This window comes from Halorarum halophilum (assembly GCF_013401515.1).
Taxonomy (GTDB): Archaea; Halobacteriota; Halobacteria; order Halobacteriales; family Haloferacaceae; genus Halorarum; species Halorarum halophilum.
Genome location: NZ_CP058529.1, coordinates 389,211 through 501,946, shown reverse-complemented (window position 1 = coordinate 501,946; position 112,736 = coordinate 389,211). Strand labels below are relative to the sequence as shown.

General features: G+C 68.4%; 111 protein-coding genes and 2 tRNA genes (2 of these 113 cut by a window edge). 39 read left to right on the top strand and 74 right to left on the bottom strand.

Features of this window, described 5'->3' with window-relative positions; translation table 11 throughout:
* The 4 genes from HUG10_RS02560 to tatA form a co-directional block, all read right to left on the bottom strand.
* Positions 1-2,671, bottom strand: partial view of a type II/IV secretion system ATPase subunit gene (locus HUG10_RS02560; protein WP_179168063.1) — the 5' portion only. Its footprint begins 305 nt before the window's first position; only the first 2,671 of its 2,976 coding nucleotides appear in the window; it begins with the start codon at positions 2,669-2,671; the stop codon falls past the left edge of the window.
* A 209-nt stretch (positions 2,672-2,880) separates the two neighbouring features.
* Entirely contained in the window at positions 2,881-3,498 is a 618-nt protein-coding gene (locus HUG10_RS02555) for an HdeD family acid-resistance protein (protein WP_179168062.1), read from the bottom strand.
* Positions 3,499-3,860: 362 nt separating this feature from the next.
* A tRNA-Arg gene (locus HUG10_RS02550) sits at positions 3,861-3,933 on the bottom strand.
* Positions 3,934-3,986: 53 nt separating this feature from the next.
* The gene (gene tatA, locus HUG10_RS02545; RefSeq protein ID WP_179168061.1) at positions 3,987-4,310 is read right to left on the bottom strand and encodes a twin-arginine translocase TatA/TatE family subunit; all 324 of its coding nucleotides are present in this window, start codon (positions 4,308-4,310) and stop codon (positions 3,987-3,989) included.
* Between the two features lie 275 nt (positions 4,311-4,585).
* Here tatA and HUG10_RS02540 point away from each other — a divergent pair, with 275 nt between their 5' ends.
* Both HUG10_RS02540 and HUG10_RS02535 read left to right on the top strand, forming a co-directional pair.
* Entirely contained in the window at positions 4,586-5,416 is an 831-nt protein-coding gene (locus HUG10_RS02540) for an HD domain-containing protein (RefSeq protein WP_179168060.1), read from the top strand.
* 77 nt (positions 5,417-5,493) lie between these two features.
* Positions 5,494-6,795: an MFS transporter gene (locus tag HUG10_RS02535; protein WP_179168059.1), complete on the top strand. Its 1,302-nt coding sequence runs from the start codon at positions 5,494-5,496 to the stop codon at positions 6,793-6,795.
* A 221-nt stretch (positions 6,796-7,016) separates the two neighbouring features.
* Here the strand turns inward: HUG10_RS02535 and HUG10_RS02530 are convergent.
* The 6 genes from HUG10_RS02530 to HUG10_RS02505 form a co-directional block, all read right to left on the bottom strand.
* A tRNA-Gly gene (locus tag HUG10_RS02530) sits at positions 7,017-7,088 on the bottom strand.
* 119 nt (positions 7,089-7,207) lie between these two features.
* Positions 7,208-8,329 (bottom strand): NAD(P)/FAD-dependent oxidoreductase, encoded by a 1,122-nt coding sequence (locus HUG10_RS02525; protein ID WP_179168058.1) that lies wholly within the window; start codon positions 8,327-8,329, stop codon positions 7,208-7,210.
* Positions 8,330-8,395: 66 nt separating this feature from the next.
* The gene (locus HUG10_RS02520) at positions 8,396-9,148 is read right to left on the bottom strand and encodes a class I SAM-dependent methyltransferase (protein ID WP_179168057.1); all 753 of its coding nucleotides are present in this window, start codon (positions 9,146-9,148) and stop codon (positions 8,396-8,398) included.
* Positions 9,145-11,259, bottom strand: coding sequence for a type II secretion system F family protein (locus HUG10_RS02515; RefSeq protein WP_179168056.1), 2,115 nt, complete (start codon positions 11,257-11,259; stop codon positions 9,145-9,147). The genes HUG10_RS02520 and HUG10_RS02515 overlap by 4 nt, the downstream gene beginning before the upstream one ends.
* Before the next feature lie 3 nt (positions 11,260-11,262).
* Positions 11,263-13,005: a type II/IV secretion system ATPase subunit gene (locus HUG10_RS02510; RefSeq protein WP_179168055.1), complete on the bottom strand. Its 1,743-nt coding sequence runs from the start codon at positions 13,003-13,005 to the stop codon at positions 11,263-11,265.
* A 176-nt stretch (positions 13,006-13,181) separates the two neighbouring features.
* Positions 13,182-13,715: a DUF7549 family protein gene (locus tag HUG10_RS02505; protein ID WP_179168054.1), complete on the bottom strand. Its 534-nt coding sequence runs from the start codon at positions 13,713-13,715 to the stop codon at positions 13,182-13,184.
* 169 nt (positions 13,716-13,884) lie between these two features.
* Here HUG10_RS02505 and HUG10_RS02500 point away from each other — a divergent pair, with 169 nt between their 5' ends.
* The 4 genes from HUG10_RS02500 to HUG10_RS02485 all read left to right on the top strand — a co-directional run bounded on the left by HUG10_RS02500 (position 13,885) and on the right by HUG10_RS02485 (position 16,878).
* A complete protein-coding gene (locus tag HUG10_RS02500; RefSeq protein ID WP_179168053.1) occupies positions 13,885-14,358 on the top strand; it encodes a DUF5793 family protein in 474 nt (157 codons plus the stop codon).
* 127 nt (positions 14,359-14,485) lie between these two features.
* Positions 14,486-15,115 (top strand): uracil-DNA glycosylase family protein, encoded by a 630-nt coding sequence (locus HUG10_RS02495; RefSeq protein WP_179168052.1) that lies wholly within the window; start codon positions 14,486-14,488, stop codon positions 15,113-15,115.
* Positions 15,116-15,474: 359 nt separating this feature from the next.
* Positions 15,475-16,473: an MBL fold metallo-hydrolase gene (locus HUG10_RS02490; protein ID WP_179168051.1), complete on the top strand. Its 999-nt coding sequence runs from the start codon at positions 15,475-15,477 to the stop codon at positions 16,471-16,473.
* A gap of 108 nt (positions 16,474-16,581) precedes the next feature.
* Entirely contained in the window at positions 16,582-16,878 is a 297-nt protein-coding gene (locus HUG10_RS02485; RefSeq protein WP_179168050.1) for a DNA-directed RNA polymerase subunit L, read from the top strand.
* Between the two features lie 9 nt (positions 16,879-16,887).
* On the opposite strand, the gene HUG10_RS02480 is transcribed toward HUG10_RS02485, so the two are convergent.
* From HUG10_RS02480 to HUG10_RS02465, 4 genes are all read right to left on the bottom strand, one after another.
* Positions 16,888-17,442, bottom strand: a complete 555-nt coding sequence (locus HUG10_RS02480; RefSeq protein ID WP_179168049.1) for a DUF1684 domain-containing protein — start codon at positions 17,440-17,442, stop codon at positions 16,888-16,890.
* Between the two features lie 33 nt (positions 17,443-17,475).
* The gene (locus HUG10_RS02475) at positions 17,476-17,934 is read right to left on the bottom strand and encodes a hypothetical protein (protein WP_179168048.1); all 459 of its coding nucleotides are present in this window, start codon (positions 17,932-17,934) and stop codon (positions 17,476-17,478) included.
* A 104-nt stretch (positions 17,935-18,038) separates the two neighbouring features.
* Entirely contained in the window at positions 18,039-18,854 is an 816-nt protein-coding gene (gene hisF / locus HUG10_RS02470; RefSeq protein ID WP_179168047.1) for an imidazole glycerol phosphate synthase subunit HisF, read from the bottom strand.
* Between the two features lie 220 nt (positions 18,855-19,074).
* The gene (locus HUG10_RS02465; protein ID WP_179168046.1) at positions 19,075-20,463 is read right to left on the bottom strand and encodes a hypothetical protein; all 1,389 of its coding nucleotides are present in this window, start codon (positions 20,461-20,463) and stop codon (positions 19,075-19,077) included.
* Positions 20,464-20,623: 160 nt separating this feature from the next.
* On the opposite strand from HUG10_RS02465, the gene HUG10_RS02460 reads away from it, so the two are divergent.
* Complete coding sequence (locus HUG10_RS02460) at positions 20,624-20,785, top strand: DUF7550 family protein (RefSeq protein WP_179168045.1); 162 nt, start codon at positions 20,624-20,626, stop codon at positions 20,783-20,785.
* 2 nt (positions 20,786-20,787) lie between these two features.
* On the opposite strand, the gene HUG10_RS02455 is transcribed toward HUG10_RS02460, so the two are convergent.
* Together HUG10_RS02455 and purL are read right to left on the bottom strand one after the other, a co-directional pair.
* On the bottom strand, positions 20,788-22,098 hold the full coding sequence (locus tag HUG10_RS02455; RefSeq protein ID WP_179168044.1) for a hypothetical protein: 1,311 nt from the start codon (positions 22,096-22,098) through the stop codon (positions 20,788-20,790).
* 56 nt (positions 22,099-22,154) lie between these two features.
* The gene (gene purL / locus HUG10_RS02450; protein ID WP_179168043.1) at positions 22,155-24,275 is read right to left on the bottom strand and encodes a phosphoribosylformylglycinamidine synthase subunit PurL; all 2,121 of its coding nucleotides are present in this window, start codon (positions 24,273-24,275) and stop codon (positions 22,155-22,157) included.
* Between the two features lie 116 nt (positions 24,276-24,391).
* Between purL and HUG10_RS02445 the strand changes: the two genes are divergently transcribed.
* Both HUG10_RS02445 and HUG10_RS02440 read left to right on the top strand, forming a co-directional pair.
* On the top strand, positions 24,392-25,075 hold the full coding sequence (locus HUG10_RS02445) for a PHP domain-containing protein (protein ID WP_179168042.1): 684 nt from the start codon (positions 24,392-24,394) through the stop codon (positions 25,073-25,075).
* Position 25,076: 1 nt separating this feature from the next.
* Complete coding sequence (locus HUG10_RS02440) at positions 25,077-26,159, top strand: asparagine synthase C-terminal domain-containing protein (RefSeq protein WP_179168041.1); 1,083 nt, start codon at positions 25,077-25,079, stop codon at positions 26,157-26,159.
* A gap of 126 nt (positions 26,160-26,285) precedes the next feature.
* Here the strand turns inward: HUG10_RS02440 and HUG10_RS02435 are convergent, their stop codons facing one another.
* Positions 26,286-26,765, bottom strand: a complete 480-nt coding sequence (locus tag HUG10_RS02435; protein ID WP_179168040.1) for an NUDIX hydrolase — start codon at positions 26,763-26,765, stop codon at positions 26,286-26,288.
* A 92-nt stretch (positions 26,766-26,857) separates the two neighbouring features.
* Positions 26,858-27,835 (bottom strand): transcription initiation factor IIB, encoded by a 978-nt coding sequence (locus HUG10_RS02430; protein WP_179168039.1) that lies wholly within the window; start codon positions 27,833-27,835, stop codon positions 26,858-26,860.
* Positions 27,836-28,113: 278 nt separating this feature from the next.
* Here HUG10_RS02430 and gatC point away from each other — a divergent pair, with 278 nt between their 5' ends.
* The 3 genes from gatC (at position 28,114) to HUG10_RS21960 (ending at position 30,157) form a co-directional block, all read left to right on the top strand.
* Positions 28,114-28,407: an Asp-tRNA(Asn)/Glu-tRNA(Gln) amidotransferase subunit GatC gene (gene gatC, locus HUG10_RS02425; RefSeq protein WP_179168038.1), complete on the top strand. Its 294-nt coding sequence runs from the start codon at positions 28,114-28,116 to the stop codon at positions 28,405-28,407.
* The gene (gene gatA / locus HUG10_RS02420; protein WP_179168037.1) at positions 28,408-29,679 is read left to right on the top strand and encodes an Asp-tRNA(Asn)/Glu-tRNA(Gln) amidotransferase subunit GatA; all 1,272 of its coding nucleotides are present in this window, start codon (positions 28,408-28,410) and stop codon (positions 29,677-29,679) included. It abuts the gene before it with no gap.
* Positions 29,680-30,025: 346 nt separating this feature from the next.
* Complete coding sequence (locus tag HUG10_RS21960; protein ID WP_281375683.1) at positions 30,026-30,157, top strand: DUF7503 family protein; 132 nt, start codon at positions 30,026-30,028, stop codon at positions 30,155-30,157.
* Here the strand turns inward: HUG10_RS21960 and HUG10_RS02415 are convergent, their stop codons facing one another.
* From HUG10_RS02415 to HUG10_RS02400, 4 genes are all read right to left on the bottom strand, one after another.
* Complete coding sequence (locus tag HUG10_RS02415; protein ID WP_179168036.1) at positions 30,158-32,233, bottom strand: hypothetical protein; 2,076 nt, start codon at positions 32,231-32,233, stop codon at positions 30,158-30,160. It lies immediately after the preceding gene.
* Positions 32,234-32,364: 131 nt separating this feature from the next.
* Entirely contained in the window at positions 32,365-34,005 is a 1,641-nt protein-coding gene (locus HUG10_RS02410; protein ID WP_179168035.1) for a TrkH family potassium uptake protein, read from the bottom strand.
* A 57-nt stretch (positions 34,006-34,062) separates the two neighbouring features.
* The gene (trkA, locus tag HUG10_RS02405; protein ID WP_179168034.1) at positions 34,063-35,400 is read right to left on the bottom strand and encodes a Trk system potassium transporter TrkA; all 1,338 of its coding nucleotides are present in this window, start codon (positions 35,398-35,400) and stop codon (positions 34,063-34,065) included.
* 84 nt (positions 35,401-35,484) lie between these two features.
* Positions 35,485-36,027 carry an SRPBCC family protein gene (locus HUG10_RS02400; protein WP_179168033.1) on the bottom strand — a complete coding sequence of 181 codons (543 nt, stop codon included), beginning with the start codon at positions 36,025-36,027 and terminating at the stop codon, positions 35,485-35,487.
* A 150-nt stretch (positions 36,028-36,177) separates the two neighbouring features.
* Between HUG10_RS02400 and HUG10_RS02395 the strand changes: the two genes are divergently transcribed.
* The 5 genes from HUG10_RS02395 (at position 36,178) to HUG10_RS02375 (ending at position 42,467) form a co-directional block, all read left to right on the top strand.
* Positions 36,178-37,338 (top strand): ABC transporter substrate-binding protein, encoded by a 1,161-nt coding sequence (locus tag HUG10_RS02395; RefSeq protein WP_179168032.1) that lies wholly within the window; start codon positions 36,178-36,180, stop codon positions 37,336-37,338.
* Positions 37,339-37,485: 147 nt separating this feature from the next.
* Positions 37,486-38,637 (top strand): FecCD family ABC transporter permease, encoded by a 1,152-nt coding sequence (locus tag HUG10_RS02390; protein WP_179168031.1) that lies wholly within the window; start codon positions 37,486-37,488, stop codon positions 38,635-38,637.
* Positions 38,634-39,497 (top strand): ABC transporter ATP-binding protein, encoded by an 864-nt coding sequence (locus HUG10_RS02385; RefSeq protein WP_179168030.1) that lies wholly within the window; start codon positions 38,634-38,636, stop codon positions 39,495-39,497. Before HUG10_RS02390 ends, HUG10_RS02385 begins: the two co-directional genes overlap by 4 nt.
* A 114-nt stretch (positions 39,498-39,611) precedes the next feature.
* Positions 39,612-41,594 (top strand): ABC transporter ATP-binding protein, encoded by a 1,983-nt coding sequence (locus HUG10_RS02380; RefSeq protein ID WP_179168029.1) that lies wholly within the window; start codon positions 39,612-39,614, stop codon positions 41,592-41,594.
* A gap of 84 nt (positions 41,595-41,678) precedes the next feature.
* Positions 41,679-42,467 (top strand): formate/nitrite transporter family protein, encoded by a 789-nt coding sequence (locus tag HUG10_RS02375; RefSeq protein ID WP_179168028.1) that lies wholly within the window; start codon positions 41,679-41,681, stop codon positions 42,465-42,467.
* A 7-nt stretch (positions 42,468-42,474) separates the two neighbouring features.
* On the opposite strand, the gene HUG10_RS02370 is transcribed toward HUG10_RS02375, so the two are convergent.
* Complete coding sequence (locus tag HUG10_RS02370) at positions 42,475-42,762, bottom strand: GYD domain-containing protein (RefSeq protein WP_179168027.1); 288 nt, start codon at positions 42,760-42,762, stop codon at positions 42,475-42,477.
* A 313-nt stretch (positions 42,763-43,075) separates the two neighbouring features.
* On the opposite strand from HUG10_RS02370, the gene pdhA reads away from it, so the two are divergent.
* From pdhA to coaBC, 4 genes are all read left to right on the top strand, one after another.
* Complete coding sequence (gene pdhA / locus HUG10_RS02365) at positions 43,076-44,149, top strand: pyruvate dehydrogenase (acetyl-transferring) E1 component subunit alpha (protein ID WP_179168026.1); 1,074 nt, start codon at positions 43,076-43,078, stop codon at positions 44,147-44,149.
* Positions 44,142-45,110, top strand: coding sequence for an alpha-ketoacid dehydrogenase subunit beta (locus HUG10_RS02360; protein ID WP_179168025.1), 969 nt, complete (start codon positions 44,142-44,144; stop codon positions 45,108-45,110). The genes pdhA and HUG10_RS02360 overlap by 8 nt, the downstream gene beginning before the upstream one ends.
* Positions 45,111-45,256: 146 nt before the next feature.
* Entirely contained in the window at positions 45,257-45,997 is a 741-nt protein-coding gene (locus tag HUG10_RS02355) for an FAD-dependent oxidoreductase (protein WP_179168024.1), read from the top strand.
* 154 nt (positions 45,998-46,151) lie between these two features.
* Positions 46,152-47,333, top strand: a complete 1,182-nt coding sequence (gene coaBC, locus HUG10_RS02350) for a bifunctional phosphopantothenoylcysteine decarboxylase/phosphopantothenate--cysteine ligase CoaBC (RefSeq protein WP_179168023.1) — start codon at positions 46,152-46,154, stop codon at positions 47,331-47,333.
* Positions 47,334-47,347: 14 nt separating this feature from the next.
* Here coaBC and mnhG read toward each other — a convergent pair whose 3' ends face one another.
* From mnhG to mbhE, 7 genes are all read right to left on the bottom strand, one after another.
* The gene (mnhG, locus tag HUG10_RS02345; protein ID WP_179168022.1) at positions 47,348-47,737 is read right to left on the bottom strand and encodes a monovalent cation/H(+) antiporter subunit G; all 390 of its coding nucleotides are present in this window, start codon (positions 47,735-47,737) and stop codon (positions 47,348-47,350) included.
* Entirely contained in the window at positions 47,734-48,024 is a 291-nt protein-coding gene (locus HUG10_RS02340; protein ID WP_179168021.1) for a monovalent cation/H+ antiporter complex subunit F, read from the bottom strand. Before HUG10_RS02340 ends, mnhG begins: the two co-directional genes overlap by 4 nt.
* Positions 48,017-48,568: a Na+/H+ antiporter subunit E gene (locus tag HUG10_RS02335; protein WP_179170976.1), complete on the bottom strand. Its 552-nt coding sequence runs from the start codon at positions 48,566-48,568 to the stop codon at positions 48,017-48,019. Before HUG10_RS02335 ends, HUG10_RS02340 begins: the two co-directional genes overlap by 8 nt.
* Entirely contained in the window at positions 48,565-50,277 is a 1,713-nt protein-coding gene (locus HUG10_RS02330; protein WP_179168020.1) for a complex I subunit 5 family protein, read from the bottom strand. Before HUG10_RS02330 ends, HUG10_RS02335 begins: the two co-directional genes overlap by 4 nt.
* Positions 50,277-50,672, bottom strand: coding sequence for a sodium:proton antiporter (locus HUG10_RS02325; protein WP_179168019.1), 396 nt, complete (start codon positions 50,670-50,672; stop codon positions 50,277-50,279). The genes HUG10_RS02330 and HUG10_RS02325 overlap by 1 nt, the downstream gene beginning before the upstream one ends.
* Positions 50,669-51,112, bottom strand: a complete 444-nt coding sequence (locus HUG10_RS02320) for an MnhB domain-containing protein (RefSeq protein WP_321169546.1) — start codon at positions 51,110-51,112, stop codon at positions 50,669-50,671. The genes HUG10_RS02325 and HUG10_RS02320 overlap by 4 nt, the downstream gene beginning before the upstream one ends.
* A gap of 116 nt (positions 51,113-51,228) precedes the next feature.
* Positions 51,229-53,613 carry a hydrogen gas-evolving membrane-bound hydrogenase subunit E gene (gene mbhE / locus HUG10_RS02315; RefSeq protein WP_394354980.1) on the bottom strand — a complete coding sequence of 795 codons (2,385 nt, stop codon included), beginning with the start codon at positions 53,611-53,613 and terminating at the stop codon, positions 51,229-51,231.
* Positions 53,614-53,732: 119 nt separating this feature from the next.
* Here mbhE and hpt point away from each other — a divergent pair, with 119 nt between their 5' ends.
* The 4 genes from hpt to HUG10_RS02295 all read left to right on the top strand — a co-directional run bounded on the left by hpt (position 53,733) and on the right by HUG10_RS02295 (position 55,746).
* A complete protein-coding gene (gene hpt, locus HUG10_RS02310; RefSeq protein WP_179168017.1) occupies positions 53,733-54,299 on the top strand; it encodes a hypoxanthine/guanine phosphoribosyltransferase in 567 nt (188 codons plus the stop codon).
* 109 nt (positions 54,300-54,408) lie between these two features.
* The gene (locus HUG10_RS02305; RefSeq protein WP_179168016.1) at positions 54,409-54,912 is read left to right on the top strand and encodes a hypothetical protein; all 504 of its coding nucleotides are present in this window, start codon (positions 54,409-54,411) and stop codon (positions 54,910-54,912) included.
* 49 nt (positions 54,913-54,961) lie between these two features.
* Positions 54,962-55,207 (top strand): hypothetical protein, encoded by a 246-nt coding sequence (locus HUG10_RS02300; protein WP_179168015.1) that lies wholly within the window; start codon positions 54,962-54,964, stop codon positions 55,205-55,207.
* Positions 55,207-55,746: a hypothetical protein gene (locus HUG10_RS02295; protein WP_179168014.1), complete on the top strand. Its 540-nt coding sequence runs from the start codon at positions 55,207-55,209 to the stop codon at positions 55,744-55,746. The genes HUG10_RS02300 and HUG10_RS02295 overlap by 1 nt, the downstream gene beginning before the upstream one ends.
* Before the next feature lie 58 nt (positions 55,747-55,804).
* Here HUG10_RS02295 and HUG10_RS02290 read toward each other — a convergent pair whose 3' ends face one another.
* From HUG10_RS02290 to HUG10_RS02245, 10 genes are all read right to left on the bottom strand, one after another.
* The gene (locus tag HUG10_RS02290) at positions 55,805-56,065 is read right to left on the bottom strand and encodes a hypothetical protein (RefSeq protein WP_179168013.1); all 261 of its coding nucleotides are present in this window, start codon (positions 56,063-56,065) and stop codon (positions 55,805-55,807) included.
* 88 nt (positions 56,066-56,153) lie between these two features.
* The gene (locus HUG10_RS02285; protein WP_179168012.1) at positions 56,154-56,618 is read right to left on the bottom strand and encodes a hypothetical protein; all 465 of its coding nucleotides are present in this window, start codon (positions 56,616-56,618) and stop codon (positions 56,154-56,156) included.
* Complete coding sequence (locus HUG10_RS02280) at positions 56,608-57,090, bottom strand: hypothetical protein (protein ID WP_179168011.1); 483 nt, start codon at positions 57,088-57,090, stop codon at positions 56,608-56,610. Before HUG10_RS02280 ends, HUG10_RS02285 begins: the two co-directional genes overlap by 11 nt.
* Before the next feature lie 4 nt (positions 57,091-57,094).
* A complete protein-coding gene (locus tag HUG10_RS02275; RefSeq protein WP_179168010.1) occupies positions 57,095-58,486 on the bottom strand; it encodes an ABC transporter ATP-binding protein in 1,392 nt (463 codons plus the stop codon).
* Positions 58,456-59,613, bottom strand: a complete 1,158-nt coding sequence (locus HUG10_RS02270; protein ID WP_179168009.1) for an ABC transporter ATP-binding protein — start codon at positions 59,611-59,613, stop codon at positions 58,456-58,458. The genes HUG10_RS02275 and HUG10_RS02270 overlap by 31 nt, the downstream gene beginning before the upstream one ends.
* 1 nt (position 59,614) lies before the next feature.
* Positions 59,615-60,574 carry an ABC transporter permease gene (locus tag HUG10_RS02265; RefSeq protein ID WP_179168008.1) on the bottom strand — a complete coding sequence of 320 codons (960 nt, stop codon included), beginning with the start codon at positions 60,572-60,574 and terminating at the stop codon, positions 59,615-59,617.
* A gap of 2 nt (positions 60,575-60,576) precedes the next feature.
* Positions 60,577-61,563: an ABC transporter permease gene (locus HUG10_RS02260; RefSeq protein ID WP_218780636.1), complete on the bottom strand. Its 987-nt coding sequence runs from the start codon at positions 61,561-61,563 to the stop codon at positions 60,577-60,579.
* Positions 61,564-61,667: 104 nt separating this feature from the next.
* Positions 61,668-63,710 (bottom strand): ABC transporter substrate-binding protein, encoded by a 2,043-nt coding sequence (locus tag HUG10_RS02255; protein ID WP_179168007.1) that lies wholly within the window; start codon positions 63,708-63,710, stop codon positions 61,668-61,670.
* A gap of 141 nt (positions 63,711-63,851) precedes the next feature.
* Positions 63,852-64,127, bottom strand: a complete 276-nt coding sequence (locus tag HUG10_RS02250) for a hypothetical protein (protein WP_179168006.1) — start codon at positions 64,125-64,127, stop codon at positions 63,852-63,854.
* 144 nt (positions 64,128-64,271) lie between these two features.
* Positions 64,272-64,550, bottom strand: coding sequence for a transcriptional regulator (locus tag HUG10_RS02245; protein WP_179168005.1), 279 nt, complete (start codon positions 64,548-64,550; stop codon positions 64,272-64,274).
* A 93-nt stretch (positions 64,551-64,643) separates the two neighbouring features.
* On the opposite strand from HUG10_RS02245, the gene HUG10_RS02240 reads away from it, so the two are divergent.
* Positions 64,644-65,612 (top strand): sugar phosphate nucleotidyltransferase, encoded by a 969-nt coding sequence (locus HUG10_RS02240; RefSeq protein ID WP_179168004.1) that lies wholly within the window; start codon positions 64,644-64,646, stop codon positions 65,610-65,612.
* Between the two features lie 25 nt (positions 65,613-65,637).
* Here the strand turns inward: HUG10_RS02240 and HUG10_RS02235 are convergent, their stop codons facing one another.
* Positions 65,638-66,156, bottom strand: a complete 519-nt coding sequence (locus tag HUG10_RS02235; protein ID WP_179168003.1) for a DUF21 domain-containing protein — start codon at positions 66,154-66,156, stop codon at positions 65,638-65,640.
* Between the two features lie 137 nt (positions 66,157-66,293).
* On the bottom strand, positions 66,294-67,031 hold the full coding sequence (locus tag HUG10_RS02230) for a diphthine--ammonia ligase (RefSeq protein WP_179168002.1): 738 nt from the start codon (positions 67,029-67,031) through the stop codon (positions 66,294-66,296).
* A gap of 125 nt (positions 67,032-67,156) precedes the next feature.
* Here HUG10_RS02230 and HUG10_RS02225 point away from each other — a divergent pair, with 125 nt between their 5' ends.
* Positions 67,157-68,131 carry a M48 family metallopeptidase gene (locus HUG10_RS02225; protein WP_179168001.1) on the top strand — a complete coding sequence of 325 codons (975 nt, stop codon included), beginning with the start codon at positions 67,157-67,159 and terminating at the stop codon, positions 68,129-68,131.
* A 112-nt stretch (positions 68,132-68,243) separates the two neighbouring features.
* Here HUG10_RS02225 and HUG10_RS02220 read toward each other — a convergent pair whose 3' ends face one another.
* Positions 68,244-69,212 (bottom strand): phosphoadenosine phosphosulfate reductase family protein, encoded by a 969-nt coding sequence (locus tag HUG10_RS02220; RefSeq protein ID WP_179168000.1) that lies wholly within the window; start codon positions 69,210-69,212, stop codon positions 68,244-68,246.
* Positions 69,213-69,347: 135 nt separating this feature from the next.
* Positions 69,348-69,779 carry a DUF7344 domain-containing protein gene (locus HUG10_RS02215; RefSeq protein WP_179167999.1) on the bottom strand — a complete coding sequence of 144 codons (432 nt, stop codon included), beginning with the start codon at positions 69,777-69,779 and terminating at the stop codon, positions 69,348-69,350.
* Between the two features lie 303 nt (positions 69,780-70,082).
* Between HUG10_RS02215 and HUG10_RS02210 the strand changes: the two genes are divergently transcribed.
* Positions 70,083-70,433 (top strand): hypothetical protein, encoded by a 351-nt coding sequence (locus HUG10_RS02210; protein ID WP_179167998.1) that lies wholly within the window; start codon positions 70,083-70,085, stop codon positions 70,431-70,433.
* 180 nt (positions 70,434-70,613) lie between these two features.
* Positions 70,614-71,360: a site-2 protease family protein gene (locus HUG10_RS02205; RefSeq protein ID WP_246310203.1), complete on the top strand. Its 747-nt coding sequence runs from the start codon at positions 70,614-70,616 to the stop codon at positions 71,358-71,360.
* Positions 71,361-71,510: 150 nt separating this feature from the next.
* Here the strand turns inward: HUG10_RS02205 and HUG10_RS02200 are convergent, their stop codons facing one another.
* The 11 genes from HUG10_RS02200 to HUG10_RS02150 all read right to left on the bottom strand — a co-directional run bounded on the left by HUG10_RS02200 (position 71,511) and on the right by HUG10_RS02150 (position 81,322).
* Positions 71,511-72,077 carry a DUF7110 family protein gene (locus HUG10_RS02200; RefSeq protein ID WP_179167997.1) on the bottom strand — a complete coding sequence of 189 codons (567 nt, stop codon included), beginning with the start codon at positions 72,075-72,077 and terminating at the stop codon, positions 71,511-71,513.
* A gap of 238 nt (positions 72,078-72,315) precedes the next feature.
* The gene (locus HUG10_RS02195) at positions 72,316-72,663 is read right to left on the bottom strand and encodes a glutaredoxin family protein (RefSeq protein WP_179167996.1); all 348 of its coding nucleotides are present in this window, start codon (positions 72,661-72,663) and stop codon (positions 72,316-72,318) included.
* Between the two features lie 106 nt (positions 72,664-72,769).
* Complete coding sequence (gene gfcR / locus HUG10_RS02190) at positions 72,770-73,420, bottom strand: transcriptional regulator GfcR (protein WP_179167995.1); 651 nt, start codon at positions 73,418-73,420, stop codon at positions 72,770-72,772.
* Positions 73,417-74,478 carry a glucose 1-dehydrogenase gene (locus HUG10_RS02185; RefSeq protein WP_179167994.1) on the bottom strand — a complete coding sequence of 354 codons (1,062 nt, stop codon included), beginning with the start codon at positions 74,476-74,478 and terminating at the stop codon, positions 73,417-73,419. The genes gfcR and HUG10_RS02185 overlap by 4 nt, the downstream gene beginning before the upstream one ends.
* Before the next feature lie 111 nt (positions 74,479-74,589).
* Positions 74,590-75,033: a GNAT family N-acetyltransferase gene (locus tag HUG10_RS02180; RefSeq protein ID WP_246310202.1), complete on the bottom strand. Its 444-nt coding sequence runs from the start codon at positions 75,031-75,033 to the stop codon at positions 74,590-74,592.
* A 64-nt stretch (positions 75,034-75,097) separates the two neighbouring features.
* Positions 75,098-75,877 carry an archaeal proteasome endopeptidase complex subunit alpha gene (psmA, locus tag HUG10_RS02175; protein ID WP_179167993.1) on the bottom strand — a complete coding sequence of 260 codons (780 nt, stop codon included), beginning with the start codon at positions 75,875-75,877 and terminating at the stop codon, positions 75,098-75,100.
* A gap of 4 nt (positions 75,878-75,881) precedes the next feature.
* On the bottom strand, positions 75,882-76,364 hold the full coding sequence (locus tag HUG10_RS02170) for an Rpp14/Pop5 family protein (protein WP_179167992.1): 483 nt from the start codon (positions 76,362-76,364) through the stop codon (positions 75,882-75,884).
* 53 nt (positions 76,365-76,417) lie between these two features.
* The gene (locus HUG10_RS02165) at positions 76,418-77,074 is read right to left on the bottom strand and encodes a class I SAM-dependent methyltransferase (RefSeq protein ID WP_179167991.1); all 657 of its coding nucleotides are present in this window, start codon (positions 77,072-77,074) and stop codon (positions 76,418-76,420) included.
* Positions 77,046-77,768, bottom strand: a complete 723-nt coding sequence (locus tag HUG10_RS02160) for an RNase P subunit p30 family protein (protein WP_179167990.1) — start codon at positions 77,766-77,768, stop codon at positions 77,046-77,048. The genes HUG10_RS02165 and HUG10_RS02160 overlap by 29 nt, the downstream gene beginning before the upstream one ends.
* A complete protein-coding gene (folP, locus tag HUG10_RS02155) occupies positions 77,765-80,251 on the bottom strand; it encodes a dihydropteroate synthase (protein ID WP_179167989.1) in 2,487 nt (828 codons plus the stop codon). The genes HUG10_RS02160 and folP overlap by 4 nt, the downstream gene beginning before the upstream one ends.
* 87 nt (positions 80,252-80,338) lie before the next feature.
* Positions 80,339-81,322, bottom strand: coding sequence for a DMT family transporter (locus HUG10_RS02150; RefSeq protein ID WP_179167988.1), 984 nt, complete (start codon positions 81,320-81,322; stop codon positions 80,339-80,341).
* Positions 81,323-81,547: 225 nt separating this feature from the next.
* Here HUG10_RS02150 and HUG10_RS02145 point away from each other — a divergent pair, with 225 nt between their 5' ends.
* Entirely contained in the window at positions 81,548-82,342 is a 795-nt protein-coding gene (locus HUG10_RS02145; RefSeq protein WP_179167987.1) for a helix-turn-helix transcriptional regulator, read from the top strand.
* A gap of 96 nt (positions 82,343-82,438) precedes the next feature.
* On the opposite strand, the gene purH is transcribed toward HUG10_RS02145, so the two are convergent.
* Positions 82,439-84,022 carry a bifunctional phosphoribosylaminoimidazolecarboxamide formyltransferase/IMP cyclohydrolase gene (gene purH, locus HUG10_RS02140; RefSeq protein ID WP_179167986.1) on the bottom strand — a complete coding sequence of 528 codons (1,584 nt, stop codon included), beginning with the start codon at positions 84,020-84,022 and terminating at the stop codon, positions 82,439-82,441.
* A gap of 168 nt (positions 84,023-84,190) precedes the next feature.
* On the opposite strand from purH, the gene purB reads away from it, so the two are divergent.
* On the top strand, positions 84,191-85,585 hold the full coding sequence (purB, locus tag HUG10_RS02135; protein WP_179167985.1) for an adenylosuccinate lyase: 1,395 nt from the start codon (positions 84,191-84,193) through the stop codon (positions 85,583-85,585).
* A gap of 247 nt (positions 85,586-85,832) precedes the next feature.
* Entirely contained in the window at positions 85,833-86,075 is a 243-nt protein-coding gene (locus HUG10_RS02130; RefSeq protein WP_179167984.1) for a hypothetical protein, read from the top strand.
* 243 nt (positions 86,076-86,318) lie between these two features.
* On the opposite strand, the gene HUG10_RS02125 is transcribed toward HUG10_RS02130, so the two are convergent.
* From HUG10_RS02125 to dapA, 8 genes are all read right to left on the bottom strand, one after another.
* Complete coding sequence (locus HUG10_RS02125) at positions 86,319-86,672, bottom strand: helix-turn-helix transcriptional regulator (protein WP_179167983.1); 354 nt, start codon at positions 86,670-86,672, stop codon at positions 86,319-86,321.
* A 26-nt stretch (positions 86,673-86,698) separates the two neighbouring features.
* The gene (locus tag HUG10_RS02120; RefSeq protein ID WP_179167982.1) at positions 86,699-87,460 is read right to left on the bottom strand and encodes an NRDE family protein; all 762 of its coding nucleotides are present in this window, start codon (positions 87,458-87,460) and stop codon (positions 86,699-86,701) included.
* 96 nt (positions 87,461-87,556) lie between these two features.
* Positions 87,557-88,660 (bottom strand): M20 family metallopeptidase, encoded by a 1,104-nt coding sequence (locus tag HUG10_RS02115; protein WP_179167981.1) that lies wholly within the window; start codon positions 88,658-88,660, stop codon positions 87,557-87,559.
* Complete coding sequence (dapF, locus tag HUG10_RS02110) at positions 88,657-89,514, bottom strand: diaminopimelate epimerase (RefSeq protein ID WP_179167980.1); 858 nt, start codon at positions 89,512-89,514, stop codon at positions 88,657-88,659. Before dapF ends, HUG10_RS02115 begins: the two co-directional genes overlap by 4 nt.
* On the bottom strand, positions 89,511-90,797 hold the full coding sequence (gene lysA / locus HUG10_RS02105) for a diaminopimelate decarboxylase (protein WP_179167979.1): 1,287 nt from the start codon (positions 90,795-90,797) through the stop codon (positions 89,511-89,513). Before lysA ends, dapF begins: the two co-directional genes overlap by 4 nt.
* A complete protein-coding gene (locus HUG10_RS02100; RefSeq protein ID WP_179167978.1) occupies positions 90,794-91,633 on the bottom strand; it encodes a 2,3,4,5-tetrahydropyridine-2,6-dicarboxylate N-succinyltransferase in 840 nt (279 codons plus the stop codon). The genes lysA and HUG10_RS02100 overlap by 4 nt, the downstream gene beginning before the upstream one ends.
* On the bottom strand, positions 91,630-92,394 hold the full coding sequence (dapB, locus tag HUG10_RS02095) for a 4-hydroxy-tetrahydrodipicolinate reductase (RefSeq protein WP_281375681.1): 765 nt from the start codon (positions 92,392-92,394) through the stop codon (positions 91,630-91,632). The genes HUG10_RS02100 and dapB overlap by 4 nt, the downstream gene beginning before the upstream one ends.
* Positions 92,395-92,446: 52 nt before the next feature.
* Positions 92,447-93,352: a 4-hydroxy-tetrahydrodipicolinate synthase gene (gene dapA / locus HUG10_RS02090; protein WP_179170970.1), complete on the bottom strand. Its 906-nt coding sequence runs from the start codon at positions 93,350-93,352 to the stop codon at positions 92,447-92,449.
* Between the two features lie 488 nt (positions 93,353-93,840).
* Between dapA and HUG10_RS02085 the strand changes: the two genes are divergently transcribed.
* Positions 93,841-94,539: a phosphoribosyltransferase gene (locus HUG10_RS02085; protein ID WP_179167977.1), complete on the top strand. Its 699-nt coding sequence runs from the start codon at positions 93,841-93,843 to the stop codon at positions 94,537-94,539.
* Here the strand turns inward: HUG10_RS02085 and HUG10_RS02080 are convergent.
* Positions 94,515-95,216 (bottom strand): TVP38/TMEM64 family protein, encoded by a 702-nt coding sequence (locus HUG10_RS02080; protein ID WP_179167976.1) that lies wholly within the window; start codon positions 95,214-95,216, stop codon positions 94,515-94,517. The genes HUG10_RS02085 and HUG10_RS02080 overlap by 25 nt on opposite strands.
* A gap of 73 nt (positions 95,217-95,289) precedes the next feature.
* Here HUG10_RS02080 and HUG10_RS02075 point away from each other — a divergent pair, with 73 nt between their 5' ends.
* A complete protein-coding gene (locus HUG10_RS02075) occupies positions 95,290-96,267 on the top strand; it encodes an AEC family transporter (protein WP_218780635.1) in 978 nt (325 codons plus the stop codon).
* A 75-nt stretch (positions 96,268-96,342) separates the two neighbouring features.
* Here HUG10_RS02075 and HUG10_RS02070 read toward each other — a convergent pair whose 3' ends face one another.
* The 3 genes from HUG10_RS02070 to HUG10_RS02060 form a co-directional block, all read right to left on the bottom strand.
* Positions 96,343-96,846 carry a helix-turn-helix transcriptional regulator gene (locus HUG10_RS02070; RefSeq protein WP_179167975.1) on the bottom strand — a complete coding sequence of 168 codons (504 nt, stop codon included), beginning with the start codon at positions 96,844-96,846 and terminating at the stop codon, positions 96,343-96,345.
* A 242-nt stretch (positions 96,847-97,088) separates the two neighbouring features.
* Positions 97,089-98,513 (bottom strand): MATE family efflux transporter, encoded by a 1,425-nt coding sequence (locus tag HUG10_RS02065; protein ID WP_246310201.1) that lies wholly within the window; start codon positions 98,511-98,513, stop codon positions 97,089-97,091.
* Between the two features lie 238 nt (positions 98,514-98,751).
* A complete protein-coding gene (locus HUG10_RS02060; protein ID WP_179167974.1) occupies positions 98,752-100,047 on the bottom strand; it encodes a 5'-deoxyadenosine deaminase in 1,296 nt (431 codons plus the stop codon).
* Positions 100,048-100,585: 538 nt separating this feature from the next.
* On the opposite strand from HUG10_RS02060, the gene mtnP reads away from it, so the two are divergent.
* Positions 100,586-101,449 (top strand): S-methyl-5'-thioadenosine phosphorylase, encoded by an 864-nt coding sequence (gene mtnP, locus HUG10_RS02055; protein ID WP_179167973.1) that lies wholly within the window; start codon positions 100,586-100,588, stop codon positions 101,447-101,449.
* Positions 101,450-101,486: 37 nt separating this feature from the next.
* Here the strand turns inward: mtnP and HUG10_RS02050 are convergent, their stop codons facing one another.
* From HUG10_RS02050 to HUG10_RS02040, 3 genes are all read right to left on the bottom strand, one after another.
* Positions 101,487-102,362, bottom strand: a complete 876-nt coding sequence (locus HUG10_RS02050) for a segregation and condensation protein A (protein ID WP_179167972.1) — start codon at positions 102,360-102,362, stop codon at positions 101,487-101,489.
* Positions 102,355-105,945 carry a chromosome segregation protein SMC gene (gene smc, locus HUG10_RS02045; protein WP_179167971.1) on the bottom strand — a complete coding sequence of 1,197 codons (3,591 nt, stop codon included), beginning with the start codon at positions 105,943-105,945 and terminating at the stop codon, positions 102,355-102,357. The genes HUG10_RS02050 and smc overlap by 8 nt, the downstream gene beginning before the upstream one ends.
* A 66-nt stretch (positions 105,946-106,011) precedes the next feature.
* A complete protein-coding gene (locus HUG10_RS02040) occupies positions 106,012-106,341 on the bottom strand; it encodes a DUF7518 family protein (RefSeq protein WP_179167970.1) in 330 nt (109 codons plus the stop codon).
* 343 nt (positions 106,342-106,684) lie between these two features.
* Here HUG10_RS02040 and HUG10_RS02035 point away from each other — a divergent pair, with 343 nt between their 5' ends.
* Entirely contained in the window at positions 106,685-107,713 is a 1,029-nt protein-coding gene (locus HUG10_RS02035) for a presenilin family intramembrane aspartyl protease PSH (protein WP_179167969.1), read from the top strand.
* Positions 107,710-108,606, top strand: a complete 897-nt coding sequence (locus HUG10_RS02030; RefSeq protein WP_179167968.1) for a presenilin family intramembrane aspartyl protease PSH — start codon at positions 107,710-107,712, stop codon at positions 108,604-108,606. The genes HUG10_RS02035 and HUG10_RS02030 overlap by 4 nt, the downstream gene beginning before the upstream one ends.
* Positions 108,607-108,674: 68 nt before the next feature.
* Here the strand turns inward: HUG10_RS02030 and HUG10_RS02025 are convergent, their stop codons facing one another.
* The 3 genes from HUG10_RS02025 to HUG10_RS02015 all read right to left on the bottom strand — a co-directional run bounded on the left by HUG10_RS02025 (position 108,675) and on the right by HUG10_RS02015 (position 110,124).
* Positions 108,675-109,145, bottom strand: a complete 471-nt coding sequence (locus HUG10_RS02025; protein WP_179167967.1) for a PUA domain-containing protein — start codon at positions 109,143-109,145, stop codon at positions 108,675-108,677.
* The gene (locus HUG10_RS02020) at positions 109,142-109,639 is read right to left on the bottom strand and encodes a LabA-like NYN domain-containing protein (protein WP_179167966.1); all 498 of its coding nucleotides are present in this window, start codon (positions 109,637-109,639) and stop codon (positions 109,142-109,144) included. Before HUG10_RS02020 ends, HUG10_RS02025 begins: the two co-directional genes overlap by 4 nt.
* Before the next feature lie 86 nt (positions 109,640-109,725).
* Positions 109,726-110,124, bottom strand: a complete 399-nt coding sequence (locus tag HUG10_RS02015) for a hypothetical protein (protein WP_179167965.1) — start codon at positions 110,122-110,124, stop codon at positions 109,726-109,728.
* A gap of 106 nt (positions 110,125-110,230) precedes the next feature.
* Here HUG10_RS02015 and HUG10_RS02010 point away from each other — a divergent pair, with 106 nt between their 5' ends.
* Complete coding sequence (locus HUG10_RS02010; RefSeq protein WP_179167964.1) at positions 110,231-111,211, top strand: PhzF family phenazine biosynthesis protein; 981 nt, start codon at positions 110,231-110,233, stop codon at positions 111,209-111,211.
* Positions 111,212-111,393: 182 nt separating this feature from the next.
* Positions 111,394-112,736, top strand: partial view of a phosphoenolpyruvate synthase gene (gene ppsA / locus HUG10_RS02005; protein ID WP_179167963.1) — the 5' portion only. It continues 988 nt past the right edge of the window; only the first 1,343 of its 2,331 coding nucleotides appear in the window; its start codon is at positions 111,394-111,396; its stop codon lies off the right edge, out of view.

Genomic DNA, 112,736 nt, shown 5'->3' with positions numbered 1-112,736 from the left:
TCGTCCGTTCGGTCGCCTCGGCCTCCAGATCCGCACCGGCGCCGGCCTCGGCCTCGACGGTCGGCTGCGGTTCGACGCTCCGGAGCGCCGAGAGGACGTCGCCGGGGGCCTCGTCGCGGTACTCCTCCAGCAGGTCGTCCGCCCGTTCGAGGACCGCCTCCGCCTTCGCCGCGGTCCGCTCGCCCGGCTCGGGTCGCGGCACCATCTCCTCCTTGTCGGGGTCGACCTCGATGAGGACGGACTCCATCTCCCGGAGGTCCTCGAGGCTCTCCTCCAGCCCGTCGGTCGCCATCAGCGCGAGGATCGTCTCCGGGTCGTTGATGAACGCCTGGAAGGTGGCCGCGACCTGCGTGTACGTGTTCAGCCCGCGGTCGATGAGGTACGCGATGACCGCGCGACGCTTGAGCAACTCCTCGTCGAGCGTCTCGCGGGTCCAGCCCCGGTCGAAGGCGATCTCCTCGAGCGTGTTCGACTCGCCCATCTCCAGGAACTGGTCGGTCTCGGCCTGCCACTGGTAGACGTCCTGAACGTTGATCTCGTCGTTCTCGGCGTCGTAATGGTTGATCTCGGTCAGCGACTTGTTCCGGCGGACCTTCTGGCCCTGCACCCGCGTCGACGTCTGGACGGAGACCAGGTCGAGCGCCGTGAACATCGTCTTGGAGACGTTGATGGGGTCGGTGGTGAACCGCTTCAGCACCTCGCCGACGCTGTCCGCGTGGAACGTCGTGTAGGTCGTGTGGCCGGTCGACATGACCTGGAACAGCGTCCGCCCCTCCTCGCCCCGGATCTCGCCCATCACGATGTAGTCGGGGCGCTGGCGGAGCGCGGCCTCGAGCAGGTCGAACTCGTCCACGTCGCCCTTGTCGTCGTCGGAGAACGACGGGCGGGTGACCGACGCGATCCAGTTGCGCTGCGGGAGTTCGACCTCGCGCGTGTCCTCGATGGAGACGATCTTCGAGTTGGAGGGGATGAACAGCGAGACCGCGTTCAGGCTCGTCGTCTTCCCCGAAGCCGTGCCGCCCGCGAAGATCAGGCTCTTGTGGTTCTCGATGCAGAGCCAGAGGAACGCCATCTCGTCGAGCGAGAACGTCGTCCAGTTGATCAGGTCGATCGGCGTGAACGGGACGTCCTTGAACTGCCGGATGGTGTAGTTCGTCCCGTGGTCCGACACCTCCTTGCCGAGGGTGAGCTGGGCCCGTGATCCGTCCGGGAGCGTTGCGTCCACCTGGGGGCGGCGCTTCGAGATACCCTTCCCGGACCGCTGTGCCAACTTCACCACGAAGTCGTCGAGTTCCGTCTCGCCGTGGTAGACGTTCGAGATGATCTGCTCGTAGTCGGAGTGGTAGACGAAGACGGGGCTGTTGTACCCGTCGCAGGAGATGTCCTCCACGTTGATGTCGTGTTTGATGCCGTCGATGCGCTCGTAGCCGATGAAGTCGCGCTGGAGGTAGTACAGCAGCTTCTTGACGGTGTACTCGGAGAGCGTCTCGGCGTCCTCGGCCACGACGGCCGGTTCCGGGCGGGCGGAGATGCCCTCCAGTTCGCCGTCCGGGACGGGTTCGTGGAACCCGAGCGCGCGGACCAGCCTGCCTGCAGCGCCGTCGTCAGGGTCGATGCCGAGCGCGTCCGCGACGGTGTTCCCGAGCCCGTCCCGGCCCTCGCGCTCGAACAGGTCGTACCGTTCGAGCAGGTCGTACGTCTCCTCCCGGATGACCTCCTTCCGGTGGTTCTCGTCGCTCGCGACCCCGCCCTCGTCGGCGTACTTGATCGCCGACCGGAGCTTCCCCTCGAGGAACCCGGTGAGGTCGTCCTCGATGGGGTTGCGGTACGGTTCGACGACGTAGTACTTCTTCTCGTTCTCCTTCGTCGAGTGGAAGACGATGACGAACGAGTACGGCTCGTTCACCCAGTAGCGCTCCACCTCGCGGAAGTGGGTCTTCTTCGCCATCGGGACGGCCTTCTCCAGGTCGTACCGGTTGGCGATCGTCGTCGTCCCGTCCGGCAGCGAGAAGAAGTCGTCCTCGTCGACCTCCGGGTTGACGTTCACCGTGCGCTCCTCCACAACGTCGTCCAGTTCGGGCGCGCGCTTGCTCAGGTGCCCGAGCGTCTCCTCGATGGCGTCGGGGTCGAACCCGAGCGCCTCGGTCCTGTCCTCGTCCGTGAACTCCAGCGGCTCGTCGTCCTCGTCGGTGGGCGGGTTCCCCTCCTCGTCGAGGAAGTACTCGGCCTCGTAGTGGTCCCAGGTGTAGAAGTCCTTGACGACGGGCATCTCGTCGTAGCCGATGAGCGGGGACTGTTCGGTGATGTACTCCGCGACGTCGGCCCCGCCGGCGAACCGACCGGGGAGCCCCTCGAGGTCGAACCCGAGCAACTCCGCCGGGTCAATGCCGACCGACCGTACGTCTCCGGCGGTGATCGGGGCTCGTTGCGGCTCGTCCCCCGATTCGCCGTCCGAATCCGCGCCCTCGTCCCCCTCGTCTCCGGCCGTTTCGGCCGCTTCTCGTGCCCGTTCGTCGAGACGGTCGGCCTCCTCGTCGTAGCCGAGCTCCCGCAGTAGATCGGCCCACGTGTACCGTCCGGCGACGACCCCCCTGTCCCCCCGATGCGACCCGGTGTCGCCGGGCTCGTCGAACCCGGCGGCCGGTGTCGCGTTCGCGTCGTCGGTAGCCATTGTGTCCTCCTCCCCGCCGGACCGACGTTAAATGCTCCCCCCGCGTATCGAAATAGATAATCCTCTGTTCAGGGAGTTAACAGTTCCTCCACGGAAATTACGCTACTGGGAACGGAGGTACAAATTCCCCGCTTCGGCACCTCTCCGTGGAACCTTTCGGGAGTACTCACCGGAGATGGACGGGGTGCGCTGGCGGGCCGGTTCGTCGGTCAGGGGTTCCCGGGTTCGGGTCCGCCTGTGCGCTCCGCGCTCGGCCGTTCGAGCTCCTGGCGCACCCTGCGCGCGACGACGATCATCGAGATTCCGGTCGTCAGCAGGTGGACACCGAGGATGAATCCCAGCGCCCACGCGACGACGTTGAAGAATCCGGCCCACAGTAGGGCGGCGAGAGCGATCGAGACGACGCCGCTGGCGACCACCCAGACCCAGCCGTCGTTGCCGCGGAAGCCCACGCCCATCACGACCTCGGCGATCCCCGACAGGAAGAGGTAGACGACGAGGAGGATCGTCAGCGTGACGAGCCCCAGCACCGGGTTCGCGAGCAGGGAGACGCCCGCGAACGCGTAGACGATCGCAAGCAGTACCTGCGAGAAGAACCCGGCCCATCCCCTCGCGCGGAAGGCGTGCGCGATGTGGACGAGTCCACCGACGACGAGGAGCGCGCCGAGGAGGATCGAGACGGAGATGCCCGTCACGAACGGGAACAGGATTGCGAGTAGCCCAAGTACCGCGATGATGGCGCCACCGACCTCCAGCGACCGCCAACTCGTTTCCAGCCCGGGAATCGATTCGACCGACTGCGAGCCTGCGGGTTCACCGGTGCTCATTGTTGAGGATCCCGTGGAAACGTCCCGGCCGGATGCGCTTTGTTATAGGTTCTGGAGTCCCGACTAAGCGTATCCAAACCGGCGAGGCGCCGTCGGCGTGGTCGGCTCGTTGCGATGTAACCCGCACCTACGGCACGGAAGTCGCGGAGGTGGGAACCGAGTAGAGGGACGACTGATGGGCCTTCAGTACGAGCGAAGCGAACGGACGATACCACAGCGGTTCGCGATCCCGGCTATCCCTGTTCGTGCGGTTCGGCTCCTCGCTTCGCTGGTCGCGACCTCACTAACTGGAATCAGTGTCCGTTGGCTCGTTGCTTCGCTCACTGCGTTCACTCCGCTCGTCGCAGTGCGTCGCGCAGAAGCGGGCGTGACGGGATTCGAACCCGCGATCTAGAGGTTAGGAACCTCTCGCCGTATCCGCTTGGCCACACGCCCCGTTCGGTGGTCCGGGTGGCCGGTAGAAAAACGGTGCGGAGCGGGCCGGCGTCTCAGTTTCGTTCGGACTCGGTTTCGGTACCGATCTCCGGTTCCGGTTCGGAGTCGGCGTCGGCGCCGATCTCCGGCTGGGGTTCGGAGTCTTCTTCGCGCGTCTCTTCCTCTCGGTCGCCGGTTCCGGTCGCCCCCTCCTGCATCTGCTGGAGTTCGTCCTCGACTTCCTCGCGTCCCTTCTTGAACTCGCCCATCGCCTGACCCGTCGACCGGGCGAGCTTGGGGATCTTGTTCGCGCCGAACAGCAGGACGAGCACGAGGAGGATGATGAGCATCTCCGGCCCGCCCGGGATCGCACCGAACAGGGGTACTGTGGTGAGCATCTCTACCTCGGCCTTACCCGGTGGCGATTATAGGCTTTTTGGACGGGCCAGGTCCCCGGGTTCGGGTCTCGTTCACCCGATTCTGCGGGGAATCGGCGGCCCAGGGTCCGGGCCAGGTGGCGGTTTACCGCCCGGATAGCGTCCGACCGAGCGGCCACGCCCCGGAAGTTCGTCCGACCCGTCGTCGCGTTCGATCCGACACCGCCGCTCGACCGGGGGCCGAACAGTACGACGAGGTGCGAGCGTTTTTGCGCGACGCCCTCCACGGGGAGGACATGAGCGACGATAGCCAGGCCACGGCCGACGCCGGCGGGAGACGGTACGACCCTGACGCCGACCACGCCTACCCCGACGAGAAGCTGAACGAGGTCATGGAGGCGCTCCGCGACGACCCGGAAATCCACACCTACCTTCGCGCGCAGAACGTGAACGCCGTGACCCGGAAGGGGTACAACGATCACGGCGCGAAGCACATCGAGATCGTCCGGAACCACGCCCTCCGGCTGTACGACCTCCTCAAACGTGGCGGCGTCGAGTTCAACGGCGCGGCCCAGCAGGGGCTCGCCGAGGCCGACGAGCCCGTCATCGTCGCGCTCGCCGCGACCCTCCACGACATCGGGCACGTCGTCCACCGCGACGAGCACGCCTACTACTCCATCCCCCTCGCCGCCGACGTGCTCGACCGCTTCCTCGCCGACTTCTACGACACGTCCGAGACGGTCCGGGTCAAGGGGGAGGTGCTCCACGCCATCCTCTGTCACCACACCGAGGAGGACCCACTCACGCGCGAGGCGGGCGTCATCCGCGTCGCCGACGGCCTCGACATGGAGCGCGGCAGGTCGCGCATGCCCTACGAGAAGGGCGGGCGCGGCATCAACACCCTCTCCTCGCAGGCCATCAAGCACGTCGAACTCAACCCCGGCTCCGTCGAGAACGAGGACGTCCCGGTGCTCGTCGACATCGAGATGGTCAACGCCGCGGGCGTCTACCAGGTCGACAACCTCCTTAAGGCGAAGCTCCACAACTCGCTCATCGACGAGCACGTCCGCATCGTCGCCATCAACACGAAGGCCGACGACCAGCTCGTCGAGCGGATCGAGCTGTAGCGGCACTCCGCGCTACCGGTTTCGAGACGCTTTTGAACGCGGGAGCGGTGTTTCGAACCGAAAGAGGATAGCTACAGGTGGCACGATTCGGCAGCTCCGTCGCGCTCCTCCGGGACAGGGAGTTCGCGGCGCTCGCGGGGACGGCGTTCGCACGCAGCCAGGCGTACTCGACGATCCTCATCGCCATCGCGCTGTACGCGGAGGCGTTCGGGACGACGGGGTTCGTCGAGGGCCTGTTCGGGACCGCGTTTGCGCTCGTCCAGCTCTGCATCGTGCTCCCGCTCGGCCGGAAGGTCGACACCGGCAACGCGAAGCGGTACCTCCTCGCGGGCTTTCTCATCAACGTCGCGGTGTTCCTGGGCTTCATGCTCGTCCAGAGCCCCGTCCACGTCATCCTCGTCCGGATGGTCCAGGGGCTCGGCGCCTCGATCCTGTGGATCACCGGCGCGACCATCATCGGGGAGATCAGCCCCGACGGGCAGCGCGGGCGCTGGCTCGGTTCCTACAACCAGTTCGCCTCCATCTCCTCGCTGGCCGGTGACCTGCTCGGCGGCTACCTCCTCTACGCGTACGGGTTCACCGAGACGTACGCGGTCCTCACGCTCATCACGCTGGCGACGTTCGGACTCGTGTACGCCTTCCTCCGCGACAACCCGGGCGGACGGAAGGACCCGGAGGAGGCGGGCGGGATCGAGACATTCCGCTCGCTCGTCGGCCTCCGGATGCTCCGCGCGCTGGTCACGTTCCGCTTCACTTTCAGCGTCGGCAAGATGGCTGTCATCATCTTCCTCCCCATCTACGCCCGGACGGAGTTCGGCATCTCCGCGTTCGCCATCGGCTGGATCATGGCCGGCGGAAAGGCGACGAAGGCGCTGACGCAGGGGTTCGTCGGGGACCTCACCGACCGGCTGGGCAGAAAGCACCTCTTCGTCGCCGTGGGGGCGCTCACCTACGGGCTCGGGACGGCGGCCATCCCGCTCGCGGCGTACTTCGAGGGGACGCTCGACCCGGTGTCCATCTCCTACCTCGGCGACACCCAGGTGCTCGGCGGCGCGTTCTTCGCCCTGTTCGGCGCCTACTCGATCCTCGGCATCGCGGACTCCATCCGCTTGCCGGCCAGCATGTCGCTGTTCGTCGAGGAGGGCGAACAGTACGACTCGGTGGCGAGCGCGATGTCGCTGCGCTCCATCTCCTGGAAGGTCGGTCAGGTCGTCGGCCCGGTCCTCGTCGGCACCGTGATGGACTTCGTCTCGACCGAGGCGGGGTTCCTGCTCGCGGCCGGCTTCATCGCCTTCGCGACGGCGGCGTTCGTCGTCCAGTCTCACTTCGCCGCGCGTGCTGGGGGGACGGGAACGACGGCTCCGACGGGCGACGACTGACCGAGTCGTCTCCCTGCCTCGGGATTGCTCACGTCGCCCGCAATTCGCACCGCTCGACGCCCTGACTCCCCGATCGAGTCCCGTCGGAGGCGCGTTCTGTCGTCACGTCCGTCCCTCGAAGAATGCGCCGGCCGGGATTTGAACCTCGGTCGCTCGCACCTCTCGCTCCCTGATTCGAATCGCCGGCGTAGCGATTTCGCTTCACTACGTTCGGCAGAATATGCGCCGGCCGGGATTTGAACCCGGGTCGTTGGCTTGGAAGGCCAAAGTCATACCAGCTAGACCACCGGCGCGCTCGTCGCTTCGTTCCTCGCGCGCCGTACGTCGCGAATCCGAAGGATTCGCTCACCACCGGCGCTCGCGAGTCATGCTGTAGTATCCGCAGCAGGGATAAGGGCGTTACCCTTTGCGATCAGTCGTCCGCGGCCGCTTCCTCCTCAGGTTCGACGCCCTCGCGCGGTCCAGCGGCGTGACCCTCGTGGGTGACTGCCGTGGCCAGCAACTCGGGGGAGATGGCGGGCACGTCCGACTCGCTCACCGGGCCGAGTTCCTCGATCCCCCCGGTCGACCGGGGGAACGGACGGAGGTCCATGTGGACGGCGATGCCGGCGTTCGCCCCCTCGCCCATCGCGACGGGAATCTGATTGTGTCCCGGCGTGAGGTCGCCGACGGCGTAGACGCCGTCGCGGCTCGTCCGCCCGTGGTCGTCCACCGCGACCGTCCCGTCGTCGTTGCGCTCCAGCCCCAGCGCGTCGGCGAGTTCGGCGTGGTAGTCTGACCCGTACATGGGGAACCCGCCGCGGTACTCTCGGGTCGTCCCGTCCTCGAACTCGAACGACTCCAGCCAGCCGTTCCCGTCCCTGTTCATCCCGGCGATCTCCTCGCGGATCACGTCGACCGGGTGGTTCTCCAGCATCGTCGCCGTGTCCTCGCTCCACTCCGGTTCCGCGCCGCGGGTGAGCACGTCGACCTCGCCGGTGAAGTTGAGCATGATCATGGCGACGTACGCCGCCGAGTCGCCGGTCCCCATCACGTACACCGGCTCGTCGACGAACATGTACGCGTCGCAGTGGAGACAGTAGTGGAGTCCGCGACCGGTCCGCGGGAGGGGCGGGTCGGGGCGCTCGTCGGTGAACCCTGTCGCGAGCACGACCCGGCGGGCGTCGTACTCTTCCCCACCTGCGACGACGCGGAAGCCGAGGTCGGCGTCACTGTCCCGCTCCCCGGCACCGTCGTCGGCGGCGTCCCCTTCGCCAGCATCGTCGGCCAGGGACGTTACCTCCTCGACGAGCGCCTGCTGGTGGTCGCCGCCGTACGACTCGACCTGCTCGCGCGCGGTGCGCAGGAACTCAGCGCCGCTCGTCTCCTCGGTGACACCGATGACGTTGTGCGTATCCTGCATCATCGCGGCCCGGCCGCCACCGCGGTCGAAGACGGCCGTCTCGAGCCCCAGCCTGACCGTGTACAGCGCAGCGGACAGTCCAGCGGGTCCGCCGCCAACGACGACTACGTCGTAGTCGAACTCCTGGCTCATGTGCGGACGTACGACCGTGAACGGTTAAAGTCGCCTCCGGATGTGCGTCGAGGACGAGCGAACGCCTCACTCCGCGGCGACCACCGCGTAGCAGTTGCCGCTGGAGACGAACACCTCGACGGTCCGGAGGGCGCTCGCGTCGAGGTCCGCGCGGAACTCCTCCGGGTCGTAGATGTGGTAGAACCGGGGGACGGTCCGTCCCCCGGGAAGGGTCCAGTCCACCTCCGTGTCGAACCCCTCCGTCCGATCGAACCGGTCGCTCCTGGTACACCACGCGCTCACGAGCGCCCGGCCGTCCGGGGTCAGGACGCGCGCGAGTTCGGAGAGCGAGGCGACGCGCCGCTCGCGCGGACGCAGGTGGTGGAGCGCGGCGACGTAGACGGCCACGTCGACGATATCGCGTCGGAGGGGGAGCGCGGCGGCGTCGCCGAGGACCGCCGCGAACGAGTCCCCGTACCCGCGTTCCCTTGCCCGGTCGGTCGCCTCGCGGAGGAGGTTCCGGCTCACGTCGACGCCGACGACATCCTCCATCCTGGCCGCGAGGGGTTTCGCGTGCCGACCGTTCCCGCAGCCGAGATCGAGTCCGAGTCCACCCGACCGCCCGTCGAGGAACGACTCCACCTCCGGCCAGGGGTACTCCCTCGTTCGGGCGAAGTGGGAGGCGATCCGGTCGTACGTCTCGCCGACGGTCCGGGCGGTACTCGTCGGTTCGTCCCCGTCTCCGTCCACGTTTCCGGCCGGGCCATCCTCGTCTGAGCCGTCCCCGACTGGATCATCTCCACCCCGGCCGTCCCCGTTCGGATCGTCGCCGTCGTTCATGTGCCGATGAACGCGAAGGCGACGTACGCCAGCAAAAGCATCACGCTCGCGTGTTTCACGCCGTCGGAGACGCGACCCTCGCCGAGCTGGCCGGCGATGACCCCCGAGCAGACCCCCTGGATCGCCGCGGCGTGGTAGAACAGGAGGACGTACCCCGCCGTCGAGACGTCGCCGAGGCTGCCGAACACGCCCAACGACGCGCCGCCCGGGACGTCGCCCGGGGCCCCGGAGATCCCAGCGTTCTCGATGGCCGGGACGAACGACACGGACAGCGCCGCCACGATACCGAGGAACACGGCGAACGAGACGTAGATGACCACGAGGTAGGTGAGCATCACCTGTCGCCGTTCCCGCCGGAGTCGCTGGGTCGCCCGCGTCTCGTCCGCGGCGATCTCGAGGACGGGCGACACCTCGCCGCTGGCCGAGATGGCGTTCGTGACGAGCGCGACCGCCCGCGAGACCATGGGAGAATCGACGCGGTCGTCCATCCGTTTCAGCGCCGTCGCGGCGTCCGCCCCCCACTCGATGTCATTCCAGGTCCGCCGTATCTCGGGCGTCAGCCTGTCCAGGTCGGAGCGCGTGAGCCGACGGATGCTCTCGACGACCGTCATTCCCGCCTCGTTGATGCTCGCCATCCGGTCGAGGAAGTCCGGCACGGCCCGCTCGATGGCCCTCGTCCGACGCTTGCCGAGTTCGTACACGATCCCGTACCCGACGAGGGCGAGCAACGTCGCCTCGACGACCGGCGAGTCGAACGTCCGCAGAGCGGGCATCGGGGCGAGCGGGAGGGCCCCGGCGCGCATCCAGATCCACCAAAGGCCGACTGGCACCGTGGCGAGCAGCGTCACCTCCGGCCGGGCGAGCAGGGCATCGCCCGGCCGTTTCAGCAGGTTGAGAACGCGCTCTACCCGCTCGTAGGCGTCGAGCCGTTCCCGACTGTCGAACCAGCGGTCGTCCGTGCCGGCGATGCCGCCGTCCGTCCGCCCGGCCGACCCTCCGGTTCCGCCGTTGACGTTCGCGGCGCGGAGACGGCGCGGGTCGAGCGTCTCCTCGCCCCGCTGGACGCTTTCGGCGGTCCGGGTGATGGAGTCGACGTAGACGACGAACGCCGCGCTGGCGAGCGGGAGGCCGACGTAGACGACGACCTGGAGCAGGCGCGTCGTGTCCTGGAGGACGAGGCCGATGACGACGAGGATGGTGACGAAGAACAGCGGCCCGGCGACGAGCACGGTCACGTACGCCTCGGCGAACGTCGCGAGCAGTTCGAGGTACTGCTCCTGCTGGGCCTCGGCCTCCTCCTGGTACCGGTTGTACTGCGTCTTCAGGTACGCCGAGAGGCTCTGGCCGCTCCCGAGGACGGACGCGAGGTTCTCGCCGAACTCGCTCATGTTCTCGGAGGGTGTCCGTTCGGCCATCCGTTCCATCGCCGTGAGGACGTCCGTCCCGAACGTGTTCATGTCGCGGACGGCCACGCCGAGTTCCCTCGCCGCCTCGCCGTACACCTCCTCGTTCTCGGCGAGGGTGTCCAGCACCCGCGGGAAGGACATCCCCGACCGCGAGAGCGCGTAGACGAACGCGACTGTCCGGGGGAGCGTCGCCTCGACGTGGCTCGCCCGGGCGTTCGCCTGCTGGTCGAGCAGTTCCCACCGGAGTACGTAGACGACCAGCGCCGACCCGGCGCCGACGGTGGCCGAGGAGATCAGCAACAGCGGGAACAGGTCGCCGACGCCGAGTTCCCCGGCCCTGGTGAGGTCCGCCAGGAACGAGAGGGCCGACGGGAGCGCCGCCCGTAGTTCCTCCCCGCTGATGCTGAGAAGCGCGAGCAGGATCCCCATGCCGTAGACACCGAGGATGCTCCCGGCAACCCCGGCGATCCCGGCGTAGAGGAGCGTCCTCGACGCGTACACCCGGTGGGTGACGCCCGCGTGGGCCGATCGGATGCGCTCCTGCTGGTCGCGCTTCCGCGGGCTCTCGGCGGCGACGTACTCCCCGAAGAATCCCAGCGCCGTCCGCGTCACGGCGAGGTCGACCCGCGGATGGAACGAGGCGAGCACGATGGGCGCGAGCAGGACGGCGACGAGCAGGAGCGGGACGACGGCGAACCCGAGCATCGGTTACGGACCGCCCGCACCCGCGTCGTCCGCGAGGGAGTCGGAGCCGTCGGACGGTGCCACGAGGTCGTCGGCGGGATCACCGGACTCGCCGGAGTCCTCCGACTCGGCATCGTCCGTCGCCGTCCCGTACCCCTCGTCCTCGATGCGCTCCATGACCCGACCGGGGTTCGAGTAGTACTCGTTCACCAGCGCCGTGAACCGCCGGTAGTCGGTGATTCCCCGCTCGCGGAGGTGTTCGAGGAACGTCTCACGGTTCCGGAGTTCGCGGAGCAGTTCCGCGCGCGACCAGCCCCGTTCGTCCTGGATCTCCGCGAGCAGGTCGGACTCGTTCTTCCGGAACGAGTCGGTCTCGGGGTCCCACGAGAACGCGGAGGAGTAGTCGAGTTCGCCCGTCCGCTGGTCGATGCCGCCGATCTCGCCAATCGTCCGGGCCCGACGGACCCGCTCGTCGCTGAAGCGGGTGAGCGTCTGGATCGAGAGCATGTCGAGGCTCTGGACCATCGCTCGCGGGACGTTGATCGGCTCGTTCTCCAGTCGGTTGATGACCGTCTCGATGGAGTCCGCGTGCATCGTGGAGAACGTCGTGTGACCCGTGTTCATCGCCTGGAACAGGGTGACCGCCTCGGCCCCGCGCACCTCGCCGACGATGATGTACTCCGGCCGATGCCGGAGCGCGGAGCGCAGGAGGTCGTACATGTCGATGTCGGTCCCTTTATGGAGGCGCTCCCTCGTCACCGACGAGAGCCAGTTGTCGTGGTACAGCGACAGCTCCCGGGTGTCCTCGATGGTGAGCACCTTCGAGCGCGGCGGGATGAACATCGACACGGCGTTCATCGACGTCGTCTTGCCCGAGGCCGTGCCGCCCGCGAAGATGAGGCTCTTGTTGTGCTCGATGCAGAGCCAGAAGTACGCCATCTGCTCGACGCTGAACGTCCCGTACTCGATCAGGTCGATCGGCGTGAACGGCTCGTCGGCGTACTGGCGGATGGTGAACGCCGACCCGCGCGGGGTCACCTCCTCGCCGAGGGCGAGTTCGGCGCGGGAGCCGTCCGGCAGCGTCGTCTCGACGATGGGGTCGCCGACCGAGATGTGTCGGCCCGACTGCTGGGCGAGGCGGATGACGTAGTTGTCCAGTTCCTCCCTGGCGAACACGACGTTCGTCTGGATGTCGGTGTACTCGTCGTGGTAGACGAAGATGGGGAGGTCGTATCCGTCACACGAGACGTCCTCGATGTGGCGGTCATTCAAGAGCGGGTCGACCTTGCCGTACCCCCTGAAGTCGCGCTTGATGTAGTACAGCAGCGTGTAGAACGTCTCCATGTCCGAATCGACGCCGTACTGCTCGAGGAGCGACTCCAGTTCCTCCCGGAGCGTCTCCACGTCGGCCTGCCCGGCGTCCGACCGGTACAGCAGCGGGTCGCGGATGTCGTCCACGACGCGCCGCAGGAGCCGTTCCTGGAAGTCGTCGAGTTCCGGTTCGACTGCGTGGTACTGGTGCTCGCTCGCGTCGGGGTCGTAGCTGACGACGACGTACGCGTACGGGGCGTTGACCCAGTACCGAGCCACCTCCTCGTGACCCTGCGGAACGCTGAACGACGCGAGCGGGCCGTCCTCGCCGGGGCGGAACGGCCGGGGCTCGATGTCCACCCCGCGGAGGAGTTCCACCGTACGGGCGATCCGGCGGCGGAGCGCCCCCAGTCGCCCCTCCTCAGACCCCGCCGCTCCCACCAGATCCCCGGACATGACGTTTCGTCGGTGGTTCGACGCACCCGTACTTAAATCCGGCACCGCCGAGTATCACGTGTCGGAATCACCCCCGGTCGATCGGTTTGCTCCGCGGGGTGGTCCTCGAACGTTCGCGCATCCCGCGTCGCCCGGGGAGGGTTTCCCTGAACCCGACAGGGCGATCTGAATCCGACTCAGCCGACCTGTTCGGCACGGAGCAGCAGCGCCCCGAAGGTTAGGTAGAAGACGACGCCGACGGGGATCGAGATCCCGTCGAGGCCGCCCCCGACGCCGAGGTCGACCCCCAGGAACCCGCCGGTCAACAGCAGCGACGCGACCGCGAAGACGACGCCACAGACCGCGAGAAGCGCGCCGAGGACGCTCACCGGGTCGACCGACCACGCCTCAGCCCGCTCCTCCGCCCGGTAGTAGTAGACGGAGACCGCGATGGCGGCGAGGAGGAGTGCCGCGCCGACGAGCCACGCGGCGTAGGCGCTGGCGACCGTCTGTCCCGCCTGGAGCTGGTAGGCGGACACCGGGTCACGGACGCTGGTCCCCCGGGCGAGCGGAACGCCGAACGCGTACTGGACCTCGAGCAGCGGGAAGCGGACGAGCACGATGCTCCCGCCCGCGACCGAGCCGAGGAAGACGTTCCACGGGATGAGCGCGGAGAACCACGTCGAGAGCACCGCAAGTTCCCCCGCGTACTCCGAGCGGACCCAGACCATACGACGCCGGGAACCCCGGGCGACATAAAACCGTGCGAACCCTCCTCGCGGGCCGATGGTCGCGCTCCGCGGTCCTCCTCGCGTCGACTCCGTGCCGGGATACCCGGCCCAGGCACGGGGCCGGTGGCGTTACGTTGATACCCGCGTACCACAAATTCACGCGTAGGGAATGAGGCGCGACTACTTCGAACTGAACGTGGAGCACGTCGAGTGGGTGGACACGGACGGGGAGCCGCGGAAACCCCTCGTGTATATCGACTTCCACGGGCCGGATGATCTGCTCCGAGAGCGCCTCACCGGGACCGAGGGCGACCTGCTGGTCGCCGAAGAGACGGACGTCGCCTTCCGCCTCCAGGGGTCCCACGAACGCGATCCGGACGCGACGGGCGTCGTTGGCGTGACGAACCGGATCACTGGCGACTTCGTCCTCGAACTCAACGAGGACGCCGACGACGTCCTCCGGTTCATCCGCGCGGCCCGCGAGTACGGCCGACGCGACGGTGACGACGGGAGCTTCCGGGTCGAGATCACCGTCGACGGGAAGCCGCTCGTCACCTACGAGAAGGAGACGTTCCTCGTGTACGACCCCGACGGGAACCTGCTCCGCCGCGAGAGCCTCATCCCGTCCGGCGTCGAACTGTGAGCGGACGGCCGCGCCGTTCTTCGACCCGGTGGGACGGTCGCCGTCACCTCTCGACTCGATCGGACGGGATCGTCCGCTCACCGACGAACCGCAAACGACATGGGCCGAACCGACCGTACACGGCCCCGTGAAGAACGTCACCGACCGCATCTCGAACCCGTTCGGGATGGAACCGGACTGCTCGCGGTACGTCCCGGGCTACGGCGACGCCAACGCGGACTTCCACGTCGTCGGCGACCACCCCGGCGTCCACGGCGGCGCCGAGACCGGCATCCCGTTCACCGGCACTCCCGCCGCCGAACGGCTCCAGGACGCCCTCGCCGAGGCTGGGTTGCTCCGGACGACAGGTGACGCGCCCGAAGTCGACTCCACGTTCCTCTCGTATCTCCACATGTGCGTCCCGGACGGCGAGCCCACGGAGGCGTCGTACGACGACATGGAGCGGTTCTTCGACGCGGAGCTCCGCGCCATCTCCGCACACGTCCTGCTCCCGGTCGGAGAGCGCGCGACCGAACACGTCCTCGAGACGTACACCGCGCAAGCGTGGAAGACGGAGATCGATATGGAGGCGCTCCACGGTCGCGAACTCCGCGGGTCCGGCTGGCTCGTCCTCCCCGTGCGCGACCCTCGAGAGTGGGACGAGACGGACGGCCCGGACCTCGTCGCGGCGATCGACATGCTCCGCGCGACCGACTACCGCCGTGAGTCCGACCTCGGTCGGTTCATCGCCGGGGCCGACCCGTACCTGGTTCGGTGAGGGGCGCCGTTCCGGAAGCCCCCCTCCATCGGTTCGGGGGGCGACAAGTTTTGACGCCTCACCGCGGTTTTTTGTCGCCCCGAGACGACCCCCCCGTCGGCGGTCACCCGGACGCGTCTGACTGTCAGACCGCACGCGTATCGGTGCGATCGACCGTCCCTGATCGGTGTTCGCCGACCGTGACCCGACGGCCGGCGATCACCTGTTCCGACATGAGGCCCGACTAGCGGCGCGATCATCCGACATTTATCTACCGGCCGTCACGTCTGATTTCGAGAATGTATGGCGGTCCAGGCAGGAAACACCGTCGGGTGGCAGGGATGGGAACCCTCTTGCCCCGCGCTGGCCCATCCCGTGGCATGGAACGCATCCGGCTGCACAACACAGCCTTCGAGGGGTTGAACAACGTCTATCTCCTCGTGGGCGACGAGACGGTCCTCATCGACGCCGGCGTCTCCCACCCCGAGGTCCGAACCGAACTGACGGAGGGACTCGCCGAACACGGCCTCGAACTCGCGGACATCGATCGGCTGTTCCTCACCCACTGGCACTCGGACCACGCCGGACTCGCCGGGGAGATCCAGGACGCCTCGGGCGCGAGCGTTCACGTCCACAAGGCCGACGCCCCGCTCGTCTCGAACGTCCGGGACTCGTTCCTCGCCGACTCCCGTCAGCAGCGGGCCACGTTCGACGAGTGGGGCATCCCCGACGACTCGCAGGAGGAGCTGGTGGGAGTGCTCCGGCGGAACATCGAACTCGCCGGTTCGCCGGCGGACGTGACGCCGTTCGTGGACGGGGACACCTTCGAGGTGAACGGACGGACGCTCGAGGCGGTCCACCTGCCCGGCCACGCCGCCGGCCTGACCGCGTTCGCCGACGCCGACGCGGACGAGGCGTTCGTCGGCGACGCGATCCTCCCGAAGTACACGCCGAACGTCGGCGGCGCGGACGTCAGGGTAGAGGCCCCACTCGCGAAGTACGTCGCCAGCCTCGTCGAAATCGTCGACCGGGACTGGGACCGTGCCTGGCCAGGTCACCGCGACCGCATCGACGACCCGGCCGGTCGTGCGGCGACCATCCTCCGGCACCACCGGGAGCGCACCGAAAACGTAGTGGACGCGCTCGACCGGAACGGCCCGAGCACGCCCTGGGAGGTGAGCGCCAACCTGTTCGGCGACCTCGAATCCATCCACATCCTCCACGGGCCGGGGGAGGCGTTCGCGCACCTCGACCACCTCGCGGCCGACGGCGTCGCCGAACGCGACGGCCGGGAGTACGTCCTCGTCGAGTCGGACCCCGACGTCGACGCGCTGTTCCCCGACGTCGGCATCGACCGCGTCGTCGAGTTCGAGGAGTGAGGGTCTAGTTGGACTGAACTCACCGACGGCCTCCGCTAGAGCACCCGTGGATTAGTGGGACAACCAAGGAACACAACACTAAAACGCGCCCTCGGCGAATCGCTCGCCATGGAACTCCGCGTTCTCGAGAAGACGGACGAGGAACTTCGCATCGAGGTCGCCGGCGAGGACCACACGTTCATGAACGTCCTCAAGGGCGCGCTGCTCGAGACCGACGGCGTCGCCGCGGCGACCTACGACATGAACCCGGAGCAGTCCGGCGGCCAGACCGAGCCCATTCTCTCGATCAAGACGGAGGACAGCGTCGACCCGCTCGACGCGCTCGAGACGGCCTCCGACTCGGTGAGCGACCGGATGGGGACGCTGTACCGGAACATCGAGGACGCGTTCGCCTCGGCCGCGTAACTCGCCAGTTCACTTCTCCGGCGTTTTCTCCCCGGCGCGCACCGACACATCCAGCCAGTTCTCAATCGGGACCAGCGGACACTCGTACGCCTCCGAGTACGCGCAATAGGGGCTGTACGCCTCGTTGAAGTCCAGGACCCAGGCGCCGCCCTCCGTCCGGTCGTCGGGATCCTCGAGGTCGAGATACCGCCCGGCCGGGTACGTCCCGTCGCCGCTCGTCCCATCGCGGAAGGGGACCCACAGCCGACTGTCGTCGCCGGGCGACCGGTACGCATTGAGGGTCACGTCCTCGCCCGCCAGCCTGAACCGAAACTCGCCGACGTTCCGGTACCGACGCTCGCCTTCGCCCGTCGTCTCCACGGCGATCTCCTCCGGTTCGTCGTGCTCGCGGAGTTCGGCCTCGACGCGATAGTCCGGATCCGGATCGAAGTACCGGAGGCCCTCGAAGTCGGACCGCTCGGCCGTCGGGATCGGCGACTGGGGGTGGTCGGCGAAGAACTCATCCTTGTGTCGGCGTCGCTCGCGAACCCGTTCGACGTAGAATCGACCGACGTCGTCGCTCATGCTCGGCTCTACGCGACGCTGGGGCTTCAACCTTCAGCGGCCGTGTTCGAGCGACGACCGGCCGTCGAGCGCGTCGCGTTCGACGTCGGGATCCGTCGGTCGCTCCCTGCCCGTGTCCGCTCGCGTCCCCGAATCGTCCGCTCGTCGTGTCCACTCGATCGCGTCCTCGACGTCGTCAAAGACACTGATCTCGAGGTCGGCGCCGTGGACTCGCCCGAAGACGACGACCGACGCGTCTCCCCCCGAGGCGATCGCGACACGCTCGATGCTGCTCTGCTCCGCGACCGCGACGAACGATGGGATGTCGTCGAAACTGTCGCCGGAGATCTCGTCCCCGTCGTACAGTTCGAAGACGACGCCGACGAGGTCACTCGAGGACGTGACGGTGCGAAAATCCTCGAGCAGCGCGGCCGTTTCGGCGTCCGTCGGTTCGACGACCTCGGTCAGGTCCCAGACGGCGAGGCGGCCGTCGACCCGGTGCTCGAACGTCACTACGTACCCCCAGGTACGCGACCCGAGCAAAAGCGTATCGGTCAGGGTATATCCGTGTGAGAACCGGCGAGTCGCTCGGGACCCGGCGGACGTGGTGCTTCGGATTACAGTCGGATCGGGAGGCCGTGCTCGTCGAGGTACGCCTTCACCTCGTCGATGCCGTACTCGTCGAAGTGAAAGATCGAGGCGGCGAGCGCCGCGTCGGCGCCCGCGTCGGTGAACACCTCGTACATGTCCTCGGGGCCGCCACAGCCCGACGAGGCGATCACCGGCGTCGAGACGGCGTCACAGACGGCCGCCGTGAGGGGGATGTCGTACCCCTCCTCGGTGCCATCGGCGTCGATGGAGTTGACGAACAGTTCGCCGGCGCCGCGTTCCTCGGCCTCGACGGCCCACTCGACCACGTCCAGGCCGGTCCCCTCGCGACCGCCCTTGACCGTGCACTCGAACCAGCAGGACTCGCCGTCCACCTCGACGTAGTGCTCGCCGCGCTCGTCGAAGCGGCGCTTCGAGTCAACGGAGATGACGATGCACTGGCTCCCGAACGACTCGGCCCCCTTCGTGACGAGTTCGGGGTTCGCGATGGCGCCCGAGTTGATGGACACCTTGTCCGCGCCGGCCCGGAGCGTCTCCTTGATGTCCTCGCGTGTGCGGATGCCGCCGCCGACGGTGAGCGGGATGAAGCACTCGTCCGCGACCGCCGAGACGGTATCGAGCATCGTCTCCCGGCCCTCCGCGGAGGCGGTGATGTCGAGGAAGACGAACTCGTCGGCGCCGGCGGCGTTGTACTTCTTCGCCATCTCGACGGGGTCGCCGGTGTACCGGAGGTCCTCGAAGTTGACCCCGGTGTAGACGGCGGCGTCCCCGTTCTCGTCGAGGTCCACGTCGATGCAGGGGATGATGCGCTTGGTCAGTGGCATGAGGTGTTCTGGGTGTCGTTCGGGACGGATTCCCGGGATTCGGTCACACCTGAAATCAGACCGTTTCGGGGTATTAGCCTGTTGGTCGTGGCCTGTTTCGGCGGTTCGGTGAGACGGTTCGACGGTCGGAAGCGGCGGGCGTCCCGGTTCGACCGAGTCCGAACCGTCAGCAGTCGCCAATCCGGAAAGAAGTGAGTCGGTCGACGGTCAGCAGCCCGGATTACCGATCGTTACCGCGACCGGTCCCGCCGCCGCGGCCGTTTCCGTTACCTCCTCCCCCGTCGCCACGGCCGTTCCCGCGACCGTTTCCTCGTCCGCGTTCCTTTTCGTCGTCGTCCTCATCGTCTTCGTCGCCTTCCTCCTCCTCCTCCTCCTCCTCGTCCTCGTCTTCCTCGTCGTCATCATCGTCATCATCGTCATCGTCCTTCTCGTCCTCCTCTTCGTCCGCGTTGTCTTCCTCATCTTTCTCCTCCTCCTCGCCGTCCTCATCGTCGTCCTTCTCGCCCCCCTCTTCTTCGTCCTCGTTGGTGTCCTCCCCATCGTCCTCGTCCTCGTCGTCGTCTTTCCCGTCGTTGTCGTCCTCGTCCTCCCCTTCGTCCTCTATCTCCCCCTTCTCGTCACTCTCGACTCCTTCCTCCTCGTCTTCGTCGGTATCCTCCCCTTCGTCCTCGTGCCCATCCTTCTCGTCGTCCTCCTTCTCGTCTCGGTCCGAATCCCTGTCTTTCCGGTCCTCGTCTTCCTTCTCGTCGTCCTCGTCCTTTTCGTGGTCATCTTCGTCCTTCCGGTCCTCGTCCCCCTCGTCCGGATCGGCGATCTTGCCGGCGGAATCGCCCTCGTCGCACGCCTCCGCTCGGATCGTGACTCGCTCGTCGAGCGCCAGGGAGGTACGCTCCGGCTCCTCCCGCCCGTCGGGGAACGATAGCACTTGCCAGTCGGTGATCGGGTCCTCCGCGTAGTGTTCCCCCCAGAGCGCGGACTGTTCGTTGAACGCCGGGTCGAGCCCGATGCTGAAGTCGTCCTCGAGGGGACCGAGCGCGCCGCCGTCGGTCCCCGCGCTCCCCCACGTCCAGTCGACGACGTGCTCGCTCCCGTCGACCGACCACTGGTCGAAATTGACCTCGTCGTCTGTATCGGGATCGATGTACAGGTCGTCCTTGACGACCCACGCCGCGTCGGACGGCACGTCCTCGAGCGTCCAACTGACCGAGCCGCCGTCCGTACCTTCCGGTCTGTCGTGGACGACGACGAGGCTCAGGCCGTCGGGACCCTCGTAGAGGAACGTGATCGTCGTGTTCTCCCGCTGGAGGTCCGAGGTCCCGTTGGACTGGTAGTACGGTCCGCTCCCCGGGTCGGTCGCGCCGTTGTCCCCGACGAACCGGTCGGGAATCCGGAGGTCGTACAGCTCCTCGACCGTCCGGTCGCCCGACAGGGGAACGACGGGCACGCACTCGTCGTCCTGGACGACGGCGTACTCCTCGTCCCCGTCGGAATCGGTCTCGCCCTCGACCTCCGTCGCGAGGGAGCCCAGCGCGATGGATCCGCCGAGCGTCCGGAGGACGAACCGCCTGTCGACGCCCGCCGCGTTCTCGGGCTCTCGTGTCTCTCGCATGTGTCCCACTGGACAGCGCAGCGATTCCTTGTTATTCCGTACCTGTCCGTGACAGGGCTCGCCCTACTTCGCGAGGATCCGTACCCACGACGCCTGCGCGACCATCGACGCCGGCGGCGTTTCACGAGTGATTAAGTACGGCCGCGTGCCACTCACGGCTATGGCCGACCACCACGATCACGAACACTACCGCGAGTTCGCGGACGAACGCATCACGTCGCCCATGCAGGGGTACACCACCGGGCAGGTCACGACCGGCGCGCTCGTCGCGCTCGTCGGCATCGTCATCGCGTTCGGGCTCCCGCTGCTGTTCTCCCTGTAAGTCTACCCCGTCTCCCCGACGCGGACCGTGACCGTGTCGTCCTCGTCGCTCGCGGACGCGTCGGTGACGAACGACTCGTCCCCGAGGTACACCGCCACGGTCCGGTCATCCAGGCGTTCCGTCGCGACTGGCCCGTCGCCCTCGCGCGCGTCGCGCCACTCGCCGAAGACCTCCTCGAACTCCGTCGCGTTCGCCGGGTCGTCGAACCGGAGCACCCAGGCGTAGCCGGTGCCCTCGTCGTCCTCGGCCTCGCTCCGGAACGCGACTCGCTTGTCGGCTGCCCAGCCGTCCGCGCCGGCTGCGGCCCTGGACTCGTTCAGTTCGCTCCCGAGGACGACGCGGAGGAACAGTTCGCCGAAGCCGTCGCGCGACGTCGGGACGAGTTCCCAGCCGTCATCGTCGATTCCGGAGACGTTCAGGTCCGCGACTGGTTCGGAGCCGGCCGGGAGCCCGTGGATCAACTCCTCGGTCGTCCGCGGCGGTTCGCCGTAGATCTCCCTGCTCTCGGCGGGCGAGTCGACCCGGTCGTCGGCGTAGCGGCCGCCGAAGTAGTACGGCGCGAGCCCGAGCTTCGCCGCCCCGCTGGCGTTCCGGTAGCGGTCGCCCATCGTCCGGATCGGCGTGGCGTTCCCCGTGCCGTAGCGCGCTGCGTAGGACGCCTCCGTGTACGTCGCGACGCCCTCTGTGATGCTCCGGCTCACCAGCGAATCGTCCGTCGTCCGGCGGCCCTCGGCCACGCCGGACGCGACCCGGTTGAACGCGTTCGTTCGGAATTGGACGACGTGGACGGACTCGTGGGCAAGCGTCCGCTCGGTGAAGCCGGTCCGGTTGAGGATCCGGCGGTTCACCGTCACCGTGTTGGGCGAGGCGACGTACGCTGCGGCCGTGAGCGTTCGATCCCGCCCATCAGGGACACGGATGCCGAGCAAGCGGTAGAACTCGGGGTAACGCGACGTTCCGATACCCATCCTGGAGTCCGGCTCGATGTCGACCCGCCGCGGCGGGTCGACCTCGGTCCGGTTCAGCATGACCACGACCCGGGCGTAGACGAGCGAGTAGTTCACCGGGAGGTCGCCCCCCTCGACCTCGATCTCGTACGATGCGGCGAGCGATCGGGGCGAGCGGTCGGCCGGCGTCCCGGTGGGCGAAGCAGTCCCCGAGGTTGTCGTTCCGGCGGTCGAGGTCGCGTACTCGGAACTCTGAGATACGGAGTCCGGGTTCGCAGGGTTCCCAGGGGAGACTAACTGTCCGCCGGCCGCACAGCCGGCGAGAACGAGGAGGAGCACGACGAGGACGACTGCCGGCGGACGCATACCGGCGTATCGGGCCGAACTGGCGTAAGCCTACGGGGGCGAGCCGGGGCGATCAGTCACGCCAGTTCGCGCTCGATGACGCTCCGGAGCTCCCGGATCCGCTCGGCCGAGTACCGGAGCGTCTCGTCGCCGACCGTCAGCGAGAGTGCTCCCTCGTCCGTCGCCGTTCCGATGTGCTCGACCGGGGCGACGCCGTCGAAGGCGTCCCGGACCGCGTCGGGGTCGGCCGTCTCGACGACCGCCCGCCCGGGCGTCTCCTCGAACAGGGCGAGGTCGTCGGCGAGCGTCGCCTCGACGCCGGCGTCCGTGCCCACCATCTCGGCGAGCGTCACCGCGAGCCCGCCGTGGCTCACGTCGTGGACCGCGAGCGTCGATTCGAGTCCCGCGACGTCCGCGAGCGCGTTCAGGACGGAGGCGGCGTCGTCGGGGAGGTCCGGGAAGCGGTCCGACCCGCCCGCGTGGGCGAGGTACTCCGAGCCCCCGAGCGCGCCGCCCGTCGCTCCGACGAGGAGGAGGTCCCCGTCCCCGGAGACGGTGGCGGGTGGGGCAGTGTACCCCTCGGTCGTGCCCACCATCGCGAGCGTCGGCGTCGGCGGAATGGGTCCGGCCGCGGAGTCGTTGTACAGCGAGACGTTGCCGCCGACCACGGGGACCGAGAGGTGGGCGCACATGTCCGCCAGGCCGTCCACCGCTGCAGAGAATCCGCCGTACACGTCCGGCTTCTCGGGGTTCCCGCCGTTCAGGCAGTCGACCGCGGCCAGCGGCGTAGCGCCCTTCGCGGCGAGGTTCGTCGCGTTCTCCAGCGCGACGGCGCGGGCGCCCTCGTAGGGCGCGATCTCGGTCCAGCGCGGCTCCGCCCCCGCCGAGAGCGCGACGCCGAGGCCCGCCTCCCGAATCGCGATGACCGCCGCGTCGTCACCGGGGAGGACGCCGGTCCGCGTCCCGACCTGGTGGTCGTACTGGCGGTACACCCAGCGCTTGCTCGCCGTGTTCGGGTTCCCGACCACGGCCTTGACTGCCTCGCCGAGGTCGGCGTCGGGGAGGTCGCGTTCGGGCTGGCTCGGCGCCTCCGCGTTGAGGTCGTTCATCGGAGCGCCGTCCGCGAGGTACTCCGCCGGCACGTCGACGACCGTCTCCCGGTCGCCGTCGCCCGCGAAGGTGCAGACGTAGTTCCCGTCGGTGACGTCGCCGATGACCGAGCAGCCGAGGTCGAAGCGCTCCGCGATGGCCGCGACGCGCTCCACGTCCTCCGGACGAACCTCGTAGCACATCCGCTCCTGTGACTCGGCGAGGAGGATCTCCAGCGCGTTCATGTTCGGCTCGCGCTGGTGGACCGCGTCGAGGTCGATGTCGGCCCCGAGACCGCCCTTCGCGACGAGTTCCGAGGACGCCCCGCCAAGGCCCGCGGCGCCGAGGTCGCGCGCGGAGACGAGGAGTCGCTCGTCCACCAGTTGCTCGTTTGCCTCGATGAGGCGCTTCTCGGCGTACGGATCGCCGACCTGGACCGCCGGCCGGTCCTTGGTCTCGGCGTTCGCGGCCAGGTCCTCGGAGGCGAACGAGGCCCCGCCGAGGCCGTCGCGGCCGGTGCCGTTTCCGACGAGCACGAGCTTGTTCCCCGGCTCCTGGGCGACCGCCGTGACCAGCCGGTCCGCCGACGTGAGTCCGAGGCAGGCGACGTTGACGAGCGGGTTCCCCTCGTACCCCTCGTGGAACGCCACCGAGCCGCCGACCGTCGGGACGCCGATGCAGTTGCCGTAGTGGCTGATACCCTCGACGACACCTTCGAACAGGTACCGGGAGTGTTCCCGGTCGAACTCCCCGAAGTAGAGCGAGTCGGTCAGCGCGACGGGGTACGCGCCCATGCTCATCGTGTCGCGGACGATACCGCCGACGCCCGTCGCGGCGCCGTCGAACGGGTCGACGTATGAGGGGTGGTTGTGGCTCTCGATGCCGAGCGTGACGTACGTCTCGTCGTCGAGCGCGACGACCGCCGCGTCGTCGCCGGGGCCGATGACGACCTGGTCACCTTCGCTCTCGAACGCCCCGAGCAGGGGACGGGAGGATCGGTACGCGCAGTGCTCGCTCCACAGGTTCTCGAACAGCGCCGCCTCGGCAGGCGTCGGGTCGCGGCCTAGCTCCGCGGTCACGAGTTCGCGGTCCGCGTCGGGGAGACTCATCCATACTCACGTTCAGAACCGGCGGGCAAATGGCTTTCCATGTGCACGCACGTGCTCATCTCCGGCGGCGCCTCGGACTGCGCACCTTTTTCTACCGTCCCCGACAAGCCGGGTTCGTGCTATCGGTCGAGCTGCACTGTCACTCGGAGCTCTCCCACGACGGCCGCGACCCCGTCGACATGCTGCTCGAACAGGCGGCCGCCGTCGGGATGGACGCGCTCGCCGTCACGGACCACGACCAGCTCGAGGCGAGCCTCGAGGCCGCCGACCTGGCCGACGAGTACGGCCTCGTCGGTATCACCGGAATGGAGGTGACGAGCGCAGCCGGCCACGTCCTCGCGCTCGGCATCGAGGAACCGGTCCCGACGGGGCTCTCGTTCGACGACACCCTCGACCACATCGCCGATCAGGGCGGCCTCTCGGTCATCCCCCACCCGTTCCAGAAGTCCAGACACGGGGTCCAGCCCCACATCACCGACGAGCAACTGGCCCGCGCGGACGCCATCGAGGTGTACAACTCGCGGCTCCTCACCGGCCGGGCGAACCGGCAGGCCGAAGCGTTCGCGCTCGACCACGGCGTCCCGATGACCGCGGGCAGCGACGCCCACATCGCAGAGATGGTCGGCCAGGCCGTCACCGAGGTCGGTGCGGAGGACCGCAGCCAGGACGCCGTTCTCGAGGCGATCCGGGACGGCCGTACGAGCGTCGTCGGCAGTCGAACCCCGTGGCGGATCTCCTTCCGCCAGTTCGCCGGCGGAGCGAAGCGCCGCGTGAGACGCCGCATTGGAGAACTCCTGTAACGTGTCGCACCTCGACGGTGCCTCGGCCGAACTCGTCCGCGAGGCGCTGGCCGACGGCGACCCGCTCCCCGGAACGATCGGGTTCGCGGGCGAACTCGACGGCACGCTCGTTCGTGACGTGGTCGGTCGCCGCCCGGTGTTCTCCGAGGCCGACGACCCGGGAGCGTGGAGCTTCGATCCGACTGACCTCCGGGAGCCTGCGTCCGTCCCTGCCGGCCACGTCCGTGACGAGACGGGGGAGCGGGAGGTGTGGACGCTTCCCGACCCGGAACCCGAATCCCGGGCCGACGCGCAGGCGGCGGTCACCGCGGCCGTCACGTCGTCCGTTCGGAACCTGGACTCCGACGGCCTCGCCGTCGCCTTCTCCGGCGGCGTCGACTCGGCGCTCGTCGCGGCCGGCGTACCGGACGCACCGCTGTTCGTCACGGGGTTCGAAGATTCTCACGACGTTGCGGCGGCGCGGAGCGCCGCGGCGGCGATGGACCGCGACCTGCACGTCGTGGAGTTGACCCACGAGGACCTTCGGCGCGCGGTGCCGGAGGTCGCGATCGCGACTCGACGGACGAACCCGATGGACGTCGCGATCGCCCTCCCGCTGTACCTCGTCGCCGAGCGGGCCGCGGCCGAGGGGTTCGACCGGTTCGCGTTGGGACAGGGTGCGGACGAACTGTTCGGCGGCTACGCGAAGGTGGTCGACCCCGCGTCGGACCACCGCGTCGACGCGGAGACGGTCAGGGGGGCGCGCCGCGAGACGGTGCTGACGCTCCCCGAACAGCTCGAACGGGACGTGCTCGCGCTCCGCGCGGCAGGTGTTAAACCGGTCGCGCCGCTGCTCCACGACCGCGTGGTTCGGGCGGCGCTGGCACTCCCGGACGAACTCATCGCGGCCGACTCGGAGCGGAAGGTTGCACTCCGCGCGGCGGCCGAGGGACTGGTCCCGGAGTCGGTGCGAGCGGCGGACAAGAAGGCGGTCCAGTACGGCACCTACGTGTCTCGGGAACTCGACCGGCTGGCTCGGCGGGCGGGGTTCAAGCGCCGGATGGAGGACCACGTGGGCCAGTACATCGGATCGCTGCTGGAGTGATGGCGAACAGGTGGTGCGGGCATCCGGACGGCGTTGCACCACACACCCGCGCGGCGCCGTCCGGCGCGTCTCAGGTCACGCCCGGTCTGGACCCCGTTTCGTACTTGAACCTTCACCACGTGCTGTTCACTCCGCGGCGGACACCGCCTCGATCGCCTCGACGCCGAACTCGGTCGTGTCAGCGTCCACGTTGCTCGCGCGGAGTTCGTCGGCGGTGTACCACTCCCACCCGTCCGCGGGCGCCTCGTCGGCGACGACTGGGGGGTCGATCGTCCGGGAGTCGACGCTAGCGAAGTAGATCAGGTCGACGTGCTGGTGGCCGACCGAACCGTCCTTGTGGACGTTGATGTCGTACAGCATCGTGTGGCGGGGGTCCGGGAGCGTCCGGCCGGCCGGCGCGTCGACTTCGGGCGTGTCGTCGACGAGGACCGGGTCGAGGCCGGTCTCCTCGCGGACCTCCCGGAGGCCGGCCTCGTGCGGGAGTTCGTCGCGACCGACGTGTCCGCCGGGAGGAACCCTGATACCCAGTCTCGGATGCTCGTGGAGGGCGGTCGCGTCGCCGTCGACGACGTAGACCGTCGCTGTGATGTGACGGGTACACTCCATACCCGCGGGTCGCGAGTCGGCAACTTCGCGGTTTCGATGCCCCTCCGCGACGGGTCAGAGGACGGACCGGCCGAGAACGTGACGGGGAGAGTTCAACGGAGTTCGACCTTTCCTTCCGCTTCCAGCAGCTCGTGGTACCGGTTTCGGATGGTGACCTCGGAGATGTTCGCCACCTCGCTCACCTGGCTCTGGGTCACCTTCTCGTTGGTGAGCAGCGACGCGGCGTAGACGGCCGCCGCGGCGAGGCCGACCGGGGACTTCCCGGAGTGGACACCCGCCTCCTTCGCCGTCTTGAGGAGCGTCCGCGCGCGTCGCTCTGCCTCGTCCGAGAGGCCGAGTTCCGAGGCGAACCGCGGGACGTAGCTCTCCGGGTCAGCTGGCTGGATCTCGAGTTTCAGCTCGCGGACGACGTAGCGATACGTGCGTGCGATCTCGTCCTTGTCGACCCGCGAGACGTTCGCGATCTCGTCGAGCGACCTGGGGGTTCCAGCCTGTCGAGCGGCGGCGTACAGGCAGGAGGTCGCGACGCCCTCGATGGAGCGACCTGGGAGGAGGTCGTCCTCGAGCGCGCGGCGGTAGATGACGGAGGCGGTCTCGCGGACGTTCTCGGGGAGGCCGAGCGCGGAGGCCATGCGGTCGATCTCGCCGAGCGCCTGCTTGAGGTTGCGCTCCTTCGAGTCGCGCGTCCGGAACCGCTCGTTCCAGGTTCGGAGCCGCTGCATCTTCTCGCGCTGGCGACCGGATAGCTGGTTGCCGTAGGCGTCCTTGTTCTGCCAGCCGATGTTGGTCGACAGGCCCTTGTCGTGCATCATGTTCGTCGTCGGCGCGCCGACCCGGGACTTCTCGTCTTTCTCGGCGGAGTCGAACGCGCGCCACTCGGGACCGTGGTCGATCTCGTCCTCCTCGACGACGAGGCCGCAGTCGCGGCAGACGGTCTCGCCTCGTTCGGAGTCCGCCACGAGGTCGCCGCCGCACTCGGGACACGAGAGGTCCTCCCGCTGCTCCTCGGTCCCGTCTGTCTCGCGCTCTCCTGCTCGTTCGTCCGTGTAATCTCGGACGTTCTCACTCATTATTTGGGGGGGGTGGGTGTGGGTGGGTTGGGATCGGAGTGATGCCTCTCCAACGCGATCGTCGTATAACTCTGTTGGGTCGGAAGCGACTTAACGGTGGTGGCTGATTCCGGGAATATGAGAGCGTAAAGTTACCAGACGGCGCCGGGGTGTCTCAGCGTTGGGTCGATCGGATCCCGAAACGAAGTCGGTCGACGTACACCCCCGCCGGCGTGGTCGACGTCCCGGGGGTGGTCGCTATCGAAACCCTTACTCCCGGTCCGGGGTACCCCACGAACATGACTGACACCTCCGACGCGGGCGACGCCGTCGACCCCGCGGAGGTCCACCACGTCGCCGAACTGGTGCGCGTGGACCTGACCGACGAGGAGGCGGCGTCGTTCGCCGAACAGTTCACGGACGTGCTCTCGTACTTCGAAGCCCTCGACGAGGTGCCGGAGGTCGAGGACGAGCCGGACCTCGTGAACGTCATGCGGACCGACGAGGTCCGCGAGGGACTCGACCAGGAGGAGGCGCTCGCGAACGCGCCCGAGTCCGAGGGTGGCTACTTCAAGGGGCCGCGGGTGTCGTAGATGGCCGAGTACAACGCGATCGTCACGGAGGCGACCGTGGAGGGCGACGACGACGGACCGCTCGCCGGGAAGACCGTCGCCGTCAAGGACAACATCACCACCGAAGGGATCCGAACCACGTGTGGGTCCGCGATGCTCGAGGAGTACGTCCCGCCCTACTCCGCCACGGTCGTGGACCGCCTGACGGAGGCGGGCGCCACCATCGTCGGCAAGGCCAACATGGACGAGTTCGGGATGGGCGGCACCACCGAGACGTCGGCCTGGGGGCCGACGAAGAACCCCATGGACCCGGAGCGTGTCCCGGGCGGTTCCTCCGGCGGGTCGGCCGCAGCGGTCGCGGCCGGGGAGGCCGACCTCGCGCTCGGCTCCGACACGGGCGGGTCCGTCCGGAACCCGGCGGCGTTCTGCGGCGTCGTCGGCATCAAGCCGACCTACGGGCTGGTCTCCCGATACGGTCTCGTCGCGTACGCGAACTCCCTCGAACAGATCGGTCCGCTCGCCTCGACCGTCGAGGACGCCGCCGCCCTGCTCGACGCCATCGCGGGTCCCGACGAGAACGACGCGACGACCCGGTCCGAAGGCGCCGACTCCGACTACGCCTCGGCCGCCGACGGCGACGTGGACGAGCTGACGGTCGGCGTCCCGACGGAACTCGTCAAGGGCGCCGACGACGAGGTGGCGGAGGTCTTCGAGGCCGCGCTCGTGGACCTCGAATCCCGGGGCGTCGAAACGGTCGAAGTGTCGCTCCCCTCGGTCGAGCACGCCGTGCAGGCGTACTACGTCATCGCGATGTCGGAGGCCTCCTCGAACCTCGCGCGGTTCGACGGCGTTCGCTACGGGGTCGACGGCGGCGAGGGCAACTGGAACGAGTCGTTCGCCCGCGCCCGCGAGGAGGGCTTCGGCGCCGAGGTGAAGCGGCGGGTCCTGCTCGGAACGTACGCGCTCTCGGCCGGTTACCACGACAAGTACTACAAGAAGGCGCAGGACGCCCGCGCGTGGGTGAAGCGGGACTTCGACGAGGCGCTCGACGAGGCCGACGTGCTCGCGACGCCGACGATGCCCGTCCTCCCGCCGAAGCGAGGCGAGAGCCTCGACGACCCGCTCTCGCTGTACCTGATGGACGCCAACACGGTGCCCGTGAACCTCGCTGACCTCCCCGCCATCTCGGTCCCGGCGGGCGAGGCCGAGGGGCTCCCCGTCGGGATGCAGTTCGTCGGCCCGAAGTTCGGCGAGGAGACGATCATCCGCGCCGCGAGCGCGGTCGAGGAGTAGACGCCCCGCCTTTTCGACCTCGAACAGCCTCCCGGAGTGTGTTTATCGCCCAGCCGTGCCCGTGTTTCCGACGCACACGACCGAGTGTGCGGGCGCGTTCACGTCGAGCATCGCCTTTGCGTGATCGTTCCTGGTCTGGATGGGCCAGTAGACGGAATGTGAGTGATTTATTACATTCTATTTATGTACTCTCGTTACCTAAATAGATAATAAGGTGTAGAGCACTCCTTCCTGTGCTTCTCGGCCTACATTCAGGTCGTTCTGATTTTTCAGTTCGATTCAACATCGAAGCTCCCGGGAATATTTAGGTAAATATTCGTCGTTATCTCGCCCCGAACAAAACGTCATGTCCGACAACCCGGTCAAGACGTACCTCGCGGAGCACCCGAAGGCATGCGGCGCCGTCTTCATGATGACCATGCTGCTCGCCAGCGCGAGCAACGCAGCAGCGACCGTCTCGGCGGTCAACGGCCCGTAATCAGAATTCGTCGAAGTTCAGTTCGTCCGACCACCGCAGTTCGTGATCGAGTATTACTGGTGTCCGTCGTTCCGTCGCAGAACGTCTGAGTTCCTCCCTTGACACTACGAGTGAATGCGGTGGGCCACCGACGACGTAGTGGGTTCCGCCACCGGCGAAGTGGTCTACGAACAGGCTCCCGACGTTGTAGTTCCTCGTCGTGTACACGCGATGTAGCAACTCGAACGAATCCTCGGAGGGCTTCTCCCGCGTGTTGATCTCGACGAGTGCTGGCGTTCCGCTACTCGCCTGACAGAGCGTCACACCGGCGTCGCCGACGACCGAGTACGCACCGCCGACGACGTGGACCTTCTTCACCACGTCCAGCACGCCGTGGAGGTCGAAGCCGTAGTCGAGCAGGCGCGCCATCGTCCGGCCGGCGTTCGTCGCCATGATGTTCCCAACGTCGGTCGTCGTCACGAGACCGCCGATGCTGCCGGCGTGGACCAGCTGCATCCCCTGCGCGTACGAAGTGCAGGCGTTCAGCAGGAACGCCTTCACGCCCGTCTCCTCCAGCGTGTGGAGGTCGAGGTAGCCGTCAGTACACTTCATGCCCTCGGCGTCGACGTGGCCGACGAAGTGGAAGAAGTCGTGGTCGTCGGCGAGGAGTTCGCGGAGCTCCTCGCGCGCGAGGTCGTAGACGATGTCGATCTCGAACTCGAGGTAGTCCCGGAAGCCGTACAGCTGTTCTGTCTCCTCGCGCATCTCCGCCTCGTTGCAGACGACCTGGACGTCGATGACGCGCGACTCCGAGGCAGGCTGGTCGATGCGCCGGCGGTACGCGCCGACGGTGGGCTTCGACGCGCCGACCGGGTAGCCGTCGCCGATCCAGGTGTGGCCGACGGTGTCGACCGGCTCCGGGGTGACGACCGTCTCGTCCTGGAACGCGGTCCTGTCGACCCGTCCCGTCGGAACGTCCTCGTCGTCCTCCTCGCCGTCGTCCGAGCGGTAGAAGTCGCCGAGCGACTCAGTGTAGTGGTCCCCCGTCTCCGGGACGGACGCGGGGTCCCTGATGGCGGAGAGGTCGTTGACGACGAACGGGAGCAGTTCCGCGCTCGCCGGCTCGGCCGCCATGTCGGTCGTGAGGTGCCAGTCGAGCAACCCCGAGAGGGGGTCGATGGGGATCTCGAGGTAGCGTGCGAGGCGCTCGTCGATCGGCAGGTCGTACAGCGCTTCGGGGTCGATGTCGACCTCACGCTCGACCGCCCGTCGTTCGTGCAGGTCGACGTCGTAGAACCCCTCCGTGCGGACCACGCAGTCGAGCAGGAAGACGTGTTCGAGGAGCGACTGCGCGTTCTCGGCGAGTCGGCCGTCGGCGAGGGAGTGCGAGGCGCCCGCCGCGGTCACGCGGGGGCGTTCACCCGGGACCACCGAGGCGCCGAGGTAGTACGCAAGCGTCGCCACCGTGTACACCGACCCCCAGTCCTCGGGCACTTCGATCGTGACGCCCGTCGACGGCGGGGCGGCGAACGACGGGACGTCCCGTTCCTCACCGAACGCGACCAGCGGCGGGTGACCGCGGAGCGTCGGGAACGACCGTTCCGGCGACGTCGTCGCAAGCGCGGACCCGAACGTCGAGACCGCCTCCATGAGCCCAGAGGGCGACTCGGGCACCGTTACCGTCCCGGCCGGCCGACCGTGGAACGACCGTGCGCCGACCCGGACGGTCCGGGCCCCGTCGAAGCGGAGGTGAGTACGGCCGCCCTCGCTCCCCACTTCGAGCGAGCCGTCGAGCCTGATGTACAGCTTCATCGGCGCGGGGGAGATCTCGAGTTCGTACCGGCCGTCCGAGACGGTCGTCGTCTGCCCCGGCGGGCAGGAGTTGACGAGTTCCCCGTCGCGACGGACGTACACCGAGACGGGCTTTCGGAACGCCAGGTGGTCGGTCTCGAACGCCACGGCCGAGTCGACCGGGAACACGAACCGGTCCGGGTCCGCCGACCGCGTCTCTGCGCCGCGAGTGTCGATACGGAAGACGACGTCCTCGATGTCGTCCTGGACGAGGAGGTCCTCGCCGTCGCGTCCGAACTTGATCACGGCGTTCGCCCGCCGTATCGGCTACGGATGCGACGATCGGCTCGGTCCCGGTCCCCCCGTCGTCTATGCATTTCCCACTATCCGATTCCCGAGATCCGACAAAAACGTTACGTGCATCGGCGGATTCCGCCTCACCGGCGCCAGAACTCCGGCGTGAGACACGCCAGCACGGGGATAATCTCCAGCCGGCCGATCCACATCAGCACTACCATCAGCAGTTTCCCCGCCCCGGAGAACGATCGGTAGCTCCCCATCGGGCCGACGCTGCCGAACCCCGGACCGACGTTCCCCAGCGTCGCCGCGACCGCGCTCATCGCCTCCAGGACGGTCATCCCGTCGTGGACCCGGACCGTGTCGAGGAACAGTACGAGCGTGCCGACGAAGAACAGCACCAAGTAGAGGAGGGTGAACGCGAAGATACCGCGGATCGCGCGTTCGTCGAGGGGACGGCCGTTCAGCCTGACGGGTCTGACCGCCCGGGGGTGGGCCGTCGTGAACAGCTCCCGACGGACGGTCTTGAGGATGACGTACCAGCGGACGACCTTCACCGCGCCGCCGGTCGACCCCGCGGATCCGCCGACGAACATCCCGAACAGCAGCGCGTACTTGAGGGGAGGGCTCCACGCGTTGAAGTCGATGCTCGCGTACCCCGTCGTCGTCACGATGGAGACGACCTGGAACAGCGCGTGTCGGAGCGCCGGTTCCGCGTTCCCGGGGATGGTCTCGATGATCTCCTCCAGATAGGTCGATCCGAACGTCTCCTGGGCCGGGGCTGTCTCGACGAAGCCGGCCCCCGCGAACAGCATCCCCGCGACGACGGCCGTCAACACGCCTATCGCGCCGAGGAACACCCGCCACTCCTGATCCTCGAACAGTCGGTCGGGGTTGCCCGTCAGGGCGTGCCAGAACAGGGCGAAGTTGGTCCCCGCCGCGATCATGAACGGGATGATGACCCACTGGACGGTCGCCGAGAACGCCTCGATCGAGCGCGCTTCCGGGGAGAACCCTCCCGTCGGCATCGTCGTCAGCCCGTGCGCGACGGCGTTGTACAGGTCCATGTTCGGCGCGAGACCGGGCATACCCAGAGGGGGACCGGCGACGTGGAGGCCGTACAGGAGGGTGATCTCGAGGAGCGTGAGCCCGAGGTACGCGCCCCAGAGTACACGCGCGGTCTCGGCGATCCGTGGTGTGAGCTTCTCGATTCCCGGGCCGGGCGCCTCCGCGTCCATGAGCTGTGCCCCCCCGACCGACAGCTGCGGGAGGATCGCCACCGCGAGGACGACGATCCCCATCCCGCCGAGCCACTGCGTGAGTTGGCGCCACAACAGCACCCCGCGCGTATGCGCGTCGAACGATATCTCCCCGACGACGGTCGCCCCCGTCGTCGTGAACCCGGACATGGACTCGAAGAGGGCGTTCGACGGGTGGCCGAGGGTCGACCCGGGGTGAGCCGCGGGGTCGATGCCGGGGATCCCGTGCGCCTCGACCAGGTACGGGACGGCCCCGACCAGCGCGACCATGAGCCAGGTGAGCGCGACCATCAACAGCCCCTCTCGTGCGCCGATGTCCGGGTCCGGGTCGAGCCGTTCGAGCGCGGTGCCGACCGTCGCCGTGAGGAGGATGGTGACGACGAACGGCGCGATGGTCTCCCCGTAGTAGACGGCGACGACGAGGGGGACGAGAAGCGGAACGGCGAGATAGCGCAGAACCGTCCCGACGAGACTGAGACTCGCACGGTAGCGGACGGTGAGCGACCACCCGGTGCGCGACATACAAACTGCCACTCCTGTGAACGGTAAGAAGGCGCCGGATTCCGAATGGGGTGGGACCTACAACCGGGCGGTCAGTTCCTCAGCGACGTCCGCGGGCGCGAACGCGACGACGTGGTCGCCGACCTCGATAACGGTGTCCCCGCGCGGCGTGATGAACGTCCCGTTCCTGGTGATGGCGCCGAAGACGACCCGCTCCGGGAGGCTCGCGACCGACTCGCGGATGGTCTGGCCCGCGAGCGGGCTGTCGGGTTCGACCTCGATCTCGATCACCTCCGCCTTGTGTGACTCGATGAGCGCGACGTTCTCCGCGCCGCCCTCCCGGGTGAACCGCGTGATCTCCTCCGCGACGACCGCCCGCGGGCTGATCGCCACGTCGACGCCGACCGTCTCGAACAGGTCGATGTAGGGATCGCTGTCCACGATCGAGACGGTCCGGCCGACGCCGAGGCGCTTGGCGAGCAGACACGCCAGGAGGTTCTTCTCGTCGGAGTCGAGCGCGCCGACGAGCACGTCGGCGTCGCCGACGTGCTCGCGTTCGAGGAAGTCCACGTCGGTCGCGTCCGACTGGAGGACGACGGATCCTGGCAGGTCCTCCGCGAGGCGCCGTGCCCTGTTGGCGTCCTGTTCGATGAGGCGCACGGAGATGTCCCGCTCCTCGAACAGGCGCGCCACGTGGTATCCGATCTGTGAACCGCCGACGATGACCGCCTTCGTCACGTCGTTCCGCGCGTCGCCGCTGGCGACCGTCGACGCGAACTCGCGCACGCTCCGGGGGCTTCCGATGACGATGATCCGGTCGTCCTGCTGGATGACCGTCTCCCCGGTCGGGATGACGACCTCCTCCCCCCGGAGCAGCGCGGCGAACGTGAGCGAGTCGAACCGGTCGGCCTCCGAGACGGTCTCGCCCGCGACGCCGCTTCCCTCGGCGATCTCGAACTCGGCCATCTGGACCTTCCCCCCCGCGAAAGGATCCACGTCGATGGCCGCCGGCAGGCCGACGACGCGCACGACCGACTGGGCCGTGAGCAGGTTGGTGCACACCATGAAGTCGATGCCGAACGCCGTGTTGGAGCGCCGCCAGGTCTTCAGGTACTCCGTCTCCTTCACGCGAGCGATGGTGAACGCGTCGCTGATCGCCTTCACCGTCGAGCAGGCGACGATGTTCGTCTCGTCGTCGTCCGTCGAGGCGATGACCATGTCCGCGTCCATCACGCCAGCCTCCTCCAGCGTCTCGACGGACGTGCCGTCCCCGTTGATCGTCAGCACGTCGAGGTCGTAGGTCAACTCCTCGCAGCGATCCGGGTCCCGCTCGATGACGACGACCTCGTTCGAGTCGTCGAGGTCCGCCGCGATCGACTCGCCGACCTGTCCGGCGCCGATGACGACGACGCGCACTAGGCGGTCACCCCGTTCATTACGTGGCTTGACAGGCGGGGGCGGTATGAGGGTTCCGGGAGCATCTCCCTAGTCGGCTGTGTCTCATACGAGGCCACCGTCGCTTCGCACCTCCAGTCGAACGTCCCGGTCGCGCCCCTCGAGTTCCCGGACCGCTCGCCGCACGATGCGCTCGGCCTCCTCCTGTACCTTCGGTCGAACCATGCCCAGTACCCGGTCGAACGAGACGAACCGCGGGAGCGACACCGCGGAGGTGTCGGCCGACTCGGCGTCGAAGCGGACCTCGAACGTGACCCGGCAGCCCTCGTCGGCGTACTCGGGCGCAGTCGCGGGGAGCTCCTCGAACGGGTCGATCCGCCAGAAGCCGTGAGCGTCGATGTCCTTCGTCACCCGCCAGTCGATCCGTCGGGGCGGGTCCACCTCGGTCACCTCCGAGCGGGCGGTGTAGGTGAGCTTCCACCACGCGAACCGGAGCGCGTAGCGGCTACCGACGCCGCCGTCCCCGTGGATACGTTCTACCCGCTTCAGATACTCGGTGAACCGCGAGTAGCCCTCGAAGTCCCGCAGGAACTCGTACACCTCGTCGGGCGGCACGTACACGTCTGTCGAGACGACGAGTTCGTCCACAGGCCACGGTCCGCTCGGGCCAAGGTAAGCGTTCTGGGCGACGCCCCGCGGGACGGGAACCGTGCTCGGGCGGATGGGAGCGCGTGACAGGGGGGATTAGGCCCGCCGAAAGACCGACGGGCTTATGAATGTTTAGGCGAGCCAAAAGGCATGCGACGACGAGACTTCATCGGTATCGGCGCCGGGGCGCTCGCGACTGGACTGGCCGGCTGTGCGGGCACGAACGACCCGGCGACCGGAACGCCGACGGACGGGACCACCGACGCTCCGACGGATACCGGGAGCGACGCGGGAACCGAAACGGACGGCTCGGAGGGCGGGAGCTACACGGTGTCGATCGATCCGGTCGGCGAGGTCTCCTTCGACGCGGTCCCCGAGACGTGGGTCGCGAACAACGGGAGCTGGGCGGACATGGGCGTCGCGCTCGGCGTCGAACCGCCGAAGGGTGTCTGGCTCACCAGCCGCTATCACACCCAGTACTACGACGAGGTCGACGGGGTGTCGGTCGACACGAGCGGGATGGTGGACCTGTACCAGGACGGCGTCAGCAAGGAACTCCTGCTGGAACTCGACGCGGACGTCCACGTCATCGACCCGAACTTCCTGATGAACCGCTTCAAGGGCTGGGAACAGTCGGACGTCGACGAGATAAGCGAGCAGGTCGGGCCGTTCTTCGGGAACAGCATCTTCTCGCAGGGGTACGCGTGGCACGAGGACTACCAGTACTACACCCTCTACGAGGCCTTCGGGAAGCTCGCGCAGCTCTTCCAGCGCACCGACCGGTACGAGGCGTTCAGCGCCCTCCACGACGAGTTCCAGAGCTCGCTGTCCGATGTCGTCCCCGCGGAGGGTGAACGGCCCGCTGTCGCCATCGTGTGGGCCGGCGGCGACCAGCCCGATACGTTCTCGCCGTACCTCATCAGCGAGGGGACGAGCTTCAAGCAGTGGCGCGACCTGCAGGTGAGGGACGCGCTCGCCGAGACCGACGTACAGGACTTCCACAGCAACCGCGGCGAGATCGACTACGAGACGCTGTTGGAGATCGACCCGGACGTGCTCCTCCTCCGCGGGCAGGAGGCGAAGACCGCCGACGAGTTCCGGAACACCGTCGTCTCGTTCATGGAGAACCACGACGTGGCGAGTTCGCTGACGGCCGTCCAGAACGGCGACGTATACCGTGGCGGGTCGCTGTACCAGGGGCCGATCACGAACCTCGTCCTCACCGAACGCGCCGCGAGTCAGGTGTACGGCTTCGAGGGCGAACTGTTCGACCGGGGCCGGGTCGCCGACATCGTCAACGGGGACGTCTGAGGCGACCGTGAGAGGGGTGGTGACCGGCCCGCGACGGATCCGAATCGAGGCCGGGACTCGGACTGGAGCTGAACGGCGGACCGAAGCCCTTTTCCTGAATTAGGGCCGCCTAAATGATATGTACTGTCGGAGCGAGGGAGGTCGCTGATGGCCGGTGAGACGCGGTCCCACCGGGTGAGCACCATACAGGACCGCCTCTCGTGGGTCGACGGACCGCTCCTGACCGTCGTCCTCGGGAGCCTCGCCATCGTGTTCGTCTCCGGCCTGATCCAGGTCAGTTTCGGCGCGTTCACGATGTCCATCCCGGCGGCCTGGCGCGCCGTGTTCGACCCGGTCGTCTGGAGCAACCCCCAGTTCCTCTTCCGACTGTTCCTCGGCGACGGCTTCGGGACCGAACTCGCGCGCGTGCTCGGTCTCTCGACGGCGGAGGTCGAACTGTCCCGCGAGTCGCTGGTCGTCTGGCAGATCCGAATGCCGCGCGTCATCGTCGCCGTGATCGTCGGCGCGAACCTCGCGGCCTCCGGGGCGGTGTTCCAGGCCGTGACGCGGAACGAACTCGCCTCCCCCTACATCCTCGGCGTCTCCTCCGGCGCCGGCCTCGCCATCCTCCTCACGCTCGTCGTCTTCAGCGGCCTCTCGCAGCTCCTCCCGGTCATCGCAGCGCTCGGCGGCGCGCTCGCGTTCCTCCTCGTGTACGCCATCGCGTGGAAGGGCGGGACGAGCCCCGTCCGACTGGTGCTCGCCGGCGTCATCGTCAGCACGGTGTTCCAGTCGCTCCAGACCGGGCTGTTCCTCGTCGCCGACGACCTCGGCGTCGTGCAGACGGCGATCGCCTGGACGACCGGGTCGCTCACGGGCGTCGACTGGGAGCAGGTCCGGGTCTCCCTGCCATGGACCGTCCTCGCGCTCATACTGGCGCTCATCGGCTCCCGTCAGCTGAACGTGCTCCTGCTCGGCGAGCGGACTGCCCGCTCGCTCGGGATGCGGGTCGAACGGACCCGGTTCCTGCTGTCGGGCGTCGCCATCCTCGCCGCCTCTACCGCCATCGCGGTCGCCGGTATCGTCGGCTTCGTCGGCCTGATCGTCCCGCACATGGTCCGCCAGCTCGTGGGGAGCGACTACAAGCGGCTCATCGTGGGCTGCATCTTCGCCGGGCCGGCGCTGATGGCGGTCGCCGACGTCGGCGCGCGCCTCGCGCTGAGCCCGGCGCAGGTGCCGGTCGGCATCGTCACGGGCCTCATCGGCGGCCCGTACTTCCTCTACCTGATGCGGAAGAAGGAGGCGCTGGGGGACCTATGAGCTCGCTCGGCGACCCCGACCGCGAGCCGGTCGAACGGCCGGAGGCGGACGACGTTGGCACCTCGGAGCTATTCGTCGACGACGTGGCGCTCTCCTACGACGGTGCTGAGCCGGTCGTAGAGGCCGAGACGCTCGTCGTCCCCGCCGGCGAGGTGACCGCGCTCGTCGGGCCGAACGGGAGCGGGAAGTCGACGCTCCTGCGCGCGATGGCCGGCGAGATGGACCCCGACCGCGGGTCGGTGCTGCTCGACGGCAAGGAGGTCCACTCCTTCGCGGCGAAGGAACTCGCTCGCGAACTCGGGATGCTGTCCCAGGAGAACGTCGCGCCGGAGTCGACGTCGGTGCGCGAACTGGCGATGCACGGGCGGTACCCGCACCGGGGCTTCTTCGAGCCGGTGGACGAGAGCGACGAGCAGGCGGTCGACCGGGCGCTCGAACTGGTCGGCGTCGACGGCCTCTCCGACTGGCCGGTCGGCGACCTCTCGGGCGGACAGAAACAGCTCGCCTGGCTGGCGATGGTGCTCGCACAGGAGACGGAGGTGCTGCTGCTCGACGAGCCGACGACGTACCTCGACCTCCACCACCAGCTCCGCGTGCTCGACGCGGTCCGACAGCTGAACGCCGACCGCGGCGTCACCGTCGCCGTCGTCCTCCACGACATCGGCCAGGCGGCGCGGTTCGCCGACAATCTCGTCGCGCTGAAAGACGGCGAGCCGTACGACTGGGGGCCGCCGGACGAGGTGGTGACGACCGACCTCGTCCGCGAGGTGTTCGGCGTCGAGGCTGACGTCGGCTTCGGACCGGAGGGGCCGACCGTGACGCCCCGGCGCGCGCTCGACGAGGAGTCGGACGGGGACTAGCTCGACCGGGAGTCTGTTGCGCGAGACCGCGGTGAGGCGATACCGGAGGCGGGTCCCGGGCCGACTGAAAGCCGGGGAACATAAGTCGGTCCGTCGGGTTTCGATTCGTAACGAATGAGTGCGGAGGAGGACAGCGTTTTCGACGTCTACCGCGACCGGGTCAGCAGGCCGCTCTACCGGCTGTTCACGGAGTACGGCACCGACGAGTGGCGCTGGCTCGTGCTCGGGATGACCGCGAACGTCGTCGCCCGCGCCGCGAGCCTGCTCCCGCCGGTCGTGCTCGGGGCGGCCATCGACAGCGCGTTCCAGGGCGAGGACCCGTACGCCCTCCCGTTGATCCCGGCGTCGCTGCTCCCGACGAACGCGACGGACGTCGAGCAGTTCTGGTTCTCCGTCGCGGTCATCGTCGGCTCGTTCCTCGTCACGGCCGTGCTCACCTGGGTGTACGGCGTCTCCGCGAACAACTTCGCCCACAGCGTGATGCACGCCGTCCGGACGGACTCGTACGCCAAGATGCAGGAGCTGGACATGTGGTTCTTCGACGACAAGCAGACCGGCGAGGTGATGTCAGTCCTGAACAACGACGCGACGAACCTCGAACGATTCCTCGACGACGCGCTCCAGAACTCCGTGCGCATCGGGGTAATGCTGCTCGGCATCGGCATCGTGCTCTTCCTCGAGAACGCACAGCTCGCTGTCGTCACCCTCGTCGCCGTCCCGGCGATGATCGGCTTCACGTACTGGTTCATGAAGGCGGTCGAGCCGCGGTACGCCGCCCAGCGCGAGGCGGTCGGCGACCTCAACACGGTGCTGGAGAACGCACTGGGCGGCATCCAGCTCGTGAAGACGTCCGGGACGGAGGAGTTCGAGACCGACCGCGTCCGGGAGAGCTCCCACAGCTACTACCGCAAGACGCTCGCGATGCTCAGGCTCAACTACGTCTACCGGCCGGGGATGGAACTGCTCGCCGGCGTCTCGTTCGCGGTGACGTTCGTCGTCGGGGGGCTCTGGATCATCACCGGCGTCGCCCCGGGGCCGCTCACGGGCGAGCTCACTGCCGGGGCGTTCGTCACGTTCCTCTTCCTCTCCCAGCGGTTCGTCACGCCGCTGGCGGAGGTATCGAACATCGTCTCCCAGTACGAGAACGCCAAGGCGTCCTGCGAGCGCGTGTTCGGGCTGCAGGACATCCCCAGGCGAGTGACCGACCGATCCGACGCCGTCGAACTGGACGAGGTCGAGGGGAAGGTCGAGTACGACGACGTGTCGTTCCGTTACGCCGACGGCGACCCCGGCGAGGCCGACCGCGCCGAGCCCGCGGACGAGCCGGACCGCCAGGGCAGCTGGATCCTCCGCGACGTCTCGTTCACGGCGGAGCCCGGCGACACGATCGCGCTCGTCGGACCGACGGGGGCGGGCAAGTCGACGCTCCTGAAGCTCCTGTTGCGGCTGTACGACGTCGACCGTGGCGCTGTGCGCGTCGACGGCCACGACGTTCGCGACGTGACCGCGCGGAGCCTCCGACGGTCGGTCGGCTACGTGAGCCAGGACGCGTTCCTCTTCGACGGGACCGTCTTCGATAACGTCCGCTACGGCCGGTTCGACGCCGACCTCGAGGACGTCCTGGACGCCGCCGAGGCGGCCGAGGCCCACGAGTTCATCACCAACCTGCCGGACGGCTACGAGACGCGCATCGGCGAGCGCGGCGTGAAGCTCTCGGGCGGCCAGCGCCAGCGGCTCTCCATCGCCCGGACCGTGCTCCAGGACCCCGACGTCCTCGTCCTCGACGAGGCGACGTCCGCGGTGGACACGGAGACTGAGCTGCTCATCCAGCGCTCGCTCGACCGCCTCGCGGCCGACCGCACGACGTTCGTCATCGCCCACCGGCTCTCGACGGTGAAGGACGCAGACGAGATCCTCGTCCTCGAGGGCGGCGAGGTGGTCGAACGTGGGCAACACGGGGAACTCCTCTCGGCGGACGGCCTCTACGCCAAACTCTGGGGCGTCCAGGCCGGCGAGATCGAGTCGCTCCCGGAGGAGTTCGTCGAACGGGCGCGGAGCCGGCAGGCCGAGACGGTACTCACGAACGAGGACGGCTGAAGGGCGTCGACTCGGTGGCGCGTCCGCCTCGACCGCTCTGCGGTGGCCACGACGCTTTTCCTCGTCTCCGACGACGCTTCACGCGTGCCCGTCGCTCCCGATCCGTCCGAGATCTACAACCGCGCGGTCGAGGAAGGCGACCGGCGACTCGAACAGTCGACGCTCGAACTGGTCTCGACCGGGTTCATCGCGGGGTTCACCGTCGTCTTCGGCATCGTCGCCCTCGGGATCGTCGAGGGGCTGGTCGGACCGCACAACGCCGACCTCGCCAAGATCGCCGGCGCGCTCGCGTTCGGCCCCGGCGTCGTGTTCCTGGTCGTCGGGCGGGCGGAACTGTTCAACGAGAACTTCTTCGACCCGGTCGCGCGAGCGATCGAGGAGTCCGGATCCTGGATGCTCCGGCCGCTCGTTCGGCTCTGGATCGTCACGCTCGTCTTCAACCTCGTCGGCGGCGCGCTCATGGTCCTGATCTTCTCGGTCGACGGGGCGCTCCCGTCCGAGGCGGGGCACGCGTTTCGGACGGCGGCCGAGGAGATCGTTCACCGAGGCGCGCCGGCGGAGTTCGCCGACTCGTTCGCGGGGGGCGTCCTCGTGACGCTCCTGTCCTTCCTGCTGAGCGCCGTGAACGGCGTCGGGAGCCGGATCACCCTCTCCTACCTAGTCGGGTTCCTCCTGGCGCTCGGCCCGTTCGACCACGTCGTCGTCACCGGGCTCCACGTCCTCTTCGGCGTTCTCTTCGGGGCGGAGGTCGGCGTCAGTGCGGTGGCCGTGACGATAGCCGTCGTCACGGTCGGGAACCTCGCCGGGGGCCTCGGGCTCGTGACGCTCACCCACGTCGCGCAGGCGAGGGGCGCGCGCGAATCCGGCGGCTGACCCCCGATCAGATGTCGTCGACGAGTTCGCCCATCCGGTCGATTGACATCGCGCGCATCGTCTGGGTGTCCAGCCCGTGCCGTTCGATCGCCATCGCGATCTGCATCGCGGCGTCCTCCTCCTCGACCTCGAACGTGAGGAGGAAGTCGTAGCCGCCGATGAGCGCGTAGCTGTCGAGGAGGTCCCCACCCAGACGCTCGATGTCCTCCCGGATTTCCCCCCAGATCGACACGAGTTCCTGCGCATTCTGGAACTCGTCCTCGTTGACGTCAGCCAGGACGGTGTACGTGGACATGATTTCCCCTCCGCCTTCGGCTCTGAAAGGTCTTTTTGCCGAGGGTACGACACCACCTTAGAGACCTCCATCAGCGTGTGAGAGAGCGTGCTGAGCGCGACGTAGCTGGCCTATTCCAGCGTTCCGTGTCGCACCGTCGACCACCAATGGGAAGTTATACCGACGGTCTCGGTACGCGCGAAGAGTGGGATAGTCTCCGTGTGGAAGGCCGGGGAGACGGGTCCGGTTCGACCGACGTCCGAGTCCCCGTGCAGGGCGTCAGGGCGTCGATGTCCGGGAGGCGCGTTAAGCCCCTGGAACGAGAAGTGACGCCATGCCTCGCGAGGACGTCGCTCAGTTCACGATCGAGTCCGTGCAGGTGCTCTCGGAGGACGGAACCGTCGACGAGGGGTTGGTCCCCTCGCTGACCGACGACCAGTTGCTCGACCTGTACGAGGGCATGAAGCGCTCGCGCCGCCTCGACGAGCGCGCCATCCTGCTCCAGCGCCGCGGCGAACTCGGGACGTACGCGCCGGCGATCGGCCAGGAGGCGGCACAGGTCGGGAGCGCGCTCGCCATGGCGGACGACGACTGGATCGTCCCGTCGTTCCGCGAGTCGCCGGCGCTGTTGGCCAGGGGGACGCCACCCCACAGGATCCTCCAGTATGCGCTGGGGATGGAGGAGGGCGCCGAGATTCCGGGCGGCGAGGGAGCGCTGCCGCCGGCGATCCCCGTCGGCAGCCAGCCGCTACACGCCGTCGGCGTCGGCTGGGGGGAGGCGCTACAGGGCCGGTCGAACGTCGCGGTCACGTACTTCGGGGACGGCGCGACCAGCGAGGGGGACGTCTACGAGGCGCTCAACCTCGCCGGCGTCTACGACGCCCAGACCGTGTTCGTCTGCCAGAACAACCGGTACGCCATCTCGACGCGGCTCGAGAACCAGACCAACGCGGAGACGCTCGCCCAGAAGGCCATCGCGGCGGGCATCGAGGGGATCAGGGTCGACGGCAACGACGCGCTCGGCGTCTACCGCGTCGCCAGCGAGGCCATCGAGCGGGCCCGCGAGGGTGAGCCAGTCCTGATCGAGGCGCTCACCTACCGGCGGTCGATGCACACCACCTCCGACGACCCCTCCGTCTACCGCGAGTCCGCGGAGGAGGACGAGTGGGAGGCACGCGACCCGATCGTCCGCCTTCAGGTGTATCTCGATGACCGGGGCGTCCTCGACGAGGGGACGAAGTCGGAGATCGACGAGCGGATCGACGCCGAGATCGCCGAGGCGATCGACCGGGCCAGGGAGAGTCGAGAGGAGGTCGATCCAGCGGACATGTTCAGGTACGCGTACGCCGAGATGCCGCCGGAACTCGAACGGCAGTTCGATGCGTTCGGAGGTGGTGCGGATGGCTGAACAGCTCCGGATGGTCGAGGCCGTTCGCGAGACGCTACGCGCGGAGCTGGAACGCGACGACGGCGTCGTCGTCTACGGCGAGGACGTCGGCCGCGCGGGCGGGGTGTTCCGGTCCACGCAGGGACTGATGGACGACTACCCCGATCGGGTGTTCGACGCGCCGGTCGCGGAAGCCGGCATCGTCGGGCTCGGGGTCGGCCTCGCGGCCACAGGGTTGACGCCGGTGCCGGAGATCCAGTTCCAGAGCTTCCTCTACCAGGGGTTCCACCAGCTCGCCCAGCACGTCGCGCGCATCCGGAGCCGAACCCGGGGCACAGTCGGCTGTCCGATGACGATCCGGACGCCGTACGGCGGCGGCATCCACGCGCTGGAGCTCCACTCCGAGAGCTTCGAGGCCGGGTTCGCCCACGTCCCCGGGCTGAAAGTCGTCTTCCCCTCGTCGCCCGCCGAGACGAAGGGGCTGCTCACGTCAGCCGTCCGCGACCCCGACCCGGTCGTGTTCATGGAGCCGACGCGGCTCTACCGGTCGTTCCGCGAGGAGGTCCCCGACGAGCACGAGATTCCGCTCGGCGAGGCCCGCGTAGTCGACGCCGGCGACGACGTCACGGTCGTCGCCTGGGGGTCGATGCTGCGCGAGACGCTCGACGCGGTCGGGGACGTCGATGCGAGCGTCGAGGTAATCGACCCCCGGACGATCTACCCGCTGGACACCGAGACCATCACCGAGTCGGTGCGGAAGACCGGCCGGTGCGTCGTCGTCCACGAGGCGCCAAGAACCTCCGGGATGGCCGGCGAGATCACCGCCCGCATCAACGAGGAGGCGTTCCTCCACCTCGAAGCCCCGGTCGAACGGGTGACCGGCTACGACGTACCCGTCCCGATGTTCGCGCGCGAGGACGCCTACCTGCCCGACGCCGACCGCATCGCCGCCGGTATCGGCCGCGCACTCGACTTCGGGTGAGGCCGCCGAATCGGCCGACCAGGCTCCCCCATTCAATCGGCCGAGAACCCCCCGCATGTGTCGATCGCGTTTCTCCCCCCGAGTGCCGGACGTCGTCCGACGTCCACACAGCTATTGGACACCCGGTAGAACGACCGAACCGAGACATGGCAGACGAAACCAGTTGCGACGTCGTGATCGTCGGCGGCGGTGTGGCCGGCCGGTCGGCGGGGATCTTCACCGCCAGACACGGGTTCGACACGGTCGTCCTCGACGCGGGGGGCTCGCTCCTCCGTCGAAACGCCCACCTGGAGAACGTTCCCGGATTCCCCGCCGGCGTGAACTCGCGCCTGTACCTGGATATGATGCGGGACCAGGCGGCGCGCGTGGGGTGTGAGAATCGGCAGGCGGAGGTAACGCGGGTGAGCGAGGTCGACGACGGGTTCGACGTCGAGACGGAGGACGGGGGACGGTACCGCTCGACGTACGTGGTCGCCGCGACGAAGAACACGACCGACTATCTCGACGGAGTCGACGACGTCGAGTTCGTGGAACGGGGCAAGACGTTCGTGGCCACGGACGAGCGCGGTCGGACGGGCGTCGACGGCCTCTACGCGGCGGGACGTCTGGCGGGGAAACCCCATCAGGTGACCGTCGCCGCCGGACATGGTACCGAGGTGGCGGTGACGATCCTCGAGGACGACGACCGGCCGTTCTATCACGATTGGGTCGCGCCGGAGGGGTACTTCACCGGGCGCGGTCGGGAGGTGCCGCCCGGCTGCGAGGAAATCGACGAGGAGGAGCGCCGCGAACGGGAGGAGGAATCGCTGGCGGTCATGCGGGAGTACTTCGCCGAACCGCGCTCCGATAGGCCGGAACAGCACCCGAGCGTCGCCGAGAACGACTGACCGCGGACGACGCCCGTCTATCGACCGACTGGAGGACGGAAACTGACCGACCACATTCATGGTCGTCACACGTTGGCGCGGATGCGGATGGCACGGACGAGAACGTCCCGAAGGACAACCACGATTTAACACCTCCTGCCCGAAGGAACCCGTAATGACCGACCTCCTCGCGGACACGAACGTCGCCCTCGGCGTCTCCGGGAGCATCGCGGCGGTGAAGGTCGTCGAACTCGCCCACGAACTCCGCCGACACGGCGCATCGGTCCGGGCGGTGACGACCGAGGCGTCTCGGGGCATCGTCCACCCATGGGCAGTCGAATTCGCGACGGACGTCGACGTCGTCACCGAGATCACCGGCGCCGTGGAGCACGTCGAACTGTGCGGCCGGGACGGCTGGGCAGACGTACTCTTACTCGCGCCGGCGACGGCGAACACGGTCGGGAAGGTGGCCGCCGCCATCGACGACACGCCCGTCACGACCTGTGCGACGACCGCGCTCGGCGCCGGCGTCCCGGTCGTCGTCGCGCCGGCGATGCACGAGCCGATGTACGACCACCCCGGCGTCCTCGACGCCATCGAGCGCGTCGAATCATGGGGCGTGCGGTTCGTCGACCCGCGCGTCGAGGAGGGGAAGGCGAAACTCGCTACGGAGGAGGCCATCGTCACCGAGACGGCCAGGGTCGCCGGCGACCGGCCGCTCGACGGGAAGCACGTGGTCGTCACGTCCGGGGCCACGAGCGAGCGGCTCGACCCGATCCGCGTGCTCACGAACCGCGCGTCGGGGCGGACCGGGCGGGCGGTCGCCCGCGCCTGCTACGCCAGGGGGGCCGACGTGACCCTGCTCCACGACGGCGGCGAGGTCCCCTACGCGGAGGTGGTGTCGGTCACGTCGACCGCCGAGATGACCGAGGCCGCCGTGGTCGCCTGCGAGGACGCCGACGCGCTCGTCTCGGCCGCGGCGATCTCCGATTACACGGTCGACGGCAGCGACGAGAAGATCAGGTCGGGCGCCGAGTCGCTCACGATCGAACTGACGCCGACGCCGAAACTCGTCGACACCGTCCGCGAGGAGTACCCCGACCTCGCCATCGTCGGGTTCAAGGCGGAGACCGAGGGCGACGACGAGGCGCTCGTCGGGAGGGCGCGCGAGATCCTCGACCGGGCGGGACTGTCGTTCGTCGTCGCCAACGACGCCTCGGTGATGGGCGAGGAAGGGACGCGGGCGTTCGTCGTCCGCGGGGAGGACGCGAGCGAGGCGTTCGAGGGGTCGAAGCTCGAGCTGGGGTTGCGCGTCGCCGACGAACTGGCGGGAGAAATCGCGGCGAACTCGAACTGACCCGGCCGGAGAAGTTAGTCGGTGTCGGCCGGCTCTTCTGGTTCCGAGTCCGTGTGACCCGGCCAGGTGACGCCCTCCTCGAACTCCACGCCCATCCGCTGGGCCGCCCGCGAGATCATGTGGCTCCCGGTCGGCGCGGTCAGGAACAGAAAGAGGATGGTGACGAGCCCCTTCAGACCCTCCCCCGCGGGCCCGAAGTACACCCAGGCGGCGAGCGCGATGCCGGAGACGCCGATCGTCGTCGCCTTCGAGGTCGCGTGTAGGCGGTTGTACACGTTCGGGAGCCGGAGCAGCCCGACGGTCCCGACGACCAGGAAGAACGACCCGATGAACACCAGCACCGCGACGAGGACGGCCTGAATCGGGCCGACCGTCACGGCGCCCGCGGTTTCGGCGGCGATCATTCGATGATGTCCCCCTCGGTCACGTAGCGGGCTACGGTGACCGTGCTGATGAACCCGATGATGGCGAGCACGAAGCTCACGTCGAGGAAGAACCCCTGGCCCGTGAACATCGCGTAGAGGAGGGCGATGGCGACGACGTTCGTCGCGATGACGTCGAGCGCCACGACCCTATCGGGCGTCGTCGGGCCGATGATGACCCGGTAGCCCACCGCGAGCGTCACCGCCGCCGTGAGGACGAGCGCCGCCGACAGGAACGTCGCCATCAGTCCGGCCACGTGGCTACTCATCGCTCACCCCCCGATTCTGGACGGGGTCGCCCGGTCCGAGTTCCTCGTCGAAGATGACGAGCGCGTAGTCCTCCCACTTCCGGATGGGTTCGAGCACGTCGTCGGGATCGTCCGCGGCGATACTGTGCACGTACAGCGCGTTGGCGTCGGCGTCGTAGTCCATCGTCAGTGTACCCGGTGTGAGCGTGAGGCTGTTGGCGATCGTCGTGATGGCGGCGTCCGACTCCACCCGCAGGGGGACCTCCACGACCGCCGGTCGGATCGGCATCGACGGCGAGAGGACAACCCGCGCGACCTCCACGTTCGCCACGAGCAGTTCCTTGAGGAACGTCAGGAGGTACAGCAGGACGTACGGGACGACCCGGAGCGTCCGTGCCGTCGCCTGCCCCTCGTAGAACCGCCGGAGGCCGAAGGCGATCGGGAGGCTCACGACGAGGCCGATGAGCCCCTCCTCCGCGATTCGCGTGGCTTCGAGGGGGACGCCGCGGACGAACAGCCAGAGGACCGCGATCGCGAGCGCGTTTATGATCCACCGGCGCATCAGTGTCCACCTCCCCCGGTCCCGCCGCCGGCCCCGGTCAACACGTCCTCCGGCGCGACCGCGTCGACGTAACCGGCCGTGTCCGTCGCGGCGCCTGCGGCGTGGGTCGCGGCCTCGAGGACGAACTCGACGCCGACTCCGAACCCGACGAGACAGCCCGCCAGCGCGATCACGGCGGTGAGCTGGACGGCGAGCGCGACCGGGGTCGCATCCGTTCGACCCCCGTCCGCCGCGACGCCCTCGGCGCGTCGACTCCAGCGGGTCGGCAGCGCGGCCAGCACCGTCTCGGTCTGTTCGCCCCAGAACACCGCGTTCCAGATCCGCGTGACGTAGGCGATCGTGAGCACCGCCCCGGCCAGCGCGGCGGCCAGCGCCACCCCAGCCCCGGGGACGGCGCCGGCGAGGCCGTCGACCGACGTCCGGAACACGAGGAGCTTCCCGAAGAAGCCGATCAGCGGCGGGACGCCGACGAGCGAGAGGCCGCCGAGCAGGAACGACGCCGCGAGGAGCGGCGTCCGGGAGGCGAGCCCGCCGAGGTCCTCGAAGTCGGTCGTTCCGACCGCCGAGTAGATCGTTCCGGACGCGAGGAACAGGAGCCCCTTGGCCAGGCCGTGGTTGAAGGCGTAGACGAGCGCCGCGGCGATGCCGAGGGTCGCGAGCGTGCCGTCGACGCCCGGGCCGCCGAAGTCCACCGCCAGGTCGGGCGCCATCATCGCCACGCCCAGCGGGAGGACGATGAAGCCGACCTGGCCGACGGAGGAGAACGCCAGCAGGCCGTCCACGTCCTCGCGGCCGATCGCGGCGACGCCCCCGTAGAGGATCGAGGCGACCGCGGCGACGATGAGCACGGGGCCGACGTAGGCGAACGTGCCCGCTTCCGCGTACGCCGCGCCCGCGAAGACGGTGAAGAACAGGCGGACGATGGCGTACACGCCGACCTTCTTCACGACGCCGGCGAGCACGGCGGTCACCGGCGCCGGCGCGGCCCGGTAGGCCGAGGGAACCCAGAAGTGGAACGGGACCAGCCCGGCCTTCAGAGCGAACACGGAGAGCAGCAGCGAGGCGAGCCCCAGCGTCGGCGCGAGTTCGACGCCGTACGCAGCCGGGTTCGCCAGCCTGCGGGCCATGTCGGCCATGTTGAGCGTGCCGACGGTCGCGTACAAGCCGCCGATCGCGACGAGCATCAGCGCGCTCGCGAGCAGGTTGAGGACGACGTAGACGAGCGCGGCGCGGGTGTGCTCCGGCCCGGAGTAGAACAGCACGAGGATGTAGCTCGCCATGAGCATCACCTCGAACCAGACGAACAGGTTGAACAGGTCGGCGGTGAGGAACGACCCCGTCACGCCGGCGAGCATGAAGTGGAACAGCGGCGCGAACGAGAGCCGGTGTTCGAACTCGTCGATGTACACCGTCGCGAACGCGAGCGCGGGCAGCGAGACGAGCGCCGCGAGGCCGAGCATGAACGCCGACAGCGCGTCGGCGACGAGTGTGATGCCGAACGGCGCCGGCCAGTTGGAGACGTAGTACGGGACGATCGCCGGCCCGCCGGGGCCGAGGACGACCCGGTCGAACAGCAGCGCGACGACCGCCAAGTAGCCGACGCTGCCGAGCAGGCTCACCCCTCGCTGGACCCGACTGTCGAAACGGAGCAGCAGCGTGAGGATGCCCGTCCCGAACGCGACGAGCAGCGGTGCGAGCACCAGCGCCGACATCAGACGTCACCCCCCTCGCCCGCGTCGTCACCTACGTCGTCGCCGGGCGTCCCGCCGTTCCGGCCGAGCTGGTACACGTCAATGGTGCCGTGCTCCTCGTACACCCGGAAGGTGAGCACGAGCGCCAGCGCGGTCGTCCCGAAGCCGATGACGATGGCCGTCAGGACGAGCGCCTGGACGAGCGGATCCGTCGGCAGCGACGCCTCCTCCGCGCCCACGAAGTTGCCGATGGGGGCCGGGCCGGCGAACCCGCCCATCGTGACGAGGTAGACGTTCGCCGCCTGCGCGATGATGGTGACGCCCCAGACGACCCTGACGACGTCGCGGCGCAGCACCAGGAACGTCCCGAGCGCGAACAGCGTGCCGAGCACGCCCGCGAGCACCCACTGGGTCATTCGCTCCCCACCTCCCCGATGACGGTGAGCAGGCCGCCGACGACCGCGAGGTACACCCCGAGGTCGAAAGCGAGCGCGGAGGCCACCTCGAGTTCCTCGTACAGCGGGAGGTGCTCCAGGAACAGGATTCCCTGCGTGAGGAACGGCAACCCGGCGAGCATCGGCGCCAGGCCGCTCGCGAACGCGATGGTCAGGCCGACGGTGAACAGTACCCGGTACAGTTCGACCGCGTGGTGGGACTCGCCGGACTCGTTCCGGACGTCGAGCAGATCCGACTGGAGGAACTCCAGCCCGAACACGACGTACACGAGGACGAACGCCGTCGTGGTGAGCACGCCCCCGATGAAGCCGCCGCCGGGCTGGTTGTGCCCCTGTAGCAGGAGCGCGAGCGCCGTGACGAGGATGATGGGGACGGTCACCCGGACGACGGTCCGGGCGATGACGGTCGTCCGGTGGTCGTACGCGCGACCGGGGCTGCTCGTCTCGACGACCGACCGCTCGTCGGTCCCCTCGACCGCCTCGTCGGGGAGGTCCGTCTCGGACCCCGATGCGTTCGTCACTGCGCCTCACCCCGTTCGCGCATCCGGACGAGCGTGAGCACGGAGAGGGCGGCCATGGCGACCACCGTCACCTCCCCGAGCGTGTCGACGGCGCGGAAGTCGACGAGCACGACGTTCACCACGTTGTACCCGCCCCCGTAGTCCATGAAGAACGTGGCGTGCTCGCCCGGAACGCCGGCCAGCCGCGAGAGGCTCCCGCCGATGGTGTCCGGGCTCCCCGCGGTCGAGAACACGACCGTGAGGAACACCGTCGCGCCGACGATCAGCGAGAGCGCGGCGTCGCGGACGGCGACCGAGACCCGGGGGGTCCCGTAGTAGACCGGCAGCCTGTCGAGCACGAGCAGGAACAGCACTAGCACGAGCGTCTCGACGACGAGCTGGGTGAGCGCGAGGTCGGGCGCGTCGGCGAGGATGAAGAAGATGGCGACCATGAACCCGACGATGGACAGCGTGAGCACGCCGGCGATGTGGGACGGCGCCACGCCCACCGCGGCCGCGCCGACGAGCGCGACCAGCAGGACGAGTACCATCGGGACGGTCATCCCCTCGGCGAGTTCGAGCGGGGGGAAGCCGACGCCCGCGACGAGGTAGCCGCCCACGACAAGCGCCGCCGTCGCCCCGAGCGCCCACGTCGCGTACGTGCGGAGGAGCCCCGTCTGGACCCTGGAGGCGACGGACTTCGACCCCGCCGTCAGTCCCTTGACGCCCCCGTCGTACCACCAGTTCGCGCGGACCGGCCCGTGCAGCAGGGCGCGAATCCCGTCGTGGATCCGGTCGTACTGCGGCCAGAGGAGCGCGCCGATGCCGATGGTGATCGCGCTCATGGCCACCGGCGGTGTGAGGTGCGTCGGAAGGCCGACGGAGAACGCGTGGGCCTCGCCGGGGACCGTGCTCCCGTACACCTCGCCCACGAGCGCGTCAACGGCCAGTTGGGGGTCGACGCTGATGACCGTGACGAGGAGGCCCAGGACGGCCGGCGGCACCAGCATCGCGAGCGGCGGCCGGTGGACGTGTCCCAGGTCGTCGTTCCGGTCGCCGAGGAACAGCGAGAGGAACTTCAGCGAGTAGAGGAACGTGAACACCGAGCCGAACACGGCGACGACCGGGAACAGCCACGTCAGGCCGCCGACCTCGTGGGCGAGTTCGTACGTCGCCTCGAACAGCAGTTCCTTCGAGTAGAAGCCGTTGAACGGCGGCACGCCCGCCATCGACAGCGACGCCAGGCCGGCGACGAGCGCCGTCACCGGGAGGTCGTGCCGGAGGCCCCGGAGCTTCGAGATGTCGCGCGTCCCGGCCTCGTGGGCGACGATCCCGGCGACGAGGAACAGCGCCGCCTTGAACGACGCGTGGTTGAGGATGTGGAACGCGCCCGTCTCGGCGCCGTAGGCGTTGGCGACGCCGAACCCGGCGACGATGAGCCCGAGGTGGGAGGCCGTCGAGTAGGCGAGCAGTTCCTTGATGTCGGTCGCCTGGACGGCGAGGATGGCCGTGACGGTCATCGTCAGCAGGCCGAGCGTGACGAACACGAGCGACCACTCGGGGAGGTGTGTCCCCTCGGGGACGGCCTCGAGGAAGAACGGCCGGAACCGACCGACGAGGTAGACGCCGGCCTTCACCATCGTCGCGGAGTGGAGGAACGCGGAGACGGGCGTCGGCGCCTCCATCGCGTTCGGGAGCCAGACGTGGAACGGCACCTGCGCGGACTTCGTGGCCGCGCCGATCCCGAGGAGGAGCAGCGAGGGGACGAACAGCCCCGCCGTCCGGAGCGTCTCGACGGTCGCGTCCGCGTTCGCCGTCAGCGAGCCCTCGCCGACGATGAGCGTCGTCCCGCCGGCCCACGCGAAGAGGAGGAAGCCTGCGAGCATGAACAGGCCGCCGGCGACGGTGATGAGCATCGACTTCCGGGCGGCGTACTGGGAGGAGCCCTCGCTCGTGTAGTGGCCGATGAGGAGGAACGACGAGAGGCTCGTCAGCTCCCAGAAGGTGAACAGCGCGAACAGGTCCGCCGCGAGCGCGACGCCGAGCATCGAGCCCATGAACGCCAGCAGCGTCGCGTAGTACTTCGCCTGGCCCGGTTCGCCGTGCATGTACCCGCCCGAGTAGGCGAGGATGAGCACGCCGACCCCGGAGGCGAGCATCGAGATGAGCAGCGAGAGGCCGTCGACGTAGAAGGCCAGCGAGATGCCGAGCGAGGGAACCCACTCGATACTCGCCAGCCCGTGGGCGCCGGTCGCGTACAACTGGCCGACGAGCCCGAGACAGACCGCCGCGACCCCCGCCGCGTAGTAGGCGGTTCGCTCGCCGGCCACCCGGAAGACGAGCGGCGTGAGCGCCGCCCCCGCGAACGGGAGGAACACGATGGCGAGAACGATTTCGAGCACACGAATTCGGTAGGGGGAGGCGGACTTAGGTGTTATCAAACCGACGCTGGAGACGACCGGCTCCCGTCACCACACGAGGAATCCGCAGTCTTTTACAGCGCCCTCGGAGTACCGGCGACATGGACCAACTGCGGCAGTCCTTGCTCGACGCGCCCATCATCGAGAAGGGAGAGTACCAGTACTTCGTCCACCCCATCAGCGACGGCGTCCCGATGCTGGAGCCCGAACTGTTGCGGGAGATCGTGATCCGCATCATCCGCAAGGCGGAGATCGAGGACGTCGACAAGATCGTCACACCGGCCGCGATGGGCATCCACATCTCCACCGCGCTCTCGCTGATGACCGACATCCCGCTCGTCGTCATCCGCAAGCGCGAGTACGGCCTCGATGGCGAGGTGTCGCTGTCGCAGGAAACGGGTTACTCGGAGTCAGAGATGTACATCAACGACGTGTACGAGGGCGACAAGGTGCTCGTGCTCGACGACGTACTCTCGACGGGCGGGACGATGAAGGGCATCCTCGACGCGCTCTCGCACATAGGCGCGGACATCGTCGACGTCGTCGCGGTCATCAAGAAGGCCGGGCCCAACAAGCTCGACGAGACCGACTACTCCGTCAAGACGCTCATCAACGTCACCGTCGACGACGGCGAGGTCGTGATCGTCGACGAGTTCGGCGACGGCTGAGCGGCGTCGACGCGACCCGCGTTCTCGGTCCGACCAGCCCTAGATGGCTCGAACTGACCGGACGGGGGCGGACGGGGTACTTTTCATCCTCCCGAACGCAGCCCCGGTCATGCCCTCGACCCGGCTCTACGGACTGCTCAGCACGGTACTCCTCGTGGTCGGCGCGCTCGCCGTCGGCCAGGCCCTCCACCTCGCCGTCGTGACCGGCCAGGTGTCCATCACCTCGCCGGCGTTCGTCCTCACGTTCGTCGTCGGACTGGTACTCGTCGCGCTCGGCTACCGGGCCCGCCGACCCGTCGCGGAGCAGTATGACCTCACGAGCGACGAACGCGGGGACCACACGGACGAACGTCCCGGCTCGTCCGACGACGGCCCGACGGACACGTCCGCCCACGGGCCGGACCGGGAGACTGAGTTCGACCCGAGCATGAGCCCGCTCGGCGACAGCGCGCCGGGGGACGCGGAACGCGGTCGCAGTGAGGGCGGGAGCGCTGACCGCCGCGAGGACGACGTTCGTCATCGGGACGACGAGCGCCTCGGGTCCGGCGCAGACGGTGGGGGGACTGGTCGGAATACCGACGGACGCGACGGGGAATCGGAGGACGGGAGCTGAGAATCGAGCGGGAGATATATTAGCCCCCATACCCGTGGGTTCTGTAGAGATGTCCGTCGAACAGCGGATTCCGAACGGCCTCGTCGGCCCCGTCGGGGTCGTCTCCCTCCTCGTGGGCCTCGTCAGCATCGTCCTGGGGTACATCTTCACCGTCATCGGCGTCACCCTCTTCTTCGAACTGAACGGGCTCGACGGCGTCACCCGCACCGACGCGGTCATCGTCATGGTCACCGGGATCGTCCTCATCGGCGTCGCCTACCTGGGCTACAGGGGCTTCATGCGGTTCGCCACCTGATGCCGGTCGACATCCGCGACCACCCCGACGCGCCCTCCATCGAGGAACTCCGCGAGTTCACGCTCGTCCCCGTCTCGCGCGAGGAGATCGAGACGCGAGTGGGGGCGGGCGAGGAACTCCGCGAACTGAACCTCCGCGAGGAGCGCAACGACGTATACGTCCAGTTGAACTCGGACCCGGACGAGCCCGGCAGCAGCCTCGACATCGGAATGGTGCTCTACCGCCTCGTCCAGTTGTTCGGAACGCCCCAAGTCCCCGGCTTCGAGGCCGGGGGCGACGTCAGCGATCGGGACGACACGACGTTCAAGTACCTGTTCCGGCTCATCCGGGAGGGCGATATCGAGGGCGAACTCCCGGAGGAGTGGCTCGTCACCGTCTTCGACAACCACGTCGACCTCGGCGTCGCGCTCGCCGGCTGGAGCGGCGACGGCGTCGACCCGAGCGTGTACGGCGACGACGTGGCGCTCGTCTCGCTGGCACTCGCGACCAACGTGGTCACCGAGCCCGTCACGTGCGCCTACGAGGACAAGTGGTACTGACCCGCTGATCCGTCAGTCGTCCCCTCCACGGACGACAGTTCCCGATTCCGCCGACCGCTCACCGCCCGGTGAGCACGTGCATCAGCGTGAACGCGACCGCGAGTGACCCGACCAGCAACCCCGCGAACACCGGAACGACCGTCGTCTCCGGGTAGTACCCCCACCAGTACCCCGCGTACGCGAGGAGCACGAACGTCGGGACGGAGAGCAGGAGGAACAGGGAGGAGGCGTACGAGGCGAGCGTCGGATCGTGGCCGTGTTTCGCGTACGTGCCCCGCTCCCTGACCGGCCTCTCCTCGGTCGGAAGGTCCCTCGACATGGCGACGGATACCGCCGGGACCGGGAAAGGTCTATCGTACCGACCCCGTCCCCCCCTCACGACCGTGCTTTCGTCTCCGGACTGCGTCTCACGCCGTAACCCCGTGGTAGACCACGCCGAGGATGTACCCGAGGAACTGGAGCGGGAACTGCTCGCCGACGAAGGCCAGCGTCGCCTCGCCGATCGGCACGACGACCGCGTACCCGCCGAGTGTGTCGATGCCGAGCAGGTAGTACGGCGCGACCTCGAACGCGATCGAGAAGCCGAGCCCCGCGGCGCACGCGACGATGATCGCGGCGGCGCTGGTCCGCATCTGTGCGGCAAGGAGTTTCGCGAGGACCCCGGCGAGGAGGACGACCGCGAACGCGGGACCGTTCGAGACCCACGCGGGCGCCAGTTCGGCGTGCAGGGTGACGTAGTGAGCCATCGCGGCGAGCAGGCCGGTGGCGAGACCGACGAACAGGACGACGAGCGACCGCTCGGCCCGCGACCTGCGTGAAGCGCGCGCCGGATCGGTGAGAACGGACCGGAGCGTCGAGACCCTACTCGACATCGATCTCGAACTCCCGACCCGCGAGTCGTAGCGTCAGTAGCCCCCGACTGTTCGCCGTTCCGTTCGCCAGCGCGCGCCGCGTCCGGTCGACGTCCTCGTCGCGGACGTCGGCGTGTGCGCGGACTGTGACGGTTCCGCAGGCAGGGATGGTTACCTGCTCGATCCTGGCCGATCGAGGCACGCTCAACCGGTCGTCTCGGTCCGGTGGCGGGTCGCCCTCGAAGACGAGCAGGCGGAGCGACGACACGTCGATCGGCCGGTCCAGCGGGTTCCCAACCGACAGGTTAGCCGCCACTCGCGGACCCGTATCGGCGGGATCGGAAAGCGTCACGTCGTTCACCGTCGCGGTCACGGCGTCACGCTGTTGCCACTCCAGTTGGGTCGCGAACGTGAGTCCGAACGCCGTCCCGGCAGTCACGAGCAGGAGACCGAGGGCGGCCGGGAGGAGGGGCTGGGAGCGGGGAGCCGCCATCCCGTCAGTCCTCCGTCGCCATCGCGTCGACGGGGGGGTTCGTGTTCGGCCCTGAGCCGTCACCGTCGTAGAGGTGACAGGAGACCAGCCGGCTGTCCGCCGGTCGCGGATCCGGATGTTCGTGCTCGCACACCGTCCCGAGCACGTCCTCGAGCCCGTCGGCCGCCGCCCCCGGGTCGCCGTCGAGGACGGTCCCGGCCGCGCCGAACAGCGCGTCGCGTACGTTCGCGGGCAGGTCGAGTTCCCGGAGCGAGACGCGGTGGCCGCCCGACTCGATCTCCGTCTGCGTCTGGAACTCCTCGGGGACGTCGAGCGTCAGGCCCTGCTCGACGAGTTCACGTTCCGGCTCCCCTCCTTCGGCGGACCCGTCCGCGAGCGTCCCCGCGTCGAGGTCGCCGCGACGGAGTTTGAGCCTGAACTGGTGGGCGCGACGGAACGCCTCCTGGCTCCCGGTCCAGTCGTCCGGCGGGATGACGTGGGCACACCGGGGGTTGTACCGACAGCCCGGCGGTGGGTCCCGCGGCGACGGGACCTCGCCGGTCGCGTTCGCCCGGCGGCGGTCCTCGCCCAGTTCCACGTCGGGAACGGCGTCGAACAGCGCCTCAGTGTACGGGTGTTTGGGGTCGTCGATCACGTCGTCGGTCGGCCCCTGCTCGACCATGTCGCCGAGGTACATGATGCCGGACCGATCGCACATGTACCGGATGAGCGAGAGGTCGTGGCTGATGAACAGGTACGTGAGGTCGTACTCGTCCTGGAGCTCCTTCATGAGGTTCAGGACGCCCGCCCGGATCGAGACGTCCAGCATCGACACCGGCTCGTCGCAGACGACGAACTCGGGGTCGACCACGAGCGCGCGGGCGATGGCGACCCGCTGGCGCTCGCCGCCGGAGAGTTCGTCCGGGAACGCGTCGAGGTACACCTCCGCCGGGGCGAGCCCCACGTCGTTCAGCACCCGGCTGACGCGCTCGCGCCGGTCTTGGTAGTCGTCGACGATCCCGTTGATCTTCAGCGGCTCGGCGACCGTGTCGAAGACGGACATGCGGGGGTTCAGCGACTCGAACGGGTCCTGGAAGATCATCTGGACCCGCTTGCGGAACTCCGATTCCGCCTGGCTCGACATCCCGGTGATCTCCTCGCCGTCGAATCGGATGGTCCCCTCCGTCGGCTCGTACAGCTTCACCAGGAGCTTGCCGAGCGTCGTCTTCCCGCAGCCCGACTCGCCGGCGATGCCGACGATATCGCCCCGCTCGATGGTGAACGACACGTCGTCGACGGCGCGAACGGGCCGCGGCTCGCGACCCAGGATGGTGTCCACGACACCCTGAGTGGTGTCGAACAGTTTGCTGACGTTCTCTACTTCGACTAGCGGTTCTCGATCTCCTGTTCCGTCCATGTGTCCTCCTGGGTTGCGTCGGTTCGGATCTGTTCGAGCTCGTCGACGCGATAGCACGCCGACCGGTGGGACCGCTGGTCCGCCGACTCGCGGCGGACCCCCTCGGACTCCACCGACTCGACGTCGTACATCGGTGGGTGGCTCGCGTGACACTCCTCGACCACGAACGGGCACCGGTCCCGGAAGCGACACCCTTCCTCGGGGTCCCGGAGCGTCGGCGGCGTCCCGGGGATGGAGACGAGCGACTGGTTCCGCTGCGTGATGGTCGGGAATGAGTTCTTCAGCCCGAGCGTGTACGGGTTCGCTGTCCGCTGGAAGATGTCCTCCTTCGGGCCGCTCTCCATCACCTTCCCCCCGTACATCACAGCCATCCGGTCGCAGATCTCGGCCATCACCGAGATGTCGTGGCTGATGACGAGAATCGAAACGCCGAACTCCTCCTGGAGCTTCTCGAGTTCCTCGAGGATGCGGTCCTGGATGATGACGTCGAGCGCCGTCGTCGGCTCGTCGGCGATGAGCAGGTCCGGCCCGCAGGCCATCGCCATCGCGATGACGGCGCGCTGTTTCATCCCGCCGGAGAACTGGTGGGCGTAGTCGTCGGCCCTGTCGGGTTCGATGCCGACCCGTTCGAGCAGGTCCCTGGCGCGTTCGTCGGCCTCCCGCTTGGTCGTTCCCGGTTCGTGTCTGAGGATGGCTTCGACGATCTGGTCGCCCACCTTGTACACGGGATTCAGCGCGTTCATCGCGCTCTGCGGGATGAGCGCGACGTCGCGCCAGCGGATGTCCCGAATCTGCTGTGTCGAGAGCGCCGCGAGGTTCGTCTTCCCGTCCGCGCGAACCGGGTAGCTGTCGTCCTCGACGATCTCGCGGCGCGGGTTCCCGTCGTCGTCCTCCCACGCCGGGAGCGTCGCGTCGAACCACACCTCCCCGGATTCGATGTAGCCGTTCGAGTCCAGCAGGTGGACGAGGCTCTTCGCGAGCGTCGTCTTCCCGCACCCGGACTCGCCGACGAGGCCGTACGTCTCGCCGCGTTCGACGGTGAAGGAGACGTCGTCGGCAGCGTGGACCGACGAGCCGTCCTCGACCGCGTATCGTATCGAGAGGTCGTTGACTTCCAGTAGTGTCATGTTATCGCTGTGGGTTGGTCACGTCCTCCATCGAGAAGCCGATGAAGTAGAACGCCGCGGCGATCAGGGTGATCGCGAGCCCCGGCGGGATGAGCCACCACCACGCCTGGAACACGTACCCCCCCGCCTGGATGTTCTGGAGCATGATACCCCAGGAGTTCGCGGTGAAGTCCGCGAGGCCGAGGTACGCAAGCGCCGCCTGGGCGAGGATGGCGCCGGCCGCGTCCTGCGCGAGGAACACGAACGAGAGGGGGAGGACGTTCGGCATGATGTGCCTGAAGATGATTCGCGTGTCGCTCGCTCCCGCCACCTTCGCCGACTCGACGTACGAGCGTTCGCGGAGCGAGAGCGTCTCGCCCCGGATGACGATGCAGTTGTTGAGCCACGAGGTGACGGCGATGCCGATGATGATGTTCGTCGTGTTGACGCCGCGGATGGCCACCAGCACGATGAGGAACGGGAGGAACGGCAGGCCGTACATCACGTCGACCACCCGCTGGATCGTCTCGTCGATCCAAGTGTCGCCGTAGAACCCGGAGATGAGCCCGAGCGGCACGCCGACGAGGCTGGAGAGCAGGCCGGCCGCGAGGCCGATGTACATCGCGGTGCTCGCGGAGTAGATGACGAGCGTGAGGATGCCTTCGCCGTATTGGTTCGTGCCGAGCGGCGCGAAGAACGGGTCGCCGAACGCCGGCGGGTGTGGGAGCGTCCGTCTCTGCTCGCCGGAGAGACGCGCCTCGTGTGGCGGTTCGCCGAGGTACGCGACCCACTCGAGCGAGTGGGGTGCGAAGAATTCCGGCACGAGGGACCAGAGTCCGAAGATAAAGAGGATGATCAGCCCGACGACCCCCATCCTGTGTTCGGTGAACCGGCCCCAGCTCCGGCGCAGACGCTCTACGCGCGGTTCCCAGCGCTTCTTGAACGATTCCAGGTTCGACGTGTTCCCCTGTTCGGTCGCCATTGTCAGTTCTCACCGAATTTGATCCGCGGGTCGAGGTACGTGTACACGACGTCAGTGAGGAGGCGCATGATGACGACCATCACCGCGATCATGAAGAACGTCGCCTGCGCGACCGGCATGTCGTTGTTCAGGACCGCGTCGACGATCAGCGCGCCCATGCCGGGCCAGTTGAACACCTGTTCGATGATGACCGCCCCGTCGATGAGGAACGCGAGGCTGATGATCGCCCCCGTGACCACTGGGATGAGCGCGTTCCGCGCCGCGTGTTTGATCATCACCGTGCGTTCAGAGAGCCCCTTCGCACGCGCGAGGAACACGTACCCCTCGTCGGTGACGTTGTTCATCGTCGGCCGCATGATGAGCATCGATCCGACCCAACCGATGAAGGTGAGGCTCATCAGGGGGAGCGCGATGTGGTACAGCACGTCGCGCATCACCGTGAACGCGTTCCACTCGAACTCCGGGAACTGGGTGAACATGTACGCGCTCGGTAACCACCCCAGTTCGTAGTTGAACACCCAGATGAACAGCCAGGCGATCCAGAAGGCGGGCATGGAGTAGACGAACAGCGAGGTGCTGAAGATGCTCTTGTCCTTCGTGCTGCCCCGCCACCAGCCGAGGTACATCCCCACCAGCGGCCCGATGACGAACCCGATGAGGAACGTCGAGCCGAACAGGACGATGGTCCGCGGCATCCGACGGACGATGAGGCTCCAGACCTCGGTCTTGTGCGTCGGAGAACGCCCGAAGTTCCCCGTCTGGTAGTTCACCATGAAGTTGACGTACTGTTTCCACATCGGCTCGTTCAGCCCCCACTCCTGCCGGATGCGCTCGACCTGCTCGGACGTCATCCCCGGGGTGATCATCCCGGTGACGAACGACCCCGGCATGCTGCGAAGCAGGAGAAACAGCAGGGACATGATGACGAGGAGCGTCAGGTACGAAACGACGATCCGTTTTGCGAGGTACTTTCCACTGATTCTAGTCATGCGTTGTCAGACCACGATGTGACCGAATATGCAACGGACCGGATATGAATCTGTTGAAACGGTGCACGTATCGTTCATAAAACTGCGGAAACCGAAACTGCAGTTTACTCCGCCTTGTGGACCTGCATGAACTGATAGCCCAGGTAGGTGGTTCCCGGACCGGGGATGTTGCCGAGGAAGCCGTTCCAGTTCGCGTCGTTCACCGGCCACTTCGTGATGTCGTAGCTGGTGACCATCGTCGGGAAGTCCAGGTACACCTTCTCGACCGCCTGACGGGCGAGGGAGTTACGCTTCTCCGCGTCCAGTTCCGTCCGGGCCTGCTCGATGAGGTCGTCCGCGGTGGCGTCCTCGAACAGCCCGTAGCCCATCGGGTTGTTCTTGTCCGTGTCGGAGTTCCCCTCCGAGTGGTCGTCCGCCTGGGAGCTGTGGAACAGCCCGTACAGCGTGCTGACCGCGAACGGCGAGAGGTTGACCCAGCCCATCGGGAAGAGGTCGAAGTCCTCCTCGATGTACACCTGCGTCAACATCGTGTTGAACGTGTTGACCTCCCGGTGGACCGGGATGCCGACCTGTCGGAGCTTGGAGATGAAGTCCTCCATCATCTTCGCGGCCTGCGGGCCGTCCTCGGCCGGGGTGATGTAGAACGTCAGCGGTTCGCCGTCGCGGAACTCCGTCAGGGTCTGCCCGTCGATGCGGATCTCCTGGTCGGTGTCCGCGTCCGAGAGGACGTCGGACTCGACGGAGTCGAAGGTGTAGTCGTACTTCGACTCGGACTGGCTCGCCGTCACGCCGGTGTGGCTGCCCGGGTACTCGAACCCCGCGAAGGTGCCGCTCTCTCCGGTGATGGCGTTCCCCTCGGTGAGGAACGTCCGGATCGCCTCGACGTCGACTACGCCCGGGTCCGACTGCCGGAACGAGAACGCCTCCGAGGCGGGGGCGGTGAGGATCTCGGTGTCCGTCTCGGACTCCGGCCGGACCTGCGTGTAGCCCGGCGGCATCACGAAGTCCCCGGCCTGCTGGTAGCCCTGGTTGAGCTGTTCGGTCTTGTAGATCTCGTCGAACGCGAAGCCGAGGATCTGCCGGAACGTGATGTCGTCGAACGGTGGGTTGCGGAGGTTGAACGAGTAGTGGCTGTAGCCGGTGTCGAACCCGTCGACGAGCCTCAGGCCGTCGGCGTCCTCCACGTCGGAGATTCGGGAGGTGTTGATGCTGTCGTACATCGTGTCGATGTCCCCGTTGAGGAACGCCTGGTTGAGGGCGTTATTGCTCCCGTACACGAAGATCCGGACGGCGTCCACGAACGGGCCGCCCGAGATGATGCCGTTGACCTCGGACTGCCACTCGAGGTCCGAGAGCAGGTAGTCGCCCTCGCGCTCGGCGAAGCTGATCTCGATGGAGGTGTCGGGCTCGTAGCGGGTGAGGACGCCGGGACCGAGACCGAGCATCTCGCCGTCGTTCTCGGGGTTCGGCTCGTAGGACTGGTAGTCGTCCACGTCGGACCACTCGCTCTCGGCCAGGATCGGGATGTAACCGAGCTGGACGGAGTCGTAGGTCCCCAGCGGCTGAGCGAGCGTCATCTCGACGTCCCAGTCGCTCGCGTCGGATTCGACCACTTCCGTGATGGGGTCGATGTAGGAGACGAAGGCGCCAGGCTCCTGCTCCATGATGTAGTTGTACGAGAAGACGACGTCCGAGACGGAGAGGTCGCTCCCGTCGTTGAACGTCAGCCCGTCGCGGACCTTGATCCGAACGAGGACGTTCGGCTTGTCGTCCTCGCCCGTCTCGTCGAGCTCCTCGACCTCCCATTCGGAGAACACGTTCGGGCGGACGGAGGCGGTGACCGGGTCCACCGTCGTCCCGTACTCGTGAATCAGGTCTAGGAAGAGGCTCGAGTACGCCGAGTTCGTGTTCAAGACGTTGATGCCGTCGGGGGCCTGATCCATCCCGATGCGGAAGTTCCCGCCCTTCGTGATGTTGCTCTCGTCGACGGTGTTGTCTGTCGGCGTCGTGTCGGAGGTGGGAGTATCCTCACCGGAGGGCGTGTTGTCCCCGCCTTCGCTACAGCCTGCGAGGCCGAGCGAGACGGCTGCTGCGCCGGTTCCTTTCAGGAATCGACGGCGGTTCGAACCGGTCTGACTGTCGGACATACGCACCCTCGTTATAGAATGTCTTACTTAACTTTGTGCATTTGAACCATATCGAATCCATACATTTCGTACCCGACTGGTTGGGACCAGTAAGGGGTTCGTACCGACGGTACGGGCCCTCGCCGCCACGACGCTCGGAGGTCATCGACTGAACATCGTTTCGTGCGTTCGGATCCCGAAGTACAGCGCCAACGTCATCGCCGCCATCCCCCCCGAGAGGTACGTCTCCGCGGGCGTGCTTGCCTCGCCGTTCCGCGCGAGTTCCATCCCGAGGAACGCCCACCCACCCGCGAAGAGGAACCCAACGGTCAGGCAGAGCAGGCCCGGCCCAGTGCGCTCGGAAGCGTGGAGGGCGGTTCCGACCGACAGGAACACCACCCCGACGATGGCGAACACCGATCGGGTCTCGAGTGCCATACGTGCCGATCTGTCGCCAGCGTGGTTAAAGACTCCACGTATACACAATAGCGATCCGACCCCGTGTGGACAACCGTGAACACGACTGGGCCTCGCTACCGTGGTCGGGCGTGACGAAGATACGTGCCGTGGCGTGCAGCGTCCTCACTCGATCTTGAACGCGGCCTCGGCCAGGTTCTCGCTCCGGCACTCCGGACACCGTGAGGGGGCGTTCACTGGGTCGTCGAACCCCGAGAAGCCACAGTCGCGACACTCCGGAGGGGAGACGAGGAGCTCCTCGTCCTCCAGGGAACGTGCCACGTGCCGGACGTGCTCGTACACCTCGGGCGCCGGGACGTCGAGACGGGTCGAGAGGACCCCGGCCGTCGCCACATCCTCCCGGAGCTCGTCGGCGATCCGCTGACGGGTCGTCCGCTCTGGCATACCTGTCGGGAGCAGCCGGGGGAAGGTGACGCTTTCGCAACCCGGCAGGCGAGAGGAAAAAGGCCTTAACCGCCCCAGCGGATTACGAAAGGTATGAAGGCAGTCGTGCTCGCCGGCGGCTTCGCCACGCGCCTGTGGCCGATCACGCGTCACAGGCCCAAGATGTTCCTCCCCGTCGGCGAGGGGACGGTCATCGACCAGATATTCTCCGATCTCGAGGCCGACGACCGCGTCGACGAGGTGTTCGTGTCCACGAACGAACGGTTCGCGGAGCAGTTCGAGGAATACCTCGCTGACTCCGGGTTCGAGAAGCCCAAACTCTCCATCGAGGACACCTCCGAGGAGTCGGAGAAGTTCGGCGTCATCGGCGCGCTCGCACAGCTCGTCGACCGCGAGGGCGTCGACGACGACCTGATCGTCGTCGCCGGCGACAACCTCCTCTCGTTCGACATCGCCGACTTCGTCGACTACTTCGAACGCAAGGGCGAGACGACCATCGCGGCGTACGACGTCGGGTCCCGGGAGCGCGCGAAGAACTACGGGCTCGTCGAACTCGACGGCGATCAGGTCGTCGACTTCCAGGAGAAACCCGACGACCCGAACAGCACGCTGGTCTCGGTCGCCTGCTACGCCTACCCGCGGGAGGTCCTCGACCTGCTCGAGACCTACCTCTCGGACGGCAACAACCCCGACGAGCCGGGGTGGTTCGTCCAGTGGCTCCAGAACCGGCGCGACGTGTTCGCGTACACGTTCGACGGCGCCTGGTTCGACATCGGCACGCCGGACTCGTACCTCGACGCGGTCGCCTGGGAGCTCGACGGCGAGAACCTGGTACACCCGGACGCGACGGTGAAGAACACGACGCTGGGCGAGAACGTCTTCGTCATGGCCGGCGCGGAGATCACCGACTCGTCGCTCGACGAGTCAGTCGTGTTCCGCAACGCCACGATCTCCAACGCCGACGTCCGCCGGTCCATCATCGACGAGGAGACGTCGGTCACCGGGCTGGACCTCGCGGGAGCGCTCATCGGCGCGCACTCACACCTGACGAACGGCGTCTAGGTCGGTGCGTCCCCCTCCTGAACGCCTACTCGTCGACCACCAGCAGTTCGATCTCCCCGCTCCCCCCGATCGCCTCCGCCATCCGACGGGTGACCACGTCGAACACGGTCACGAGCGGCGAGAGCGTACGCTCGACCAACCGAATCGGGACCGCCACGCGAAGCGCCCACTCCTCCTTGTTGCCCAGGCCGTACGCCTTCGGGACGATCTCGCCGAACACGAGCACGACAGCGCTGACGAGCGCCGTCGCCACGGTCACGGCGACCCCACCGGGCAGGTACGATGCGAGCAGGAGCGTGACGATGCTGGAGACGGCGACGTTGACGACGTTGTTCCCGACGAGGATGGTCACGAGCAGCCGGTGCGGATCGGCACGGAGCGATTCGAGGACCCTCGCGCTCTCGTCACCGGCGTCCGAGCGCTGGCCGATCCACTCGGGCGCGAGCGAGAAGATGGCGATCTCGCTGCTCGAGAAGAAGGCGCTGAACACGAGCAGGACGACCGTCGCGGCGACGCCGCCGACGAGCAACTGGAGTTCGACCATGCGAGCCGCTCTCCGCCGGCGTCCATGAACCCGGTGTGTTCACGTCGCCGAGACCGGGCGGACGTGGACGAGCGCTGACGGGCGCGAACTGTCCCGTTCGGCCATCGAATCCGGGCTCCGTCGAGCGGACCGGGTCGCTACTCGAGCCGTGCGTCCGTCACGCGAATCCGCCCGCGTGTCCCGTCCCACTCGACGTCGTACTCTAGGTCGATGGCACGGTCCATGTGCGGCCCGTCGGTGACGAACGTCTCGAACTCCCCGCCCTCCCCGAGCACGTGGACCCCGTACTCCTCGTTCAGCTCCGCCAGTTCCTCGAGGGCCGAACGGTCGAGCGTTCGACCGAGCCACGACTCGTCGAGGCCCGCGGCCGCGACCTGCAGAATAGTGATCTCGAAGCCGGCTTCCAGCATCGCCTCGCCGAGTTCGGCGGGGTCCCGCTGCCAGAGGGGGGCGAACAGGTCGATCCCCAGCCGCTCGCACATCGCCTCGATGCGGGACGTCTGGAACTCGCTCTCGACGGCGCCGGCGGTGACGCCCGCGAGCGGGAGATCGGCGGCGAGTTCCCGGAGCGCCGCCTCCATGGGTTCGAGTTCCGCGTCGCCCTGCTCGCCCGCGTCGACGACCGCGTCCGCGCCGAAATCGTCGGGTTCCACCTCAATCAGCGGGATTCCGACGCTCTCGGCCGCGAGCGAGGCGAGGCGCGTCTCCGGCACGTGGTACATGTAGGAGTCCCCGGCAGGGTGGACGGTGAGGAGACGTTCGACCGGGAGCCCCGACTCGAGCGCCCGATACAGCGCCCACGACGAGTCCTTACCCCCCGAGAAGAGGCTCACCCACGCGCGGCCCTCGTCCGGGGTCGAGCCGTCGTTCGTCATACCTACGCTACGGTCGGTTCCCGACTTACGGGTGGCGGTTCGGTCGGGTGCACGGCACAGGACGGCCAGGACGGTTCGACGGTCGACCGACACCGTTTCTGCCGGCGCGACCCTACCGTCGTTCGATGGATACGGCGCGGAGCTGGCTCCGGGTAGCGATGGCCGTGGTCGGAGTCCTCACCCTCGCGTTCTACGTCGCCACAGCGTACCTGCTCACGGTCGCACTCCGACTGCTCTGGGCGAACCGACCGGACCCGGTGGCGTTCGTGGCCCTGCTCGTCGTGACGGGACTGCTCTCCGGGTACCTTACCTACCGGTTCGGTACGGGAAACGCCCTGGCCGGCCTGGACGCCCGGGAACTCCCACCCCACAGGGCACCCGGCGTCTACCGCATCCGCGACGACCTGGCTGATGCGATGAACTGTCCCGCCCCGTCGGTGTACGTCGCGAGACTCGGGGAGCCAAACGCGCTGGTTCTCGGGGGGAGAACGCCCGCGACCGTGGTCGACTACTCGCTGTTCACGCTGCTCGAACCCGACGAGTTCGAGGCGGTCCTCGCGCACGAGTTCGCCCATCTGGAGGCGGGACACGGGTTGGCCCAGACGCTCGCCTACAGCGGGGTCCGCACCCTCGTCGGCGTCGTCTCCCTCGCGCTCGTGCCGCTCTCGTTCGTCCTCCGGGGGTTCGCCGCCGGGCTCGCCCTCCTTCGGGGAAGGCCGAGCGACTGGCAGCGGACGACGCCGGGACGGCTCCACGTCGCGCTGGCGCAGTCGCTGACCCTGCTGCTGCTGGCGATGACGGTGTTCGTCCGGGCGTACTCCCGGCGACAGGAGCACGCCGCGGACGACCGCGCGGTCGAGGTCACCGGCCGCCCGCTCGCGCTCGCCCGGGCGCTCCGGAAGATCGAGCGATCCTCGGAGTTCCGGTTCCCGTTCGAGTGGCTCTCGGCACCGCCGGAGGAGGAACACCCCCTCTCGCGGCTGCTCTCGACGCACCCGTCACTGGACGAACGGATCGAGCGGCTCAGGGAGAAGGCGACGCAGGCCGATCACGGAAGCGACGACGGCGGGAACTGGACGCGGATTCGCGTCGGGGACTGAGTTCGACCCGACGCGATCGTCCGGCGACCGCCGTGAACTCCGTCGCGCTGAACGGACTCTCGCTCGGTCCGGACCGAGAATCAGTTCGGTTCCTTCGTGGCCCTCTGCCGAACTACATGTAGCCGAGGTCGCGCAGGCGCTCCATCAGGTCCTCCTTGTCCTGGGCGCGACCGGCGCGCTCGGTCGTGTTGTCGAGGTCCTGGAGCCACGCGGGATCGTCGGCCGACTTCTCCGTGCTCACCTCGCTCCCGAGCGAGCGGAAGCCGGCGAAGTACTTCGGCGAGATCGGGATGTCGTCCTGGGTCAGGCCCTCGGGGAGGTCCGTGTCCGACTGCGGGACGTGTCCCTCGGGGTACCCCTCGACGGTGTCCGGGACGACGAAGTGCCAGAAGGCGTCCCAGACGGACCGCTCGTCGAAGTGGAGGATCGGCTGGATGCGGTCGTGGGGCGGGTAGATGTCGGGGTCGTGACGCGGCGAGAAGAACGTCTCGTCGGCGCGCGCCTCCTGTTCGTCCCAGCGAACGCCCGAGAGGATGCCGTCGATGTCGTACTCCTCGAGCGCGTCGTTCAGCGCGACGGTCTTGAGCAGATGGTTGCCGACGTACGTGTCGAGCAGGAACGGGAACGTGTCCTCCTCGTACTCGAGGATGTCGCGCACGTGGTGCTGGTTGTGTTCGGAGAGCTCCGAGACCGGGATATCGTCACCGGGTTCCAGGTCGTGCTCCTCCACGTAGTCGCCGACGTCCTCGTTGCGCGCGTAGATGACTTCGAGGTCCCACTCGTCGGCCCAGTGCTCGACGAAGTCGTGGATCTCCTGGAAGTGCTGGAAGTGGTCGATGAACACCGTCGGCGGGAGTTCGAGGTCGAACTGCTCGCACACCTCCTTCACGAAGTAGAGCGTGAGCGTGGAGTCCTTCCCGCCCGTCCACATGACCGCGGGGTTCTCGTACTCCTCGAGGCCGACGCGGGTGACCTCGATCGCCTTCTCGATCTTGTGTTCGAGCGAGGGATAGTCCTCGGGCGATTCGTCTTCGCCGTCCGTGTAGTCCACTTCGAGGTAGTCGGGGAACTGCTGGACCATACTAATGAGATATAATTACGGTCCTAAGAAGCTTGTGGCTTTTGCAACCCGGAAGTCGCTCGCTGCTACTGGTTAGGCGGAGAACTACTTTTGTCCGTACAGTCAATTCGGGCCAGCCGTTCGAGGGGAAGCCGATTACGGTTCCTCGTCGGTGACGAACGCGACGAGGGCGTCGGCCGCAGTGCTCCCCCGATACCGGACCACTCCCGCCTGCTCGTCGTACTCGACCAGTCCCGACGCCTCGAGTTTCGGCAGGTGGGCGTGGTGAAGGGAGACGGCTACTCTCTCGAGACGTTGCTCGACGGGCGTCTCTTTCCCTTCCGCATCGTCGCGGACGAGTTCCGTCGTGAGGTCCGCAAGGGACGCTACCTCCTCTTCGGATTCGCGGAGCGTGGCGAGGACGGATCGCCGTCGCTCGTTCGCCAGGGTGCGAAGGAGTTGGCCCGTCGTATCCGCCCCCTCGGATGTACCGATGTCCGACCGTAGACGGACCGAATCGGACGGACGCGTCCCGTTCTCACCCGGTTTATCTTCGCCTTCGTATTTAGCGAAATCATCGTCGGACATCGGAGGTCACGTCGAGGAGAAGCCGCTTAAAATACATGTTTATTGAATGTCTCTTTAGCATGTTTAAGCGGCATTAACCTGCCTGGGATCCGGTGCCGATCGAGCGACTCGTCGGACGAAGGGCCTCTGTTGTGTCGTAGCTAGCATCTCCTCCGTCCCAAGGTGTGTCGACCTGATCCCCTCAGTACCAGCGAAGGGGTCGACGAGTCCCCACGTCGCGAACCCACGCGCGACCAGCAGGGAATCGCGAACCGTGTCCGAACCGCTTGCAATTTTAACCTCCATCGCCGTCACGGACACACCATGGAGACCATCTGGCTCGCCGTGGGGGGTGGGGCCGTGTTCGTCCTGTTCGTGGGGGCGCTGCTCCGACGGCGGCGATCGCGGGACGCCCGCGAATCGAAACGCGCGCACGAGGCGGCGAGGGAACGGGAACCGCCTGTGACGATCGGCGAGAGCTACGAGTTCGGCGTGACGGAGTTCACCGACCACCACTCCGGCAACCGGGTCGCCGTCGGGAAGGTCGAGGGGTTCGTCCTGTTCGTCGAGAACGTCCCGAACAGTCTCGGCGAGGGTGACGTCATCCGGGCGAAGGTGCTTTCGTTCAACCGCGGACGGACCTCGGCGGACGCGACGTTCGTCGGGCGTTCGTGAGTCGATCGGGACCAGAAGAGGGGACGAATCCGGCCGATTGAGACCGGGAACGGAGTCGATTCTCGCGTTCGTGGACACGGAAAAGCCAGTACTAGTTCTAATATCGGGGACGGATATTTCAAATATCCTCCGCGATGGCCTCGTTTTCATGGGAAAATCGAAGACAGTGGGGGATTGTGGATGACGTGGCGCCCGGGCGGTAGTCAGGCCCCTCCTCCGAAGGAGGTGAGAAAGACATCGGACATCGAGCCCAGCTATCTTCCGACGCGGTGGGAGTTGCGGGACTTTGCGGCGTCGTACGTACTGTTGAGTGTAACGTTCGGCATCCTGTTCGTTGGCGGCGGCAAGGCGCTCAAGGGTGCGTTCGAAGCGATGCCGTTCTTCACGTCCTACCTCTTCGCGCTGAGCTTTCTGACAGTGGGAGTCGGGTTCGTCTCCCACGAACTGGCCCACAGGATGGTTGCCATCAGATTCGGACGCGCTGCCGCGTTTCGCGCTCACTACGGAATGCTAGCGCTGGGAATCGCAACCGCCCTCGCCGGATTCATCTTCGCCGCGCCCGGCGGCGTCTACCACCGGCGGGATATCCCCCTGCGCGAACGCGGTCTGATCGCCCTGGCCGGCCCGGTGACGAACGTCGCCCTCGCGGTTGTGTTCGGACTCGTGATGGCTGTTTCGCCGGTGCTCGATCCGGCCGATGTCGCCCGGGTCGGAGGGTTCACTCTCTCGACCGACGGGTTGCTCCTTACCGTCGGCGGCATCGGAGTCGTCGTGAACTGCATCCTCGCGGGGTTCAACATGCTCCCGTTCGGCCCGCTGGACGGCGGGAAGGTGTATCTCTGGAATACCTCCGTGTACGTCTGCGTCGCGGTTCCGAGCATCCTGCTCGGCGCCGGAGCGTACCTGTTCGTCTTCGTCGTCTCCTAACGGTTCGATCGGGTACCGGTCTCGACTGCCAATGAAATCCGATCGACGGTGTTGGTCGAACGGCGAATCGGCAGTCGAGACCGGTGGAAGCGATTCTACTGGGGATGGAACTGGTTGGTATAGAACGGGAGTACGGCAGGCGACGTGTCCTCAGTCCGAGATGAACTTGTTGTCGCGCCAGTTGACGCCGCCGCCGTTGGCGCCGTCCTTGCGCGGGCTCTCGACGACTTCCACGCTCGCCGGTCGCTCCTCGCCCTCGACGATCCGGGTCGCCCGGAGGTCGCCGTCCTTCTCGGTGATGGCGGTGAGCGTGCCCTTCTCCGACAGGAGTGCGATGTCGCGCAGCACCTCGAACATCGGGTACTGGAGGGCGGTGTTCTGGAGCACCGTCTCGCGGTCGCCCTTGAAGCAGGCGAACTCCACGAGTTCGCTCGGGATCTCCTCCTCCTCCTCCTGCATCCAGCCCCCGCCGGTCTTCGGAGGCTCCTCCTCGTACACGCGCGTCTCCGAGACGCTGGCCTTGAGCTGAGCGGTGGGCGTGTACTTGCTCAGGCTCTCGTCCTCGGCGACGGCCTTGATGATGAGCGTGTTGTTCCGACGGGTGATGTCCACGTCCTCGACGCCCTCGGGGAGGTCGGGGTTCCCGTCGAAGTGGGCTTCCACGTCTTCGAGTGGCAGTTCGAGCGTCGAATGGAGTCTGTATACGCGGCCTGTCATTGATGGGTTCGAGAGGTGGGGGATTGGCGGTGTGGACCGTGTTCAGGAATCTGCTCGGCGGTAGATACGTGCCCCGGGCTTATAGGGTCTGCCCCTCGTACGCAAGGGACCGAGACCGGCGACGGCCCGGGCCGGACGCGGTTCGCCGTCCGGTCACCCGATGACTCGGACACGTTTCGCGGGGTCGGCGGCGATGCGGTCGTCGCCCTCACCGCCACCGCTGGAGCCGTTCGTTCGTTCACGCCTCGCCCGCGAGCGTCCGACCCAGCTCTCCTCGTTCCTCGAGTTCGGCGAGGATGTCGCTCCCGCCGACGAACTCGCCGTCGACGTACGTCTGCGGGATGGTCTCCCACCCGCTCTCTGCCTCGAGCGCCTCCCGGTACGCGGGGAGCGCCGGGAGGACGTCGACCGTCTCGAACTCCTCGACGTGGGCCGAGATGAGTTCGAGCGCCCGTTTCGAGTAGCCGCACTGGGGCATCAGGCGGTTCCCCTTCATGAACAGCACCACGTCGTTACCGGCGATGGCCTCGTCGACCCGTCCACGGGCGTCCTCGGCGGAGAGTTCGCCGTCGGGTTGGAACGTCATACCCGTTCGTAGGTGGCACCGACTCAAAGACGTTGCGCCGCTGAACGGACCCGACGTGGCGACGAGCGAACCGGACAGTCGTCCCCCATCGTCCCCCAGGCGCTGGTCAGTCGCGGCCGACGCCCACCACGGTGATGAGCGAGTAGACCGGGACCCCGGCGACTTCCTCGAGCCCCTGCTTGTCCACGATGACCCCGCAGGCAACTGGGTCGCCGCCCTCCTCCTTCACCGCCTCGACCGTCTCGGTGAGGGTCGTCCCGCTCGTCACCGTGTCGTCGACGACGTAGCACTCGCGGTCCCGGATGGTCGCGAAGTTCCGGGAGAAGCCGCCGCCGCGCTCGTCGATGTCGCCCTCCTCCCACTGGTGCTTCGCGGGGGCGTACGCAGCGAGGTCGGTGTCCAGTTCGCGCGCGATCGTCGTCGCGAGTGGCGTCCCCGCCTTCTCGATGCCGACGGTGAGGTCCACGTCCTCGCCCTCCTTCGCGAGCAGGTCCGCCATCGCCCGGCCGACGTGGGTGAGCCGCTGGCTGTCGCGTCCGATCGTACTCCAGTCGACGTGGATGTCGCTCGGCCCGCTCGGCTGTGTCTGCCGGGACTCGTCCCGGACGGTACTCCCCTCGGTGGTCGCGCCGGCGCGTTCGACGAGCCACGACGCCGTCTCGCGCGACACGTTCAGTTCGTCCGCGATCTCCCCCTTCGCGAGCCCGCGCTCCGCCAGCGCCGCCGCGTCCTCGATCAGGTCGTCGACGTTCTTCATCTCGTGCCGAATTCCACGGCCGCCTTGATAGTGGTGTCGTCGTCCGCGAAGGCCTGCCCGAACTCGTCGATGCCGTACACCCCGGTCACCAGGTCGTCAAGGAACCACCCGGGGAAGTCGCCGAGCGTGTCGACCGCGCGCTCGAAGTGACCCACGTTCGAGTTGACCGACCCGACGAGCGCCTTGTTGTGGAGGACGAGTTCCCGGTGCAGGGCGCCGCCGTCGATCTCGAACGTCCACGGGTCGGGGACTCCGAGCAGCGCCGCCACGCCGTTCGGTGCGAGCGCACGGATCGACTCGAACGCGTGTTTCGGGTAGCCGGTCGCCTCGTACACGACGTCCATCCCCTCGTGCATGTCCGCGACCTCGGACACGGGCGTCTCGCGCGAGTCGACGTACGTCGCATCGAGCGCCTCGATGAGCTCGATGGACGGATCCGGTCGGTCCCGCCGCCCGAGACAGTACAGCCGGTCGAACGGCTCCCGGAACATGGCGAGCGTGAGCAGGCCGAGACTCCCGTTGCCGAGCACCAGCGCCGACTCGGGCGACCAGTCGAACGCCGACCGGGACGCCCTCGCGTGCTCCATCGCCTTCACGGTGATCGAGATCGGCTCGACCAGGAACCCCAGCTCCGCGAACGCTGAGGGGACCTCGACGAGGGTCTCGGCCGGACTGGTGAAGTACTCGGCCATGAACCCGTGTGCCCCCTCGATCCCCCGCTCGACGTACTCCCCGGCGGGCGCCATGTCGGGTTCGCCTCGCGCAAAGTACTCGTTGGGGCCGTTCGATTGCCGGCGCACCGTCGGGACGACGACGTCGCCCGCCTCGAACCCGGTCCCGTTCGGGTCCGCGACGACGCCGACCGCCTCGTGTCCGAGCACCATGTGCTCCGCACCGGCGGGGAACTGCCCGTGTCCCCCTGCGAGCACCCCGTGGTCGGTCCCGTCGACGCCGACGCGGAGAGTCCGTACGAGCGCCTCTCCCGGTCCCGGCTCCGGTCGGGGGTGCTCGACGAGGGACGGCGACGTCTCCCCCCGCCGAACCGCGATCGCTTTCATGAGCCGAGGTTGGGGCCACTTCGCCAAATAGTTTCTTCTATTCCGAGTAAAGATTGTGCCGACTGTGGCGCGCCGTTCGCCTGGCACCCGCACCGGAATCGGGGACCTGTCTCACTCGACCCGGTAGAACATCCCCTTCGACGCGGGGCGCGTCTCCGCGAAGCCGAACCGCTCGTAGAACCCGTCGACGTCCGCCATGAGGTTCACGTAGGAGCCGGGCGGCGCGTCCACCTCGACGAACGCCATCACCGCGTCCATCAGTTTCGTTCCGAGCCCGCGACCCTGATGGGCCGGGTGGACCGCCATGTCGCAGACGTGGTAGACGGAACCGCCGTCGCCGACGACGCGAGCCATCCCGACGGTCTCCGCTGACCGTGTTCCCTCGCTTCCGGGTGCCTCCCCCTCGTCGGGGACAGCGGCGACGTGGACGGCGTAGACGCTGTTCGGCAGGCCGCGTTCGACGCCCTCGCGGGGACGAGCGGTCATGTCCGCCGCGGAGCGGAGGTGCTGGAAGTCTTCGACCGACGGCGGACCCTCCCTGAGTTCGTAGCTCACGCGCGGACGTATCGTGGGGGGACCGTCAATGGAACGGTCCCATGCGAAACCGTGACGGGGCCGACTACTCGGCTTCCTCGGAGCCGTCGTCGTCCTCGGACTCCTCGGCGTCCTCGGCGAGGTAGCCGAACTCCGAGAGGTAGCCCTCGATGCGCTCGACGCCGTGGTCGACGTACTGTGGCTCCTCGGCCTCGATCGTCGCGAGGCCGACGCCCTCCGGTTCGAGCCCCTCCTCGTTCGCTTCGGCGAGCGCGCCGAGCGCGAGTTCGATCCCGTCCTCGAGCCCCAGTTCGTCCTCGTACCCCTCCTCTAGGTAGTCGCGGACGTCCGTGCGGTTGGCGCCGATGGAGAGCGCCTTCCACTCGTAGGGCGTCCCCGAGGGGTCCGTCTCGAACAGGCGGGGCCGACCGTTCTCGATGCCGCCGATGATGAGCGCGACGCCGAACGGGCGCGCGCCCCCGACCTGGGTGTACTGCTGGATGTGGTCGGTGATCGTCTTCGTCAGCGTCTCGATTCCCATCGGTTCGCCGTAGCGGAGGCGGTTCACCTGCGCCTGGCGGCGGGCGAAGTCGATGAGCTGTCGGGCGTCGGCCACGTGGCCGGCGGAGGCGATGCCGACGTGGTCGTCGGCCTTGTGGAGCTTCTCGACGGACGCCGGCTCCATCAGCGGGGAGCGCGACCGCTTGTCCGCCGCGAGCACGACCCCCTCATCGGTCCGGACGCCGATGCTCGCCGTGCCTCGCTTGACCGCTTCGCGCGCGTACTCGACCTGGTAGAGGCGACCGTCCGGGGAGAAGATGGTGATACCCCGGTCGTACGCCTGCTGTTGGGCTTGACCCTGCATGATATTACTGTGAGATGTCCTCGTCGATCGCAGCCACGAACCCCGACGGCGTCTCGACGTCGACCGCGCCGTCCCGCACGTGACCGTGCCGGGGCTCGCTTTCGAACACGACGTCTCTCTCGTCAACGGTTCCGCCCGCGCGTCCTAAATACCTTTCCTCACAGGCCCGTATCGTCCCCGAGACCCCCCGCACGCGAAGGCCCACCGCGTCGCCGTCCACCTCGTCGACGCAGGCCAGCGTGGCCCTGGCGGCGTCGACCTCGTCCCGGCGCGTCCGGACCAGCGCCTCGCCCGTCCCGTCCGCGAACCGGAAGCGGACGACCGTGAGGTCGGCGTCGGCGCTCCCCGGGTCGCCGAGGAGGTTCTGGGCCGAGTACCACACTTGCCGCTGGAACGACCCGCGCGCGAGCGTGGCGTCGGGCCACGCCTCGATGCCGACGGCCAGGTAGCGCCACCTGGGCCTGATGTGCTTGGGGAGGTGTTTCATCGGTGGGATTCCGGTTGCGTCGTTCTCGTCCGTACCGTACTGGTCGCCTCGGGCTACTCCTGCCCGCTCGCGAGCACACGCTCGGCCGTGATGACACCGACCTGGTCGTGTACTCTGTCCACCTTCGTGACCGCGTAGCCGACGCTCGTGAACATCTCCACGAGGGAGCCGACCGTGGACGGGTCGTCGACCTCGGGGCTGTAGAACGGCTCGTCCGGGTCGGGCGAGCCGAAGAACATCACGTCGCCCAGCACGACCCGTCGCGGGCCGACGGACGACGTCCGCGAGGGGGACTGCCCGCCGTCGAGGCCCGCGATCGTCTCGATCGTCTCCCGCTTCTCTGCCTCGCTCAGGTGGTGTAACGCGAAGTTGGACGTGACGACGTTCGCCGGCCCGTCGTAGTTCGGTTCGCGGAACTCCCCCTCGCCGAACTCGACGTTCCCGAGCCCGCGTTCCTCCGCCTTCCGGCGCGCTTCCGCGAGCATCCCCTCGCTGATGTCGCGCCCGACGACGCGCTCGGCGTCCTCCGCGAGCGCCAGCGCGATTGCGCCGGTCCCGCAGCCGAGATCGAGCACGGTATCCGTCCCGTTCGGCCGCGCCCGTTTCACCACGAGCCCGGCGCACGCCTCGTACTCGGGCGTCTTGTCGTCGTCGTACTCCGCCGCGATCTCCGAGAAGCGCTCAGCGTGCTCCTCGATCGTCCCCTTCATACCTGCCCCGTTCGACCCCGGGGGAAATGAACTCCTCGGAGAGTCGGTCGCGATTTCGCTCGGCGAGTCGACCCCACTCGGCGAGGCCGGTCCGGACCTGCTCGACCGTGAAACCGACCTCCCGCCCCACGGCCACGAGTTCCCGCGGCGCGCGCAGTTCGAGGTGCGAGGACGGCCGGGCGCTCACCACGAACGGCGCGTCGTACTGGGTCACGAGCTCCCGGAGCTTCCGGAGGTCCTTCAGCGCCCGAACCCGCGACCCGCCGGACTCCCGGAGCACGGGGCCGAGGTCGAACTCGACCCGGGTCCCGTACTCCCTCGCGGCCTTCGCGAGCACGTGGTTGAAGTCGCCGTCGCCCTCCATCGGCCGGGCGAGCACGTCCACGCGGTCCTGCTCGACCGCGAACCGGTTGAGCGCGTTCGTGCCACCTCGGACCAGCACGAGCGGGAAGTCGGGTCGGAAGTTGCCGACGCTCCCGCTCGCGGAGGGTGGGTCGTCGGCGACGATCTCGACTGCCGGCACGACGTCGACGCCGGTGGTCCCGGCGAGCGCCTCCGCGTCGAACTCGGCCGTCCGCGTCCGGACAACGACGCCCCCGAAGCCGTACTCGCGGGCCGTCCGGGCGTAGCGCCCGACGGTCGCGTCGCCGTCGGGGTGGGCGAACACGGCCTCGTACGGCGGAGCGTCGGTCACGGCTCCGGCCCCTCGGAGCGGGGAGACCCGTCGGATCCGTCGGGCGTGTCGAACCCATCCGGGTCGCTCACGGCCTCCGCGATCCGAACTGCTCGGACGTTCTCCTCGACGTCGTGCACCCGGACGATGTCGGCGCCGTTGGCCGCCGCGAGCGCGGTCCCCGCCACCGTCTCGGCACCCGCGTCGCCCGCCTCACCGCCGACCAATTCGAACATCGACTTGTGCGAGTGGCCGACGAGCACCGGGCAGCCGAGCGCGTGGAACTCGTCGACCCGCCCGAGGATCTCGAAGTTCTCCCGCCTCGACTTCCCGAAGCCGATCCCGGGGTCGACGATCACGTTCTCTCGCGGGATGCCCGCCTTCTCCGCGAGCAGGACGCGCTCGCTGAGCTGGTCGATCACGTCCTCGACCACGTCGTCGTACTCCACCTCGGTGGTCGGGTCGACCGGCGCGTCGATGCTGTGCATCACGATGACGGGCACGTCGCGCTCGGCAGCGAGGAAGCGCATCTCCGGGTCCTCCAGCCCGGTCACGTCGTTGAGGACGTCCGCCCCCGCGTCGAGCGCGGCCTCCGCGACCGCCGCCTTCCGCGTGTCGACCGAGACGAGCGCGTCGGCGTCCGCGACGGCCTCGATGACCGGGACGATGCGGTCGATTTCCTCGTCGACGGGCACGGTCTCGGCGCCCGGACGCGTGCTCTCCCCGCCGACGTCGACGATGTCCGCGCCGGCCTCGACGAGCCGTTCCGCGCGGGCCAGCGCGTCCGCGGGATCGAAGAACTCCCCGCCGTCGTGGAAGGAGTCGGGCGTGACGTTCAGGACGCCCATCACCGCCGTGCCGTCCTCCCAGGGATACCCCCGCGAGGCGGACTCCTCGTCGAACTCGAGCCAGTCGCGGACGTGTTCGCCGACCGCCGGCAACCCTATCCCCTGGTCGTCCAGCGCGCGGGCGAGCGAGCGGAACTGTCGATCGGTGCCCATCAACACCACGTCGTGGAGTTCCCCGTCGCTGTCGAGCCCAGGAGTGGCGCACTCCCCGCCGAGCGCGAGCAGCTCCTGTTTGAGGTACTCCGCTTGGCGCGCCGATACGCGAGTCTCGACGACGCGGTGAACTGCCTTCCCGCCCATCCGCTCGACGCCGGCCTCCGTGACGTTCGCCTCGCGGAGCACCGAGCGGGCCTCCGCCGCCGACTCCACGTCCTTCCGGATCCCGGTCCGGGTCCACTCCGTGCGCGCTTCCGCGACGCAGAACAGCGAGCCGGTGAGGAGCACGCAGTCGCCCGGGTCGGCCGATTCCCTGGCGGCCCGAAGCGCGTCCGGGACCGACGAGTCGGCCGTCACCGCGGCGTCGGTCCTGCGTCGGAACACCTCCGCGAGGACCTCGGGGTCCTCGGCCCTGTCGAGCGTCGGGGCGCACGTCCGGACGGTGTCGGGATCGGGGAGGGCCTCGACCATCTCGTCGTGGTCCTTGTCGTGCATGGCGCCGAAGACGAGGTGGAGCGCCTCGAAGTCGAGTTCGGCCAGCGTGGCCGAGAGCGTCGCACACGCACCGGGGTTGTGCGCGCCGTCGAGGACGACGAATGGGCCGGTCTCCATCACCTCGAAGCGGCCCGGCCAGTGGGCGTTCCGGAGCCCCCGACCGAGGGTCCCCCCGTCGGTGACGCCGAGTTGTCGGACGAGCGCGGCGGCGACCCCGGCGTTGGCAGCCTGGTAGGCGCCGAGCAGCGGAATCCGGGAGTCGACAGCCCAGTCGTCGCCTGCGAGCGACACGCGCGACTCCTGGTGGCTCACCGCGCCGCCGTACTCGGCGGTCACGTCCGCGTCGCTACCCTGGTCCCCGACGGTCACCACGTCGCCGGCCACCTCGCGGACCGTCTCGAGGGCGACCCCGTCCGTGGCGGTGACGAGCGGCGCGTCGGCCGGCGCCACCTTCGCCTTCGTCTCGGCGATCTCCTCGACCGTGTCCCCGAGGACGCTCGTGTGTTCGAGCGCGACGTTCGTCACGCACGCGGCGACCGGGTCGACGACGCTCGTCGCGTCGAGTTCCCCGCCCATCCCGACCTCCAGCACCGCCACGTCGACGTCGGCGCGGCCGAACCGCCAGACTGCCAGCGCGGTGACGACCTCGAAGAACGTCAGCGGCTCGCCGTCGGCCGCGCGCTCGATCAGCCACGGCTTCGCCTCCTCGACGAACGCCGTGACCTCGCGTCGCGGGACCTTCCGGCCGTCGACCCGGATCCGCTCGCGGAGGTCCTCGAAGTGCGGTGACGTGTAGAGGCCGACGGTCCGCCCGTCCGCGCGGAGGACGGACTCGACCATCCGCGCGACGCTCCCCTTCCCGTTCGACCCCGCGACCTGCACGAAGTCCACGTCCTCGTGCGGATCACCGAGGTGCGCCAGCAGGTCTCGCACCGACTCGGTGCCCGGCTTGACCTGGAAGCGGCGGAGGTCGAAGAGGAAGTTCGCCGCCTCGTAGTACTCCATACACCGTGGGACCCGCGGGTGCCGCTTTAGGCTAACGGGTCTCCGCGACGGTGAGGGGGCTTCGGTCCCTTGGCCGCACCGCGAGCCTCAGTCCGACTCGTGACCGCGCAGTTCGCCGCGGTCGCCAAGTCGTCCGTCCGGTTCCGCGCGGTCGGTGCGCAGCGTCGGGAGGACAGACCGGGCGTCGATCGACTCGCTCCCGAGCACCGCGAACCCGGCGAAGATGGTCAGGAAGCCGGCGATCGCGAGCGGGGAGATCGACTCCCCGAGCAGCGCCCACCCGCCCAGCGTCGCGACGACCGGCACGACGTAGAAGACAAGGTTCGCCCGGATGGCGCCGGCCTCGTCGATGAGCGAGAAGTACGTGATGTACGCGACGGCGCCGGCGAACACCCCGACATACCCGAGCGCGACGATCGCCTCGGGAGCCCACGTGATGGCAGCGGCCGACTCGCCGGCGGACAGCGAGAGGAGGTGACACAGGAGCGCCCCGAACGGGAGCCCCCAGGCGGTTCGAACCGTGCTCGACAGGGTCCCGTCGGCCCGTCGGATGAGCACGCTCCCGAGCGCCCCGCACGTCGCCCCCGCGAACAGCAACGCCTTGCCCACCACTCCGCCGCCGAGGAGGTTGGCGGGGTCGGGGCTGACGACGAGACCGACGCCCAGGAGGCCGAGGAGCATCCCGGCCGACCCGCGCGCGGAGAGGCGTTCGTCCGACAGGGCGACCGCCGCGAACACCGGCGTCAGGATGGGGTTGAGGCTGAAGACGATCGATCCAACGGCGCTGGTGGCGTACTGCTGGCCCACGAACAGCAACGCGTTGGCCGCGCCGATGACGAGGAGCCCGGTCGCGAGGATCCCGGCCGCGTCGCCACGCGTCCGCGGGAGCAGGTCCTCCCGCGACGTCGTGAGGAGGGCGTAGCCCGCCAGCACGACGGCCGCGACGTCGAACCTGAACGCGACGAACAGCAGCGGAGGGAAGTAGTCGAGCCCGGCCTTCGCGGCGACGAACGTGCCGCCGAAGAGGACGGCGGTGACCGCAATGAAGGCGAGCGAGCGCCGGTCGATCACCGGGGGCCCTCCGTTCGGTGTTGGAGGGTCGGGGACGCTGCACCGGGGGAGAGCGGCGAGGGAGACGAGTGGATCATCGTACCAGTCGGTACGGGAACCGCACGTATAGTTTCGTTCAGAAATAATTTCAAGGGAAGAAATAACCCGGCTCCGCGGAACTCACTCGTGCGGTGAAACGGTTTCACGGTGCGAAAACGGTTTACGGGGACGGGTTCCAGGGGAGCCATGGAATCGGCGCTGGAGACGATCGAGTTCCTCGCGCTCTCGTCGAACCGGGTCGAGGTGCTCGAACTCCTCGCTGTGGGCCGGCGGACGCGGACGGAGCTCGCCCGGGAGACCGGCGCCTCGCAGGCGACGCTCGGCCGGATCCTCGGCGACTTCGAGGACCTCTCGTGGATCAGGCAGGAGGACGGCGAGTACGTGGCGACGGCGACGGGACGGCTCGTCGCGTCGGGCTTTACCGACCTGCTGGGGATCGTCGAGACCGAGCGGAAGCTCCGCGACATCGTCCGGTACCTGCCGACGCACGCGATGGACTTCGACCTCGGCCGCCTCGCGGACGCCACCGTGACCGTCCCCAGCGGGACGAGGCCGAACGCGCCGGTACAGCGGGTCGTCGACCTCCTCCGCGACGCGGACGACGTCCGAGTGTTCTCCCACGCGTTCAACGAGCAGAGCCTCACCGCCGTCCAGGAGCGGGTAACCGGCCCCGACCGGACGTTCAGGGGCGTCTTCTCGCGGAACGCCATCGACGCGCTCGCCGACGACTCCGGGTTGCGGCGACGGCTGGAACGGCTCCTCGAGTCCGACGGCGCGGGGATGCGGATCCACGAGGAGGGGGTCCCCCTCGCGGTGACGATCGCGGACGACGTGGTCCACCTGCTGTTACGCGACGAGAACGGGGTGCTGCAGGCGTCCGTGGACACCGACGACCCGGCCGTCTACTCCTGGGCGCACGACACGTTCGATCACTACTGGCGGACAGCGTCGCCGATCGATCCCGACGAGTTCTCGTCCTGAACGCTCGAAAATCGGACACCAGCCGTTGGGTGCCGAATCTCCCAGTGGGCGGTGAGAAAACGCAGCAGCTAGCCTCCCGGCACGACGGGCCCGTCGTCAGTCGTGGCGGAACGACCGCGAGCCGGTGAACGCCATCGCCATGCCGTGCTCGTCGGCTGCCTCGATCACGTCCTCGTCGTTGACGGAGCCGCCGGGCTGGACGACCGCCTCGATGCCCGCGTCGGCCGCCTCCTCGATGCCGTCCGGGAACGGGAAGAACGCGTCCGAGGCCATCACGGCGCCCTCGGCGGACTTGCCCTCCGCGTCCTTTTCGGCCTTCATCGCCGCGAGCGTGACCGCGTCGACGCGGGACACCTGCCCCATGCCGACGCCGACGGTCTCGGTGCCGGTCGCGAAGAGGATGCCGTTCGACTTGACGTGCTTCAGGACCCGCCACGCGAACAGCATTGTCTCCACCTCGTCGTCGGTCGGCTCGCGCTCAGTGACGAACTCCAGGTCCTCGCGGGTCGGCGACTGGCGGTCGCGCTCCTGGATCAGCCGACCCCCGACGAGGGGCTTCTCGGTGTGCGTCTCCGTGACCTCCCCGAGGTCGCCGACGTCGAGCACGCGGAGGTTCTTCTTCCCGGTGAGCACGTCGAGCGCGTCGTCCGTGTAGCCGGGGGCGACGACGACCTCCTTGAACGAGTCGACCACCTGCTCCGCGGTGGACGCGTCGCACTCGCGATTGAGCGCGACGATGCCGCCGAACGCGGACTTCGGGTCGGTCGCGAGCGCGTCGGCGTAGGCATCGGCGAGCGTGTCCGCGGTCGCACAGCCGGCCGGGTTGGTGTGCTTGATGACCGCAGCCGCCGGCTCGTCGAACTCCTTGATGAGGTTCAGCGCGCCGTCGGCGTCGTTGTAGTTGTTGTACGAGAGCGCCTTCGCCCCCTCGTTCAGCTGGTCCGCCGCGACGACGTTCGCCTCCTCGCAAGTGGTGTCGGCGTACAGCGCGGCGTCCTGATGGGGGTTCTCCCCGTAACGGAGCTCCCGAACGCGGTCATCGCCCGCGAGCCTGCGGGCGGGGAAATCGCCGCCGTCGTCGCCGTCCACGGTGACTGTCCGCTCCTCGTCGTCCACCGCAACGCGACCCTCCGCGAACCACTTGATCGCGCGGGGGTACGCGGCGAACTCCGCCTCGTACAGCACGCGCTCCTTCAGGTCGTCGACGTCGTCGCCCTCGTACACCGGAACCGGTTCCTGGGTCACGATCGGACCGGCGTCGACGGCCTCGGTGACGACGTGGACCGTGCAGCCGGTCGTGCGGACGCCGGCCTCGAGCACCTGCTCGTGGGCATCCCTTCCGGGGAACGACGGGAGCAGCGACGGGTGGACGTTCAGCGTCGTCGTCGGCACGGCGTCGAGGAACTCGGCCGTGAGCACGCGCATGTAGCCGTCCAGGCAGACGAGGTCGAACTCGTACCCCTCCAGCGCGTCGAGCACCCGTCGCTCGTGCGACTCCCGGGACTCCTCGGCGTCGCGCTCGACGACCTCGGTGGCGATCCCGCGCTCGTCGGCCGCGTCGAGCACGGGCGCGTCGGCGTCGTTCGTCAGCACGACCGAGAGCTCGGCGCCGCCGGGCGCCCTGTCCGCGATGTTCCGGATGTTCCGCCCGCGATTGCTCGCCATGCCGGCAATCTTCATGGTTGAGGGGACCCGCGCCGGCGGAAAAACGATTGCGGTCCGTAGCGCCGACTTATACACGTACTCGCATAAAATCGTCGTCTAGGAGGCGCCGAACCAAGTCGAGTATGCACGGCCGTGGTGGCAGCGACCGGAACGCCTTTGCCCGATGCGACGGCACGAGCGCGTATGGACATCCCCCGCGAGGACCCGCTGGCGGCCGTCTCGCCGCTCGACGGACGGTACGCCGGGCGGACCGCGCCGCTGGTCCCGTACGCGAGCGAGGCCGGGCTGATCCGCGCCCGCGTCCGCGTCGAGGTCGAGTACCTGCTCGCGCTCGCCGAGGAACCCGGTGTCGGCCTGACGCTCTCGGACGACGAAGCCGACGCGCTTCGCGATATCCTCGCGGAGTTCGACGCTGAGGACGCCCGTCTCGTGAAGCGGCTGGAGACGGAGGGCGCGGCAGGCTACTCAGCCACGAACCACGACGTGAAGGCCGTCGAGTACTTCGTTCGCACCGAGACGCCCGAGCGCGTCCACCCGTGGATCCACTTCGGCCTGACCAGCGAGGACGTTAACAACCTCGCCCACCGCCTCCTCGTGAAGCCCGCCGTCGAGGAGGTCATCGTTCCCGCGCTACGAGAGGTGCGCGACGACCTGACCGAGATGGCCAGGGAGCACCGCGACGTGCCGATGCTCGCCCGGACGCACGGTCAGCCCGCGACACCAACGACGTTCGGGAAGGAGATGGCCGTCTACGCCGCCAGACTCGGGCGGGCACTCGGCCGAATCGACGCCGCGACGGACGACCTCTCCGGGAAACTCGCCGGCGCCTCCGGCACCTACGCCGCCCACCGCGCCGCCTACCCAGACGTCGACTGGCGCTCGTTCTCCAGGGAGTTCGTCGCCGGACTCGGCCTCGAACACACCCCGCTCGCGACCCAGGTGAACCCCTGCGACGACCTCGCGGCGCTGTTCGACGCGCTCCGCGGGGCCAACAACGTCCTCCTCGACCTCGATCGCGACGTCTGGCTCTACGTCTCGGACCGCTACCTCGGTCAGGAGGCCGCCGCCGGCGAAACCGGGTCGTCGACGATGCCCCACAAGGTGAACCCCATCGACTTCGAGAACTCCGAGGGGAACCTCTCCAAGGCGAACTCGGACCTCACGTTCCTGGGGGACTACGTCACGACCTCCCGGCTCCAGCGGGACCTCTCAGATTCGACCGTGAAGCGGAACGTCGGCGCCGCGCTCGCGCATTGCCTGATCGGCTACACCAAGACGAGCGCCGGCCTCGACAAGGTCGCCCCCAACGAGCGGGTCATGCGCGAGGAACTGGAGGCGAACCCCGAGGTCGTCGGCGAGGCCGTGCAGACGATCCTCCGGCGCGAGGGCGACACCGGGGCGTACGAGCGCGTGAAGGAACTCACCCGGGGGAGCAGGACCACCCTCGACGACTTCCGCGCACTCTTCGACGACCTCGACGTGGACGACGCGACCCGGGAGGAGCTACGCGCGCTCACGCCGGCCACCTACACCGGCTACGCCGACGAACTCGTCGGCGAACTCGACGAGGAGACCTGACCGACGGACCGCGACGATCTTCGGTCGGGTACTCACCTGGGGACCTCGATCGTCGGGCGCGATGCTCCAGCAGACACCCGGGGGTGAAGTTGGCGAATTTCGAACACTACTCGAGAGAATCGCCCGAAAGGAGGCGTGGTTCCGGATTCGTATTATATTGATACGTAGAAACGGGTTATCGGGGTATAAGGGGCAAGCAGGTACAGGCACCAGCACTCTGTGAGATCCGGTGCAAGGAACGGACGCAATGGCACGAAACTTCACCGACGATGACCGCGACAAGAACGTCGTCACCTCCGAGGGGAACCGCATCGGCACCATCGACGACGTGAACGACGACCGCGCGACGGTCAAACGCGACAGGGACAAGAGCCTCACGGACAAGGTGAAGGACATGCTGGGATGGGACGACGACGACTCGAACGAGATCCGCAACGAGCACGTCGACACCGTCAACGACGACGAGGTCCGACTGCGGGACCGACGGTAAGTCGGAGCGAGTCGAGGTCAGTCCGAATCCACGAGCGTTTTTTACGGTGTCCGGCGACTCCCCGGCCAGCGTTGACTGCGCCGACAGCGTCGAGCGACGAAGTGGAGGATTCGTTTAGAGCCTTTTTTCGAACCGGCTTACGGCGACGGTCCGTCAGTGCCGCCTCGGGTCAGAATGTCCTGGCGGCCTCCTCGTACCGCCTCAGGTCAGTACACTTCGGCGGCCTCCTCGTGCCGCCTCGGATCAGTACTCCTCGTACGCGAGGTTCATCAACCACTGCGTGAACGCGTCACTGTTGGGGTCGATCTCCTCCTCGCCGATGAACGGCGAGAGCAGGTCGCCGGCCATCAGCAGCGAGAAGTCGAGATCGGCGGCGGTCGGCTCGAGGTAGTAGGTGTTGTGCCCGTTGTACACCGCGTCCTCGCGGTTGATGAGCTCCAGATCGGCGAGTTTCTCGGCGATGCGGCTCCCCTTGCGGGAGGAGACGTCGAGCTCCTTCCAGAAGTCGCTCTGGTGGACTCCGCCCGTCTCACGGACGAGTTCGAGCCCTGCGCGTTCGTCGTCGGAGAGGTCGGCTTCGGCCTCGGCGGCGCTCATACGGTGACTCACGGCGCGGCCCCCGTTTAACTTTGGCCTTCGTCCCCGCCGGCAGCCTGGGTCTCGATCACGGTCTCGTACGGCGTCCGGCACGGCGGTCCGTCGGCGAAGTCGTACCGTCGGCTCCCGTCGGCACCCAGCAGCACCAGCGACGACGAGCGCGTGCCGTAGCCGTCCTCGTGGACGCAGACACCGAACTGGTGGTTTCCGAGCGCATCGCCGGCGCGTTCGAGCCACTCCTCGGGCGTCTCGTCGGGAAACGGACCGAGGTGGTCGGCGAGCCTGCGGGCGTTGCGGGCCTGCTGCTCAGCGATCTCGACGCGACCCGGCGGTTCGTAGTACGTCCCGTCGAACCCGACGTTGCCGACGACGTGCACGCCCTCCCCGAGTTCGGTGACTCGGAGCGTGCCGCCCCACTCGAGCAACAGGGCGGTGTCCCCGTCCGCGAGCACGAGGTTGAAGCCGTCGTAGTCGTGGGTCGCACACGACTCCTCGACGAGGCTCGCCGCCTCGTCAGCGGACGGCTCCCGGAGGCAGTCGCGCACGAGGAGCCCCCGCGAGCGCCCCGCGGGCAACCCCTCGACCCATCGGTTGGTGATGCCGACGAACACCCCGTCCTCGTTGTATCCGATCCACGTCCCGCCGGCCTGCGCGTCCCGCGGGCCGACGACGCCCGGTTCCAGTTGGCCGGGCGGTTCGGACGGCCGGTCGATCGACTCGTCGCGGTTCGCGGCGACGAGGACCGGCGCCTCGGGGAAGACGTCCCAGGCGAGGGTGAGCGTACACATGGAACCGGGTACACGGTCCGTGGGGAAAAGCGGGGGCGGTCGGGGGTGAAACTGACCGGCGAAGCGGGAACCGACCGCCGGCCGGCGAACCGGCGCTCACCCAACCAGTCCGTCCACGGCGCGAGTCACCGCCTCGGCCGCCGTTCGAACGCGGCTCGACCGGACGTATTCGCGTTCCGAGTGGGCGACGGCCCCCTCGTCGTCGGCGAGGTGGCCGGGCCCGAACACGACCGTCGGCGCCGGCGCGAAGTACGACGCCTCCGTGGCGGCCCCGAAGGGCCGAACCTCGCCGTCACCCGCCTCGCCGACGCTGCTCGCGGCGGTCGCGAGCGCGCCGACCAGTTCGTGCTCCGCGTCGGTGTCGAACGCCTCGAGGAACGGCGTCGGGCGATCGGTCAGCGAGAACTCGACGCCGACGTCCCGGGGGACGACCTCCCGCACCGACGACGTCAGTTCGGCGCGAAACCCCTCGGCCGTCTCCGGCGGCACGGACCGGCGGTCGAGGGTGAGTCGCGCCTCGGCGGGCACCTGGTTCGACGCCTCGCCGCCACCTACGCCGGTCGGGACCAGCGTCGGCGCACCGAGTCGCGGATGGGGGTCGCGGTCGTCGTCGAACCGTCGGATCGCCCCGAGCGCGGACTCCAGCGCGGCTACCGCGTTGACCCCCGACTCGGGCTCCGCCGCGTGCGCCGCGCCTCCCGAGAGCGCCAGGGTTCCCTCGAACCGGCCGCGCGCGGCAGTACAGACGTCGCAGTCGGTTGGCTCGCCGACGACGAACATGTCCGCGTTCAGCGCGTCTTCGCCGGTCACCAGCGCGTGCGCACCGGTCGAGATCGTCTCCTCGTCGGGGGTGATCGCGAGCGTGAGCCGCCCGTTCGAGGGTTCGACTGCCAGAAATGCCGCCAGCAGCGCTGCCAGCGGTCCCTTCGCGTCACACGCGCCACGCCCTCTGAGGACGTCCCCCTCTCGCTCGACGGGGAGTCCCGGCGGGACGGTGTCGATGTGCGTGTTCAGTACGAGGTGGGGCCCGTCGTCCCGTCCTTTCGCGGCGCGGACGTTGCCGGCGTCGTCGACGACCGGTTCCTCGCCCGCGTCCGCCAGCGTCTCGACAAGGAGTTCCCGCATCTCCTCGACCGACTCGTGCGAGTCGACCCGGACCGCCGCCACTAGGAACTCGACGGGGTCGAACTCGTCGGTCACGGCTCCACCTCCAGCGTTCCAGACGCCTCGCGCTCGGTGGGTCCCGCGAGCGTGGCCGACCCGTCGTCGGGGACGGTCACACGGAGGTCGCCGCCGGGCGGCGACACCACGGCCGATTCGCCGTCGGTCCGTCCGGTTCGCCGGGCAGCCGCCAGGACCGCCACGGCGCCGGTCCCGCACGCGCGGGTCTCGTCCTCGACGCCGCGTTCGAACGTACGCTGGCGGTAGCGGACTCCCTTATCGTCCTCCTCGGCGTCGACCGCTTCCGCGAGGGTGACGTTCGCGCCCTCCGGGAAGACGTCGGCGTGACGGACCGCCGGGGCGATCGCCGGGAGATCGACGGCGTCCACGTCGTCGACGAACGCTACGGCGTGCGGGACGCCCGTGTTCACCGCCGTCACGGTCAGCCCCTCGACCGACTCCTCGACGAGCGGTTCCTCGCGCGCGAGCGGCACGTCCGCCGGCGCGAACGACGGCCGGCCCATCTCGACCTGCACCCCGTCGTCGCGGACGACCGCGCGGCGGTCACCCGCCGGCGTTTCGACGACGAACTCCGTCGCCCCGCTCCGCTCCGCGGCCCAGGAGGCGACGCACCGGGCGCCGTTCCCACACATCTCGGCGATGGAGCCGTCCGGCTGGACGAGCGTCATCTCGACCCTCGCCGGATCGGCGTCGACGTCGAGGTCGAGGAACAACACCCCGTCCGCGCCGCGCCGTTCCCCCGCCTCGACGCCAGTCTCGCGGTCGCAGTGCGCGACGGCGAACGCCTCGCGGTCGGGAACTGGGGCGCTGGCGTCGACGACGAGGAAGTCGTTCCCGGTCCCGTGGTACTTCACGAACTCGACGGCGGTCATCGCTCCAGTCGGGTGAGGTCCGCGAGCGATTCGCGCTCCCGGAGCAGCTCGCCCGCGAGCGACACGTCCGCGGGACGCGGGCGGGAGTTGTACGTCGAAGCCATCTCGTAGCCGTACGCGCCGACGTTGCCCAGCGCGAGGAGGTCGCCCCGTTCCGGGACCGGAAGCGGACGGCCCTCGCAGAAGGTGTCGCCGCTCTCGCAGATGGGGCCGGCGACGGTGACGGGGGCCTCCTCGCGGTCGACGGAGTCCGGTTCCAGGGAGCGGATCTCGTGGAAGGCATCGTACATCGCCGGCCGCAGCAGGTCCGTCATGCCGGCGTCGACGCCCGCGACGAGTTCGTTCGGCGCCCCCTTCACGGTGTTCACCCTGGTCAGGAGCACGGCCGCGTCGGCGACGACGTAGCGGCCCGGCTCGAGCGCCAGCCTCGCGTCGAGTCCGTCGAGCTCCTCCCGGATCGCCGCCGCGACGGCGTCGAGGTCGAGCGGTTCCTCGTCGTCGCGGTAGGGGACTCCGATTCCGCCGCCGACGTTCACGTACTCGAGGTCGCCGACGTCCCCCGCGAGGTCCGCGACGCGCGCGAGGAACTCCCGGTGGGCCGCGAGGTCCTCATCGCCGTGGATTCCCGAGCCCGCGTGGGCGTGCAGTCCGACCACGTCGAAGTCGGGCCTCGCACTGGCGAAGACCTCGGCGACGCGCTCGGCCGGCACGCCGAACTTCGCCGCGCCGCCCGTCCGGACCTTCTCGTGGTGGCCGGCGCCGACGCCGGGGTTCGCGCGGACGCAGACCCGTCCGTCGTACCCTCGCTCGCGCAGGCGGTCGAGCGTGTCCGCCGCGCCGACCGTGATCGTGAGGTCGGCACCGTCCTCCCACCACTCCACGACCGCGTCGAGGTCCCTCTCGGGCGGGTTGACGGCGGTGTAGTCCACGTCGTCGCCGTCGAACCCGGCGTCGAGCGCGCGCCGCACTTCCCCGGCCGAGGCGCACTCCGCGCCAAGTCCCGCGTCGCGAACCGCTTCGAGCACCGCACGGGCGGTGTTCGCCTTCACCGCGTACCGGAGGTCCGCGTCGGGGAACGCGGCGCGCAGCCGGGCGCAGTTCTCCGCGACGCGGTCGAGGTCGGTGACGTACAACGGCGTGTCGTGTTCGTCCGCGATGTCCGACAGCCGGTCCGCGTCCCAGTCGGCGAGGCGGCGGATCGCCGGCGAATCCTCCGGGTCGGCGTCCGCGGCGTCGGCGACGGACTCGCCCCCATCGGTGACCGGGGTGGCATCGTCGCTCATTCCCGGAGCGCGTCCTCCCGCCGCGTCGCCTCGAGCGTCTCCTCCTCGATGTGGGTGGCGACGACCGCGGGCTTGTACGCGCCGCCCTCGAACAGGTCGTGGTCCGAGACGCTCGACTCGACGAACCGCGCGAACGCGCGGCGGTCCTCGGGAAGGTGGCCGTAGAGGACCTCCTCCTCGACGAGGTCGTACACCGGGATCCTGGGCGTCAGCAGCGTGTTCTCGCCCACGACGGAGTTCGCGCCGACGCGGAACCCCGAGGTGACGCGGCAGCCGGCGCCGAGCGAGACGCCCTCCTCGATCACCACGGGGGCGTCCTCGACCGGTTCGAGCACGCCGCCGACGAGCGTGTTGGCACCGAGCTTCACGCCCTGTCCGAGCTGGGCGCACGAGCCGACCGTGTCGCAGGAGTCGACGAGAGTCCCCGGACCCACGTACGCGCCGATGTTGACGAACGACGGGCTCATCATGATGGCGTCGTCGCCGAGGTGTGCGCCCCGCCGGAGGACGGTCCCGTCCGGCGTGTTCCGCGCGCCGCCGGCCTCGAGATCTGCTGTGTCCCGTAACGGGAGGACGTCGTAGTAGCCGACGCCGCCGTACTCCCGCCGCTCGGTCTCCCGCAGTCCGAAGTTGAGCAGGACGCCGCGCTTCACCCACTCGTTGGCCTCCCAGTCGGTCACGGAGGAGCCGGCCTTCTCGGCCGCGCGGACCTCGCCCGCCTCGAGCGCGTCGAGGAACGCCTCCAGGGTCGCCCGGTCCTCGTCGGTCAGGTCGCCGGCCGTCAGGCCGTCGTCGTAGCGGTGCCACAGGTCGTCGATGTCGGATTCCAGCGTCATTCGAGTACCTCCGTGAAGTCGTGTTCGCCGGCCTCCCGGCCGGCCAGCCAGACCGCCGCGTCGAGCGCGCCGGCGGCGAACACTCGCCGCGAACCCGCTCGGTGGGTCAGTTCCAGGACGTTGTCGTCGCCCGCGAGCAGGACCTCGTGTTCGCCGGCGACGTCGCCGGCACGGCGCGCGTGGACGCCGATCTCCTCGGCCGAACGGGGGGCGTCCCCCTCGCGCCCGTGCGTGCGGCTCGTGAGGTCCTCGCGCTCCTCCTCGATGTCGTCGAGGAGCGTGAGCGCGGTGCCGCTCGGCGCGTCCCACTTTCCGTTGTGGTGGGTCTCCGTCACCTCAACGTCGTAGCCCGGGAGCGCCCCGACCGCCGCCCGGACCGCCCGGCGGAGCGCCGCGACCCCGCGTGAGAAGTTCGACGCGCGGAGGACGGGCACGGTTTCCGCGGCCGCCGAGAGCGCCCGCTCCTGCTCGTCCGTGTAGCCCGTCGTCCCCACGACGACCGGTACGCCGGCCTCCGCGCAGGCGGCCACGTACTCCACGCTCGACTCGGGTCCGGTGAAGTCCACCAGCGCGTCCGTGTCGTGCTCGGCCAGCAGGGACGGGAGGTCGGCCGCGTCGTGGACCTCGATCCCCGCGACGGCCTCCGCCGGCGATCGGTTCACCGCGAACGCGACGTCGACGTCGTCGCGGTCGACGGCTGCCTCGATGACCTCCCGGCCCATCCGTCCCCCCGCGCCGGTGACGGCGACCCGTGTGCTCACGACCGGTCACCACCGGTCGTGTGTTCCGGACGCGCTTCGCGTTCGAGGGAGCTCACGCCTCGGCCACCTCCGACTCCTCGAGGTCGGCGAGCAGGTCCTCGAGGACCGCACGGGTCTCGTCTGTCGCTCGCGTGAGCGGGAGGCGGAGGTCGGCCGGGCCGTACCCTCGGATCTCCATCGCCTCCTTCACCGGGATGGGGTTCGTCTCGCGGAACAGTTCTCGGAACAGCGGCGCGAGTTCGTGGTGGAGCTCCCGCGCGCGCTCGAAGTCGTCCTCGAGCGCGGCGTGGACCATCTCGGTCGTCCGCTCCGGGACGACGTTCCCCCCGACGCTGATGGTGCCCGTCGCGCCGACGGACATCGTCGGCACCGTCAGCGCGTCGTCGCCCGAGAGCACGTCGAACGTCTCCCCGCGCGTCCGCTCGATGATCTCGGAGATGCGTCCGATGTCGCCGGATGCCGCCTTGTACCCCTGGACGTTCGGGAGCGCCGCGAGCTCGACGACCGTGTCGAGGTCGAGGCTCTGCCCGGTGCGCGAGGGGACGTTGTAGACTATCTGCGGCAGGTCGACCGCCTCCGCGACCGCCGCGAAGTGTTCGTACTGGCCCCGCGGCTCCGGCTTGTTGTAGTACGGCGAGATGAGCAACAGGGCGTCCGCGCCCGCCTCGGCCGCGCGCTCGGAGAGGTCGACCGCCTCGTGGGTCGAGTTCGAGCCGGTGCCCGCGATGACCGGAATCTCGACGGCATCGACGACGGTCTCGACGACCTCGCCGTGTTCGGCGTGGGTCAGGGTCGCCGACTCCCCGGTGGAGCCGACCGGAACGAGTCCGTCGACGCCGGCGGCTTCGAGCCGTCGGGCGTCGGCGGCGAGTTGCTCGTGGTCGACGTCGTCGCTGTCCGTGAACGGTGTCGTCATCGCCGGGTAGACGCCGGCGAACGTGTCGTGGTGGATCGTCATGCTGTGTGGGTCGGTGGTGTCGATGGGTTCGGTCGTCACGCGGTGCGGTCGTCCGGGGTCGCCCGGGACGGGGGTGCCACTCCCGCCGCGAGCGGACTACGCGCGTTTCGGTTTCCGACCCGAGAAGGCGGCCGACACGCCGCGCTCGTGGGGGGCGGCCCCAGCGCGGCGCGACGTGTCTCGCATACGTGGTACGGAGTGTGGCGGCTACTAATGCGTTGCGCCAGGGGCCGATGTTGCTCGTCGGTTTCGGCTGGCGTATCGCTGCTGGAAACGTCCGATGAACTTCGAGACGGCGAAACCGTCTCGAACCATCACGCGGGCGAAGCGCGCGTGAGCGGAAGGGCTGCCGCCGCGCGCCACCGGCAGATTTCCTGGACGACCGACGCCCAACAGGGAGTGGCGACGCTCTGGGATCTCCCTCTCGCGTCTACCCCCGAAACGCACCTATAAATCCTTTTACCGGGGCACGCGTCACTCCCAGTGTCATGAGCGATCTCCCGGACGACTTCAACTGCACTATCACCAACTGGGAGTACATCTACGACCTCTGCCGCCAGGTCTCCGACGAGGTGAAGGCGGCCGACTTCGAGCCGGACGTGGTGGTCGCGCTCGCCCGGGGCGGCTGGTTCGCGGGGCGGTGCATCTGCGACTTCCTCGGGATGGACGACCTCACGAGCCTGAAGATGGAACACTACGTGGGCACCGCCGAGAAGTCCGGCGAACCGACCGTGCGCTACCCGATGCCGGAGGGCAGCGTCCAGGGGAAGGACGTGCTCATCATCGACGACATCGCCGACACCGGCGGCTCCATCAAGCGCGCCCACGAGTACGTGGACGAACGCGACGGCGGCGAGATCCGGACGGCGACGCTCCAGCTCCTCCAGAGTTCGACGTTCGAGCCCGACTTCATCGGCGAGCGGCTCGAGGAGTGGACGTGGGTGGTGTACCCCTGGAACTTCATCGAGGACATGGTCGACCTCATCTCCGGCGTGATGGAGCGGGCCGACCGGGACCGGTTCTCGAAGGAGGACGTGCGGCACTTCCTCTCGGAGTACCACGACGTCGACCGCATCGGCATGGAGATCGCCCAGCCCGGTCGCCTCGACGAGGTCATGTCCGAGATGGTCCGGCGGGGCGTCGTTCGCGAGACGGACGGCGGCTACCGTCTCGTAGACGCCGAGTAGTCGCGGACCAGACGCTCGATCCTCCTCCGGGAGTACCACCCGAGCAGTGTCACCACGGCGACAGCGGCCAGTATCGCGAGCGCCGCGTTGAACGAACCGGTCTCGACGCTCGCGCCGGCCAGCGCGACGAGCGTGATCCCCGGCGCTCGTCCGAGGAACGCCGCTGCGAGGAGCCGTGAGAGCCTGATTCGCGTCAACCCGGCCGCGAAACACACCACGTCGTCCGGCAGTCCGGGAACCAGGAAGACGACGAACACCCCGAGGATCCCCGTCTCGCCGACGAACCCGTCGAAGCGCGCGAGCAGGTCGCCGGCGATCGTCCGTTCCAGGAACGGACGCCCGTACGTCCGCGAGAGCAGGAACGCCGCGCCGCTCCCGAGCGTGAAGCCGACCAGGGAGTAGGCGGTCCCGGCGACCGGCCCGAACAGGTAGCCGCCGAGGAACGCGACCACCTGTCCCGGCACGGGCGCGAGGACGACCGCGAGCGCCGCGAAGAGGACGAATCCGGCACCCGCGTACGGGCCGAGTCCGAGGAACGCCGAACGGAGCGCGTCCGGGTCCGAGAGGGAGGGCGTGAACGTCCGGAGGGTGAACGCGCCGCCGAGCAGGCACACCGCGACCAGCGCGGCCGACCGCAGGAACCGCCGTCGCGCGTCCGCGGAGACGAACGGGTTCACGGGAGTGACCCCTCCGGGAATCGGCATAAACCTCGTGTCTCGACGCAGTGCCGCTTTCGAACACCTCTTGTCGTTGCCATTCGTGAGCACGCCCGTGTCGCTCCTCGACATCTTCCTCGGCGCCGTCCTCCCCATCGTCGCCATCTCGGGCGTCGGGTTCGTCCTCGGGCGGATCAAGGACGTTGACCCGGGGCCGCTGAACACCGGCGTGGTGTACGTGCTGGCGCCGGCGCTCGTCCTCCACAGCCTCGCGACGGCCTCGCTCTCGGGCGAGACCATCGCGAAACTGACGATCGCGGTGACAGCCTACATCCTCGGGATGGTCGTCCTCGGGGAGGCCGTGGGTCGGCTGCTCGGCGAATCGGAGCCCCGACTCTCTGCGCTCGTCCTCGCGGCAACCTTCCCGAACTGCGGCAACTACGGCATCCCCCTCTCGGACTTCGCGTTCCCCGGCGGGGGACGCGCGACCGCCGTGCTCTACCTCGCCATCCAGTCCGTGCTCATCTACACCGTCGGCGTCTACGTCGCCTCCCGCGCCGGCGGGGGCGGCGGCCTCTCCGGGGTGAAGCGCGTCCTCCGCATCCCGCTCGTCTGGGCCGTCCCTGTCGCGCTCGGCGCGCGCTGGCTCGGCGTGGTTCCACCCGTGGACGGCTCCGCGATGACGACGCTCCAGCTCGTCGGCGACTCCTCCATCCCGGTCATGCTGCTCATCCTCGGCATCCAGCTCGCGCGGACCGACTACGGGACGGCGCTCTCGCAGGTCGGCGTCCCGTCCGTACTGAAGATGGTCGTCGCGCCGGCGGTCGCCGTCGCCGTCGCGCTCGTCGTCGGCTTCAGCGACCCGACGGTCGCGCGGGTGTTCGTCCTCGAGTCGGCGATGCCGGCGGCCATCACGCCCGTCATCCTCGTGACGGAGTTCGCGGGCGACAGGCAGATCGGCGGGGTCTCCATCCCCGAGTACGTGAGCACCATCGTACTGGTGACGACGGTGGCGTCGCTGCCGCTCCTCACCGGCCTCATCGCGCTGTTGCAGGGCGGGTTCGTGGTCTGAACTGACCGTTCGACCGACGCCGACGATCGGACCTCGAACCGTAGAAAGATGGACGACGGAGGAGAGCGCCTCCAGCTACGCCGACTCGCGGTCCCGGGGAGGGGTCGTCTCCGAGCTCGATTCGGGACGCTCCGTCCGTTCGAACCGGCTGTCGGAGAGGGAGTCGGGTTTGGATTCGGGGAGGAACACCCGTTTTCGACGGCCGAACTGGCGGCGCTCGATCTCCCCGGCGGACTCCAGCTCGTTGAGCGAGCGGCTCATCGACGAGGAGGACCAGCCCATCACGTCCGCGAGTTCACCCTGCCACATCTGACCGTCGTTGTGGTGGATGAGTTCGACGAGGAACTCGTTGGGCTGGAGCCCGGTCGCCATCCGGATGTCCTTCTTCGAGATCCGGTCCCGCGCGACGAGTTCGTCGATCGCCGTGGCGTGGTTTGCTCCGGGGTTCGGGCGTTCGCTCGCTCGACCCGCCCTGGGATCGGACCCGGTTGTCTCGTCCGACCGCTCCGACGATCCCAACGTGCCCGCGATCCGCGCCCACACCTCGGAGAGAACTGTTCGTACTTTCGAGCCGCTCATACCCCTGTTGTACGCCGATCCGGACGTATCCTTGTGCGTGATCGCAAACCCAGCCGTTCCTCGGAGTAGTTCATCGGTGAGTCGATTAGCCACGTCGTGGTAAACCCATCTGCTTTCCATGGAAACTCCTTTTTAAGCCCCGTCTACCGGATGCGACCGTGGACGGTTCCGAACACCGTTGAAACCAGACGGTACGTCCGTCGTAACGGATGCCTACCGAGCGGGGTCGGCGCGACGAGTAGTCAGTCGTCGGCGTGCGACGGTTCGCCCGTCTCGACGACGGCCGAGGTCCAGGTCCCGCGGAGCAGCCACGCGAGGACGACCACCGCCCCGACGACGTCGCCGAAGACGACCGCCCACCAGATACCGGTCGTCCCCCAGCCCTGTTCGAACACGAGGACGTACGTCGCGGGGACGCGGACGCCCCAGAGCGCGATCAGGGAGAACACCAGCGCCGTCTTCGTCCGGCCAGCGCCCCGGAACGCGCCGCGGCCGACCTCGAAGACGCCCGTGAACGCGAACATCACCGCCGCCGTCCGGAGGTAGACCGTCGCGTACTCGATGGTCTGGCCGGCGTCCGGGGCGTCGGGCGGGAGGAACACCGTGACGATGGCCTCGGGGAACGCCGCGGCGAAGAGGCTCACCGGGATCATCACCGCGACGACCACCGTCAGCGCGGCCCGGACCGCCCGCCAGGCCCGGTCCGCGCGCTCGGCCCCGAGGTTCTGGCCCACCACGGTGTTCGTCGCCTGCGAGAGCCCCAATGCCGGCAGGAACACCAGCGAGATGAGGCGGTTCCCCAGCCCGTACGCGGCGACGATGGCCGGGGGGAACGACGCGACCATGCCCGTCAGGACGACGAACGCCAGCGAGACGCCGGACTGTTCGAGCGCCGACGGGACGCCCAGCGTCACCACGTCGCGCACGATGTCGAGGTCCGGAACCAGGTCGGGCGGGCGGACGTCCGGACCGGCCGAGGTGCCGAAGATGACGTACCAGCCGACGACCGTTGCGACCGCCCGGGAGACGAGCGTCGCCCACGCGGCGCCCTCGATGCCCGAGCCGTTGATCGGGCCGAACCCGAAGATGAGGATCGGGTCGAGGACGACGTTCAGGGCGACCGAGATGACCATCACTCGAAGGGGACCCCTCGTGTCGCCGTAGCCCCGCATCAGCGAGACGAACACGTAGAACCCGAACAGGAACGGCGTCGCGAGGAAGAACACCCGCATGTACTCGGCGGCGAGGGGGACGATGTCCCGGGCGGTCGCGACGTCCGCGGGCAACAGCGCGAGCATCGGCTCGACCGCGACGTAGCCGACGGCGGCGATGACGAGCGAGACGAGCATGACGAACCCGAGCGTCGTGCCGGCGACGCGGCCCGCCTGCCGGTCGCCGCCCGCGCCCGTGTGCTGGGCCACGAGGATGGCTCCCGCCGCGGTGAAGCCTGCGCCGACGCTGATGAAGAGGAAGACGATGGGGAACGCGAGCGAGAGCGCGCCGACGGCGTCGGCGGACAGCCGGCCGAGCCAGAACGTGTCCGCGACGTTGTACATCACCTGGAGGAGCTGGATGAGGACCAGCGGCCAGGCGACGCGCAGCATCGGCCGGAGCAGATCACCCTCCGTGAGGTCGTTCGCGCGGCTGGCGGTTGGAGGGCCAGTCATACCGGCAGGTCGTGGCGGCACCTCTTGAAAGCTCGTAACTGTTGGTAGCCCGTGCCACACCGGAGGTGGATAGACGGTAGGAGGAGCTTATCTCCCGGTGAACGCCCTTCACGACCAACGGGTTCGCAACGCGTGACGACTCCGGAGGGTCTGGAGGCGATACGTGCTGTGACCGGTGTTCCTCGGAGCCGTGGGGAACTCGACGTCCGGTGAAAAACGACGGTGGAATACGTGCAGTTCAGGCAGCCGGCACGTCGAACTCACGGGCGCGTTCGCGCACGTCTACCGCGTCGCCCGTCAGCAGTTCGCCGTCCCGGTACAGCACCTCGCCGTCGACCATGGTGAACTCGACGTCGTCGCCGTGGGCGGCGAACACGAGGTGCGAGAGGGGGTCGTGGAGCGGCGTCGCCCGGGTGATGTCGGTCGTCAGGCCGACGACGTCGGCCTTCCAGCCCTCCCGGAGCTTCCCGACCCGGTCGAACCCGGCCGCGCGGGCGCCGTTCGCGGTCGCCATCTCGAGGACGAGTTCGGCGGGCGTCGTCGTCGCGTCGAGAGCGTCGACCTTCTGGAGCAGGCTCGCCTGCCGCATCTCGGTGAACGGGTCGAGCGTGTTGTTGCAGGGCGGGCCGTCGTTGCCGAGGGCGACGTTGATGCCCCGACGGACGTAGTCCGGGATCGGCGCGATGCCGGAGGCGAGTTTCATGTTCGAGGACGGGCAGTAGGTGACGTGCGTGCCCGTCTCGGCGAGCACCTCGCGTTCGGACTCGTCGGTGTGGACGCAGTGGGCGAGCACGACGTCCTCGCCGGTGAGGCCGACCTCGTTGAGCCAGTGGATGTTCCGCATCCCGGTGTCCTTCTCGACGGCCGCGATCTCGTCCCGGTTCTCGCTCGCGTGGGTGTGGATGCGCACGCCGTCGTAGGCGTCCGCGAGTTCACGCGCTCCGCGGAGGCACTCCTCGGTACACGAGACGGCGAATCGAGGGGTGACCGCGTACCCGATCCTCCCGTCGCGGTCGCCGTGGTACCGACGGATCAGGTCCTCGGACTCCGCGAGCGCCTCGTCGGCGTCCTCGCGGAGGCCCTCGGGGCAGTCCTTGTCCATCAACACCTTCCCCATGCGCGCGCGGATGCCGATGTCGGCGGCCGCCTCGAACGCCTCGTCGGCGTGGTGGACCGAGAGGTGGTCGACGACGGTCGTGACGCCTGACTCGATGCACTCCAGGTAGCCGAGTTCGGCGCCGAGTCGCATCCCCTCCGCCCCGAGGCCGGCCTCCATCGGGAGGACGTGGTCGAACAGCCAGTCGAGCAGCGGGGCGTCGTCGGCGATGCCGCGGCCGAGCGACTGGACGGAGTGGACGTGCCCGCCGACGACCCCGGGCGCGATGATGTCGTAGCCCGTGCGCTCGTGGTCGGGGTGCTCGTCCACGAGCGTCGCGCGCTCGCCGACGGCGGCGATGGTGTCGCCCTCGACGACCACCGCGCCGTCCTCGACGACCGTCCCGGAATCGGCGATGACCGTCCCCGCGAGTAGCATACCTCCGAACCGTCCGCCGGCGCGACCGAAATACCTGTCCATTCAACCGTTCTTCGATGGCTCGAGTTTCCGGCCAGACCGCTAAGACCGCCATCCGGCAATCATCGAACCAACCCGGAGTGGACGTTCCTTCTGTACGGGGGAAGCAGTATCGCAGAAACGAGGATGACGAAAATTTTCTAATCTCCTAGGTTAGCCCAACCACTGCATGGATATGAACGAAGTATTCAATGCCCTCACGTTGTTTCTGGTTAGCAATTTCGTGTTAACACGATCTCTCGGTATCAACGAACCGTTCGAGACCGTCGTTGGTCTCGTCTGCCTATTCGGAATCGTCGTTGCTCCCTCGTATCTGGTTGCCGGCCTGGTGATGAAGTGGACCGATAACTGAGTACGCCGAGGTCAGTTCAGGTGGGGAAAACGCCCCCCGGTTCCATACCCCCGGTAAATCACCGCCTTCGCGTCCCCCCTGCGATTCCTTCGACGAACGCCAAACCACACCCTTTAGCCGAACTCGCGAGAACCACGCACCCGAATCATGACCATCGGCTTCATCGGCGGCAGCGGAATCTACGAGGCGCTCCCGCTCGAGAACACCCGTACCGCGGAGATCAGCACGCCCTTCGGCGAACCGTCCGCTCCGCTGGAGATCGGCGAGTTCGGCGACACCGGCCGCGAGATCGTCTTCCTCCCCCGCCACGGCCCGGATCACCAGCGGTCGCCCACCGACCTGCCGTACAAGGCGAACATGTACGCGCTCAAGCAAGCCGGTGTCGAGTACGTCCTCGCCAGCAACGCCGTCGGGTCGCTCCGTGAGGACCTCCCGCCGCAGACGCTCGTCGTGCCCGACCAGATCTACGACCGGACGAAGCTGCGGGACCTCTCGTACTTCGGCGACGGTGTCGTCGTCCACCAGCCGTTCTCGCGACCGTACTCGCCGGAACTCGTCGAACACCTCGCGACGTCGGCCCGCGAGGCGACCGACGCGCAGGTGGCCGAGGGCGGGACGTACGTCTGTATCGAGGGGCCGCAGTACTCCACGAAGGCCGAGTCGGAGTTCTACCGCGACCAGGGGTGGGAGATCATCGGCATGACCGCGATCCCGGAGGCGAAACTGGCCCGGGAGGCCGAGATGGCCTACGCGACGCTCGCGGGCGTGACCGACTACGACGTGTGGAACGACGACAGCGAGGTCACGCTGGAGGAGGTGCTGGAGAACGCGGCGGAGAACGAGGCGGCCATCAAGGAGGCGGTCGAGCACGCGATCCGAACGTTCCCCGAGGACCTGGAGTGCGAGGCGCACGGCTCGCTCGAGGGGACCATCAACACGCCCGCAGGGGCGATTCCGGACGAGACCAGGGAGAAACTGGACCCGTTCATCGGGCAGTACCTCGACGACTGACGGGGGCGCCGCGACTCCGAAGTGAAAACCGGGTTCGTCAGTCCGCCGTCGCCTCGTCGCCGACCGTCGTCGCGTTGGCGTCCTTCACCCAGAGGTCGCCGAACAGGTCGTCCTGCTGGAGCGTGAGCGCCCCGCGGTGTGCGAGGAAGAGGAGCGCGAGGTAGGTCATGACCGGGGTCTCGGCCGACTCGCCGCCGCGGAGTTCGCGGAACAGGACCTCCGCGCGCCCGCGCTCGTAGTGGGGGCGCAGGCGGGCGCGGACGTCGTCGATGACTGCCTCGATGTCCTCCTCGTGGGTCGCGCCGGTGACGTCGCCCTCGCCGGGTTCGCCGTCGCGCCGGAGGTCGTCGCCGCCGTGGTACTCCAGCGTCTGGGTCCCCCGCGAGAAACCGCGGGGCGAGTCGCTGGTGTCGTACTCGCGGGACTCCTTCCACCAAGTGCCGCGCTCGGCGTCGCGGAGTTCCCGGACGAGTTCGTCCAGCGTCTCGGGCGAGCCACGGGTGGACTTGCGCTCGATGCGACGGTCCATCTCCTCCTCCAGCGCGTCGACGGGGTCGAAGCCGGCGAACTCCCCATCGTCCGGGTCGCCGTCCATCGGGCCGCGCTCGAAGGCGGCCTCCCAGGGTTCGATCTCCTCGACCTCCTCCTCGTCGTCCTCGGCGAGCATCGCGTCGGACTTCATCCGGAGGAGCACCGACGCGTAGAACAGCGCGCGCCCGCCGGTCCGGAGGTCTGCGGAGTCCAGCCGTTCGAGGAAGGCGTCGGTCACCTCCACCACGTCGATGTCCCACGGATCGATCTCCCCCTCCTCGGCGAGCTGGACGAGCAGTTCGACCGGCTCCACCTTCCCGTCGTCGGACCCCGCCGAGTCGTCGCTCACGTCGGGGATGACCTCCTCCGGCGTCTCAATCATCGGCGCTCACCCCCGCGCCCTCGACGTCGCCGTCCTCGCCGAGCTGGATGCCCGTGACGGCCGAGACGTTGTCCTCCTGCATCGTCACGCCGATGGCGCGCTCGGAGCGTTCGAGCAGCGCCGAACGGTGGCTGACGACGACGAACTGCGCGTCGCCCGCGAGCTCGTCGACCATCTCGCCGACGCGCTCGGCGTTGACGGCGTCGAGGAACGCGTCGATCTCGTCGAGCGCGTAGAACGGCGCCGGGTTGTGCCGCTGGATGGCGAAGATGAACGCCAGCGCGGTGAGCGACTTCTCGCCGCCCGACATCGCGTCGAGCCGCTGGACTGGCTTGTCCGCGGGCTGGGCCTTCATCGTCAGGCCGCCGTCGAACGGGTCGTCCTCGTTCTCGAGGACGAGTTCGCCGGTACCGGCCGAGAGCCGCTGGAAGATGTCCTGGAACTGCTCGTCGATCGCCTCGTAGGCGTCCATGAACGTCCCCTTCTTCTCGGCCTCGAACCGTTCGATGCGCTCCTCGATGGCGTCGCGCTCCTCGGCGAGCACGCTCCGGCGCTCCTGCATGCCCTCCAGGTCCGACTGGACCTCGTCGTACTCGTCGATGGCGAGCATGTTCACCGGTTCGAGCGCCTCCATCTCGCTCTCGAGTCGGTCGATCTCCGATTCGACCGTGTCGTGGTCCGGCACGTCCTCCGGGTCGTAGTCGCCGACCTGGTCCTCCAGCTCGTCGATCTCCCAGTCGAGACGCTCGGCGGTCTCGCGCAGCGAGTCGAGCTTGGACTGGACGCGCTCCACGTCGGCCTCCTGTTCGTCGCGGGACTCCTTCGCCTCGCGGAGCTCCTCGCGCACGGCCTCGCGGTCCTCCTTCAGGTCCGAGAGCTCCTCCTCGAGTTCGGCGATCGCGTCCCGCTTGTCCTCGAGGCCGGCCTCCCGGTCCTCGATCTCCGCCTCGAATTCGGCGATGCGCTCCTCGGCGTCTGCCTTCTTGTTCTGGGCCTCCTCGACTGCGTCGTGGAGGTCGTCGATGGCGTCCTCGGCGTACTGCTTCTGGAGCTGGAGCTCGTTGAGGTCGCCGTCGAGGTCGTCCATCCGGTCCTCCAGCTCCGAGACCTCCTCGCGGATCTCGTCGGCCCGCGCGGAGAGCTCGGGGATCCTCGAGTCCTGGAGCTCCGCCTCGAGATCGGCGATGTCGGCCTCGACCGCCCGGATCTCCTCCTCGCGCTCGTCGAGCTCCTCGTCGAGTTCGGTCATCTCCTCGTCGACCGACTCGCGCTCCGCGCGGAGCTCGTCGAGCCGGTTCTCGAGCCCGTCGATCCGCTGCTCCTTGGCCGACACGTTCTGTTCGGCGAGCTCGAGGTCGCCCTTGACGTCGCGCACCTTGTCGGCGGCGTCCGAGGCCCGCGAGCGGGCGTCCTCGAGGTCGTCCTCGACGTCGGCGATGTCGGCCTTCAGCGCCTGTCGGTCGTCCTCGAGCGAGTGGATCTCCTCGGCGACGCGCTCGAGCTTCCCCTTCCCGGACTTCGAGAAGGCGAACCGCGTACCGCTGCCCGAGCCGCCGGTCATCGCGCCCGAGCGCTCGACGAGGTCGCCGTCGAGCGTGACCATCCGGAAGTCGCCCATCAGGTTCCGCGCGGTGTTCATGTCCTCGACGACGAGCGTCGAGCCGAGCACGTACGAGAAGATCCCCTCGTAGCGCGGCTCGTAGTCGACGAGGTTCCGCGCGAAGTCGACGACGCCGGGGTCGTTCGGCAGTCGCGGGAGGCCGCGCTCGTCCATCTCCGTGATGGGCAGGAACGTCGCCCGGCCCGCGTTGCGCTGCTTCAGGTAGTCGATGCACTGCGAGCCGACGCCGTCGTCGTCGACGACGACGTTCGCCAGCCGGCCGCCCGCCGCGTTCTCACACGCCTTGGCGTATTCGGAGGGGACGGACGCGAGTTCGCCGACCGGTCCGTGGACGCCCGAGAACTCGGCGTTCGAGACGGTCGTGACCGAGCGCGGCCAGGACGAGTCGCCCGAGTTCGACGCCTGCGCGTCAAGCTTCGAGTACTCCTGCTGCTTCTCGCGGATGTCCTCCTCGACTTCGCTGAGGTCCCACTGGAGCTCCTTCTTCTCCGCCTGCAGCTCCTCGATGACGCCCTCGGCGGTCTCCTTGTTCTTCTCGGCCTTGTCGAGCTCCGAGTGGAGGTCGGACACCCGCCGCTTCAGCTTGGGGAGCTCCTCCTCGGTCTCCTGCAGGTCGGTCTCGTGCTCCGAGATCTCGTTCGAGCGTCGGCGGGCCTCGTCGAGCAGGCGGTCCTTCTCCCGCTGGAGCTCGTTCTTGGCCGACTTCAGCTCCTCCAGTTCCGCCTTCCGCTCGGCGAGGTCCTCCTTCAGCTCGTCGTACGCCGTGTCCGCGTTGTCGATCTCGGCCTCGACCTCCGCGAGTTCGGTCTGCTTCGAGGCGACCGTCGACTTCAGGTTCGCCTTCTCGACTTTCACCTCGCGGATGTCCGCCTCCAGCTCCTCGACCTCCTCGCCCTTGCGGTCGATGTCGATGAACGCGCCGCGCCGTTCGTTCTCGGCCTCCTCGACGCGCTCCTCCTGGTTCTCGATCTTGCCCTCGAGCCGCGACACCTCGCCCTTGATCTCCTCGATCTCGGCCTTGATGGCGAGCTGTTCGTCCTCGCCCTTCCGCTCGATCTCGCGGTTCAGCTCGTCGAGGTCGGCCTGGAGGTCGTCGACGACCGACTGTCGCTCCTCGAGTTCCTCGCGGAGCCCCTCGAGTTTCTCCTCGCTGGTGTCGATGCGCGACTCGGTGGAGTCGAGGTCGGCGCGCTTGTCCTCGAGTTCCGCGGCCATGAGGTAGCCCTCGTACTCCCCTTTCTCCTCGCGGAGGTCCTTGTACCGGAGGGCGGTCTCGCGCTCGTCCGAGAGCTGCTCGAGGCGCCCCTCCTTCTCCTCGATCCGGAGGTCGGCCTCGTCGATGCGCTCCTCGACCGTCTCGAGTTCGGCGAACGCGTCCTCCTTCTTCGCGTCGAACTCGGCGACGCCGGCGATCTCGTCGATGATCTCGCGCCGCTGGAACGGCGTCATGTTGATGATCTCGGTGACGTCGCCCTGCATGACGACGTTGTACCCCTCAGGGGTGACGCCCGCCTGCGCGAGCAGGTCCCGGATGTCGGAGAGGTTCACCGAGCGGTCGTTCAGGTAGTAGTAGGAGTAGTAGTTCTCGTCCGTCTCCTTCACGCGCCGACGGATGCTGATCTCCTCCACGTCGCCGACCTTGTCGGTGCCCGCCGCGTTGACGACCTGCGACCTGTCGACGTTGCCGTCGCTGTTGTCGAGGATCACCTCGACGCTCGCCTCCCGGACGCCACCGCCCGTCGCCTCGCCATCGTCGCCGGGGTTGTAGATGAGGTCGGTGAGTTTCTCCGCGCGGATGCCGCGCGTTCGCGCGAGACCCAGCGCGAACAGGACGCCGTCGATGATGTTCGACTTGCCGGACCCGTTCGGGCCGGTGATGACGGTGAAGTCCTCGTAGAAGGGGATTCGGGTCTTGCGCCCGAAGCTCTTGAAGTCGTTAAGAACGAGTTCCTTGATGTGCATGTGATGTGTGCCGGTTGGACCCGTATGGTGTTCTTCGGGAACGGGTAACCCGGATCGGCGTGTCGCTTACGCGACGATGATGTCGTCCGTCTCCTCCGATTCGCTACCGTCGTCGCTGGCCCCGTCGTCCTCGGCGTCCACTTCGTCGGCGCCCTCGGGCGAGCCCTGCGACGCGTCCGCCTCCGACCGGTTCGCGTCGGCCGCGTCGGCGGTGGCCGACGAGTTCGGAACGAACTCGGCGTGGGAGCCGCGCGACGACTCCTCCTGCCGGACGTCGGCGGCCGACTCGAGCTGGTTGATCCGCTCTTTCGACTCCACCAGTTCCTCGGTCAGTCCGTCGACCGCCGCCTGGAGTTCCGCAACCTGCGTTTCGAGGTCTTCCACCCGGTTTCCCATGTACGGGTTGGGTCGGCCCTGACGTATAAACCTGTGTCAGACAATCGAATGACGGCCGGTTCGCTCGAAACGCTTGTATTCGGGTATTTCGGGGCTTCTTCCCCGTTTAGGGGGTGGTAGTTTATAAATCATTCCACGCTATACGAAACCCGTTGTTCGGTCCGAGACCCCCGCTATCCGGGATCTGACCGGCGCCGCCGCCGAAGCGACCGTCTCGCGGCGACTCAGGACCGATCAGTCGTCCGCGGACGGAGCTTCGGGGACGAGAACCGGCGTCGAGACGACGGACGGGAGAGCATCCGAACCACAACCCCCAAACCCTCGGCCCGCCGACTCGTCGCCCATGAATCTTCGCGCCGCCCGTGGCGTCGGTGTCGCGGCCCTGGTCTTCCTCGTCGTCCAGGTCGGGGCGGTGTCGCTCGTCCCCGCCTTCGACTCGGCCGGCTATCAGGCGGTCGAGAACCCGCAGAACCCGACGAACAGCCTCGTCTACCTCGTCGCCATCCTGGTCGTAACCGCGCTGATGCTCGCAGCGTTCCGGTACAACCTGGACCTGGTCATCCGGGGGGTGATCGTGGCCTCGTCCGGCATGCTCGCCTGGTACGTGTTCTCGATCGTGCTCCCCTCGACGGCGGCGCTCGTCGCCGCGGGAGCCGTCGCTGTCGCGCTCTGGGTGTACCCGGAGTGGTACGTCATCGACACCGCCGGCGCGCTCATGGGCGCCGGTGCGGCCGGACTGTTCGGCATCAGTTTCGGCCTCCTGCCGGCGATCATCCTCCTCTCCGTGCTGGCGGTGTACGACGCAATCTCGGTGTACGGTACCGAGCACATGCTCGACCTGGCCGAGGGTGTCATGGCGCTCCGCATCCCCGTCGTGCTCGTCATCCCGCTCACCTGGTCGTACTCGCTGCTCGACGCCGACTTCTCGGGCGAGTCTGGGGAGGCGAACGGGTCGGTCGAGGGGGACAACAAGACCGATGGTGACACGACGGCGGGGGTTGCTGACGAGGCGAACGACACCCCCACGGACGCGGAGAGACAGGTGGAGGGCGTCGATCCCGACGACCGGGAGGTGTTCTTCATCGGCCTCGGCGACGCCGTGATGCCGGCGGTGATGGTCGCCTCGGCGGCGTTCTGGTCCCCCGCGACGCCCCTCGGGATCGCCGGTCTGCCGGCGATGGGGCTCCCCTCGCTGCTGGCGATGGTCGGCACCTTCCTCGGACTCGGTCTCCTCCTCCGGATGGTGTTGAAGGGGCGTGCCCACGCGGGACTCCCGCTGTTGAACGGCGGCGCCATCGGCGGCTACCTGCTCGGGTCCGTCCTCGCCGGCGTCCCTCTGGCGACCGCACTCGGCATCGGGACGTACCTGTGACCGACCTCGGCGCGATCGATCCCCGAGTTCGCGGTGCGCTCGGGACCGGCGCGCTGTTCCTCGCGGTGCAGGTTCTCGCGGTCGCCGTCGCCCCACGCCTCGCGTCGAGCGGCGTCAGCTACGGCGAGGGCGGCGACGCGCTCGTCCCACTCGTCCTCGGCCTCGTCGTCGGGACGCTCCTCTCGCTCGCCGTCGTTCGGTACCGACGGAGCGAACGCCTCGTGCGCGGCGTGATGCTCCTCTCGCTCGGCGTCGCCATCTGGGTCGCGCTGTCGGCGTTCCTCGGGCCAGTCCCCGGCGCGATCGGCGCGGCCGTCGGCGCGGCCCTCGCCTGGCGAGTGCCGCGCTGGGAGGTCCGGAACGTCGTCGCCGTCGTCGGTGTCGCGGGCGCGGCGGGGCTGTTCGGCGCGAGCCTCTCGCCGGGGTACGCGCTCGCCGCGCTCATCGTCGCCGCGGGCTACGACGCCTACGCGGTCTACGTCTCGGGGCACATGCGAACCGTCGCGGAAGCGAGCGAGCGGATGGAGGTCCCCGCGATGTTCGTCGTCCCGACGGACGCCGACTACGGCGACCGCGGCTCCCTCGGCGGGAACGGCGGCGGGAAACCGGTGGCGACGGCGCTGGGTGCGGGCGACGCGCTCTTCCCGGCGATGCTTACGGCCAGCGCCGCGGTCGAGCACGCGACCGGCGCCTGGTTCGGACACGCGCCACCGCTCGTACTCGGCCTCGCACCGCGGGCGTTCGGCTCGCTCCTCGGCTCGCTGGTCGGGTTCGCGGCGCTCCAGATCCTCGTCCAGCGTCGCGGCGGGATCCACGCGGGGCTCCCGTTCGTCAACGGTGGCGCAGTTTTGGGGTTCCTGCTCGCCGTGCTGTTCGGCCCGGCCGTCGTCTGAGAGGGTCGGTGAGAACGGTGTGGGGGGAACACTCCGGCCGGGAACCTCGGGTTTGTCGTCGCGGTCCGTCAGGCGGGCCCCGCGCCGTCGCGGATCTTGACGGCCATACCGGTGTCGAAATCCAGCATTCCCTCTGCCGACAGTTCCGCCCGGCCGACGCCGAGCAGGTCCCCCTCGACGTGGACGACGGCCACCTCGTCGTGGGGCCTGACCGCAGGGTCGACCTCGGTCACGAACTTCGCGAAGACGTTCTTCCCGTCGCGGACGAACGGCGCGCTCTCGTCGCCGACGACGACGCTGTAGACGGGATGGTCGAGCGCCGCCCGGAGCCGACGACCACCCTCCAGGCCGAGCGTGAAGCGGCCGTCGGTCCGGTAGGAGACGACCCGCTCGCCGTCCGCGACGACCTGTCTCGGACGACCGCTGGTCGATCGTCGGACCTCCACCTCGTCGTCGGGGAACAGCGCCGAACCGGCGCCGGCGCCGAACTGGTAGTCGGCGACGGTACGGAGGTCCGCGACGGTGGGCGTGGAACTCACAGCAGGAACGTGTCCTCCCGTTCGCCCATGTCGACGAAGGCGTCGGCGGCCTCGACGAGTTCCGTCGCCGTGGAGGAGCCGAAGCTCATCACCTCGATCCGGACGCCCTCGTGACGGAGGTGCGAGCAGAGGCGCGCGAAGTCCCCGTCGCCGCTGCAGAGGACGACCGTGTCGACGTGGTCGGCGAGCGACACGGCGTCGAGGCTCATGCCCAGGTCCCAGTCGGCCTTCTTCGACCCGTCGCCGAACGTCTTGATGTCCTTGATCTTGGTCTCGAAGCCTATGTCCCGCAGCGCCTCGAAGAACGACTCCTCCTCCGGGGAGTCCGCTCGGATGACGTAGGCGATAGCCCGAGTCAGCGTCCGGTCCTGGACCGCCTTCTCCAGCATCGACGAGTAGTCGATGTTGCGCGAGTAGACGCTCTGGGCGGAGTGGTAGAGGTTCTGTGAGTCGACGAGGACGGCGACCCGCTGGCCGGGGTGAATCTCGGTCATTACGTCCGTGGTGTCGGACCGGCGGTTTAGTCGTGTCGGGGTCCGTTCCGTCCCAAGTGTCGGGACGGGGCGTCCTCACACCGGACTCAGTTCCCACCGCCGCTCGCCAGTCGCCCGTATCCGTCCCGGTAGACGAGCAGGGTCGAGGGAATCAGCAGGAAGGCGGCAGCTCCAGCCCACCACAGCGCCTGTGTGTACGGGTCAGGTGGACCGAGGAACACGGCGACCACCATCGCCACAGTCGACGCGAGGGCCACCGTTCCCGCACCGCGTTCTACCCCGCTAGCCGGCCGTTTCCGGTCGTACCGTCGCCGGTAGACGAGGAGGTAGTAGAGCAAGAGCGGGAAGAAGAACAGCGCCAGACCACCCCAAAGCCAGGGTGTACGAGCGCCGCGTGCGTCCGCGTCGGCGGTCACCCAGTAGCCGACCGAGAGCCACATTACGATGAACGCACCGAGGAGCGCGTAGTAGCCGATGGAGGGCATCGTCGGGTCGTTTCGTCGTGTCGACAAATCGGTGTCGGTGACGATCGAGGTCGTTCGAGCGACGCGACCACGTAGCGTTTTACCGGATGCCGCCGCAGGTGGAGCCATGACCGAGTCGGACGCCCGCGAGGCCAGCCTCGTCGACGCCTTCACGACCGAACCGCTCGCGGGCAACGCCGCAGGGGTGGTCCCGGACGCCGGGGGGCTCACGGACGAACAGATGCGGGCGGTCGCGCGCGAACTCTCCGTCAGCGAGACGGCGTTCCTGCATCCCTCCGACGAGGCCGATCGGGCGGTCCGGTACTTCTCGCCGACCACGGAGGTCGACCTCTGCGGTCACGCGACGATCGCCTCGCACGCCCGACTGTTCGAACGGGGAACCATCGAGGCCGGAACCCACTCGCTGGAGACGAACGTCGGCGTCATCGACGTCGAGGTGGCCGAGGGAGGGCGGGTCTGGATGAGCCAGAACGACCCGTCGATCCACGAGGTCGAGGAGTCCTACGAACGGGTCGGCGACGCGCTGGGTTGCGACCCGAACGCGATGCGGGACGTGGGTGCCGACCTCCCGCTGGCGTACGCCAGCACCGGCCTCCCGTTCCTCGTCGTCCCGGTCAACTTCCTCGAAGCGCTCGGCGGAATGGACCCGGACCTGGAGGCGGTCGCGGCGCTGGCCGAGGACCACGACGCGGCCGGCGTCTACGCGTTCACCTTCGACACGCTGGACGCGGACGCGACCGTCCACGGGCGGTGTTTCGTCCCCGGCGTCGGCATTCCGGAGGACCCGGTGACGGGCACCGCCTCCGGCGCCTGCGGGGCGTACCTCGGTCGGTTCGCCGCGTTCGACAGCGGTGGGGGCAGCGTGGAAGACCGGGCGACCGGCGACGAGGGCGAGGAGGCGGACGACGGACACGGGACCCCCGACGAGATGCTGTTCGAGCAGGGGCACTACGTGGACCGGCCGGGGACGGTGCGCGTCCGCGCCGCTGGCGGCGGCCCCCCGGCCGTCGGCGGCGACGCGGTCACGTCGTTCGAGGGGACGATCTCCGTCCCGGGGTCCGACGAGGACGACATCATCGAGGCGTAGCTCCGATTCGGCCTGCAGTCTCGCGATTTTCCCCACAGACTCCGTTCCGTCACCAGCTCGGATGACTTCGGTAACAGCTCCCTACCGGGAGCCAGGATACACTCGGTCGCGAGTAGTGTTTTCTCCATCCTTGCGCGGGTCGGAACCTTCTTTATCGAGTCGGCGGTCCCCACGAACACGAAATGGCTGTACTTTGGCTGGACGACGTGTCGGCCGGCGACCTGGAGACGGTCGGCGGCAAGGCGGCCTCGCTGGGCGAACTCACCGGCGCGGGCCTCCCGGTCCCGCCGGGCTTCGTGGTCACCGCCGGTACCTATCGGACGTTCATCGAGGAGGCGGGCATCGACGAGGAACTGTTCGCCGCGATGGAGATCGACCCCGAGGACAGCGCCGCGCTGAAGCAGGCTCAGGAGACGGCACACGAGCTCATCCTCGGCACGGACCTCCCCGACGAGGTGGCCGAGGAGATCATCGACACCTACCGAACGATGGGAGAGGACGGCGAGGCGTTCGTCGCCGTCCGATCGTCGGCCACCGCGGAGGACCTCCCCGACGCCTCCTTCGCCGGCCAGCAGGAGACGTTCCTCAACGTCCGCGAGGAGGCGCTCATCCGGCGCGTGAAGGAGTGCTGGGCGTCGCTGTTCTCCCAGCGAGCCATCTACTACCGCCAGCAGAAGGGGTTCCCCCACGACGAGGTCGACATCGCCGTCGTCGTCCAGCGGATGGTCGACGCCGAGAAGTCGGGCGTGATGTTCACCAGCCACCCCTCCACCGGCGAGCCGCAGATCATCATCGAGGCGGCGTGGGGCCTCGGCGAGGCGGTCGTCTCCGGCTCGGTCTCGCCGGACAACTACGTCGTCGACCGCGAGACGGCAGCCGTCGACGAGGTCACCGTCGCGGACAAGAAGGTGATGATGGAGAAGGACCTTGAGACGGGCGAGACGGTCGAGCGCGACGTCCCCGAGGACCGACGCGAGGAGCGCGTGCTCTCGGACGCGGAGATCGAGCGGCTCGTCGAACTCGGACGGCTCGTCGAGGACCACTACGGCGACCCGCAGGACGTGGAGTGGGCCATCTTCGAGGGCGACGTGTACATGCTCCAGTCCCGTCCCATCACGACCATCTCCGACCCGGCCGGCGTCGACGACCGCGACCGAACCGGCGACCCGGCCGGCGAGGCGGCCTCCACCCCCGGCTCCGGCGCGACCGGCGCCACGGACGGTGGTGACGGCAACGACGAGGAGTTGCTCCGCGGCCTCGGCGCCTCCCCCGGCATCGTCTCCGGCGCTGTTCGGATCGTCACCAAGCTCGATCACCTCGACCAGGTCGCCGACGGTGACATCATCGTGACCGAGATGACGATGCCCGACATGGTGCCCGCGATGAAGCGGGCGGACGGCATCGTCACCGACGAGGGGGGCATGACCTCCCACGCCGCCATCGTCTCCCGGGAGCTCGGCGTCCCGGCGGTAGTCGGCACCGGCTCCGCCACGCGGACGCTGGAGGACGGTCAGATCGTCACGAT

Coding starts and splice junctions, on each gene's coding strand:
- HUG10_RS02555 (WP_179168062.1), bottom strand. CDS start 3,498: ATGAGCACCGGTGAACCCGCAGGCTCGCAGTCGGTCGAATCGATTCCC.
- tatA (WP_179168061.1), bottom strand. CDS start 4,310: ATGCTCACCACAGTACCCCTGTTCGGTGCGATCCCGGGCGGGCCGGAG.
- HUG10_RS02540 (WP_179168060.1), top strand. CDS start 4,586: ATGAGCGACGATAGCCAGGCCACGGCCGACGCCGGCGGGAGACGGTAC.
- HUG10_RS02525 (WP_179168058.1), bottom strand. CDS start 8,329: ATGAGCCAGGAGTTCGACTACGACGTAGTCGTCGTTGGCGGCGGACCC.
- HUG10_RS02520 (WP_179168057.1), bottom strand. CDS start 9,148: ATGAACGACGGCGACGATCCGAACGGGGACGGCCGGGGTGGAGATGAT.
- HUG10_RS02515 (WP_179168056.1), bottom strand. CDS start 11,259: ATGCTCGGGTTCGCCGTCGTCCCGCTCCTGCTCGTCGCCGTCCTGCTC.
- HUG10_RS02510 (WP_179168055.1), bottom strand. CDS start 13,005: ATGTCCGGGGATCTGGTGGGAGCGGCGGGGTCTGAGGAGGGGCGACTG.
- HUG10_RS02505 (WP_179168054.1), bottom strand. CDS start 13,715: ATGGTCTGGGTCCGCTCGGAGTACGCGGGGGAACTTGCGGTGCTCTCG.
- HUG10_RS02500 (WP_179168053.1), top strand. CDS start 13,885: ATGAGGCGCGACTACTTCGAACTGAACGTGGAGCACGTCGAGTGGGTG.
- HUG10_RS02490 (WP_179168051.1), top strand. CDS start 15,475: ATGGAACGCATCCGGCTGCACAACACAGCCTTCGAGGGGTTGAACAAC.
- HUG10_RS02485 (WP_179168050.1), top strand. CDS start 16,582: ATGGAACTCCGCGTTCTCGAGAAGACGGACGAGGAACTTCGCATCGAG.
- HUG10_RS02480 (WP_179168049.1), bottom strand. CDS start 17,442: ATGAGCGACGACGTCGGTCGATTCTACGTCGAACGGGTTCGCGAGCGA.
- hisF (WP_179168047.1), bottom strand. CDS start 18,854: ATGCCACTGACCAAGCGCATCATCCCCTGCATCGACGTGGACCTCGAC.
- HUG10_RS02465 (WP_179168046.1), bottom strand. CDS start 20,463: ATGCGAGAGACACGAGAGCCCGAGAACGCGGCGGGCGTCGACAGGCGG.
- HUG10_RS02460 (WP_179168045.1), top strand. CDS start 20,624: ATGGCCGACCACCACGATCACGAACACTACCGCGAGTTCGCGGACGAA.
- HUG10_RS02455 (WP_179168044.1), bottom strand. CDS start 22,098: ATGCGTCCGCCGGCAGTCGTCCTCGTCGTGCTCCTCCTCGTTCTCGCC.
- purL (WP_179168043.1), bottom strand. CDS start 24,275: ATGAGTCTCCCCGACGCGGACCGCGAACTCGTGACCGCGGAGCTAGGC.
- HUG10_RS02435 (WP_179168040.1), bottom strand. CDS start 26,765: ATGGAGTGTACCCGTCACATCACAGCGACGGTCTACGTCGTCGACGGC.
- HUG10_RS02430 (WP_179168039.1), bottom strand. CDS start 27,835: ATGAGTGAGAACGTCCGAGATTACACGGACGAACGAGCAGGAGAGCGC.
- gatC (WP_179168038.1), top strand. CDS start 28,114: ATGACTGACACCTCCGACGCGGGCGACGCCGTCGACCCCGCGGAGGTC.
- gatA (WP_179168037.1), top strand. CDS start 28,408: ATGGCCGAGTACAACGCGATCGTCACGGAGGCGACCGTGGAGGGCGAC.
- HUG10_RS21960 (WP_281375683.1), top strand. CDS start 30,026: ATGTCCGACAACCCGGTCAAGACGTACCTCGCGGAGCACCCGAAGGCA.
- HUG10_RS02410 (WP_179168035.1), bottom strand. CDS start 34,005: ATGTCGCGCACCGGGTGGTCGCTCACCGTCCGCTACCGTGCGAGTCTC.
- HUG10_RS02395 (WP_179168032.1), top strand. CDS start 36,178: ATGCGACGACGAGACTTCATCGGTATCGGCGCCGGGGCGCTCGCGACT.
- HUG10_RS02390 (WP_179168031.1), top strand. CDS start 37,486: ATGGCCGGTGAGACGCGGTCCCACCGGGTGAGCACCATACAGGACCGC.
- HUG10_RS02385 (WP_179168030.1), top strand. CDS start 38,634: ATGAGCTCGCTCGGCGACCCCGACCGCGAGCCGGTCGAACGGCCGGAG.
- HUG10_RS02380 (WP_179168029.1), top strand. CDS start 39,612: ATGAGTGCGGAGGAGGACAGCGTTTTCGACGTCTACCGCGACCGGGTC.
- HUG10_RS02370 (WP_179168027.1), bottom strand. CDS start 42,762: ATGTCCACGTACACCGTCCTGGCTGACGTCAACGAGGACGAGTTCCAG.
- pdhA (WP_179168026.1), top strand. CDS start 43,076: ATGCCTCGCGAGGACGTCGCTCAGTTCACGATCGAGTCCGTGCAGGTG.
- HUG10_RS02360 (WP_179168025.1), top strand. CDS start 44,142: ATGGCTGAACAGCTCCGGATGGTCGAGGCCGTTCGCGAGACGCTACGC.
- HUG10_RS02355 (WP_179168024.1), top strand. CDS start 45,257: ATGGCAGACGAAACCAGTTGCGACGTCGTGATCGTCGGCGGCGGTGTG.
- coaBC (WP_179168023.1), top strand. CDS start 46,152: ATGACCGACCTCCTCGCGGACACGAACGTCGCCCTCGGCGTCTCCGGG.
- mnhG (WP_179168022.1), bottom strand. CDS start 47,737: ATGATCGCCGCCGAAACCGCGGGCGCCGTGACGGTCGGCCCGATTCAG.
- HUG10_RS02340 (WP_179168021.1), bottom strand. CDS start 48,024: ATGAGTAGCCACGTGGCCGGACTGATGGCGACGTTCCTGTCGGCGGCG.
- HUG10_RS02330 (WP_179168020.1), bottom strand. CDS start 50,277: ATGTCGGCGCTGGTGCTCGCACCGCTGCTCGTCGCGTTCGGGACGGGC.
- HUG10_RS02325 (WP_179168019.1), bottom strand. CDS start 50,672: ATGACCCAGTGGGTGCTCGCGGGCGTGCTCGGCACGCTGTTCGCGCTC.
- hpt (WP_179168017.1), top strand. CDS start 53,733: ATGGACCAACTGCGGCAGTCCTTGCTCGACGCGCCCATCATCGAGAAG.
- HUG10_RS02305 (WP_179168016.1), top strand. CDS start 54,409: ATGCCCTCGACCCGGCTCTACGGACTGCTCAGCACGGTACTCCTCGTG.
- HUG10_RS02300 (WP_179168015.1), top strand. CDS start 54,962: ATGTCCGTCGAACAGCGGATTCCGAACGGCCTCGTCGGCCCCGTCGGG.
- HUG10_RS02295 (WP_179168014.1), top strand. CDS start 55,207: ATGCCGGTCGACATCCGCGACCACCCCGACGCGCCCTCCATCGAGGAA.
- HUG10_RS02290 (WP_179168013.1), bottom strand. CDS start 56,065: ATGTCGAGGGACCTTCCGACCGAGGAGAGGCCGGTCAGGGAGCGGGGC.
- HUG10_RS02285 (WP_179168012.1), bottom strand. CDS start 56,618: ATGTCGAGTAGGGTCTCGACGCTCCGGTCCGTTCTCACCGATCCGGCG.
- HUG10_RS02280 (WP_179168011.1), bottom strand. CDS start 57,090: ATGGCGGCTCCCCGCTCCCAGCCCCTCCTCCCGGCCGCCCTCGGTCTC.
- HUG10_RS02275 (WP_179168010.1), bottom strand. CDS start 58,486: ATGGACGGAACAGGAGATCGAGAACCGCTAGTCGAAGTAGAGAACGTC.
- HUG10_RS02270 (WP_179168009.1), bottom strand. CDS start 59,613: ATGACACTACTGGAAGTCAACGACCTCTCGATACGATACGCGGTCGAG.
- HUG10_RS02265 (WP_179168008.1), bottom strand. CDS start 60,574: ATGGCGACCGAACAGGGGAACACGTCGAACCTGGAATCGTTCAAGAAG.
- HUG10_RS02260 (WP_218780636.1), bottom strand. CDS start 61,563: ATGACTAGAATCAGTGGAAAGTACCTCGCAAAACGGATCGTCGTTTCG.
- HUG10_RS02255 (WP_179168007.1), bottom strand. CDS start 63,710: ATGTCCGACAGTCAGACCGGTTCGAACCGCCGTCGATTCCTGAAAGGA.
- HUG10_RS02250 (WP_179168006.1), bottom strand. CDS start 64,127: ATGGCACTCGAGACCCGATCGGTGTTCGCCATCGTCGGGGTGGTGTTC.
- HUG10_RS02245 (WP_179168005.1), bottom strand. CDS start 64,550: ATGCCAGAGCGGACGACCCGTCAGCGGATCGCCGACGAGCTCCGGGAG.
- HUG10_RS02240 (WP_179168004.1), top strand. CDS start 64,644: ATGAAGGCAGTCGTGCTCGCCGGCGGCTTCGCCACGCGCCTGTGGCCG.
- HUG10_RS02235 (WP_179168003.1), bottom strand. CDS start 66,156: ATGGTCGAACTCCAGTTGCTCGTCGGCGGCGTCGCCGCGACGGTCGTC.
- HUG10_RS02230 (WP_179168002.1), bottom strand. CDS start 67,031: ATGACGAACGACGGCTCGACCCCGGACGAGGGCCGCGCGTGGGTGAGC.
- HUG10_RS02225 (WP_179168001.1), top strand. CDS start 67,157: ATGGATACGGCGCGGAGCTGGCTCCGGGTAGCGATGGCCGTGGTCGGA.
- HUG10_RS02220 (WP_179168000.1), bottom strand. CDS start 69,212: ATGGTCCAGCAGTTCCCCGACTACCTCGAAGTGGACTACACGGACGGC.
- HUG10_RS02215 (WP_179167999.1), bottom strand. CDS start 69,779: ATGTCCGACGATGATTTCGCTAAATACGAAGGCGAAGATAAACCGGGT.
- HUG10_RS02210 (WP_179167998.1), top strand. CDS start 70,083: ATGGAGACCATCTGGCTCGCCGTGGGGGGTGGGGCCGTGTTCGTCCTG.
- HUG10_RS02205 (WP_246310203.1), top strand. CDS start 70,614: ATGACGTGGCGCCCGGGCGGTAGTCAGGCCCCTCCTCCGAAGGAGGTG.
- HUG10_RS02200 (WP_179167997.1), bottom strand. CDS start 72,077: ATGACAGGCCGCGTATACAGACTCCATTCGACGCTCGAACTGCCACTC.
- HUG10_RS02195 (WP_179167996.1), bottom strand. CDS start 72,663: ATGACGTTCCAACCCGACGGCGAACTCTCCGCCGAGGACGCCCGTGGA.
- gfcR (WP_179167995.1), bottom strand. CDS start 73,420: ATGAAGAACGTCGACGACCTGATCGAGGACGCGGCGGCGCTGGCGGAG.
- HUG10_RS02185 (WP_179167994.1), bottom strand. CDS start 74,478: ATGAAAGCGATCGCGGTTCGGCGGGGGGAGACGTCGCCGTCCCTCGTC.
- psmA (WP_179167993.1), bottom strand. CDS start 75,877: ATGCAGGGTCAAGCCCAACAGCAGGCGTACGACCGGGGTATCACCATC.
- HUG10_RS02170 (WP_179167992.1), bottom strand. CDS start 76,364: ATGAAACACCTCCCCAAGCACATCAGGCCCAGGTGGCGCTACCTGGCC.
- HUG10_RS02165 (WP_179167991.1), bottom strand. CDS start 77,074: ATGAAGGGGACGATCGAGGAGCACGCTGAGCGCTTCTCGGAGATCGCG.
- folP (WP_179167989.1), bottom strand. CDS start 80,251: ATGGAGTACTACGAGGCGGCGAACTTCCTCTTCGACCTCCGCCGCTTC.
- HUG10_RS02145 (WP_179167987.1), top strand. CDS start 81,548: ATGGAATCGGCGCTGGAGACGATCGAGTTCCTCGCGCTCTCGTCGAAC.
- purH (WP_179167986.1), bottom strand. CDS start 84,022: ATGAAGATTGCCGGCATGGCGAGCAATCGCGGGCGGAACATCCGGAAC.
- purB (WP_179167985.1), top strand. CDS start 84,191: ATGGACATCCCCCGCGAGGACCCGCTGGCGGCCGTCTCGCCGCTCGAC.
- HUG10_RS02130 (WP_179167984.1), top strand. CDS start 85,833: ATGGCACGAAACTTCACCGACGATGACCGCGACAAGAACGTCGTCACC.
- HUG10_RS02125 (WP_179167983.1), bottom strand. CDS start 86,672: ATGAGCGCCGCCGAGGCCGAAGCCGACCTCTCCGACGACGAACGCGCA.
- HUG10_RS02120 (WP_179167982.1), bottom strand. CDS start 87,460: ATGTGTACGCTCACCCTCGCCTGGGACGTCTTCCCCGAGGCGCCGGTC.
- dapF (WP_179167980.1), bottom strand. CDS start 89,514: ATGACCGCCGTCGAGTTCGTGAAGTACCACGGGACCGGGAACGACTTC.
- lysA (WP_179167979.1), bottom strand. CDS start 90,797: ATGAGCGACGATGCCACCCCGGTCACCGATGGGGGCGAGTCCGTCGCC.
- HUG10_RS02100 (WP_179167978.1), bottom strand. CDS start 91,633: ATGACGCTGGAATCCGACATCGACGACCTGTGGCACCGCTACGACGAC.
- dapA (WP_179170970.1), bottom strand. CDS start 93,352: ATGACGATCCACCACGACACGTTCGCCGGCGTCTACCCGGCGATGACG.
- HUG10_RS02085 (WP_179167977.1), top strand. CDS start 93,841: ATGAGCGATCTCCCGGACGACTTCAACTGCACTATCACCAACTGGGAG.
- HUG10_RS02070 (WP_179167975.1), bottom strand. CDS start 96,846: ATGAGCGGCTCGAAAGTACGAACAGTTCTCTCCGAGGTGTGGGCGCGG.
- HUG10_RS02065 (WP_246310201.1), bottom strand. CDS start 98,513: ATGACTGGCCCTCCAACCGCCAGCCGCGCGAACGACCTCACGGAGGGT.
- HUG10_RS02060 (WP_179167974.1), bottom strand. CDS start 100,047: ATGCTACTCGCGGGGACGGTCATCGCCGATTCCGGGACGGTCGTCGAG.
- mtnP (WP_179167973.1), top strand. CDS start 100,586: ATGACCATCGGCTTCATCGGCGGCAGCGGAATCTACGAGGCGCTCCCG.
- HUG10_RS02050 (WP_179167972.1), bottom strand. CDS start 102,362: ATGATTGAGACGCCGGAGGAGGTCATCCCCGACGTGAGCGACGACTCG.
- smc (WP_179167971.1), bottom strand. CDS start 105,945: ATGCACATCAAGGAACTCGTTCTTAACGACTTCAAGAGCTTCGGGCGC.
- HUG10_RS02040 (WP_179167970.1), bottom strand. CDS start 106,341: ATGGGAAACCGGGTGGAAGACCTCGAAACGCAGGTTGCGGAACTCCAG.
- HUG10_RS02035 (WP_179167969.1), top strand. CDS start 106,685: ATGAATCTTCGCGCCGCCCGTGGCGTCGGTGTCGCGGCCCTGGTCTTC.
- HUG10_RS02020 (WP_179167966.1), bottom strand. CDS start 109,639: ATGACCGAGATTCACCCCGGCCAGCGGGTCGCCGTCCTCGTCGACTCA.
- HUG10_RS02015 (WP_179167965.1), bottom strand. CDS start 110,124: ATGCCCTCCATCGGCTACTACGCGCTCCTCGGTGCGTTCATCGTAATG.
- HUG10_RS02010 (WP_179167964.1), top strand. CDS start 110,231: ATGACCGAGTCGGACGCCCGCGAGGCCAGCCTCGTCGACGCCTTCACG.